This is a genomic window from Psychrobacter sp. NPDC078409, from assembly GCF_050268505.1.
Classification (GTDB): domain Bacteria; phylum Pseudomonadota; class Gammaproteobacteria; order Pseudomonadales; family Moraxellaceae; genus Psychrobacter.
Map to the genome: position 1 here is coordinate 57,672 of NZ_JBNNGW010000002.1, position 115,343 is coordinate 173,014.

At 43.0% G+C, this 115,343-nt stretch carries 92 protein-coding genes (2 of these 92 cut by a window edge); 43 read left to right on the top strand and 49 right to left on the bottom strand.

From position 1 onward, the window contains the following. The 3 genes from ACQKC9_RS03375 to ACQKC9_RS03385 all read right to left on the bottom strand — a co-directional run. On the bottom strand, positions 1-1,247 hold the beginning of the coding sequence (locus ACQKC9_RS03375) for a YadA-like family protein (RefSeq protein WP_427620504.1). 4,831 nt of this gene lie to the left of the window's left edge; the window shows 1,247 of its 6,078 coding nt (coding positions 1-1,247); the start codon lies at positions 1,245-1,247; the stop codon falls past the left edge of the window. 418 nt (positions 1,248-1,665) lie between these two features. After that, positions 1,666-3,294: a sensor histidine kinase gene (locus ACQKC9_RS03380; protein WP_427620505.1), complete on the bottom strand. Its 1,629-nt coding sequence runs from the start codon at positions 3,292-3,294 to the stop codon at positions 1,666-1,668. Positions 3,295-3,308: 14 nt separating this feature from the next. Further along, on the bottom strand, positions 3,309-3,995 hold the full coding sequence (locus tag ACQKC9_RS03385; RefSeq protein WP_057759848.1) for a response regulator transcription factor: 687 nt from the start codon (positions 3,993-3,995) through the stop codon (positions 3,309-3,311). 368 nt (positions 3,996-4,363) lie between these two features. On the opposite strand from ACQKC9_RS03385, the gene ACQKC9_RS03390 reads away from it, so the two are divergent. Beyond that, a complete protein-coding gene (locus tag ACQKC9_RS03390) occupies positions 4,364-4,876 on the top strand; it encodes a Spy/CpxP family protein refolding chaperone (protein WP_427620506.1) in 513 nt (170 codons plus the stop codon). A 108-nt stretch (positions 4,877-4,984) separates the two neighbouring features. Here ACQKC9_RS03390 and ACQKC9_RS03395 read toward each other — a convergent pair whose 3' ends face one another. Genes ACQKC9_RS03395 through ACQKC9_RS03405 form a run of 3 tightly spaced genes read right to left on the bottom strand, consistent with a single transcriptional unit; the run spans position 4,985 to position 9,233 of the window. Further along, positions 4,985-5,338 carry a hypothetical protein gene (locus ACQKC9_RS03395; protein ID WP_427620507.1) on the bottom strand — a complete coding sequence of 118 codons (354 nt, stop codon included), beginning with the start codon at positions 5,336-5,338 and terminating at the stop codon, positions 4,985-4,987. A 48-nt stretch (positions 5,339-5,386) separates the two neighbouring features. Next, entirely contained in the window at positions 5,387-6,979 is a 1,593-nt protein-coding gene (locus ACQKC9_RS03400; protein WP_427620508.1) for a hypothetical protein, read from the bottom strand. 55 nt (positions 6,980-7,034) lie between these two features. After that, positions 7,035-9,233: a hypothetical protein gene (locus ACQKC9_RS03405; protein ID WP_427620509.1), complete on the bottom strand. Its 2,199-nt coding sequence runs from the start codon at positions 9,231-9,233 to the stop codon at positions 7,035-7,037. 318 nt (positions 9,234-9,551) lie between these two features. On the opposite strand from ACQKC9_RS03405, the gene ggt reads away from it, so the two are divergent. The 5 genes from ggt (at position 9,552) to cysE (ending at position 17,950) form a co-directional block, all read left to right on the top strand. Further along, positions 9,552-11,501, top strand: coding sequence for a gamma-glutamyltransferase (gene ggt, locus ACQKC9_RS03410; RefSeq protein WP_427620510.1), 1,950 nt, complete (start codon positions 9,552-9,554; stop codon positions 11,499-11,501). Between the two features lie 294 nt (positions 11,502-11,795). Then, the gene (gene dnaE, locus ACQKC9_RS03415) at positions 11,796-15,515 is read left to right on the top strand and encodes a DNA polymerase III subunit alpha (protein WP_427620511.1); all 3,720 of its coding nucleotides are present in this window, start codon (positions 11,796-11,798) and stop codon (positions 15,513-15,515) included. Positions 15,516-15,587: 72 nt separating this feature from the next. Continuing rightward, entirely contained in the window at positions 15,588-15,968 is a 381-nt protein-coding gene (locus ACQKC9_RS03420; RefSeq protein WP_057759831.1) for an Hpt domain-containing protein, read from the top strand. After that, the gene (locus ACQKC9_RS03425) at positions 15,968-16,849 is read left to right on the top strand and encodes an RNA methyltransferase (RefSeq protein WP_427620512.1); all 882 of its coding nucleotides are present in this window, start codon (positions 15,968-15,970) and stop codon (positions 16,847-16,849) included. The genes ACQKC9_RS03420 and ACQKC9_RS03425 overlap by 1 nt, the downstream gene beginning before the upstream one ends. Positions 16,850-17,038: 189 nt before the next feature. Beyond that, entirely contained in the window at positions 17,039-17,950 is a 912-nt protein-coding gene (gene cysE, locus ACQKC9_RS03430) for a serine O-acetyltransferase (RefSeq protein ID WP_427620513.1), read from the top strand. Between the two features lie 95 nt (positions 17,951-18,045). Here the strand turns inward: cysE and ACQKC9_RS03435 are convergent, their stop codons facing one another. From ACQKC9_RS03435 to pheA, 8 genes are all read right to left on the bottom strand, one after another. After that, complete coding sequence (locus ACQKC9_RS03435) at positions 18,046-18,198, bottom strand: hypothetical protein (RefSeq protein ID WP_427620514.1); 153 nt, start codon at positions 18,196-18,198, stop codon at positions 18,046-18,048. Between the two features lie 31 nt (positions 18,199-18,229). Continuing rightward, the gene (locus ACQKC9_RS03440) at positions 18,230-19,510 is read right to left on the bottom strand and encodes an RCC1 domain-containing protein (RefSeq protein WP_427620515.1); all 1,281 of its coding nucleotides are present in this window, start codon (positions 19,508-19,510) and stop codon (positions 18,230-18,232) included. 182 nt (positions 19,511-19,692) lie between these two features. Beyond that, the gene (locus ACQKC9_RS03445) at positions 19,693-20,196 is read right to left on the bottom strand and encodes a 2-amino-4-hydroxy-6-hydroxymethyldihydropteridine diphosphokinase (protein ID WP_427620516.1); all 504 of its coding nucleotides are present in this window, start codon (positions 20,194-20,196) and stop codon (positions 19,693-19,695) included. 19 nt (positions 20,197-20,215) lie between these two features. Further along, positions 20,216-20,653 carry a dihydroneopterin aldolase gene (gene folB, locus ACQKC9_RS03450; RefSeq protein WP_427620517.1) on the bottom strand — a complete coding sequence of 146 codons (438 nt, stop codon included), beginning with the start codon at positions 20,651-20,653 and terminating at the stop codon, positions 20,216-20,218. A gap of 41 nt (positions 20,654-20,694) precedes the next feature. Continuing rightward, positions 20,695-21,657: an EamA family transporter RarD gene (gene rarD / locus ACQKC9_RS03455; RefSeq protein WP_427620518.1), complete on the bottom strand. Its 963-nt coding sequence runs from the start codon at positions 21,655-21,657 to the stop codon at positions 20,695-20,697. Between the two features lie 195 nt (positions 21,658-21,852). Beyond that, positions 21,853-24,186 (bottom strand): bifunctional prephenate dehydrogenase/3-phosphoshikimate 1-carboxyvinyltransferase, encoded by a 2,334-nt coding sequence (locus ACQKC9_RS03460; RefSeq protein WP_427620519.1) that lies wholly within the window; start codon positions 24,184-24,186, stop codon positions 21,853-21,855. Positions 24,187-24,296: 110 nt separating this feature from the next. Then, the gene (hisC, locus tag ACQKC9_RS03465) at positions 24,297-25,439 is read right to left on the bottom strand and encodes a histidinol-phosphate transaminase (protein ID WP_290177891.1); all 1,143 of its coding nucleotides are present in this window, start codon (positions 25,437-25,439) and stop codon (positions 24,297-24,299) included. Positions 25,440-25,542: 103 nt separating this feature from the next. Next, positions 25,543-26,715: a prephenate dehydratase gene (gene pheA, locus ACQKC9_RS03470; protein ID WP_102092477.1), complete on the bottom strand. Its 1,173-nt coding sequence runs from the start codon at positions 26,713-26,715 to the stop codon at positions 25,543-25,545. Between the two features lie 475 nt (positions 26,716-27,190). On the opposite strand from pheA, the gene ACQKC9_RS03475 reads away from it, so the two are divergent. After that, positions 27,191-28,135: a transaldolase gene (locus tag ACQKC9_RS03475; RefSeq protein ID WP_427620520.1), complete on the top strand. Its 945-nt coding sequence runs from the start codon at positions 27,191-27,193 to the stop codon at positions 28,133-28,135. Positions 28,136-28,245: 110 nt separating this feature from the next. Beyond that, on the top strand, positions 28,246-28,713 hold the full coding sequence (locus ACQKC9_RS03480) for a hypothetical protein (RefSeq protein ID WP_427620521.1): 468 nt from the start codon (positions 28,246-28,248) through the stop codon (positions 28,711-28,713). Between the two features lie 151 nt (positions 28,714-28,864). On the opposite strand, the gene ACQKC9_RS03485 is transcribed toward ACQKC9_RS03480, so the two are convergent. Further along, complete coding sequence (locus ACQKC9_RS03485) at positions 28,865-29,431, bottom strand: adenine phosphoribosyltransferase (protein WP_347162269.1); 567 nt, start codon at positions 29,429-29,431, stop codon at positions 28,865-28,867. Between the two features lie 365 nt (positions 29,432-29,796). On the opposite strand from ACQKC9_RS03485, the gene ACQKC9_RS03490 reads away from it, so the two are divergent. Next, positions 29,797-29,961 (top strand): rubredoxin, encoded by a 165-nt coding sequence (locus tag ACQKC9_RS03490; RefSeq protein WP_057759803.1) that lies wholly within the window; start codon positions 29,797-29,799, stop codon positions 29,959-29,961. 27 nt (positions 29,962-29,988) lie between these two features. Further along, positions 29,989-31,038 (top strand): alpha/beta fold hydrolase, encoded by a 1,050-nt coding sequence (locus tag ACQKC9_RS03495; protein WP_102092481.1) that lies wholly within the window; start codon positions 29,989-29,991, stop codon positions 31,036-31,038. A gap of 159 nt (positions 31,039-31,197) precedes the next feature. Here the strand turns inward: ACQKC9_RS03495 and ACQKC9_RS03500 are convergent, their stop codons facing one another. After that, a complete protein-coding gene (locus ACQKC9_RS03500) occupies positions 31,198-32,220 on the bottom strand; it encodes a WG repeat-containing protein (protein WP_427620522.1) in 1,023 nt (340 codons plus the stop codon). Between the two features lie 466 nt (positions 32,221-32,686). Here ACQKC9_RS03500 and ACQKC9_RS03505 point away from each other — a divergent pair, with 466 nt between their 5' ends. After that, a complete protein-coding gene (locus tag ACQKC9_RS03505; protein ID WP_427620523.1) occupies positions 32,687-33,619 on the top strand; it encodes a DMT family transporter in 933 nt (310 codons plus the stop codon). Positions 33,620-33,770: 151 nt separating this feature from the next. Here the strand turns inward: ACQKC9_RS03505 and ACQKC9_RS03510 are convergent, their stop codons facing one another. Beyond that, the gene (locus tag ACQKC9_RS03510) at positions 33,771-35,195 is read right to left on the bottom strand and encodes a solute carrier family 23 protein (protein ID WP_347162262.1); all 1,425 of its coding nucleotides are present in this window, start codon (positions 35,193-35,195) and stop codon (positions 33,771-33,773) included. 522 nt (positions 35,196-35,717) lie between these two features. On the opposite strand from ACQKC9_RS03510, the gene ACQKC9_RS03515 reads away from it, so the two are divergent. Continuing rightward, a complete protein-coding gene (locus ACQKC9_RS03515) occupies positions 35,718-37,151 on the top strand; it encodes an L-serine ammonia-lyase (RefSeq protein ID WP_427620524.1) in 1,434 nt (477 codons plus the stop codon). Between the two features lie 126 nt (positions 37,152-37,277). On the opposite strand, the gene ACQKC9_RS03520 is transcribed toward ACQKC9_RS03515, so the two are convergent. The 3 genes from ACQKC9_RS03520 to xthA form a co-directional block, all read right to left on the bottom strand. Beyond that, complete coding sequence (locus ACQKC9_RS03520; protein WP_427620525.1) at positions 37,278-37,676, bottom strand: DUF4377 domain-containing protein; 399 nt, start codon at positions 37,674-37,676, stop codon at positions 37,278-37,280. A gap of 359 nt (positions 37,677-38,035) precedes the next feature. Beyond that, a complete protein-coding gene (argJ, locus tag ACQKC9_RS03525; protein WP_427620526.1) occupies positions 38,036-39,259 on the bottom strand; it encodes a bifunctional glutamate N-acetyltransferase/amino-acid acetyltransferase ArgJ in 1,224 nt (407 codons plus the stop codon). A 192-nt stretch (positions 39,260-39,451) separates the two neighbouring features. After that, positions 39,452-40,276: an exodeoxyribonuclease III gene (gene xthA, locus ACQKC9_RS03530; protein ID WP_427620527.1), complete on the bottom strand. Its 825-nt coding sequence runs from the start codon at positions 40,274-40,276 to the stop codon at positions 39,452-39,454. 205 nt (positions 40,277-40,481) lie between these two features. Here xthA and ACQKC9_RS03535 point away from each other — a divergent pair, with 205 nt between their 5' ends. The 5 genes from ACQKC9_RS03535 to ACQKC9_RS03555 all read left to right on the top strand — a co-directional run bounded on the left by ACQKC9_RS03535 (position 40,482) and on the right by ACQKC9_RS03555 (position 47,338). Continuing rightward, a complete protein-coding gene (locus tag ACQKC9_RS03535; protein WP_427620528.1) occupies positions 40,482-41,069 on the top strand; it encodes a thioesterase family protein in 588 nt (195 codons plus the stop codon). 7 nt (positions 41,070-41,076) lie between these two features. Continuing rightward, positions 41,077-41,913: an ABC transporter ATP-binding protein gene (locus tag ACQKC9_RS03540; RefSeq protein WP_427620529.1), complete on the top strand. Its 837-nt coding sequence runs from the start codon at positions 41,077-41,079 to the stop codon at positions 41,911-41,913. A gap of 146 nt (positions 41,914-42,059) precedes the next feature. After that, the gene (locus ACQKC9_RS03545) at positions 42,060-42,836 is read left to right on the top strand and encodes an ABC transporter permease (RefSeq protein ID WP_427620530.1); all 777 of its coding nucleotides are present in this window, start codon (positions 42,060-42,062) and stop codon (positions 42,834-42,836) included. Between the two features lie 461 nt (positions 42,837-43,297). Next, the gene (locus ACQKC9_RS03550; protein WP_427620531.1) at positions 43,298-44,995 is read left to right on the top strand and encodes an AMP-binding protein; all 1,698 of its coding nucleotides are present in this window, start codon (positions 43,298-43,300) and stop codon (positions 44,993-44,995) included. A 642-nt stretch (positions 44,996-45,637) separates the two neighbouring features. After that, on the top strand, positions 45,638-47,338 hold the full coding sequence (locus ACQKC9_RS03555) for an AMP-binding protein (RefSeq protein ID WP_427620532.1): 1,701 nt from the start codon (positions 45,638-45,640) through the stop codon (positions 47,336-47,338). A gap of 89 nt (positions 47,339-47,427) precedes the next feature. On the opposite strand, the gene ACQKC9_RS03560 is transcribed toward ACQKC9_RS03555, so the two are convergent. The 5 genes from ACQKC9_RS03560 to sohB form a co-directional block, all read right to left on the bottom strand. Beyond that, positions 47,428-48,297: an SDR family oxidoreductase gene (locus tag ACQKC9_RS03560; RefSeq protein WP_427620533.1), complete on the bottom strand. Its 870-nt coding sequence runs from the start codon at positions 48,295-48,297 to the stop codon at positions 47,428-47,430. Between the two features lie 122 nt (positions 48,298-48,419). Then, the gene (locus tag ACQKC9_RS03565; protein ID WP_427620534.1) at positions 48,420-49,184 is read right to left on the bottom strand and encodes a histidine phosphatase family protein; all 765 of its coding nucleotides are present in this window, start codon (positions 49,182-49,184) and stop codon (positions 48,420-48,422) included. 48 nt (positions 49,185-49,232) lie between these two features. Continuing rightward, on the bottom strand, positions 49,233-50,477 hold the full coding sequence (locus ACQKC9_RS03570) for a phosphotransferase family protein (RefSeq protein ID WP_427620535.1): 1,245 nt from the start codon (positions 50,475-50,477) through the stop codon (positions 49,233-49,235). Between the two features lie 241 nt (positions 50,478-50,718). After that, entirely contained in the window at positions 50,719-51,969 is a 1,251-nt protein-coding gene (locus ACQKC9_RS03575; RefSeq protein WP_427620921.1) for an acyl-CoA dehydrogenase family protein, read from the bottom strand. Between the two features lie 258 nt (positions 51,970-52,227). Continuing rightward, on the bottom strand, positions 52,228-53,208 hold the full coding sequence (gene sohB, locus ACQKC9_RS03580; protein ID WP_427620536.1) for a protease SohB: 981 nt from the start codon (positions 53,206-53,208) through the stop codon (positions 52,228-52,230). Positions 53,209-53,582: 374 nt separating this feature from the next. Here sohB and aspS point away from each other — a divergent pair, with 374 nt between their 5' ends. The 4 genes from aspS (at position 53,583) to ACQKC9_RS03600 (ending at position 58,414) form a co-directional block, all read left to right on the top strand. After that, positions 53,583-55,409: an aspartate--tRNA ligase gene (aspS, locus tag ACQKC9_RS03585; RefSeq protein ID WP_427620923.1), complete on the top strand. Its 1,827-nt coding sequence runs from the start codon at positions 53,583-53,585 to the stop codon at positions 55,407-55,409. A gap of 67 nt (positions 55,410-55,476) precedes the next feature. After that, positions 55,477-56,493 carry a lysophospholipid acyltransferase family protein gene (locus tag ACQKC9_RS03590; protein WP_427620537.1) on the top strand — a complete coding sequence of 339 codons (1,017 nt, stop codon included), beginning with the start codon at positions 55,477-55,479 and terminating at the stop codon, positions 56,491-56,493. A gap of 166 nt (positions 56,494-56,659) precedes the next feature. Next, positions 56,660-57,460 carry a glycosyltransferase gene (locus ACQKC9_RS03595; RefSeq protein WP_427620538.1) on the top strand — a complete coding sequence of 267 codons (801 nt, stop codon included), beginning with the start codon at positions 56,660-56,662 and terminating at the stop codon, positions 57,458-57,460. 96 nt (positions 57,461-57,556) lie between these two features. Next, on the top strand, positions 57,557-58,414 hold the full coding sequence (locus ACQKC9_RS03600; protein ID WP_427620539.1) for a hypothetical protein: 858 nt from the start codon (positions 57,557-57,559) through the stop codon (positions 58,412-58,414). Between the two features lie 59 nt (positions 58,415-58,473). On the opposite strand, the gene ACQKC9_RS03605 is transcribed toward ACQKC9_RS03600, so the two are convergent. After that, positions 58,474-59,640 carry a glycosyltransferase gene (locus ACQKC9_RS03605; protein WP_427620540.1) on the bottom strand — a complete coding sequence of 389 codons (1,167 nt, stop codon included), beginning with the start codon at positions 59,638-59,640 and terminating at the stop codon, positions 58,474-58,476. 259 nt (positions 59,641-59,899) lie between these two features. Between ACQKC9_RS03605 and ACQKC9_RS03610 the strand changes: the two genes are divergently transcribed. The 4 genes from ACQKC9_RS03610 to ACQKC9_RS03625 all read left to right on the top strand — a co-directional run bounded on the left by ACQKC9_RS03610 (position 59,900) and on the right by ACQKC9_RS03625 (position 64,042). Beyond that, a complete protein-coding gene (locus tag ACQKC9_RS03610) occupies positions 59,900-60,901 on the top strand; it encodes a capsular polysaccharide biosynthesis protein (RefSeq protein ID WP_427620541.1) in 1,002 nt (333 codons plus the stop codon). Positions 60,902-61,001: 100 nt separating this feature from the next. Beyond that, entirely contained in the window at positions 61,002-62,168 is a 1,167-nt protein-coding gene (locus ACQKC9_RS03615; RefSeq protein ID WP_427620542.1) for a nucleotide sugar dehydrogenase, read from the top strand. Then, on the top strand, positions 62,168-63,181 hold the full coding sequence (locus ACQKC9_RS03620; RefSeq protein WP_427620543.1) for an NAD-dependent epimerase: 1,014 nt from the start codon (positions 62,168-62,170) through the stop codon (positions 63,179-63,181). The genes ACQKC9_RS03615 and ACQKC9_RS03620 overlap by 1 nt, the downstream gene beginning before the upstream one ends. A 93-nt stretch (positions 63,182-63,274) precedes the next feature. After that, positions 63,275-64,042, top strand: a complete 768-nt coding sequence (locus ACQKC9_RS03625; protein ID WP_341609090.1) for a hypothetical protein — start codon at positions 63,275-63,277, stop codon at positions 64,040-64,042. Here ACQKC9_RS03625 and ACQKC9_RS03630 read toward each other — a convergent pair. The 5 genes from ACQKC9_RS03630 to glnE all read right to left on the bottom strand — a co-directional run bounded on the left by ACQKC9_RS03630 (position 64,039) and on the right by glnE (position 71,287). Further along, positions 64,039-65,139 (bottom strand): glycosyltransferase, encoded by a 1,101-nt coding sequence (locus ACQKC9_RS03630; protein WP_427620544.1) that lies wholly within the window; start codon positions 65,137-65,139, stop codon positions 64,039-64,041. The two genes, ACQKC9_RS03625 and ACQKC9_RS03630, sit on opposite strands and share 4 nt — an antisense overlap. A 64-nt stretch (positions 65,140-65,203) precedes the next feature. After that, positions 65,204-66,070, bottom strand: a complete 867-nt coding sequence (locus ACQKC9_RS03635) for a glycosyltransferase (protein ID WP_102092193.1) — start codon at positions 66,068-66,070, stop codon at positions 65,204-65,206. A 103-nt stretch (positions 66,071-66,173) separates the two neighbouring features. Then, positions 66,174-67,010 (bottom strand): glycosyl transferase, encoded by an 837-nt coding sequence (locus ACQKC9_RS03640; RefSeq protein ID WP_427620545.1) that lies wholly within the window; start codon positions 67,008-67,010, stop codon positions 66,174-66,176. A 106-nt stretch (positions 67,011-67,116) separates the two neighbouring features. Continuing rightward, entirely contained in the window at positions 67,117-68,046 is a 930-nt protein-coding gene (locus ACQKC9_RS03645; protein ID WP_101204426.1) for a branched-chain amino acid transaminase, read from the bottom strand. A gap of 376 nt (positions 68,047-68,422) precedes the next feature. Then, positions 68,423-71,287, bottom strand: a complete 2,865-nt coding sequence (gene glnE / locus ACQKC9_RS03650) for a bifunctional [glutamate--ammonia ligase]-adenylyl-L-tyrosine phosphorylase/[glutamate--ammonia-ligase] adenylyltransferase (protein WP_427620546.1) — start codon at positions 71,285-71,287, stop codon at positions 68,423-68,425. Positions 71,288-71,695: 408 nt separating this feature from the next. Between glnE and tusD the strand changes: the two genes are divergently transcribed. The 4 genes from tusD to ACQKC9_RS03670 all read left to right on the top strand — a co-directional run bounded on the left by tusD (position 71,696) and on the right by ACQKC9_RS03670 (position 73,285). Further along, on the top strand, positions 71,696-72,157 hold the full coding sequence (gene tusD / locus ACQKC9_RS03655; protein WP_427620547.1) for a sulfurtransferase complex subunit TusD: 462 nt from the start codon (positions 71,696-71,698) through the stop codon (positions 72,155-72,157). A 67-nt stretch (positions 72,158-72,224) separates the two neighbouring features. Next, positions 72,225-72,548 (top strand): hypothetical protein, encoded by a 324-nt coding sequence (locus ACQKC9_RS03660; RefSeq protein WP_101204423.1) that lies wholly within the window; start codon positions 72,225-72,227, stop codon positions 72,546-72,548. Between the two features lie 54 nt (positions 72,549-72,602). Further along, entirely contained in the window at positions 72,603-72,932 is a 330-nt protein-coding gene (locus ACQKC9_RS03665) for a hypothetical protein (RefSeq protein WP_427620548.1), read from the top strand. 8 nt (positions 72,933-72,940) lie between these two features. Then, complete coding sequence (locus ACQKC9_RS03670) at positions 72,941-73,285, top strand: TusE/DsrC/DsvC family sulfur relay protein (protein WP_238053025.1); 345 nt, start codon at positions 72,941-72,943, stop codon at positions 73,283-73,285. Between the two features lie 135 nt (positions 73,286-73,420). Here the strand turns inward: ACQKC9_RS03670 and ACQKC9_RS03675 are convergent, their stop codons facing one another. Next, complete coding sequence (locus ACQKC9_RS03675) at positions 73,421-73,981, bottom strand: tRNA (cytidine(34)-2'-O)-methyltransferase (RefSeq protein WP_427620549.1); 561 nt, start codon at positions 73,979-73,981, stop codon at positions 73,421-73,423. 257 nt (positions 73,982-74,238) lie between these two features. On the opposite strand from ACQKC9_RS03675, the gene ACQKC9_RS03680 reads away from it, so the two are divergent. Next, positions 74,239-74,379, top strand: coding sequence for an entericidin A/B family lipoprotein (locus tag ACQKC9_RS03680; protein WP_057759705.1), 141 nt, complete (start codon positions 74,239-74,241; stop codon positions 74,377-74,379). 101 nt (positions 74,380-74,480) lie between these two features. On the opposite strand, the gene hemW is transcribed toward ACQKC9_RS03680, so the two are convergent. Further along, positions 74,481-75,791: a radical SAM family heme chaperone HemW gene (gene hemW, locus ACQKC9_RS03685; RefSeq protein WP_427620925.1), complete on the bottom strand. Its 1,311-nt coding sequence runs from the start codon at positions 75,789-75,791 to the stop codon at positions 74,481-74,483. Between the two features lie 316 nt (positions 75,792-76,107). Here hemW and ACQKC9_RS03690 point away from each other — a divergent pair, with 316 nt between their 5' ends. From ACQKC9_RS03690 to accC, 4 genes are all read left to right on the top strand, one after another. Further along, entirely contained in the window at positions 76,108-76,587 is a 480-nt protein-coding gene (locus ACQKC9_RS03690) for an EVE domain-containing protein (RefSeq protein WP_427620550.1), read from the top strand. A 432-nt stretch (positions 76,588-77,019) separates the two neighbouring features. After that, entirely contained in the window at positions 77,020-78,387 is a 1,368-nt protein-coding gene (locus ACQKC9_RS03695) for an MATE family efflux transporter (RefSeq protein WP_427620927.1), read from the top strand. 240 nt (positions 78,388-78,627) lie between these two features. Further along, positions 78,628-79,059 (top strand): acetyl-CoA carboxylase biotin carboxyl carrier protein, encoded by a 432-nt coding sequence (gene accB, locus ACQKC9_RS03700; RefSeq protein ID WP_102092842.1) that lies wholly within the window; start codon positions 78,628-78,630, stop codon positions 79,057-79,059. Between the two features lie 125 nt (positions 79,060-79,184). Continuing rightward, entirely contained in the window at positions 79,185-80,546 is a 1,362-nt protein-coding gene (accC, locus tag ACQKC9_RS03705) for an acetyl-CoA carboxylase biotin carboxylase subunit (RefSeq protein WP_057759692.1), read from the top strand. Between the two features lie 128 nt (positions 80,547-80,674). On the opposite strand, the gene ACQKC9_RS03710 is transcribed toward accC, so the two are convergent. Both ACQKC9_RS03710 and leuA read right to left on the bottom strand, forming a co-directional pair. Continuing rightward, entirely contained in the window at positions 80,675-81,304 is a 630-nt protein-coding gene (locus ACQKC9_RS03710) for a hypothetical protein (protein WP_290175849.1), read from the bottom strand. 217 nt (positions 81,305-81,521) lie between these two features. Continuing rightward, the gene (leuA, locus tag ACQKC9_RS03715) at positions 81,522-83,306 is read right to left on the bottom strand and encodes a 2-isopropylmalate synthase (RefSeq protein ID WP_160021915.1); all 1,785 of its coding nucleotides are present in this window, start codon (positions 83,304-83,306) and stop codon (positions 81,522-81,524) included. A gap of 221 nt (positions 83,307-83,527) precedes the next feature. On the opposite strand from leuA, the gene ACQKC9_RS03720 reads away from it, so the two are divergent. After that, positions 83,528-84,016, top strand: coding sequence for an Lrp/AsnC family transcriptional regulator (locus ACQKC9_RS03720; protein ID WP_427611107.1), 489 nt, complete (start codon positions 83,528-83,530; stop codon positions 84,014-84,016). A 5-nt stretch (positions 84,017-84,021) separates the two neighbouring features. Here the strand turns inward: ACQKC9_RS03720 and ACQKC9_RS03725 are convergent, their stop codons facing one another. The 5 genes from ACQKC9_RS03725 to ACQKC9_RS03745 form a co-directional block, all read right to left on the bottom strand. Then, positions 84,022-85,278, bottom strand: coding sequence for a YbfB/YjiJ family MFS transporter (locus ACQKC9_RS03725; RefSeq protein ID WP_427620551.1), 1,257 nt, complete (start codon positions 85,276-85,278; stop codon positions 84,022-84,024). A gap of 127 nt (positions 85,279-85,405) precedes the next feature. Beyond that, entirely contained in the window at positions 85,406-86,749 is a 1,344-nt protein-coding gene (locus tag ACQKC9_RS03730) for an ABC1 kinase family protein (RefSeq protein ID WP_427620552.1), read from the bottom strand. 170 nt (positions 86,750-86,919) lie between these two features. Beyond that, the gene (locus ACQKC9_RS03735) at positions 86,920-87,723 is read right to left on the bottom strand and encodes a HesA/MoeB/ThiF family protein (RefSeq protein ID WP_427620929.1); all 804 of its coding nucleotides are present in this window, start codon (positions 87,721-87,723) and stop codon (positions 86,920-86,922) included. Positions 87,724-87,771: 48 nt separating this feature from the next. Beyond that, positions 87,772-88,644: a peptide chain release factor N(5)-glutamine methyltransferase gene (gene prmC / locus ACQKC9_RS03740; protein ID WP_427620553.1), complete on the bottom strand. Its 873-nt coding sequence runs from the start codon at positions 88,642-88,644 to the stop codon at positions 87,772-87,774. A 50-nt stretch (positions 88,645-88,694) separates the two neighbouring features. Beyond that, complete coding sequence (locus ACQKC9_RS03745) at positions 88,695-90,611, bottom strand: AmpG family muropeptide MFS transporter (RefSeq protein ID WP_427620554.1); 1,917 nt, start codon at positions 90,609-90,611, stop codon at positions 88,695-88,697. A gap of 783 nt (positions 90,612-91,394) precedes the next feature. Between ACQKC9_RS03745 and katG the strand changes: the two genes are divergently transcribed. From katG to ACQKC9_RS03770, 5 genes are all read left to right on the top strand, one after another. Continuing rightward, positions 91,395-93,578, top strand: coding sequence for a catalase/peroxidase HPI (gene katG, locus ACQKC9_RS03750; protein ID WP_427620931.1), 2,184 nt, complete (start codon positions 91,395-91,397; stop codon positions 93,576-93,578). Positions 93,579-93,926: 348 nt separating this feature from the next. Beyond that, positions 93,927-94,856, top strand: coding sequence for a LysR substrate-binding domain-containing protein (locus tag ACQKC9_RS03755; protein WP_057759664.1), 930 nt, complete (start codon positions 93,927-93,929; stop codon positions 94,854-94,856). A 204-nt stretch (positions 94,857-95,060) separates the two neighbouring features. Next, the gene (locus ACQKC9_RS03760) at positions 95,061-97,544 is read left to right on the top strand and encodes a membrane-bound PQQ-dependent dehydrogenase, glucose/quinate/shikimate family (RefSeq protein WP_427620555.1); all 2,484 of its coding nucleotides are present in this window, start codon (positions 95,061-95,063) and stop codon (positions 97,542-97,544) included. Between the two features lie 347 nt (positions 97,545-97,891). Continuing rightward, on the top strand, positions 97,892-98,893 hold the full coding sequence (locus ACQKC9_RS03765) for an LLM class flavin-dependent oxidoreductase (RefSeq protein ID WP_427620556.1): 1,002 nt from the start codon (positions 97,892-97,894) through the stop codon (positions 98,891-98,893). A gap of 48 nt (positions 98,894-98,941) precedes the next feature. Next, positions 98,942-99,106 carry a hypothetical protein gene (locus ACQKC9_RS03770; protein ID WP_427620557.1) on the top strand — a complete coding sequence of 55 codons (165 nt, stop codon included), beginning with the start codon at positions 98,942-98,944 and terminating at the stop codon, positions 99,104-99,106. A gap of 110 nt (positions 99,107-99,216) precedes the next feature. On the opposite strand, the gene ACQKC9_RS03775 is transcribed toward ACQKC9_RS03770, so the two are convergent. The 5 genes from ACQKC9_RS03775 to ispF all read right to left on the bottom strand — a co-directional run bounded on the left by ACQKC9_RS03775 (position 99,217) and on the right by ispF (position 104,697). Further along, positions 99,217-100,176 carry an AEC family transporter gene (locus ACQKC9_RS03775; protein WP_114701038.1) on the bottom strand — a complete coding sequence of 320 codons (960 nt, stop codon included), beginning with the start codon at positions 100,174-100,176 and terminating at the stop codon, positions 99,217-99,219. A gap of 239 nt (positions 100,177-100,415) precedes the next feature. Then, on the bottom strand, positions 100,416-102,311 hold the full coding sequence (mnmG, locus tag ACQKC9_RS03780) for a tRNA uridine-5-carboxymethylaminomethyl(34) synthesis enzyme MnmG (RefSeq protein ID WP_427620558.1): 1,896 nt from the start codon (positions 102,309-102,311) through the stop codon (positions 100,416-100,418). Positions 102,312-102,911: 600 nt separating this feature from the next. After that, positions 102,912-103,460 (bottom strand): hypothetical protein, encoded by a 549-nt coding sequence (locus tag ACQKC9_RS03785; RefSeq protein WP_427620559.1) that lies wholly within the window; start codon positions 103,458-103,460, stop codon positions 102,912-102,914. 266 nt (positions 103,461-103,726) lie between these two features. Further along, entirely contained in the window at positions 103,727-104,077 is a 351-nt protein-coding gene (gene grxD / locus ACQKC9_RS03790) for a Grx4 family monothiol glutaredoxin (RefSeq protein WP_057759647.1), read from the bottom strand. 116 nt (positions 104,078-104,193) lie between these two features. Continuing rightward, positions 104,194-104,697 carry a 2-C-methyl-D-erythritol 2,4-cyclodiphosphate synthase gene (gene ispF, locus ACQKC9_RS03795; protein ID WP_179797303.1) on the bottom strand — a complete coding sequence of 168 codons (504 nt, stop codon included), beginning with the start codon at positions 104,695-104,697 and terminating at the stop codon, positions 104,194-104,196. A gap of 260 nt (positions 104,698-104,957) precedes the next feature. Here ispF and mnmA point away from each other — a divergent pair, with 260 nt between their 5' ends. Together mnmA and purB are read left to right on the top strand one after the other, a co-directional pair. After that, the gene (gene mnmA, locus ACQKC9_RS03800) at positions 104,958-106,184 is read left to right on the top strand and encodes a tRNA 2-thiouridine(34) synthase MnmA (RefSeq protein ID WP_427620560.1); all 1,227 of its coding nucleotides are present in this window, start codon (positions 104,958-104,960) and stop codon (positions 106,182-106,184) included. A 252-nt stretch (positions 106,185-106,436) separates the two neighbouring features. Then, a complete protein-coding gene (gene purB / locus ACQKC9_RS03805; RefSeq protein WP_427620561.1) occupies positions 106,437-107,828 on the top strand; it encodes an adenylosuccinate lyase in 1,392 nt (463 codons plus the stop codon). Between the two features lie 182 nt (positions 107,829-108,010). Here the strand turns inward: purB and ACQKC9_RS03810 are convergent, their stop codons facing one another. Then, complete coding sequence (locus ACQKC9_RS03810; RefSeq protein ID WP_057759633.1) at positions 108,011-108,196, bottom strand: NF038104 family lipoprotein; 186 nt, start codon at positions 108,194-108,196, stop codon at positions 108,011-108,013. A 190-nt stretch (positions 108,197-108,386) separates the two neighbouring features. On the opposite strand from ACQKC9_RS03810, the gene ACQKC9_RS03815 reads away from it, so the two are divergent. Further along, positions 108,387-109,559, top strand: a complete 1,173-nt coding sequence (locus ACQKC9_RS03815) for a JmjC domain-containing protein (protein ID WP_427620562.1) — start codon at positions 108,387-108,389, stop codon at positions 109,557-109,559. A 186-nt stretch (positions 109,560-109,745) separates the two neighbouring features. Here ACQKC9_RS03815 and ACQKC9_RS03820 read toward each other — a convergent pair whose 3' ends face one another. The 3 genes from ACQKC9_RS03820 to ACQKC9_RS03830 form a co-directional block, all read right to left on the bottom strand. Further along, complete coding sequence (locus tag ACQKC9_RS03820) at positions 109,746-110,438, bottom strand: 1-pyrroline-5-carboxylate dehydrogenase (protein ID WP_101204808.1); 693 nt, start codon at positions 110,436-110,438, stop codon at positions 109,746-109,748. 11 nt (positions 110,439-110,449) lie between these two features. Continuing rightward, the gene (gene putA / locus ACQKC9_RS03825; protein ID WP_427620563.1) at positions 110,450-113,713 is read right to left on the bottom strand and encodes a bifunctional proline dehydrogenase/L-glutamate gamma-semialdehyde dehydrogenase PutA; all 3,264 of its coding nucleotides are present in this window, start codon (positions 113,711-113,713) and stop codon (positions 110,450-110,452) included. A 737-nt stretch (positions 113,714-114,450) separates the two neighbouring features. After that, a protein-coding gene (locus ACQKC9_RS03830) for an NCS2 family permease (RefSeq protein ID WP_101204806.1) crosses the window boundary here: on the bottom strand, positions 114,451-115,343 show its 3' portion. The gene runs 403 nt beyond the window's last position; 893 of the gene's 1,296 nt are visible here — the last part of the coding sequence; its start codon lies beyond the right edge, outside the window; the stop codon is at positions 114,451-114,453.

The window sequence follows — 115,343 nt, forward strand, 5'->3', positions numbered from 1 at the left end:
GGAGCAAAGCCAACCGCACCACCTGCAACGTTAGCCACAGATTGCGATCCTAGTGCCACGCCATCTTGAGCATTAGACTGAGCGCCAGCACCCAGTGCCAAGGCCCCTTTTTCAGTAGCAGAGGCAGCCACACCGAACGCTGATGACGCGGTTGCAGCAGCATTCGCATGCGTGCCTATTGCAGTTGCAAGATGACCTGCCGTACGAGCTTTGACACCAATTGCTATGGAAGCTGCCCCGCCCGATTCAGTATTTCCTGTATATGGGTCGCTTGCATCCAGTAGATCTCGACCCGCATATTCATTAAAAACCGTATTGACTGTGCCACTGTTTAGATCAGTGCTAGTGATACTACCGTCGATATTGTATATCGATGCTAAGTTTAGGTCATCGCCACCGATGGCAATAGAAGAGCCGCCTCTTGAAACGACATTGGCACCAATAGCAATAGACTGCTCGCCACTTGCTAATGTTTGCTGTCCAAATTCAGAGCTACCAATAGCGATGGTTTGGCTGCCAGTCGCCTTTGCGTTGCCACCCATGGCCATAGCGTTATAACCTGTTGCGCCATCGTTGTTGGCATTACCAATAGCTTCAGAGTCAACACTATAATATTTGGTTTTATTGTCTTTAACTATGTTGACCAATCTGTATAGCTGCGAGCCATTAACTGCATCTTTACTCCCTGCTATCACAGCACCATTGGATACATTGGTAATTTTGTTATTGCCATTGTTTAGGCCACTACTGCTCAAAATGACACTATTGGCTGGATTTATGGCTGTAATCTTAATGCCAGAATTATCGACTAAGGTATCGCCCGTTTTGAGACTGCCATCATTCCCTAAATCGACATTTTCATCGAGCTTTATCGTTAGCGCTTTATCACGCCTATTGGCATTCACGCTGATATTTTTGGTATTGGCATCGCCAGTGACCGTCTCTCCACCCTGCACCGTTAGTGTTTGATGAAAGAATGAGTTGGTATGTATTCTAGGTGTTGGGTCGTCTCCAGCAAAGTAAGTACCCAATGCATTTGCCTGCATGCCAAAGCCAGCAGCTAGTAGCCCAAGCGCTATAGTGCTCAGACGTAACGTATGGATAACGGACAGGTTAGACGTTGTGTTGATGGTAGCGTTAGAGCTAATACTCGATTTGGAAGATTTGCCACGTCCCTTCGCGTATTCACCAACGGCGGTAAAACAACTTAGGGCTTCATTCCAGATGACTTTATAGATGCGGTTCATGATGCGTACTCCCTTACAGACTTGTCAGATTTAAAAAATCAGAGATAAGATCCATGTCAGAGAGACGATGTGACAAAATAAAACGGGTTATAAGCTTATAATAACGAGACCTTGTTCAAATAATAGTTGTAGTAGTCTTTAAGGAATAAGACGTTCTGTTTTGTATAATCTTTATCACTCTCTGTATATATTAGTATTACCGAATATATACAGAGAGACAATGCCGTTCATCTGTGTTTTGATACCGTTCGTCATTTATATTCATATAAACGAATATAATTACTTTTAATTTGTGTCTATTTATAATAAATTACGTCGGTTTTAAAAAGAGTCAGCTTTTATCTACTACTAAACATGCGCTTATACACATTACAAATACATGATAAGCGCATATTGGTTACATAAATTATTTATCTTTTTATCTGCTAGGTAGCACTATTTGAACCACCAATCCTTGGATACCATCTTGGCGGTTATGAGCATTGATATATCCTTTATGCGCCATGACTACAGCGTGAACAATAGCCAATCCAAGACCATAGCCGCCAGTATCACGATGCCGAGCAGTATCGAGCCGCACAAAGGGATGGAAAATACGTTCTAAGTCCTTGTCTGCCACACCGCCACCTTCGTCTGTTATATTAATTTGAACAGCTGGTACCTTATTGTCCATTTGTATTGCTTTGATTTCCGCAATCACTGTCGAACCCGCTGCCGTGTGCATAAAAGCATTGCGAATGACGTTTTCAAGTGCGCTATACAACTGCTCTGCATTACCTTGGACGGTCCAAAAACCTTCCAAATCATCCAACGCTGAGGCTACAGGCGGTTGCCATTGCCAATGTACGTCTTTATGTTGAAACTCAAAGCAGACATCCTCTCCGATATTGCTAATGATGTCGGATATATCGACTGCCTCACTCTCCAAATTATCGACGGTATATTGCTGCATTTGTAGGGATTGAATATGAATGATCTGCTCAATTAGCTCATTCATTCGTGTAGATTCTTTATCGATACGGTCTAGATAACGATTGGCATTGGGCGCAAAGTCTCGAGTCAGTTCAGTCGCGACATCCAGACGAGCAAGTGGCGAACGCAGCTCATGTGAGATATCACTAAGCATTTGCTTGCGTGCCAGCTCACTGTCGACGAGCCTCGTCGATAGATGGGCGACGTCTTTGGCAAGTAGCCCCAACTCATCATCGCCCATCTTGGACAGTTCTGGGTTGGCTTGATAATTACCATCAATCATACGGTGTACGGTATTTTGTACACGGCCAATTCGCTGGGTCAGCGTACGACTGAGCCATATGCAGACCAGTACACTAAAGATAACGATTAATAGCAAACGTATTGGAAAATTCCCGTGCTGTATCTCTACTACGTCTGAAAAACGCAAGTGCGGACGCAACTGTATGATGATTGACTGACCATCAGGTAGTTCAACAGACATATCAGCCAGTTCAGGACGAGTATCGATATCAGCTACTGCTGCACTACTTGCCGTTCTTGGTTTTAGGAATTTTTGCCAAAAAGACGGCTCATCTTTTGGTATCTCATTGTCGTGTTCACGCAGTCTATTGTCAGCATTGCGGCCTTCTACGCCATAAACGTTATTCTCTACTCTAGGTGGTATTTGCTGCAACGGTTGTATTGCACGATCCATTAGCTGCCGACCACTTTGCAGTTGTCCTTGCGCGCGATCGTCTTTGTCACGGTAACGCGGGAATATAATAGCGCCCTGCTCATCATAGACTCTGATTTGATTCATCAGCTGGCGGTCTTGACGATACATCTCCCTGACAGACTCCACATCACCAGCCCGTAGTGATGCGACCATCTCTTCACGCTTTATCAATAGGCTATCGATTTGCACATCCATACGAGAGGTCAGCTCTTTTTCAGCTAGCCAGCGCTCTACCACGATGGACAGTACAGAGGTAATTAAAATCGTCAGTAATAGGCTCAGGAACAAACGCCAAAACAGAGTAATGCGCACCTTAAACTTAGGTGATTTTTTGAGGGTCTGCTCAGAAGCTTTCATCGATATGTCCGTCATTACAGCACCAGTTGATAACCTTTACCACGCACCGCTTTTATTGGCTCATCGTGGAAAGGTTGAAGTTTTTTGCGTAAGCGAGATACGTGTACATCGAGGCTACGGTCAAATGGCTGCAACTCACGCTGCAAGACATTTTCTGACAGCCATGCTTTACTGACCACTTCCCCTTTTTGTTTGAGCAAGGCCACGAGCAGATCAAACTCTGTACCCGTGACTTGTAGCGTTACCCCATCTATCTGACAGGCACGTTGGTTTTGATCGAGATGCAAACGACTCTCTGGCAACGGAGTATGCTCTGATGCGGTCGTATTGGTACGTTTAATCACTGCATTGATCCGAGCCAGCAGCTCTCTAGGGTTACAAGGTTTGGTGATATAGTCATCAGCACCAAGCTCTAGACCAATAATACGGTCAATCTCTTCCCCTTTTGCTGTCAGCATAATGACTGGAATATCGATAATATTTGGTAATTGACGCAAGACACTCAACCCATCCAGTTTCGGCATCATAATATCGAGCACGAGCAAATCATAAACCGTATCTTCGTGTGCTACTGCTTTGAGTCGTTGTATGACTGCTGCACCATCATGCACGCAGTCACAGCGAATGCCGTGATTGTCCAAGTACTCTTGCAATAACTGAGTTAACTCTTCGTCGTCATCGCCTATCAGGATGTTTGGCATACTTCTCTCCTTTAATTTTTATTTATCTTTATTTACTCAATCTATAATAATCATGACGCAGTAAGTCCGCGTACAGGTGTCATTGTGATATGGTTAGCGAGATTGTCGCCATGGTATTTTTATTGCCGGTAGACTGTAGTTAACCATATTATCAGGCAAGCACTTGCCAATTCACCAGAAACGTTACCTTTCTTAATACTTCATAAATGTTCGTAACCTTTAACTGTCGTAATATACTCCTATCAACAGCAAGTATTGCATTTCTAAGATGGCTAACCATAACGAGCGATAACGTTCAACAGATGGTACTTGCGAGATAAAAATTTAGTGCTTATGAAATCAAACTCAATGTAATCAAGGATATTATGATGAAAAAATTACTATTAGGCTCAGTATTAGCAGCGTCTAGCATATTTACAGTAACGGCTTGCACCAGCGTTAACGCAACCACTGATACAACGCCAACTGCACAAATGCAAAAGAACCACAAAGATGGCGCGATGAGAGGCCCAATGTCAAAACTGGATCTAACAGCGACACAGCAAGCGCAAATCAAAGCCATCATGCAAAACAAACGTGGCGATCGCACTGCTGACCGTGCAGAACATCAAGCAGAACGCGCGCAAATGGATCAGCAAATACAAGCACTGACCAATGCTAGCACTTTGAATACTGCTGCTTTAAACCGTCTGGCCGATCAACGAGCGGCAAAAGAAAAGCAACGCTTTATCGAACGTGTACAAACACAACATGCCATCGCTCAAGTGTTGACTCCTGAGCAACGTGCAAAGATGGAACAAATGAAATCAGAGAGACAAGAAAAAGGTCGTAAGCATTCGAAAGACCGTAAAGGCCATGACAAACAGCATCAAGGTATGTAATAAGCCACTCCGGAAAAGTGTTATTTTACCCAGCTGTATACGTATAAAATGAAAAAGCGCGCCGTTGATAGGTGCGCTTTTTTATTTACTTTTTATCGTCTATATATTTTAGTTGCATCCATATTGATTGCATGAATAGTTAAAGCTATTACCATTACTATCACTACCATTATGATAAGTATAAGAACCAATCTGTTGAGAAGATTTATTCCAAGAACCACCATCAGCACTGGTACCATTAGTATATGAAGTATTACCAATTTTATTGGTACTTTGGTTCCAACTACTTCCTGTACTACTATTATAGCCAGAGGTATATGTAGTATTCCCTATTCTATTATTTGTGTATGTATTTCCACTAGCATCAGAACATGTGGAGAACGATGAGTTGCCAATACATCCCGCTTGAGCAGAGCTAAAAGTGATGACAGCAAAAAATATACCTACTAAATATTGTTTCATACCTATCCTATTCGAATGTAGAAAAATCATTTTTACGAAACTCGCTATTTACTCAACCGAACCAAAACGCTCTCTGACCATCGGCAACATGTTAAAGACCATTTTACCTACTGCCGTGCCATTACCATCTTGGTAATATTGCAGCAGCTCTGGAGCATACTTTCGTAAATCAATGCTATTGCTAGCGTTCGGCGACTGCACATTACTTGGTAGGTTAGGGAACGCCAAGTCCTTAGTGCTAACAGCGGAATACTGCTGCAACACATCTATCCTCATGCCTTTGTTGTTATTCGCTTCGCTAGTGTTATCTAACTGACGGCGTAAGTGCTCCCATTTGAGTTGACCACGTTTATCAAACCCGTATAGTTCCTGTACTTCTGTATTGGCAACGGTCTCACCCGTCGTTGCTTCCTCATTCATTTGATCTTTTATCATAGCCAGTATTTTTTGCACAACAGACTTACTGGTGAATGCCTTTGGATTTTGAATCGACTCAAACGCTGTCATCGATTCGGGTTCTTGTACCAGCTCTGGGTATTTTTCACTGATTCGATCATAGAAAATCTGCATATATTTCTGTTGCGACGCTTGATAATCCTCAAAGCTTTGTACTCGGCGAATGATTTGATCGCTTGGTAGCATAGCCGATAACTGGTGCGCGGGCAGCTTTGGAGACAGGGAAGCAAGTGAGTTAGGGGCAACATAATTAAACTGGCTGACAGGCGCCGCGTCATAAGTCGCATCTAACGCTGCAAAGTGGCTTTTGATTACTTCACTACCAAACCCTTTAGGCAATGTACCATCATCAATGGCTATTTTTAACCACTTGTTTTGCCATTTTGTACCGAGTTTATCGTCTAACAATTCTGAGTTTAGAATCGCAAAGTTATCTGCCCATAGGTAAATATCACCGTTTTTAAAATCCATATAAATAGGCTGGTTGATGCTGCTGTGATGATTACGTGCTTGATATTGCGCGCTGGCGAGCATCGTAGCCTTGCCTGCCATCGGTTGATAGATCCCTTGAGAATCGATAGAAAGCGGCTTTAGTAGGTACTCATCTAATAACTGTGCTTTCTTCCTATCTAACGGTCTTTGTTTATCCTCATAATTATCAAATAGCGCTTGATAATCTGGTGCTACTTTTACATCGCTATCGTATTGATGGTCATCCCATGCATGATAGGCAGCTACGCACTCAAAGTACGACTGCCTTATGCTGTCACGCTTAGTATCGTAATCCACCGCTAAGATATCTTTGTTTTGCTGTTCTGCTTGCAGGATTAGAGCGGCGTACGCTTGGTCATGTGCCTCTTCGCAGTGTTCATCTACATAGTCTGATACCGCCATTTTCTCCGTACCAGTATCAGTATCAGCATCTGTAAATTGTTGGTTATTGCCAATCTCAAGATTGCTATGATAGCTAAATGACTGACGACGCTGTTTTTGTAGTGCTGTTTCTAGTGTCTTTTTAGCAACGCTAGGTGCTTGTTTTACAGCCGCCGTGTTGGACTGGCCCAAACCGGTAGACTGGCAACCTGTTAACAACAGTGCCCCTGTCAAAAATGCGCTGGTCACTAGCAGATTATTTTTAGTCTTAAATGGCAGACATTGTGCAATGGTGTGATGTACTATTTTCATTTTTTATCCTTAATAGATATGAGCGTAAATGCAATGAGATGAGGTCATTTGACTTCTATTCTTCATTCATATCATCTTGAGCATCGTCAACTCGGCTCTCATCGACAGCGTCTGCGCCATTGCCATTATCGTTACCATATTCATCGCTGCCATACTCATCACTGCTATAAGCACCCTCGACACCGTTATCTTGATAGTCGTAGCGTGCATAGCGGGCCGTTTGTAATCTGTCTTTTTTCTCGCGCTGCGTAGCTATCCATGCATTGCCATCGATAGGAGGCATCGCGTCTGGACCAAAAGACTCAGCGAGCAGCGGTGTCAAGGCATGACGGTTGAAGCTGGCTTTATCGTAACGCACTTGGTTTAGCATGGTTGTGGTCGACCCCATCAAATCACCACCGATATTGACACGTTGCTGCTTGGCCAGCAGTCGATCTGAGCTGTCTAAGTAATAGTAGTTGATTTGATTAAATGAGATAGGACCGATAGCTTCGATCAGCTGCAATAGCGAACCGACATCCGCGCTTTGATAGCCTTTATTGTATAACTGCACTTTAGCAAGTGCTGTCTTTAGTGCGGCACCATCAGGATATTTATCTAGATTGGCATCTACGTATTCTTGCAGTGATTTCGTCACATATTTGAGCGTCTTACCAATCATTTCACCGCTTTGCTGACTACCGAAATAGACTTTTATTGCACGAGTCGCACCGACTTCTTTGGCAAACGCATCACCACTGATATCAACTGCGCTAAAATGTTCAGGCGCAAGCTCAGCCATGCTGTTCTGTATTGCGTTGAGCACCGCATCATAGAGCACCGCTGGTGGCAATTGTGCCGTGATACTTTCAGGCAAACCAAAGCTCACCGTATGCGAGGTCATCTGTGCTGGTAGTGGCGTATTCTCAGGGTTAACAAGTGCAACGATCGGCATAATGGCCGATGGATCTACTACGACACTGCTATTATTAAAATCAAATGCTAACGGTATCTGTATCGATGAGCTAATCGTTGGTGTGGCGTAGTCGTAGCTATAGACGCTTTGTAGTTGGCGCTGTTTGGGACGGTATTGACTGACACTATTGAATGTTAGATGCTCATACTGATAAGCATTGGATGCAGCTATTTGCTCAGGAGTGCGGTAGAACATATCAAGTATATTGCCAATCATGCCTGTAGATGACATTGGTAGGCTGCCACGATTTACCGTCTTTGTCTTAGCTTGCTGTTTTGCCATTTGCATGGCTTCATACTTTGCAGCCATTGACTTTGGACTTAACCCTGACATCCCTGAGAGCATACCTTCAGTACCGCTACTGTATTCATCATAATTATCATAGTCCTCACTACTGTAATCAGCGCTACTATAATCGTCGTTATCATAATCTGCTGTATCGTAGGCATACTCGTTATTGCTGTTGGTATCACTGCTCGTCGGCTCATTCTCCCCCGCTTCCGCCAATATAGCAGCAATGGCTCTTCTCTCTGCTTCAGCTTCTGCTCTAGACTTATCATAATCACTAGGATAGCCGGACTCTATCGAATCTTTTGCGTCATCATAATCGTAGTTAATACCCTCTACCACACAGACTTCATAAGCATCATCGTCTTCGTTTTCATTGCATTTATTCGACTCTACACCTACCGCTGCTACTTCTGCTCTAGCCTCAGCTTGCGCCTCATCATCGCTACTATCATACATACCCTCAGGCTGATACACATAGGTTTCTATAATCGTTCTGAGCAAGCTACTAGATCCTGCGTCAATACTATTTGGGTCAATGAATGGTGTTGAGCGATAGTTGGCTGTGGCGACTGCGACATGCTCGGTCGCCAAGTGCTGACGAATGGCTGCAAGCAAGTGTGATTTGGCTTGGTTTTCGGTATTTGGATACTTCTCTTGATCAAATAGCTGCTCATAACGCGCGGCTTGAGCATTTTGACTGGCAGTAAAGGCTTGACCCTGACGTTGGCTCTGCGCGGCATCTGCGACACTAAAGTCCATCATAGTACTAGAGCCGCTGCTATTCGACGACAGATTGGAAGATGAGCTGGCTGGAGTTGATTGGCAACCTGCGAGTACAAGTGAAGCACTACCAACCATCAAGGCGATAGACGTCAATTTACTGGTTAGATATAGATGACCGTTATTATTGTTACCATTATATTTTTTATGATCAGTGGTAGATAAATAAGCAGGCGCAGTCTCAGAGTAGCGCTGTCGATTGCGGTTATTAATATGATGTGATGACATAGTAATCTCTTTGTATGAATAGACAGTCGATAATGAGTGTACAGTGGTACCGTTATTTATATCACAAGACATTACAATTTAGTAATATTAGCGAATATTTTTAAAGAACTTCTTCATTCATAAGTAATCTTCTCTATATAACGGCTGTTTTATAATCAGCTTCAGTTATTTGAAATGTAGCTGATACAGCCAAGCGCTATAAAAGCGTACACCACAAAAGATAATAAACAACTTTCTACTATTTCATATTTTCGTTACTATTTAGGCTCATCTATTTCCTAGCTCTATTCTCTCCACTCGCGTAAAAAGGACTTTGCGATGTCACAGTTATTATCTCGCCACCATCGAACCGCTCAGCAGCGTAAACCAAAAATTAATACCTTACTCAAATCTAGCGTCGTGCTCATTACCAGTACGCTACTACTATCTATATCCGCACAGGCTGTAGAGCCAACGACCTCAACAAGTAACGCCACGGTCAACAATACATCAATCAACACCAGTGCCATAAACTTGGCCATCATGGCTGATAGTCCAACGGTATTATCTGAAACCAAGCGCATCACGCGAGCGAAGACAAATACCCTTAACACCACATATAGTAAAGCCAATAGCGACCAAGCTATTTACTCTGAAGACGCCATTCATCATCCAGTTTGGGCGAAAAACGGCATGGTCGCTACCCAAGAAGCGCTTGCTTCTGACATTGGTCTACAGATTCTAAAAGATGGCGGTAATGCAGTAGATGCTGGCGTTGCAGTGGGTTTTGCCCTAGCAGTAACCTTGCCGCGTGCGGGTAATATCGGTGGTGGCGGTTTTATGATGATTTATGATGCCAAGCAAGGCAAAACGGTGGCGCTTGATTACCGTGAAAAAGCACCAAGTAGCGCCTCACGCGATATGTACCTCGATGAAGCAGGCAATGCTGTCAGCGACTTATCTCGCTATCATGGCTTGGCAGTTGGCGTACCAGGGACAGTAGCAGGACTACTAAAAGCATTAGAAGAGCATGGTACGATGAGCCGCGAGCAAGTTATGGCACCAGCGATAGCACTGGCTGAAGACGGCATAGAAGTCACCGCTGGCTTGTCAGAGTCACTCACGGCGTTGAGTGATCGCTTACAGAAATGGCCAAGTACCAAAAAAGTGTTTTTTAAGCCTGATGGCAGCGCTTATCAGCCGGGTGAGCGGTTAAAACAGCCAGAGCTTGCACGTTCGCTAAAGCTAATTGCCGCACAAGGTGCGGATGGGTTTTATAGGGGTGAGACTGCTCAAAAACTGGTCAAAGCAGTCAATGAAGCAGGCGGCAGCATGAGCCTGCAGGATTTAGCCAATTATCAAGCCATCGCTCGCGAACCTGTCAAAGGCGACTATCGTGGCTATGAGATTGTCTCTATGCCGCCGCCCTCTTCTGGTGGTATTCACATCGTGCAGATTTTAAATATCTTAGAAGGCTATCCGCTCAAAGACTACGGCCAAAATAGCGCCCAAACCATTCATTTAATGGCGGAAGCGATGCAACTGGCTTATGCAGATCGTGCTGAGTATCTGGGAGATGCTGACTTTATCGATGTACCTGCCAGCGGCTTAACGTCACAAGCCTACGCAGACAAACTGCGTACGTTGATTGATCCCAATAAAGCCACGCCAGCTGCCACTATCAAAGCAAACAATCCTCTGCCGTACGAGAGTGATCAGACCACACACTTCTCTATCGTCGATAAAGACGGCAATGCGATAGCCAACACCTATACGTTGAACTTCTCTTATGGTACTGGTCTCGTTGCGGACGGTACAGGCATTCTGCTCAATAATGAAATGGATGATTTCTCTGCCAAACCAGGCGTACCAAATGGCTACGGTCTACTTGGTGGCGACGCCAATGCGGTGGAAGCCAATAAGCGTCCATTGTCTTCTATGAGTCCAACGCTCGTATTCAAAGACAGCAAACCTTACATCGTCACGGGTAGCCCAGGTGGTAGCCGTATCATCACGACTGTCACTCAAATTATCTCTAACGTCATCGACCATGATATGAATATCGCTGAGGCAACACATGCGCCGCGTATCCATGATCAATGGCTACCTGATGAGATTCGAGTGGAAAAAGCACTGAATATTGATACTGTCAAAAAGCTCGAATCAATGGGTCATACGGTCAGTCCAAAATCCGCGATGGGATCTACGCAATCGATCATGCTCACACCAAACGGTATTTATGGATCGTCTGATCCACGTATTGTCGATGCAGCGGTGGTTGGTTACTAAAAAACTGACTTTAATTATCAATCACATAGCCCTCTATACCTCGTTATATTGAGGGCTTTTTGCTGTTGTCTATAACCGAGTTTTTACATCTTAATGACTTAACTCACGCAGATTAAACCCTTTGAACCTGTGGCTGTCTGCGGCAAATAATGCTATTATTGACGACCCCATTTAAAACGTATCAATATGGCTATCGAGGTCTTATCGGCCTCTAGATATCAGTATAATTGATTGATAATAATCAATTATTTTATCGCTAGCTTATTTCTTTGATCGTACCAGTAAGAGTCTTCTATGGCATTTGTACATCTTGGCATTCACAGCGAATATTCCATCACCGATTCTATCGTGCGTATTAAACCGCTGGTAAAAGCTGCTGCGGCTGACAATCAGCGCGCGTTGGCATTGACCGATTTGTCCAATTTATATGCCACGGTGAAATTTTATCGTGCCTGCTTAGGTGCGGGTATCAAGCCTATTATTGGCAGTGAAGTCATCATGGATAATGAAGACACCCGCCTTACCTTACTTGCAATGAATAACGAAGGGTATCAAAACATTACCCGTATCGTATCGCTTGGGTTTACCGAAGGTCGTGCTGATCCTATCAATCATGGTACGCCGGTTATTAAGCGCAGTCATATCTTAGAGCATGCAGCAGGTGTGATTGTACTGCTCACGGAAAAGTCAGACGTGGGTCAAGCATTGGTCGGCTCGATGCCAGAAAAGGCCGATGAACTACTTACTGAATGGCAGGAAAAATTTGATAATCGTTTGTACTTTGCGATCAAGCGTACCAATCGTTCAGGCGAAGATGCTTTTATTAGAGCAGCCATCCATTCAGGTGCCAAACACAACATCCCTATCATTGCGCATAATGACGTGCGTTTCTTAGAGCAAGATGATTTTGATGCCCATGAAGCCCGCGTTTGTATTGCAGGCTCTTATGTCCTTGCTGACCCAAACCGTCCGCAGACTTACTCGGATGAGCAGTATCTAAAAACACAAGCTCAGATGGAGCAATTATTTGCTGATATTCCGCAGGTTATTGATAATACCTTGCGCCTCGCTACACGTTGCAATGTCACCTTAACACTTGGTATTAACGTCCTACCTGATTTTCCTGTTCCTGAAGGCGAGACGATTGAATCGTTTTTTCGTGCCGAGTCACAACGCGGTCTTGAGCAGCGCTTAGATAAGCTGTTTCCTGTCGAAGCGCGTACTGATAATTGGAACGATTTCCGTCAAAGATACGATGAACGCCTTGCATATGAATTAGATATTATTCTATCCATGGGCTTCCCTGGTTACTTCCTAATCGTCATGGACTTTATCCGCTGGGCAAAAGCCAATGGCGTGCCAGTAGGCCCTGGACGTGGTTCTGGTGCAGGTTCATTGGTCGCATACGCATTAAACATTACCGACCTTGACCCGATTCATTACGATCTACTATTCGAGCGCTTCTTGAACCCTGAGCGTGTATCGATGCCCGATTTCGATATCGACTTTTGTATCGAAGGTCGTGACCGCGTCATTGATTATGTCGCGCAAACCTATGGCCGTGATGCCGTCTCACAGATTATTACCTTTGGTACCATGGCAGCGAAAGCAGTTGTGCGAGATGTGGCACGCGTACAAAGCAAGTCGTACTTTTTGGCCAATAAAATATCTAAGCTGATTCCAAAAACGCCTGGCATCACACTGAGCCAAGCGCTTGAGCAAGAACCACAGCTCAAAGACTTGATCTCTAATCCTGACAATATGGATTATGAGGATGCCATTGAGATTTGGGAGATGGCGATTAAGCTTGAAGGCGTCTGTCGAAACGTCGGTAAACATGCTGGTGGTGTATTGATTGCTCCGCACAAAATCACTGACTTTAGTGCCATTTACTGTGATGACGAAGGTCACCGCGTCAGCCAGTTTGATAAAGACGATGTAGAAGCTGTCGGGTTGGTAAAGTTTGACTTTTTGGGTTTACGTAACTTAACCGTCATCAACGCTGCGGTTGAAAATATTAATTTACGCCGTGCAAAAGAAAACGTACCTGCCTTAGTTTTAGAAGATTTGCCGTTAGATGACAGCAAAGCCTATAAGCTGCTGCAAGATGCCAAAACCACGGCGGTCTTTCAGCTAGAAAGTATGGGCATGAAGAAGTATCTTGCTAAACTGCAACCGACCAACATCGAAGATGTTATCGCCATGTGTGCGCTGTATCGTCCCGGCCCACTCGATGCAGGCATGGTAGAGATGTATATCGACCGTAAGCATGGTCGCGAAGAAGTCATTTATGACCATCCCAATCTTGAGCCGATTTTAGAAAACACCAATGGCGTTATTGTCTATCAAGAACAGGTCATGCAAATCTCACAGGTGATGGCAGGCTATAGTTTGGGCGGTGCAGATATGCTACGCCGTGCGATGGGTAAAAAGAAACCTGAAGAGATGGCAAAGCAGCGCGATATTTTTGTCACTGGTGCCACCTCACAAGGCATTGATGAAGTCACGTCAGGCGGTGTGTTTGACTTGATGGAAAAGTTCGCAGGTTACGGTTTTAACCGCTCGCATTCTGCGGCTTATGGCGTATTGGCTTATCAAACGGCCTACTTAAAGCAATACTACCCTGCTGAATTTATGGCAGCGGTCTTAACTTCAGATATGAACAACACCGACAACGTCGTGTTCTTTATCAATGATTGCCGTGAAAACTTTGGGTTAACCGTAGTCAATCCTTCAGTCAATCGTAGTGAGTGGCATTTCGTTGCCGATACTCCGACCAATATCATCTATGGTCTTGGCGCAATTAAAGGCGTGGGTGAAGGCGCGGTAGAGTCCATCGTAGATGCACGCCGCACGGATGGTCCTTTTAAAGACTTATATGACTTCTGCCGCCGTGTGGACATCAAAAAAGTCAATAAACGCACACTTGAAGCGTTGGTCAGTGCTGGCTGTTTTGATGACTTTGCCGCCACGCTACGACCTGACTTGCCAGCCGATGAAGCTTACGAGATTCGCGGTGCCTTGATGAGTCAATTGCCAAGCGCCGTACAAGCCGCTGAGCAAGACCGTCAAAACCGCGAAATCGGTATGATGGATTTGTTTGGTGAAATGGATGGTGTGGTCGCAGCGCCGCCGTTAGTCATGACGCCAGAACTCATCTGGGGTGACAAACACCGCCTAAAAGCCGAAAAAAACACCTTGGGACTGTACTTAACGGGACATCCAATCAATGAGTATTTGGATGAGTTGAAACGCTATACCTCTGGTGCGCGTCTCGACAAGTTGACCGATACTGGCTATAACGGCAGCTGTTATTTCTCGGGGCTTATCATAGATATTGCCAACTTTGGTAATCGTAACGTGATTACTTTAGATGATGGTACATCGAGACTCGAGGTCAGCTGCTACGCTGAGCGTTTTAATCGTGTCAAAGAACAGTTAAAAATCGATGAAGTCGTCATTATCAAAGGTAGCATTCGTGAGCGTGATGGACGTTTATTTGCACGTCTTGATAGTGCAATGAGCATGGTAGATGCCAGACTACGTTGGCTCAAAAAAATCAGTATCAAAGTTCACGGTAGTGATATTAATTTGCTCACACGTCTACAACCACTACTTAAATCAGCCCAATCTGACATTATTCCCGAGCCGCGTTTGGCTTATAACCAAGAGCAAGACGAGCAAGGTGGCAGCGGTAGTAATGTCTACGATCCTGGAATGGGTGGCAGCTTGTATGATGAGAACGGTAATGATTTATTGGCATTAGAAAGCGAAATGAACCATGACGCGGCCAATCAAAACGGTATGCCAGCCAGTTATGCCAATAACGCCCTGAGTAATACTGACGCTTCTATCAATGATAATTGTCTGCCACTTGGACTAAGCATTTATGAAGTCTATGGCATCGCAAATGTTGGACTGTCTGAACACTGGCGCGTTTACCCAAATGACGACAATCTGCAGACATTGAAGACTTTGGTCAGTGAAGAGAACTTACATTTCCATTACAGCTAAGACGTACATTACGTTTTAAAAATTCATTATAGTAATCTTATTGCTTTAACTTTTATAAATTGGACAACCACCATGGATGACACTACAAATAATAATATGCTCGGACAAACTGATGAAGAAATTATCAATCATGAACAGTTCGAGGACATGCGTGACTTGCTTGAAGAAGACTTTGTTGATTTGATACAAGTATATTTTGCTGATAGTAAGCAAAGAGTTGCAGCGCTGCGAATTGCTCATCAAAAAGACGATAACGCCAATGGCTTCGAAACTGCTCATGCTCTAAAAGGCGCCAGCGCCAATTTGGGTACAACTCAATTAGTCCGTCTGAGCAGCCAGTTACAAGAATACTGCCGTGAACGCCGTATCAATGAGCAAGCCGTCCTTATCGAAGAGATTGCCATTGCATTACACCGTGCTGAACAAGAAATCAATCAGAGACTGGGACAATAATGAGTAACGACGCTTCATCAGCCGTATCATCACGCACAGTGAACGACTATCTTGCTTGCCTACAAGTGGTCATGGTCAATACGACTTTGCCTGCCAATATTGGTTCGGCTGCCCGTGCAATGCATACCATGGGCTTGTCTCGCTTAACGGTAGTCGATCCCAAATTACCGATTGACGAAACCAGTGTGTCTCATGCAGCGGGTGGCAGTGAATTATTATCGTCAGCTTTGATTGCACCTACTTTAGAGTCTGCTATCTCTAGCTGTCAGCTGGTGTTTGCTGCTAGTAGTCGTAGCCGTCACTTACCTCGCCCTGTCGTGACACCTACGCAAGCTGCTAAGATTATGTTCGACTTTATCGATGCACAAGCAGCTTTAAGTGCAGACGAGAATAATGTTGATACCTCATCTGCTGCTACTGCTAACAAACCAAATATTGCTATATTATTTGGACGTGAAGACCGTGGATTGACCAATGAAGAATTGTCTTATGCCGATTATCATATTCAAATCGACGCCAATCCTGATTACCCTGTATTAAATGTCGCATCAGCGGTGCAAGTGATTGCCAGCTTTATTTTTGCGTATGCTCAAACGCACACTCAGACAGCTGATAGTTTAGATTCGGATACAAGCGCAGACGCCCAATCGACAATCAATGTGAATTTGCGTCAGCAATGGGATGAGCCTGCTATTAATCAGCAGCAGTTGCAACAGCTCACTCAGCGTACTACTGACCTTATGGTGCAGCGTGGACTAGCAAATAGCGAACATCTAAAGTCATTGCCATCACGCTTATCTAGACTTGGGTCACGCCTACAGCTTGATCAAAAAGAGTATCAGCTATTAAACGCTTTAATTGCCAAACTATCAAAAGACTAAAACAAGCCGTAGTTTATGAGCTTGCCTTTGTTTGAAAGCTTTTTACTATATTTTACGGTATAAAGCTGTTATAACTTGCAGAAGCTTAGCGAAAATATATATTCCTGATTATCCGAACTTTATGACCACAGATTAGAGGCATCGCTGTTTTCGCAACGACACTCTACCGACGAATAGATAGGACGCTTTATGTCATTGCCATCCAAATTATTCAAATCGCTTATTACTATCAAGAACGATTTGAAAGAAGATATTGATGCAGTATTCACCCGAGATCCTGCGGCGCGTAATAGTCTGGAAGTGATCCTAACTTATCCGGGCATACATGCGCTTGTTTTGCATCGCGGTGCACACTGTCTTTGGAACAATGAACAGAAACTAGCCGCACGCGTGATCTCTTACGGCTCGCGTATCATGACAGGTATCGAAATCCACCCTGCTGCTAAGATTGGTAGACGCTTTTTTATCGATCATGGTGTCGGCGTCGTCATCGGTGAGACCGCTGAGATTGGTAACGATGTGACCTTATACCATGGTGTTACTTTGGGCGGGGTGTCTTGGAATAATGGCAAACGCCACCCAACGCTAGAAGACGGTGTAACCGTTGGTGCTGGTGCAAAAGTCTTGGGGCCATTCACAGTCGGTAAAAATGCCAAAATTGGCTCAAATGCAGTGGTGGTCAAACCGGTACCAGCAGGTGCAACGATGGTCGGTAGTGCGGCTCGTATGATCTCAGACTATCATGACGAAAAAGGCAACCCGCTTACGACTAAGGTACAAGATGCCAAGCAACAAGAAAAAGTTGCAAAAGCAGGTGAGAGTAACGATCAGACTAAAGACACTACCCCTACTGCCAAACGTACCAATACCTTCCGTGCTTATGGTATCGATCCTTATTCGCAAGACCCTGTTGCAGAAGCTTTTGCTAAAATGCTAGAACACATTCAACAATCAGAGAATCGCCTAGACCAATTGCAGTCAGCAATGTGCCAACTTGATCCTGATTTCTGCAAAAAGGAATACGACAAGCTGTGTCTAGAAGATTTAGATGTGATTGGTCGTGCTGATGTAGAAGATATCAATGATGAAAAAAATCGCTAAGACAGTCGTTAAATGTAGGCAGTACTATTACCGTATAAACTGATAAAAAATGCTTATATAGGTTTTAGTGAAAAACGAATAAAATCAAAGCAGGTTTAGATAAAATCTACCATATCCGCATACATGGTAGATTGACCTGCTTCACCTTCTAGTAAACTCCAATCTTGAAAATCGTTGCTTTTCATCTCAGAGTAAGCCGCACGAGCTAGTAAGACATGATAAAAAATACCTTTAACTGACTGTGACATAATACTTTTCCTTTAATTTTAGAGTTATTAATTATTTATTAGCATGAGTATTGAATAATGATTCGTGTGGACTCAGTACGAATTCTTTTGGCATATAATCTTCAGTTATTTTGCCTGTCCCCCATAGTTCTCTGTCGCTTTTATCGCCCCACATCCAAGCATTGCCTTTATCATCTATAAAAGAATAGTCGGCGAAGCCTCCAGTTCCATATTGGTCAACTTTTATATCCTGAGCAATCCGTATAGGTCTTTGAATATAGTCTTTGGTTGAACTAGATCTAGATGAATACACGTAATTACCCCACGTATAAAGGTCACCATTGATAGTATTAGCCGATATACTATTTAATCTGACAACCTTTGATAGACCTTCTACTTTTTTTGGTGACTTAATAAAGATTTCTTTAGATTCTTTCTGAGCAGACCATTCATGCGAACGCCAACTCCAAACACTACCATCTTCTAATAAAGCAAAATTTGCGTACCCTTTAGTAAAATCAACTGCCTGTTTTGGAAGAGAGACAATGACTGGTGAATAATAAATTTTTCCATTGCTAATAGTAGTTTTTTTAGCGCTTGGATTACCTAAAGAGTCTAATGTTGAAGATGATGAAACAATTGATCCATCCTCATTTAGAGCGACGATAGCACCTGCACTACCTTCGGCTTTGACAATGTGTTCAAAACCTTCGACAAGCACAGGCGAATTAAATTTTTTCTGAATATTACCGTTAACAACACCTGTTTCGTTGTTCCCTAAAAAAAACACCTTTCCTTCACTATTAACAAATATAGAAGCTTGCTGACCTGCATGAATATATACCAAATTCTCAATTCCTTTAATTTCTCTTAATTCCTCTATGAAAGTATCTTCATCATTAGGGTCTATCTCTCCATATCTGTTGCTACCCCAGCCCCATACAGTGCCATCTTTACGTAGTAATAACATATGTCCACCACCGCCTGAAACGGCTACCGCATCATTCACACCCTCGACTTGCCTAGGCGTTGGGTCTTGTCCTGTCTTAGTCTCGCGCAGTAGACCATCTGTACCCCATGTCCAAAGCGTACCATCGTCTTTTACCCCTGCGCTCCATGAGCTGGTCATGGCTAAGCGCTTGGGTTCGATGTTAATCTCAAGTGGGGTTTCTAACGGCTCATCTGGCATATTTGCCACAGGATATTTGTCTGCGGTGAGGGTTTTAAGGTGTTCGGAGGGCGTTTTATCACAGGCAGACAAAGTAGACATCATGAGTATTATTGCTAAACTCATGGTTGGTTTTTTCTTCGAAAAATTCATTGGTTTTTGCATAGGTAGTAGTGACTTGAAGATTACATCGTCACTTATACTAACAATTGCTTAGATAATCGCATAGTTTTTATTAGATTTTTGTCTAGGAAACTGATGGGTTGAGGCAGAGTGAATACTGAACAGCGATGGTTCTAGATGAAAAGATATAATAGTGATTAAGATACGGTTACTTATTAGCCAAACTAGAGCTTGGTTAAAATCAATTCTTCAACCCCTGCTTCCTCATGCGCTTTAAACGGATAACGATCGGCCATTATAATCCAATCAGATATTGGTTTAGATTTTGATTCTTTGCTTAGGCTATTTTCTATATTAGCCAATTTAATCATCAAAATATCAATATCCATTGTCACTCGCCGTACTTGATTTAGCTCAGTCTGTCGACATCTATGACAGTCCCCTTCAAGAGTTTTAAAAGTTTGCTGTAGTTGCTGCAGGCGCATCGGTGTGGTCAGTATTAGATGGACACATTGATTGGTATAGTCAGGCTTTGGCTGTTCCAAGGTTGCAGTAAAATCAGGATTTTGAAAAGCCGTAGACAATCGCACCTCACCTAGCGCTGCTAATCGCTGCCTAGCAAGCGGGAGATACTTGTCGGCTTGATAGTTACTACCTAGCGCTAACACTAGCTCTACCACAGGCTGCGCTTGCACAGTCTCAGGTGCGCATTGTGTGAACGTTGCCAAATTCAAATCCACTGATGTTTTATGCATCATCAGCTTGGCTGACGTTAACTTCTTTGGCAGCTTCTTTAGTAATTAGCTCGTTGGTTGATGCTGGCGCATAGCGCGTTATTTGCACTCCTACCGTATCCGCTTTAGCAATAGCAGTAGGCTTAGCAATGCTCAACGTTATTTTTTGACAGTCATATTTTGCAAATATCTTATCAGAGATCTGACCAGCCAAATGCTCAAGCAGCTTTGCTTGAATCTCTTTACACCACTCGCTCACATCATCGCAGACTTCTTTATAGCTCAGGGCATCGCTGACATCATCTGACACAGCAGCACGGCTAATGTCCGTTTCGAGCGCAATATCAATGAGTAATGGCTGAGTAATGACTCGCTCCCAGTCATAAACACCGATGACCGCCTCAACTTTTAGACCTTTTATAAATACTACATCAGACTGAGTATGAAACATCCTGTCATCCTTGTTTGCTAATTTTTTCGTGTTTTTAGTGTTTACTTAACTGTTTTTAGCGCTTCTTCACGTAGGCGCGCCGCTTTTAACACTTTACTTGGACGATGGCGCCACAGGTCAATGCTGAATAATAGCAGACCTAACCAAATCAAACCAAATACTGCCAAACGTTGTAAATCGAACGGTTCTTTATAATAGAACACCGCCAAAAAGAAAATAAAGGTCGGCGTCAGATAGTTCATAAAGCTCAGAATACTGTATGCAACGAGCTTGGTAGATTTATTGAATAATAAAAGCGGTATTAGCGTAATCGGACCTGCGATCATAAGCAGCCAAATATTTGAGCTAAACCAAAAGCTCAGTTGATGACTTGCCACATCAGATTGCCAAAACCACCACAGACATAACGGTACTAGCATTGCAGTCTCGACAAACATGGCATCGACAGCAGTCAATGGCGTTTGTCGTTGAATCGTCCCGTAAGTACTAAAACTGAACGCCAAAATCAACGATATCCACGGCAGACTGCCAAGCATCACCACTTGAATGACCACAGACAACAGTGCAAATCCAATAGCGACCCACTGTAAAGGACGCAAACGCTCTTTGAACAAGATCATGGATAGTGCAACGCCGACCAATGGCCCGATAAAGTAACCCAGACTGGCCTCAAGGATACGGTCTTGATTGACCGCCCATACATAGGTCAGCCAGTTGGTTGCGATAATTAACCCAGAGACGAGTGATAGCGCAATCCATCTTGGGTTTTGCTTGAGTGTTTCTATCCACCCCCAACGTTTGGTAGCCACCAACACAATCAGTAGGCAACAAAACGTCCAAACGATACGGTGACCAATGATCTCTGTCGCATCATAATCAGATAGCTGTTTGAAGTATAGCGGAAATCCACCCCAGATAAAAAACGCGATAAGCGCAGTAATAATGCCGCGTCTGGTTGTGGTTATCGGGGCAACGGGTTTTTTGATGACATTTTGGGTAGTCATAATATAGGACAACTTTTTAGAGCAAAGCGCGCTCCCACATAATTCTAATTATTATTGTCAATCGAATCGTGAAAGCGCAGGGTTACTACAGTGAGATTATAAGGTAAAAAGCAATGTACTCATGCCAATAGTGACATGAGTACATTGCTAACGATGTTAGATTAAATCTTTAAGAGTTAATGGTAGCTTAGCGACTTATTCAGCACCAGTATCCACTTGGATAGACATACCGATTTGGTTGGCAAGTTCAGCAAATCCTGGGAAGCTAGTATTAACCGTTTCAACCCCTTCAATGGTAATTTGCTGGGATGCACGCAGACTGGCTACAGAGAAGCTCATCGCAATACGGTGATCATGATGCGAGACAATATGACCACCACCAAAAACAGGTTGGTCATTGTTGACTTCACCGTTTTCGGTAGCTACGCCTTTGCCTTCGATAATCAGACCATCATCGGTCACAGTACAATCAATACCAAGCGTATGTAACCCTTCTGCCATCACAGCGATACGGTCTGATTCTTTGACACGCAGCTCCTTGGCACCAGTCAATACCGTACGACCTTGGGCACAGCTGGCTGCGATAAATAGCACAGGGAATTCATCAATCGCCAGTGGTACGAGATGCTCTGGTATCTCAATACCGACTAGGTTTGAGCTGCAAATTGTAATATCAGCAACTGGCTCGCCGCCCACATGTGTCTCATTGCTTAGGCTAATATCTGCATTCATTAATTTTAGAATATCAATGACACCAGTACGCGTAGGGTTGATACCTACTTGGGTCAAGGTCAGCTCACTGTTTTGACTGATGGCCGCTGCCACCATAAAAAATGCTGCAGATGAGATATCAGCAGGAACAGCGATATCGCCGCCTGTTAGTGTGCCGCCACCAGTGACACTGATACGATTGCCTTCTACGGTTACCGGATAACCAAAGGCTGATAGCATACGCTCAGTATGGTCACGGCTGATCTCAGGTTGTGTGACCGTTGTCGTACCCTCGGCCCATAGACCTGCTAGTAGCAAGCAAGACTTTACCTGAGCTGAAGCGACTGGCATATCATACTCACTGCCTTGTAATGGCTTGCCCGCCGTGTCACGACCAGTGATACTCAGCGGCGCAGTACCACTATGACCAGTGCTCTGAATCACAGCTCCCATAGACCGTAGCGGTGCCGCTACGCGCTCCATTGGGCGTTTATTCAAGCTAGTATCACCTGTCAATACGCTATCAAATGATTGTGCTGCCAAGATACCAGATAGCAGACGCATACTGGTGCCAGAGTTACCCATGTATAAAGGGGTTTTGCTAGGCTTTAAACCATTCATACCGACACCATGAATGGTCAAGTTGCCATTATCAGGACCTTCGATAGTCACACCCATATCACGGAATGCTTGTAGCGTTGCTAGCGCATCTTCCCCTTCCAAAAACCCAGTAACATTTGTCACGCCTGTGGCAAGACTGCCGAGCATAATGCTGCGATGTGAGATAGATTTGTCACCAGGAATGGCGATAGTGCCAGAAACAGTATTGCTAGGGGTAATATTATAAGAAGCTGACATAGCAGAAGTATCCGTATAAGGGGTGCTGGCTAACATATGGCCGAAATGTCGCCGTGCGGCTTGCGCACGGCCCAAAAGTCCCATCAGGGCAGTTGAATCTTTATCAATGATAAGCTGGCGCATCGTCTGTAAATAGACACCATACTCATCAAGGGCGCTAACAATCGCGCTCTGGTTGGCAAAAAATATATCATGCCACATTTTAGGATCACTGGCAGCGATACGGGTAAAATCGCGGAACCCACCAGCGGCATAACGAAACATATCTAAATTATCATCATGGCTTGCCAATTGCTCAACCAAATTAAAAGCAAGCAGGTGTGGCAAATGGCTAGTGTGCGCTAATATGCGATCATGATGCTTAGCATCCATTGACATGACATTTGCGCCTACTGATTCCCATAATAGTCGCAACTTTGCAATAGCGGTTGGACTGGTTGTCGGTAGCTCGCAAATAATGACGCTATGATTGACAAATAAACTGGCGCGGCGCGCATGATACCCTGAATTTTCAGCCCCAGCAATTGGATGCGCTGGCACTAATCCTATCGGCAGCGAGCCGAACACTGCTTTAGCGGCATCAATGATATTGATCTTAGTACTACAGACATCCGTCATGATGCAATCACTGGCAAGCTGTCCGTTATCCATCGCTTGCTTGATATCAACAAACACTGCTTGAACTGCCTGTACAGGCACTGCAATGATAATTAAATCACTGCCAGCGATAACGTCCTGTAAGTTTGCACTACCTGCATCTAGCAGACCATGCTCGATGGCTTCTGTAATACTTGGCGCATGTCTATCGACTGCTACCAAACGCTCGCTTAAGCCATTGTCTTTAATGGCTTGCGCAAAACTGGCACCAATCAGCCCAAGTCCAATCACACAAACTTGTTTAAATATAGGTGGCGTAGTATTTAGAGACAATTGAAGTTTATTATTTTTCTGACTACTCACGGCTTTTCTCGTTGGACACACTAATACATAGATAGAGCCAGTCTTAGTGTTATAAATTTTAATGGCTAATTAAGAACAGTTTTTAAATTACAAAGCACTTATGGATGCGCTTAGTCTTCAGTCAAAATAGAACGCAAAGTATCGATCAAACGCAAATTGTCTTCAGCCACACCTACTGTGATACGTAGCCAGTTAGGTAGTCCATAAGCATCCAGCGGACGGACGATAACGCCTTGTTCAAGTAGCGCCTGATGGATAGAAGCAGCAGTTATATCTTCCATCTCAACCTGCACTTCGACCATAATAAAATTGGCATGCGACTTCACAAAACCCAACCCTAGCGCATCAAACTGCTTTTCTAACCAGCGCATTTGCTCATCATTTATCAGACGAGTTTTTTCGATAAAGTCTTGATCAGCAAGTGCAGCAGCAGCAGCAGCTAAACCAACACGGCTGACGTTAAATGGCTGACGAATTCGGTTTAGTAAATCCGCCACTGCTACCGAGCTTAGGGCATAACCGACGCGTAAACCTGCCAGCCCATAAGCTTTAGAAAAAGTACGCACAATAATGACATTATCGAACTCATCTAGTAAGGCGCGGTTGTTACTCTCAGGACTATACTCGATATAAGCTTCATCTAGTACCACCAAGACTGAGCTTGGCACACTGGCAACGAACTGGCGCAGCTCTTTTTGCTCTAACTGCGTACCCGTTGGATTGTTCGGATTGGCAATAAAGACGATTTTGGTATTCGGATTATCTTGTACCGCTTGGCTCATGGCTTTTAGATTGTGGCCGAAGCGCTGAGCAGGCACTTCAATGCCCGTGGCACCTTGCATCTTCGCTAGCATGGGATATACCACAAAAGCATACTGACTATAGACGATGGCATCATCAGCACCCACAAAGCTGCGTGCTAAAATATCGAGCAAATCATCAGAGCCATTACCTAAGGTAATTTGATTGGCATTGACATCGTTAAAGTCAGCCAGCGCTTGCTTTAGATAGTAACCATTGCCATCAGGATAGCGCGACAACTGCCCTAGCTGCTCAGTCACTGCTAGCGTCACTCGTGGGGAGCATCCCATCGGATTCTCATTGCTAGCCAGCTTGACCACGTCTGAGACACCATACTCACGTGTCAGCTCCTCAATTGGCTTACCGGTTTGATAAGGTGCCAATGCCAAAATACTGTCGTAAGCTGGCGTTAACGGCGATAGATCTGACGCGGTCAATTGAGTAGTCTGCATGGTTTATCCTTAGATGGTATCTGTAAATGCTTTTTTAATGCTATCTGCAAAAGCTAAGACCCATCTATTATGTATGAATACCAGTGAGTAAGCCTATAGTTGTCTATAGGACAGCTTTTGGATATGAGCCTAATATGCGCAAATCTTTGACCAATGGACGAATATCATTGATGGCAGCGCTAACGTTTGGATCATTAACATGACCATTCATATCGATAAAGAATACGTATGCCCACTTGTTAGGACGCTCAGGACGCGTCTCAATACTGGTCATCGATACGCCATGATATGACAAAGGTTTCAAGATTTCGATCAGTGCGCCTGCTTTATCGTGAGCGGAGACGACGATAGAGGTTTTGTCTTGACCAGATGGCGCAATTGCTTCATGACCGATAATAAGGAAGCGTGTGGTGTTACTTGGATTGTCTTCGATATTTGAGTAGAGCTTATGCAAGCCATACTCCGCAACAGCGACGTCACCTGCAATCGCAGCTGAATGCCATTCGTTTTTGAGGCGGCGAGCAGCTTCACCGTTGCTTGATACAGCAACGCGTTCAACATTAGGGAAGTTTACATCTAGCCAATGACGGCACTGAGCAAGCGACTGCTGGTGCGAATAAATACGGCTCAAGCCATCAATCTTAGTATGTTCAGCGACTAAGAAATTTTGATGAATTGGCAATTCAACTTCGCCTATGATCTTCAAGGTAGAAGACAAGAAACCATCTAGAGTATGGTTGACTACGCCTTCTGAAGAGTTTTCGACAGGAACCACGCCATACATCGCTGTCCCAGCTTCGACTTCGCGGAACACATCAGTAATAGTTGTCATCGGTACGGTATCCGCTGCTTTACCAAAGTGCTTGAGCGCAGCGGCATGCGTGAAGGTACCGACAGGGCCCAAGAAGGCAATACGCTGCGGCGCTTCTAAATCCAAGCATACTGACATGATTTCACGAAACAAGCGCGCCATTTTCTCATCAGCGATTGGACCCGCATTACGTTCCATGACAGCTTTTAGTACTTGTGCTTCACGTTCAGGGCGGTAAAAGATAGGATTGCTATTGTCATCAGCGGCGGTATGATTTTTCTTTACCATGGCTACTTGCTGAGCCAGCTTTGCACGGTTGTTGATTAACGTTTGAATCTCACAGTCTACTGCGTCAATATTTTGGCGAATATTGTCTAAAAACTCTTTTTCAGTTGCGGTATCGCTAGCGCCTGTAGTGGTTTGATTTAGATTATCCATTGTTTGCTCTGGTGACTGCTCGCTCATTACCGCCCATCCTTTTTAGATTTTATCGCTGTTAGATATTACTATTATTTAAATATCGCTATTACATTGCTATTACTTAGGTAGCTCTATTGCCAAATCTGACTGTTTGCTGTTTTTAGTTAAAGACTAAGCCTGATAGTAGAAACTATCTTCAAAACCAACCTCAGAACAGTCTATCAAAAACACCCTATATTGCTAGTGCCATTTGGCGTTAATGCTATATTTACTGCCAAATACAGCAGCTTGATACATAGCCGGCTCTACTATAGCAAAAACTAAGGTCAGTGCCCATGCGTAAATGCGTATAAATATACCAACTGTGATTAATATTAGCACAGCTGAGCCAGATAACAGTGGCGCATAGCATAACTATGAGGCAACACCTGCCCAAAACTGTGTTACAGTTCCAGTTCAGCTCCCTACCCTGTTATATATAAGAGGAGCATCATGTGATTAATAAGAAAAAGGATACCTGATGAGCGCATTACAACAGCTACGCACTATGACCACGATTGTTGCTGATACTGGTGACCTTGCCGCTATTGACCGTTTAAAACCTATCGATGCAACCACCAACCCAAGCCTTATTACCAAGGCTCTGATTCATCCTGATAATCAAGGCATGCTGTCAGAGACCATGAGTCGTCATAATGGTGACGTGGATGCCGTGATCGATGCGCTGACCATTCAGGTTGGCTGCGATATTTTAGAGCTGATTGAAGGCCGAGTCTCTACTGAAGTGGACGCTCGCTTATCTTATGATACTCAAGCGACGATAGATAAGGCACTGGCTTTTATGGATGCTTACCAAAAAGCGGGCGTCGATTCAGAGCGAGTATTGATCAAGATGGCGGCAACTTGGCAAGGTATTGAGGCGGCGCGCTATCTTGAGACTCAAAATATCCACTGCAACCTGACCCTACTGTTTGGACAACACCAAGCGATTGCCTGTGCAGATGCTGGTGTGACCCTGATATCACCTTTCGTCGGCCGTATTCTAGATTGGCAAAAACGACAACAAAGTCGTCAAAACGTACCGGCTTCTGATGACATGGGCGTACAGTCAGTCAAGCTCATTTATCAGTATTACAAACAGCACGGTTACGAGACGCAAGTAATGGGCGCTAGTTTCCGCTCTACCGAGCAAATTTTGGCATTGGCAGGTTGTGACTTGTTGACGATAGCTCCCAACCTCATTGATGAGTTGGCAGCCATGGATACCGAGGTAACTCGCCAACTGTCTCCGAGTATGTCGATGGATATGAAGGCGATGACTCAGGTAAGCTTAACGCATGAAGAGTTTAGTGCTGCGTATCAGCAAGACAAGGTTACACAGGACTTGTTACCTAAGGGTATTGACGGATTTATCGGGGCGCGTGACGAGCTGGCTAAGACATTAGCAGCCATTCGCGGACAATAATAGCCACACGACAGAGCGCGACGGATACTGAGCTGGCACAAAAGATATTTGCCTACTAATAGTAAGTTGGCTATCATTACCTACTTCAAATGACAAGAAGCAAGGCTTATATGAAACGGCTATCAATATTATTGGCAGGCAGTGCTTTAGCGATCAGCGCCCAGGCAGTTAACTGGGTAGAGGTGTCCGAGAGCAGCTCTGGATCAATTTTTAGTATAGATTTGGATTCTATTGAAAGCTCTGACATCAGTATCATAGATGAAAAAGACGTCGAAAATATCACGGTATCTATCCTTAGAACCTATCCTAAAGATAAAGATGCCGATAAAGATGACTCGAAGGAAGAAAAAAACAGTATTGACCATAGTGAGCAGCAACTACTCATTTCGTGTAAAGACGCCAGTTACTATAGACGAGCCTTTGTTAACTACAATGCTGAAGGCAAAGTAACCAAATCATGGCAGTCAGAAAAACCAATATTGACCACAAAAGACTTTAAAGCCACTACCCCAAAGACAGTCGGTCGTACGGTGATAGAGCAGTCTTGTAAGGACTACGAACAAGACGAAGAGCAATAAATACAGCCTACTTAACACAATACTAAAAAACATCAGTACAGTATCAAAAAAAGCGCCCTGACATAGTATCAGGGCGCTTTTTTATTTGGAGAATCGTTTAACTATATCGACAATACAACGTGTCTAGTAGTCAAAGAAACAGCAATTCATTTTAAGCTTTTAGTACCGTATAAACAGGTACTGGGAACTCGCCATGCAAGTCGACCAAGTCCAATAACACTAGCGCGCCGACCACAGTATGGTCAGCTGATTGGCACAGCTCGTAAGCAGTAGTCAACGTACCACCAGTTGCCAAGATGTCATCGACCAATAGTACGCGCTCAGGCGGCAGGTTATTTTGCATCTCAAGCGTGTCTTTACCATACTCCAGTGCATAGGCTTTGTTGGCAACAGGTGGCGGCAGCTTACCTGGTTTACGTAGCAAGATCATGCCTTTGCCCAAGCGGCCTGCTAGCATACTGGCAAAGACAAAGCCGCGCGCTTCTACCGCACCCAGACAATCTACCTCTTCCATAAGCCCTTCTGGCAATGCGGCAAGTAGCGCGTCAATGACAGCGTCAATATGACTGCGCAGTAACGGGGTAATGTCATAAAAATCAATGCCAGCTTTTGGAAAGTCTGGTACTGTGCGAATAATCTGCCAAAACGGATGGTCAGTATTGAGCACATGAGACGTCTCATTGGTGGTGGCGGATGTGGCGGCGGCATTGGTACTCATGATGACCCTTAGCTTATGTATTTAGATGGTTTAGTTAGTTTAAATAAGACAACAACTGGATGATATATCAGCGATAAATGCTAAGCATTACTGTGAATTTAGCGGCGACTATTATAGCATAATTGGTTTTCGTGTGGCGGGCTGGCGTCCAGTCTTGTTATTAAGCGCTAACAAGGTAACGTATGTGATTGACTTGATAAAAGAAAAGTCATCTCAATATACAAGTGTAAACTTAACTATGAAAATTGCGGTTATATGCTAAACTACGTGCGTTTTTGCAGTCTAATATAATAGCTGTAATATTAAAAATGAGCGTTTATAGCACGCTGTAACTGTAATACTGGTAATGATCGATAGGACTATTTATGAAACGTTATGAATGTATTGTCTGCGGCTGGATATATGATGAGGCGCTTGGCTGCCCAGAAGAAGGTATCGCACCTGGTACTAAGTGGGAAGACATCCCTGATGACTGGACTTGCCCTGAGTGCGGTGTCGGCAAGCTTGATTTTGAGATGCTTGAGCTGTAGTAGATGACCCTCTAATTAGGACACTTCATGACAAAATCAAATGACATCAATAGTGCCAAATTGCCTGAAACGCTAGATAACAATCTAGAAGATCATCTGAATAACTACCCTACTCCTGAGTGGCGCAAATTTGGGGAGCATCAATGGCGCGACTCTGACTTGAGTAAACACCTTCGTCAAGCAATGATTGACATCGGTGATGGTATTGAGTTGTGTGTCGAAGCTGGCGGTAACCCCAATAATCCACCGTTGCTGATGATCATGGGGCTAGGCTCACAAATGATATTTTGGCCAGACAATTTTATTAAGCGCTTTATCGATGCTGGTTTTTTTGTGATTCGTTTTGATAATCGTGATATCGGCTTGTCTTCTAAAGTACAGATAGAAGGTTTGCCGCGTATTAGCCAGCTTAAAATGATGGTACGCCTACAGACAGGGCTGTCTAACAAAAGCACGCAGGTTGCTTATAACTTGACGGATATGGCTGAAGACACCGCACGTCTAATTAAAGCACTAAAGCTTGGTAAGACACATCTGCTTGGGGCTTCGATGGGCGGTATGATTGCACAAATCGTGGCGGCACGTTATCCAAGCTTAGTGCAGCGAATGGCGCTTATGTTTACCACGACCAATCGTGCGTTTTTGAAGCCGCCCAAGCCCAAACAGCTATACACCCTTATCAATCGTCCAGAGAGCCACTCTGAGCGTGATATCGTGCGTCATAGCGTTTGGTTTATGAAGACCGTTGGTACACCAGGTCATGTGAATGTGCGTATGGTTCGTGAAATCGCTAAGATTCGCTATCAGCGCAACTTCCACCCGCTTGGTACGGTGCAGCAGCTCAATGCTATCTTAGCATCAGGCTCTATCAGCCGATTTAGTAAGCAAGTTAAAGCACCAACGATTGTATTACATGGTAGCGCTGACGGACTCCTGCCTGCCTCGCAGGGCCGAGTCGTTGCCAAGACCATCCCTAATGCTACATTCCATCTCATCGAAGGCATGGCACACGATATTCCAGAGTATTATCAGCCTTATATGGTCGACTTAATCAGTAATCATTTATCGAGCAAATAGCTTTAAAAACATCAGTGTCAAAAAAAGAGTGTAAAACCTAGCGAAAAATCACAGGTTTTACGCTCTTTTTTATTGCCTATTTAATCCTAGGGCGTGTCCTCAATTCAATCGATAGTTATCTAAATGGGTTAAAAATGAGGACACGCCCTAGTAATTGCATCAATCACAAGCAACACCAGCCCCTTCCTTATCAATACACATTTTATTTCCGTTCTTTAGGTTACCAATCCACGCCTTACCACCTGTAAATACAAAGGATGGTTTACCCTGATAGCTATCGCTAGCGTTCACACCATTGTTAGCAAAGCGAAAAGGAATCACTAGCTCACCGCCTAAATTGACAAAGCCCCACTCTTCACCGATACGCACGCCAGCATATTCCTCAGAAAATGGACGCACTTCATCAAATGAGTACGTAATCATCGTGACATTATTGTCATCGACGAAACCCCATTTACCATCTTGCTGACGCGATTGAAGCGTCGTAAACCGCGCCGGTACAGACTGTGATGCTGTGCTAGATTTTTCGTTAGAAGAAGTAGATTTATTCACTGCCTGAGTGTCATTCTGAGCATTTGGATCATTCGCTGCATTACCGTTTTTATCCACCCAACTGGTTGCACGGCCTTTGCGTACACGCGCCACCCCATTACGATAATTATCAATATCATCAATCGCTGCAGAAAATGAGACAACGGTACTATTGGCTGTGTTAATCACACCATAGTTACCCTCTTTTTTTACCACGATACGCCCATCCGATACAGGCCGCGCCCATCCTTGACTCTCTGTCAATATATCGTACATGGCAGGCACGACTTCGCGGCCCTGCATATTGAGATAACCGACTCGACTGTTACGCAGTACAGGCAACAGACCGCCCGATAATTTATCGGCATCGACTTTTTGATAACGTGACAAATCAACGACTCGTTTGCCTTTTTTATCGATTAACGCCACTGGCGCACCAAAATCTTTGATCGCCAAAAAGTAACTGCTACTGGCCGTGCAGGAGACGTTTTTGTAATAACTTTTTGGGATTTTACAACTGGCGGCGTGTGCGCTAGGCATCAAAAACAATGCGCTAGATAGCATCGTCACGACGACACTGTATCGCGATATTTTTGGTAGCAAGCCAGACAATGTATGTGGCTGTTTTTTTGATAGCAATCGTTGAAGCATAAATAAACCTAGACAAATAATATAGATTGTTTGGTATAACAAATCAGACGTTGAGTACATTATATCGTCAATCTACTATACATGTGTTGCAGCGTTAATGTCGCTTAAAGTGCTACACACATATCCTCCGTGCAGAAATATCACTTGTATACATTATGCGCTTTCCTACTCCTACGAATCGTCGCCCTGATACAAATTTTTTGATATAAGTACTATTACCCAACTGTCATAAGTCTATTTCTAAAAACGCAGCCATATCAAATACTTTGATTGTTTATTTGCGTCTAACATGCCCAATAATTTTCCGCATAGCGATAGTATTTGTATTCAGCATAATAAATTGTGGTTTTACCATTTCATTTTGCGTTTAAAACCACGACAATATGGCTCTATGTCAACATAAGTTCTGACATTATGCAATGATAATAAGAATGCTGTTATTCAAATACTGTTATAAGGACAAATTATGGCTATTGCTTCAACGCGATCTGCACCTATTGGCTTAGTCATTGGTTGTATCATTTTTGGATTGGGCAGCTTAATTGTTGCTCATGTCGATATTGGTGGTTGGGCCATGTCGTTTTGGCGATTGGCTGTTTCTGGTATTGTATTTGCGGTATTGGCTAAGATAATGGGCCAACGTATGCCCAAATCAAGACGCGCTATTTTTTATGCGCTACTATCGGGGGCATTTCTAGGATTAGATTTGGCGCTGTGGCATGAGAGTATTTATGCGGTTGGGCCTGGTATTTCGACGCTGCTTAATAGTCTGCAAATATTTTTCTTGGCCGCGATTGGGTTTTTGTATTTCAATGAGCGTCAGTCTATCGTACAACTCATTAGTTTATTCTTAGCCATGATAGGCGTGGCGATGATAGGTAGCCCTGAATTTGCACATAACAACGCGGCGACTTGGGGCTTTGTCACTGGTATTGTATCGGGTGCCATGTTAGCTGCATCAATGACATTTATCCGCAAAACGCATGACACTGAACCGACACCTATATTTATGCTAATGCAGCTAATCAGTATCGGTGGCGTCTTAGCCATGATTATACCGATGTTTGTATTTGACACAGGTAATATCCTACCCAATACATGGTCTGAGATTGGTTGGGTACTTATCTATGGTACGGTAATGCAATGCTTGGCATGGGGATTGATTGCCTACTCTATTCCTAAGCTTTCGTTGGCACTGACTGGGCTGCTATTGTTGACTGAGCCTATTGCAGCCCTTGTCATTGACTATAGCTGGCTGGACAAGCCGATTAATACTTTGCAGTGGAGTGGCGCATTACTAACGATGTTTGCTATTTACTTAGGCTCGTTGAAACCAAAACCACGCGCCCTTCGCCGCTATCGGTTTTTTTCAAGATTTTATAAGCGCGATTATAAATAGTTCCGATACTGTTGTTCGCTACTACTGTTGCTCAACACTGCCATACAAAAAAGCGCCCATACTATCGATAGCATGGGCGCTTTTTGTTAGATGAGATATTCTTTGACCATCTTTATTTGATAAGCTCAAACTTCAATCTCATCAGCCTTACTTATTTAGTTTCAGAGCTTTGGTTAAACAAGGCATTTAACACGATAGCGGCTAAAGTAGCAGTACCGATACCGCCTAAATCAAAGCCGCCTAAGTGCAAGCTAAAGTTACCAGTACCCATAATGACCGTTACTGCTGCAATGATCAAGTTGCTGTTTTTACTAAAATCAATATGGCTATCGATCCAGATTTTTATCCCAGCAACCGTGATAAGACCAAAGACAACAATAGAAGCACCGCCCAACAGAGCTGCTGGTATGGTCTGAATGATCGCACCAAACTTTGGTGACAGTCCCAATATGATAGCAACCAATCCTGCTACGACAAATATCGTTGTGCTATACACTTTGGTAACCGCCATGACACCGATGTTTTCAGCGTAAGTAGTGACACCTGTACCACCAAATCCTGCCGAAAAAGTCGTGGCCAAACCGTCCGCCAAAAATGCTCGGCCCATATAAGGCGTCACACGAGCCTTGGTCATGCCCTCTACGGCCTTAAAGTGCCCTAGGTTTTCAGCCACCAAAATAAAAGCCACAGGTGCAATTAGGATAATAGCGCTCATCTCAAAGCGCGGCGTATGAATGCTTGGTAGTCCAAACCATGAAGCGGCAGCTACTGTACTAAAATCAATCGCTGTACCAAAGCCTAGAATATTGGTCATGACAAAATAAGCAACGTACGACAGAACCAGACCGACGAGTAGCAACAGACGACGCAACATACCGCGAGTAAATACTGCAACACCACTAATGAGCAGTACGGTCAAGGTAGCCATCCAAGCATCAAACTGATTGGCAGACACGCCTTGAATGGTCACTGGCGCCAAGTTAAGACCGATAATCATGACAATCGCACCCGTCACGATAGGCGGCATCAAACGCTCAATCCAACCTGTACCTGTCTTCATCACTAGCAGACCAATCAATGCATAAATAATACCGCAGGCCATAATACCGCCTAGCGCAACATTTAGATTGTCATTGAACCCTGCGCCTGCATAAGCGGTCACCGCGATGACGGGACCAATAAAAGCAAAGCTTGATCCCAAGTAGCTCGGCATACGCCCACCGGTAATCATAAAGAACATTACTGTACAGATACCGGACATCAAGATAGCTAAGTTAGGATCAAACCCCATCAATAAAGGTGCAAGCACAGTTGCACCAAACATGGCAAACGTATGCTGTATACCGAGCAATACGCTTTTTGACGGAGGTAAATAGTCGTTGATACCGACTGGATCACGATCCAAATCGCCCTTATAAGGACGCCATGTCGGGAACCAACGGCCATTTTCAAAATCTGGATTATGCGGATAATTGATAGCGGCTGAATCAATGCCTGCAGACTCTAAGGCATTTTGAGTCGATAGATCTTGAGCGCTATTGTCTGACGCTGATGAAGGGTCTTTTTGAGATGGCATGCGCGCTTGTCCTATGTGAGCTAAGCTAAAGTAATAGGCTAGAATAACTGATAAAATAAGAATATTAATAAATGGACATATTTCTAAGGACTTGTATAAATAGCAGAACGTTAAGTCTTTCTATCTATAATATGTCATCCTAATTCATTCATTTATGTTGTAATATGACAAACCAAAAGTATTATTTGGTATGATAGCCATATCTTGCTAGATGTATGAATACGGATATGTCTGACTGAAAAATTTAGTCTTTTTTAATCCGTCTTATTTTACGATGATAACCAACTTACAGGATGTTACATAGTTGTTGACTGCGAGCATGATAACGGAGTTTCAAAATAAATAAAAGTTATTATTCAATTGCCCTCAGTGCTCATTTACCTTATAACCTTCATAAATAGTGTCTCGCGCCCACCTATCAACGGTGACTAGGAGCGATGGCTGTCTATTATATTTTTCACAAAAGCGCCCAATGCCATAGATAAAATAGGCTAAAGCGCTTAAAATTTTCGGTGACTTATTATGATCAGTGTTTTTGATTTATTTAAAATCGGCATCGGCCCATCCAGTTCGCATACAGTCGGACCGATGGTCGCTGCAAACTTATTTTTGACCTCGCTAACTGAGCAGATGGAACTGACTGCAGTTAAGACCATTGAGATTGAACTGTATGGCTCTTTGGCGGCGACCGGAAAAGGTCATGCAACAGATACCGCTATTTTACTAGGCCTACTTGGGCACACGCCTAGCACGATAGACACACGCATGACCAGTAGCTACCTATCTCCTATTTTCTCTGACAAAATTCTCAATGTATCAGGCACGCATACGATTGCTTTTGATACAGAGCAAGACATCTACTGGTATGACGACACTGTACTGCCTTATCACCCTAATGCATTGACGCTACGCGCTATCTCAACTGAAGGCGTTCGCTATCAGCAGACGTATTATTCAGTCGGTGGCGGTTTCGTCATTAATGAAGAAGATGCGACTAACCCAGACGAAGATCATGCCAACCCAACCATCGATAGAGTTCCCTACCCGTTCAATAACGCAGCAGAGCTACTAGAGCAATGTCGTGAGCATGATTTGAGTATCAGCGAGTTGGTACTGGCAAACGAATGTCACTTCCATGCTAAAGAAGAAGTCTTTGCTTATCTAGATAGCATTTGGGAAGTGATGCAAGACTGCGTCAAACAAGGCTGCGAAAATGGCGGTATCTTGCCGGGCGGATTAGATGTAAAACGCCGTGCCCAAGATTTGCATACACAGCTGTGCGCTGAAAAAGACCAACCTATCACCAAGACTGATAAGTTAGCCGCTATGGACTGGGTCGATTTGTACGCGCTCGCCGTTAACGAAGAAAACGCCAATGGCGGCAAAGTAGTCACGGCTCCAACCAATGGCGCAGCAGGTATCATTCCTGCCGTACTGCACTACTATCGTGACTTTTTGCCCAACTACGGCCAAGATGGTGTTCGTAAGTTTTTGCTAAATGCTACTGCTATCGGTAGCCTTATCAAGCAAAATGCCTCAATCTCTGGTGCTGAAGTTGGTTGCCAAGGTGAAGTTGGTTCTGCGTGTGCAATGGCAGGCTCTGCACTGGCAGAAATCATGAATGGCACGCCAGCCAAATGCTTAAATGCGGCGGAGATTGGCATTGAGCATAATCTAGGCCTTACTTGTGATCCTATTGGCGGCTTGGTACAAGTGCCTTGTATCGAGCGTAATGCGATGGGCGCAGTCAAGGCAATCAATGCAGCGCGCCTAGCCTGTAGAGGTAATGGTCAACACTTCGTATCTTTAGACAAAGCGATAGAGACGATGAAGCAAACAGGTGCCGATATGTCTGATAAATATAAAGAGACAGCACGAGGCGGCCTGGCGGTTTACGCTGACAATAGAATTCCTACGGCAACGCGTGGTGTTAGTGTCAACTACAGTCAATGCTAATTTGACTTCTCAAAAACTAATTTACTAACAATAAACACGTAAAAAGGCCTCTAACGAACTAGAGGCCTTTTTGTCATGGATAACTGCTTTTGTAACTGGTTTATCGTTTATATATTGCTATCAATATTATTCAGCAGTTTTTGATACCACTTCATTTAGAATCCAAACTGGTTGCACTACATTTGAGGCTTCTGCTTTTACTGCTTCTTGACGTACATCTAGGACATAACGATAGTTCGGCTCATAGGTAAAGCCTTGAATATTACCGTTTAGCGTAGTGTAGTTTTTCTGATAGGTCTGACGATACTGCAAGCACTGTGATTCAACCATGCTGCCATCACTAGCAGTCAAGTCACACACTGCTTTACGCGGTGCAATTTCCACTTCAAAACTTGGGATATTAACTACTTTTACATTCATAGGTTGTCCTTCAACAACCATCGTGCGCTCATTGTCCATACCCATCGTAGAGCAACCAGAAAGGGCAAAAGTTGTCATCAATGCTGCAAGTGCTAATTTCTTCATTATTCAATCCTCAGATAATTGTTATTAATTCTTTATTAATAGCTTAGTTACTGGCTTATTTATTGATTTCGCTACTAAATTATTGTTACTTAGATAAACTTATTATTTTGAACACCTTATCTTGTTTTACTATAAGCTAATAAGATTGTTTGCTTCTTACTGAAACCAGTATAGGTCGCTAGTCGTCTTACCCTCTATAACTGCTTTGTAAAGTAACGTCAGCTTTTGCAACTGATGTTAATGAAGCGTATTGAATAACAGAGTTATTTGCTACTGAGCAGAAATTTGACATTAAAAAACCAGAACAAATATTGCTCTGGCTCTTATACAACTATGCAAATTCTGTTTTTTAAGAATAATCAGCTACGATAATCAGCATTTATTTTGACATAATCGTATGACAAATCGCAGGTATATACGGTATCACTAGCATCGCCACGTGCAAGGTCGATATGAATGGTAATCTCAGGTCGGCTCATGACTGTTTTGCCCGCCTCTTCTGTATAGTCAGGTGCAACACCGCCATTTTGGCAAATCATTACCTCGTCTAGATACACATCGACTTGCTCTGTGTCTAGATCTTCGATACCAGCATAGCCCACTGCTGCTAATATGCGTCCCCAGTTAGCATCACTAGCAAAAAATGCCGTTTTTACTAAGGGTGAATGTGCGACTGCATAAGCCACATCGCAGCATTCTTGCGTGGTTTGACCGCCAGTCACTTTGACCGTCATGAATTTAGTAGCGCCTTCTCCATCACGTACAATCAGTTGTGCTAGACGGACAAACACATCAGCTAATGCATCGAATACAGGCTGATAATGTGGATGCTCTGGACTATCAATCACCTCTGAGCTAGCAGCACCTGTTGCGATTAACACACAACAATCATTGGTTGAGGTATCGCCATCGACAGTAATGCGGTTGAAAGACTGCTCATTGATAGCGCTTAGCATCTCTTGCAATAAGTCAGCAGCGATATTAGCATCTGTCGCCACATAGCCCAGCATAGTCGCCATATTTGGGCGTATCATTCCTGAGCCCTTAGACATACCAGTGATATGATAGCTAGTACCTGCTACATCAATTTTTTGGCTGGCCAATTTAGGAATGGTATCTGTTGTGCGAATGCCATTGGCAGCAGCTAGCCAGCTATCAGGCGCTAGATTAGCCAATGCATTATCCAAACCTGCGATGACCGCATCACTATTCAATGGCTCACCAATCACGCCAGTAGAGAATGGCAATATCGTATTGGTATCTACACCGGCCTTTTCAGCCAATGCTGTACAGATATCAATAGCGCGGCGCTTGCCATCAGCGCCCGTACCTGCATTTGCGTTACCTGTATTGGTGACTAAATAGCGCGGGCTGACCTTAGCAAAGTGCTCACGCAATACTCGCACTGGCGCGGCGCAAAAGGTATTTTTAGTGGTTACAACCGCAGTAGTGGCCTTATCCGATATTTCGATGACTACTAAATCATCGCGATCTTTATAACGAACGCCTGCCGCTGTGGCACTGAGCTTGATGCCGTCGATAGGATAGATAACGTCAGGTACTGATACATTTCCAACAGCCATAATAAAATCCTTATTTTTCAATTTTTATCGTTATTTACGGAATACTAAGTGATAAATACTAGCGTCAGTTCAAGACAGTTCAGATACAAGAAGAACTAGCTATAATGCTACAACCAGCAGACTGAGCAAGCTAATCATCGTATCTAATTGACATGAGAATTGACTATATATAGGTATCACAGTATATAAGTATTACGGTTTTTTTAGGTCAAATGCTGACCAAATTGGTGCATGGTCAGATGGTTTTTCCATAGCACGTAGCTCATAACTGATACCAGCATCGATACATTTATCGATTAAGTCTGAGGTACATAGAATATGATCAATACGTAACCCGCGCTTAGGTTCATCATTGAAGCCGCGACTGCGATAATCAAACCAGCTGTATAACTCGGTACTCGTTGGATAATGCAGACGGTAAGTATCTGTCAGCTCACGTGACATCAATGCTGAATACCATTCGCGCTCTTCTGGCAGAAATGAGGTTTTTCTGTTTTTCAACCAGCGTTTGGCATTGACTTCACCAATACCAATATCGATATCTTCTGGTGCGATATTCATATCACCCATGACGATAACCGAACGACCTTCCGCTTTTAGCGTATCAATATAAGCCATCAAATTGGCATAATAAGCGCGCTTCATAGGAAATTTAGTCGGGTGATCTTGGCTCTCTCCTTGCGGAAAGTAACCATTGAGCACATCCACTTCACGACCTTCAAACTCATAACGTGCATGGATAAAGCGCTTTTGGGCTTCTTCATCTTCGCCAGGAAAGCCTTTTTGTACAAATACAGGTGCAGCTTTGGATAAGAGTGCAACGCCGTAATGCCCTTTTTGTCCAAAATACTCGACGTGGTAGCCTAGCCCTTCGATATCGCTAAGCGGAAATTGATCATCATGAACCTTGGTTTCTTGTAGGCCCATGACATCAGGATCGATTACCTCGCGCACCGCCTCGAGCTGATGCTGACGTGCACGGATACCATTGATGTTAAAACTGACAAAACGGGTCATAAACTGTCCTATACTGATTGGTTAGAATATAGCGCTCTATAAATGGGTGAGATATAAACGGCTATGATAACAAATGTAAGCGGTTCTAGCGGTTGCATGGCCTGAAATCTTGAGCTAGAGTAACTCTATTATAAGCACTATCTATTATTGGTCTATCTGAAACACTTTTATTCAACAATACTTATTAAAAATATCGAGCATCACTATGACAACAATTAATCAAAAAAATACGACATCAGCCATGAATGATGACACCAAACCATTATTTGCTAAAGATTATAACGTCTATATTAACCATACTGATGCTGGCGGTATAGTCTATCACGCCAATCATTTGGTGTTTTTTGAAAACTGCCGACGCGACTGGTTTACTGAGCTGGGCTTAAATGGGTATTTTTTGCAGACTGATAGCGGTGAAGTGCAGCATTTTGTCGTGAGTCAGGCAGACTTGCAATACAAAAGAGCCATTCTATTAGATGAAGTAATTAGCGTACGTATTGATAAAGTAGAGCTAAAACCTGCCAGCATCATATTTTATCAAAGTATATATCGCAATCTACCAAATCATAGTACTACCGAAACAGATGATAGCCAGCTACTAAGCAGTACCAAAATTGTCATTGCCTGCGTACAAAATCTCGTCAAACCAGAGCCAATGAGTAATGATGAAATAGGCAGCGATAAACCAGATACTTCAGCGACAACCCCACCAATGCGTCCTATTCGTGTACCAAAAAAACTGCGCGTTACGATCGAACAAGCTATCGCTGAGCAAGTAAATGGTCAGCAGTAGAACTGCTATGAGCATAGATACGGGTAGAGTGTTGCTTGAATTTGATAATCTATGTGCACATAGCCAACGGACGATAAATGCTCAAAGCATTAAAAATAGCAAAGAAGCACTGAAAAAACCTTCTATGCCGTCTAGCATTTATCAAAAATGGACAAGCAATCTAACCAGTAACGCTTCACTGGATAAAGAGCCATCAACTCATGATCGAACGCTAATAAGCGGTGCGAGCGGTACGCTATTGTCAGGGCAAGTCACTGTTTTGACTGGAGCGTCTGGCAGCGGTAAATCCGTACTGCTGCGAGTATTAGCAGGATTATTGCCAATGAGCGGTGGTACTGTTCGTTTGGATGATGGCACGTCAAGTAATGTTTATCATGATATTCATGAGACTGCACCTGTACTGTGGCGCAAGCAAGTTGCCCTACTCGCTCAGCACCCACAGTTGTTAGACGGCAGTGTCCTTGAAAACCTACAAATGCCTTATCAATTGCATGCTCACCAATCGCAGACTTTTGATAGAGACTGGCATATTGCTCAGCTTGAACACTTAGATAGAAGTGCAAATTTTTTACAACAAGACGCCAAGCACTTATCTGGTGGCGAGCGCCAACTGGTCAATACATTGCGTCTATTGCAACTCAGTCCACAAGTTCTATTGCTAGATGAACCAACTGCTGCTTTGGACATGGACACTTCAGCACAGCTAGTCAACTTACTTATCAGCTGGTTGCACGCAGATGCACAGCGCACACTCCTATGGGTGACTCACGACACAAAAGATATTATGCCTTTGGCAAATAGACACTGGCATATGCAAGCAGGTGTGCTCACCGCAAACTCTTGAAGAACTTTTATACAAGAATATTTAATCAAATGAGTAAGTCGTCGCTTAGTTGCTCAGAAGTTTGGCACGTTGATGACTTCAACCCTCACCGTGTATTATTACTATAATTATTTCCTAAATAAGCTCATATGAGTGGTACGAATGATATGCAAATATTTCTCACTTACGGTGATATCGCGCTTGCTAGCAGCCTAATTATCATTGTATTACTCATCTCTTGGCGCTTACGTTTAAAACTAAGCAAGACCCTTTTGATAGCGGCATTTCGTACGATCATACAGCTTAGCTTTATTGGGCTGATACTGGCGTGGATTTTTGCACGCGAACAATGGTATGAAGTGCTACTTATCTTAACGGTCATGACTTTAATTGCAGGAAGTGCCGCCAAAAATCGCGTTAAGCGCAGTTATAAGGGGTTATTAACAGATACGTTATTGGCAGTCGGTATCTCTGCAATACTAGTAACAGCGATTGCGATTATAGCGATTTTGAATGTGCAGCCTTGGTATACACCGCAATTCATTATTCCTATATTGGGTCTGATATTAGGTAACTCTCTGACTGCCATTTCGTTGACAAGCAATCAATTGATTGAATCCTTTCATGAGCAATCTGGACGTATCGAGATGATGCTCAGTCTATCTGCTAAGCCATTCGAAGCCGTCCATGAGCAGATAAAAGCAGCTATCACTAATGGCATGACTCCAACCCTGAACTCTATGCTAGTCGTCGGTATTGTTAGCTTACCAGGCATGATGACGGGTCAAATTCTAGCGGGCGCCGATCCCACTCAAGCCGTACGCTATCAAATAGTCACTATGTTCCTGATATGTGTCAGCAGCACGCTTGGCTGCACCATCAGTGCCTTACTCATTTATCGACGTTTTTTTAATAAAAAAGATCAATTCATTTTACTGCAATAGTCTTAGCATCTACATTCCTGTGTTTTTTGTCAGCTTACCAATATTAATTATCTAATCCTTCTTTTGTCAGCCAGCAAAGTTAATATATTCTAATAAGTTAATATATGTACTGATCAGTATCGCTTACTGTTATTGTTTTAGACTAAATTCATGCTAATGTATTGCTCAAATGTATCGTTTTTTTGATACTTTATTTGTAAGTAGCAGATAAATAGTTTTAGAACGAACATTATTTTTATAATTGAATTTTTTATTTATTTGTTCTATTTAATGCTTTATCTAAATATTCGTTAAATAAAATGCTGTGACAGCAGCAAAAAAACCAGCTATTAATCAATAGACAAGGACGCTATTGAATGTGGGATATATCACTTATTTAAATGGTGTTCTGTACTACTGATAGATTGACAACCACCTTTTCAAAATACTTTAGCCTATATCAAATCGCAAGGATGCTAACTATGATATCGAACAAACCTTGGCTTTCTCAATATCCAGCCGGTGTGCCAAAAACCATTAATCCCGATAGATATAGCAGCATCATGGAGCTGTACGAAGAATGCTTCGATCGCTTCCGTGGACATCCAATGAGCATCTGTATGGGAGTGACTCATACTTATGGTGATATTGATAACGCTTCAATGGCAGTCGCTGCTTGGCTACAGAACCAAGGTTTGCCAAAAGGCAGTGTCGTCGCTCTCATGATGCCAAACGTTCCACAGTATCTACCAACTATGATTGGGATATTGCGTGCAGGCTACGTTTGTACCCCTGTCAACCCGCTATATACTGGCCGAGAATTACGCCATCAGCTTAACGATTCTGGTGCCCAAGCAATTTTTGTGGTCGATAACTTTGCCCAAGCGCTCGAGCAAGTCATTGAAGAAACGTCTATCAAACGTATTATCCTATCGAAGATGGGCGATATGATGGGTTTGAAAGGTATTTTGGTCAATACAATTATTCGTCAGGTCAAACGCTTAGTACCCAAGTACAATCTTAACGACCCTAAATACCACGTTACTAAATTCCCTGAAGTATTGAAAAAAGGTAAAAACCTACCTTTTCAGCAGCCAAAAATGTCTTTGGATCAAAAAGCATTTTTACAATATACAGGTGGTACTACAGGTCTTTCGAAAGGCGCTATTTTGTCGCAGCGTAATATCGTAGCAGCAGCGATGCAATCAGAAGCATGGACTCGCCCTATCACATCAGAAATTAACGAAGTGTATATCAATATGGTGATGGCGCTGCCGCTGTATCATATTTTTGCATTCATGCTGAGTTTACTTGGTATGCGCTCAGGCTATACCTTTATACTAGTACCTAATCCACGTGATATTCCTGGATTTGTTAAAACCTTGTCAAAACAACCGTTCCATATTTTCCCTGCGGTCAATACTCTCTTTAAGGGGCTGCTCGATAATCCTAATTTCAAAAATTTGGACTTTAGCTCTTTGCGTATCTCACAAGCTGGTGGTATGGCGGCTACTGAGCAAACTGCGAAGCGCTGGTTAGAAGTGACTGGCTGCGCGATGATCGAAGGTTGGGGTATGACAGAAGGCGTTGCCGTCGGTACCGCCAACGTTATTACCAATCGTGAGTTTAACGGTACTATCGGTGTACCAGCACCTGGTGTCGATGTCATTATTATCGATGAAGACGGCAAGCATGTAGGTTTAAACGAAGGGGGCGAACTATGTATTAAAGGCCCTAACGTAACCTCTGGATATCTGAATAGAGACAGTAGTGCTGACTTTACTAGCGATGGATACTTCCGCACTGGTGATATTGTCAGCATGGATGACAAAGGTTATATTAAACTGCTAGATCGTAAGAAAGACATGATCTTGGTTTCAGGGTTTAACGTATTCCCGAACGAAATCGAATCTGTGATGCTTGACTGTGATGGTATTCTTGACTGTGCGGTAATTGGTATTCCTGATAGTCATCAAGGTGAAGCGGTCAAAATATACGTAGTACCTGAAGACAATAATGTTACCAAAGAAGTGATTACAGATTTTGCGTTAGACAATCTAACGGGTTATAAGTGTCCACGTCACATTGAGTTTGTGAGCGACTTACCAAAGAGTAATGTCGGTAAAGTACTGCGTCAAAAATTGCGTGAAAAACACAATGCAGACCATCCACAAAGATAAACGAACATCAAAGTTTTAATTTTTTAAAAATTTGATTTTATTTTCACTAAAGAGCATTTTACATTTAATGTAAGATGCTCTTTTTGTATATTCATTTTATGTCATTCAATTATAAAATTTCTCTATTACCATTACTACAAATCTACCTTTATATTAAGTTATATGACATTTTTTGAATAAACTTCATGTTAATTACTTGATAAGAAAGTAAATTACTTGTCTAGGCATTTTATAATTATTCAACATATATTTTTTCATTTATCAAATTTAACTGTAAACTATCAAGTTCTTGTATAAGCATAACAGGCACGGTTGTAGTTATGTTAATGTATTGCCAAAATGTGTCACTATACTTTCTGTTATTTTAATCTTATATAATTATGACTCATATCGATTGATTAGCAGTATTACTAGTAGCTATTTTCATTATCAAAACATTAATTAGTTTTTTAACCTGATGAGATATTTATGCTCTGTGGTTGAATCAAACTTTATAAGGGCCTCGTATTTTAGCAGTATGTGAATATATAGGATAACACTCGACAATTTCTTGCTAACGGAACAGCAATATAAATTGTTGACATGGATGTGACTACTTTTTTATAGAGCCTTAATTTATTTTAATATTTAAGGACGCTAATCATGACTGTAGATAAACCTTGGCTTTCTCAATACCCGGAAAACGTACCTAAGACGATTAATCCGGATCAGTATGAAAGCCTCATAGAGTTATATGAAGAGTGTTTTAACCGCTTTCGTATGCATCCGATGACTATCTGTATGGGTGTGACGCATACTTATGGTGATGTTGATAACGCTTCACTGGCAGTAGCAGCATGGTTACAGGCTCAAGGTTTACCTAAAGGCAGCGTAGTGGCTCTTATGATGCCAAACGTTCCCCAATATCTACCAACTATGATTGGTATTCTACGTGCAGGTTATGTTTGCACTCCAGTAAACCCACTATATACGGGTCGCGAGTTGCGTCACCAATTGAATGACTCAGGTGCTCAGGTTATCTTTGTCGTTGACAACTTTGCTCAAGCCTTAGAGCAAGTCATTGAAGAGACCAATATCAAACGTATCGTGCTGTCAAAAATGGGCGATATGATGGGTCTAAAAGGTATTTTGGTCAATACGGTCATCCGTCAGGTCAAACGCCTGGTTCCAAAGTACAACCTAAACGATCCTAAGTATGACGTTACTAAGTTCCCTGAAGTTCTAAAGAAAGGTAAGAATCTACCGATTCAAGCACCAAAAACCACCCTACAACAGAAAGCTATTTTGCAGTATACAGGTGGTACGACTGGACTATCTAAAGGTGCTGTCCTAACACAACGTAATGTCGTCGCTGCTGCTATGCAATCAGAGGCATGGTATCGTCCTGTGACCTCAGGTATCAATGAAGTATATATCAATATGGTTATGGCCTTACCGCTATATCATATTTTTGCCTTCATGCTGAGTCTACTTGGTATGCGTTCAGGTTATACCTTTATCCTAGTACCTAATCCGCGCGATATGCCAGGGTTTATTAAAACGTTATCAAAACAACCGTTCCATATCTTCCCTGCCGTAAACACTCTATTCAAAGGGTTACTTGACCAGCCAAACTTTAAAAACTTAGACTTTAGTTCATTACGTATCACTCAGGCTGGTGGTATGGCGGCAACTGAGCAAACCGCAGCACGTTGGTTGGAAGTAACTGGCTGCCCTATGGTTGAAGGTTGGGGTATGACGGAAGGCGTTGCGGCAGGTACTGCTAACGTGATTACTGATCGTAAATTCAACGGTACTATTGGTATACCTGTTCCTAGTGTCGATATCATTGTAGTAGATGACAATGGCAAACGTGTGGGCCTAAATCAAGCAGGCGAAATGTGTATTAAAGGCCCTAATATTACGTCTGGTTACTTTAATAAAGACAATACCAATGATTTCACAAGTGACGGCTACTTCCGTACGGGTGATATTATCAGTATGGACGAAAAAGGCTATATCACCCTACTAGATCGTAAGAAAGACATGATCTTGGTTTCTGGATTCAATGTATTCCCTAACGAAATCGAATCCGTTATGCTCGACTGTGATGGTATCGTCGATTGCGCAGTAATTGGTATTCCTGATGACCATCAAGGCGAAGCGGTTAAAATTTATATCGTACCCGCCGATAATAATGTCACTAAAGAAGTCATCAAAGAATTTGCGCTGGACAATTTGACTGGTTATAAATGTCCACGCCATATTGAGTTTGTCAGTGAATTACCAAAGAGTAATGTTGGTAAAGTACTGCGTCAAAAGCTGCGTGAACAGCATATGTCAAATAATCCTCAAACGTTGTAATACTTGCCCTGCTATTTCAGAGCAAATAGAAGAAGCCCACTACAATAATAGTGGGCTTCTTCTTTTCTGCCTTAGGAAAACCAATTCGATTAACTTAGTTTATTCATTACCTGTAATGGCAAGTGCTTCATCGCGTGACTGACCATGGACCAAGGTAGGCTCGGCACACAGGCTTCATCCACACCCGCTTCGATAGCTGCGACAATAGCTTTAGTACCAGTATCTGCATCGACTTCAAATGGTAATGGCTTAGAGCCTTCGTTGATTTCAGTGCGAATATAACCTGGGTAAATTGTAGAAACTTTAATAGGTAAATTGGTCAAAAGCATATCAGCACGAATACCTTCTGCTAAGTGAGCCAAACCAGCTTTACTTGCACCATAGGTTGTCAAGTGTCTAGGCAATCCACGCATTGCTGACATGCTCGATATCACGACCAAATGCCCGCTATTCTGAGCACGGAAGATATTCATGGCGGCTTCACACTGTGCCAATGCGGCGACAAAATTAACATCAGCAGTGCGACGATTAGTCTCAAAATGCCCTTTACCAATGCGGCGGCTATCACCAATACCTGCATTGACCACTACTCGCTCAATGCTACCGAAGTCATCTGCAAAAGCATCAAATACTTGAAAGACCGTATCGTAATCACTCACATCTAGTGCTTGGTATTCGACTCGGATATCAGGATACTTCTGCATCATCTCCGATTTTAGATGCTCTAAACGATCAGTGCGACGCGCACATATGGCCAAGTTGTAGCCAAGGCTAGCAAACAGTCTGGCCATGCCCTCGCCCAGACCTGAACTGGCACCTGTGATAAGCACCGTTTTACCTGTGCCTACTTGCTGCTGACTCAAGTCTTTTAGATAGCTTGCAGGTCGAACCGCGCCTACTATCTGGTTTTTGCTATGGCGCGCACTTTTAGCAACCAATTTTATTAATTTATTTTGCATGTACCGTCCTTTGTATATCGATATTGCACAGAATCAAATCGGTAACTTTTTAGTATAAACGTCGATAAGGCTCATACTTTAAGCAGATATGACACTATATTATTCGCAAATCATGTGTAAATTTATCGCCATGTCACAAACGGTTTACCATCAGAGAATAAATGACTATATTCATTCAAAGACAGCAAGCGAGAGCTTTGATTCTTTAAAGTAATAGAGGTCACCCCCGTATTGACCAAGCTTTTATTCAGCTGATAAGCGGTCTGACTGCCTTGTCGCAATAACTGGGCAGTGATTGCAGCGATGACACCACCTGAAGTGAATACGAGCACGGTGCTGTCCTGATCTAAGCTCATACTTGCTACTTTTGTACGTACTTGTTCAAGGGCTTGTTGTGCACGATTATTAAACTGTGGCCAACTTTCAAGATAGTCTTGATCATTGTCACCAGCATGCCAGCGCTGCATCGCTTGATCAAATAGCTCAGCCAGTCGTGTCGCTGGCGATTCTGCTTTGGCGATTTCAGCTGAGATGTTAGATCGATTTCCCGATGCCTCTGCTGACTTGACGAACACGTCTTTATGATTAAACTCATCAAATTGCGGCAGAATATAACTATCAGGCTGATCAAAGTTGATTAAAGGCGCAACAGCAGTGCCATCGCCATTATTAACATGTGCAGATGATTGATAACGCTCCCAAAAATGACGTGCTGAGTCTTGCTGTCGAACCAACCTACCAGTAAATATGGCATCGATACGGCGCTGCGTAGCTGCATAGTGCTGACCTAGCATTTGGGCCTGAACAGTGCCTAGTTCTGAGAGTTGATCATAGTTTTCTTGTCCAAAAGACGCTTGGCCATGACGTGCTAAAAGTATGGTTGTCATAAATTATTACCTTTTATCATATTTGCTAAAGTACAGTTTGCTGAATACTTACGCTTCAGGAGAGTCAGGTGCTTTTGCAAAATAACCTTTTGGTAAAATACTTTTGACCACTTTTTGAACAGGGCTTGGTAACTGCTCGATAGCAGCAGCATCTACGCCTATGTCTTCTAAATGCGGCTGAACATGTGCATTGAATAAAGCTTCGCCTTCATATTGTGCAATTAATTTCAAACATTTAGCATGCATAACATGTATAACGAGCCAAGCGTTTTTGAACGCTGGATTGGTGGTTTGCTTATGATAATAACGATAGTAGATCTGTTGAATGATACCTGAGAGGCGGAACAATCCAAACACTTCATAAAAGGTCCAATTATCTATCTCTAAACCTGACTGTTTTAGATAATATTCAACCACTTCATCGCGCGTCATCATGCCTTCTAAATGTGTTGGCTGACGACGGAACTGCTGCATGATGATATTATCATCTTCTTCAATCCAGTAAGCCAACGCACTACCCAAGTCCATCAATGGATCACCAAGGGTTGCCATCTCCCAGTCGAGCACGCCAATAACTTTGGTCGGCTCATCTGCATCAAGTATGACATTGTCAAAGCGCCAATCATTATGAATGATACAAGTTTTGCTATCAGCTGGTGTGTGCTTAGCAAGCCATTGTCTAACCAGTGCAAAGCTCGGTACGTTTGGTGTCTTAGCTTTAACGTAACGTTTATCCCAACCACTAATCTGACGTTCACAGTAGCCTTCACCGCGGCCCAAATTGACCAAATCAGGATGCTCGGTATAGTCTATCTGGTGTAGCTCTACCAGAGCGTCTAATACATTGGTGCAAAGCAGACGCGTTTGCTCAGGATTTAGATCGATACCTTCTGGTAATTCTGCACGAGGGATAATACCTTCCATCCGCTCCATCACATAAAAGTCAGCGCCGATAACAGCTTCATCCGTACATAGCGCAATCATCTCAGGCACATAAGGATATGCATCTTTTAACGCTTTTTGAACGGTGTACTCACGCACCATGTCATGGGCAGATTTTGCCTTGGTACCTTTTGGTGGACGACGTAATATGAGGTCTTGGTTTTTATCTTTACCCTCATACTGTAGTCGATACGTCCAGTTTGATGCGCCGCCTGAGAACTGAGTGACTGTAGGCTCGCCTACCACGTCGACACCTTGACCGCGAAGCCATTCACTGACTGCTTTGGCATCAAGCTCTTCACCTTCGCGTACGGCACCGCCTTTGTCTAGTACTTTATTATCAGTTGCCATGAGACATTCCTTATCATGTGGTCATTTATTTTTATAACAGATATGCGAGCTAGTTCTCAATTCAATTTATCTCATTCTTCTCACTATTTTTGAAATAAGGACTCGCTTTAGTGATGAAAAATTCACTACTAAGTCGTTAATAGTGAATTCTTAATTAGCTTGTTGATTGGTTTATTCTTGATAGTTGCGTGAGCAAATCAAAACTAACTCATACAACCGTTTGTTAAGATGAAACTTAAGGCTAAGCTTTGTCAGATTTAGCAGAACGACTAAAGCCCTGACGTTTTAGTTCTAGCTTAGCAATCATGGTTTTATGTACTTCATCTGGACCGTCTGCTAAACGTAGTACACGTGCTTGCGCGTAGAAATTCGGTAGCAAGGTATCTTGGCAGACGCCCATACCACCATGAATCTGAATTGCCATATCGACGACTTCTTGTAGCACAGTTGGCGCCACTACTTTAATAGCAGAGATTTCAGTCAATGCGGCTTTGGTGCCTTGAGCATCCATTTTTTGTGCGGCGTACAATGTGAGCAAGCGTGCTTGGTCGATTTTGATACGGGCCTCGCTGATACGCTCAAAGTTACCACCTAATTGTAGTAATGGCTTACCAAAGGCAGTACGTGACATGCCACGTTTGACCGCTAATTCAAGAGATTTTTCAGCAGCGCCGATACAGCGCATGCAATGATGAATACGGCCTGGCCCTAGACGACCCTGTGCAATCTCAAAACCTTTACCAGGTCCGCCAATAAAGTGGCTGACTGGCACACGCACATTCTCGAAGCTAATCTCACCATGGCCGTGCGGTGCATCATAATCACCAAACACTTTAAGCATACGTTTAATGTTCACACCCAGAGTGTTGACTGGTACAAGCACCATCGAATGCTGATGATGACGGTCTGCACTTTCATCCGCGGTATATGCCATCACAATTAAAACATCAACCGCTGGATCGCCAAGACCAGATGACCACCATTTGCTACCATTGATGACAATCTCATCACCATCTACTACCGCTGTTGCTTGCATATTGGTTGCATCACTTGACGCTACATCAGGCTCAGTCATACAAAACACAGAACGCGTCTTACCTTCTAGGATTGGCGTGAGCCACTTGTCTTGCTGCTCTTGAGTACCGTAGCGCCATAACAGCTCCATGTTACCGCTGTCAGGGGCATTACAGTTAAATACATGAGGTGCTAGCAAACTGCGACCAGTCAATTCTGCAATAGGCGCATAATCAGTGACTGACAGTCCTGCACCTAGTGTGTCATCTGGCAGGAATAAATTCCATAAACCTTCTTCACGTGCTTGCTTGCGCAGGTTTTCGTAGGCTTCTGGCCACTCCCAGTTTTCCCAATTACCATCAGGGTTTTTCTTATGACAATCTTCCCAGAATTGGGCTTCGATAGGCTCAATATTCGTTTCGATGAACGCTTTGACTTTGGCATGCATGGCTTGACCATGTTCTGTTGCGGTAAACATTAAATTGTCGTTAGACATAAATGACTTCCTTTTCTGTATTGATTGTCTAAATCAAATGTTGATAAAAAGCTCTACTAGAGCTTTAGTGCACGCACGTATACTGTTTTCCGTGTGCTACATTTATAACACAGCAATTGTCAATAAACAGCAAAAAGGCGCGACCAGCTAGGCCACGCCTTTTACAAAATATAAACAATGTATCCAAAAACTTCTGAACACTAAAATACCATTATTTAACTATCATAATGATAACTAACATTATTTCAGAATATTTAGGCGACTATTCAAATCAAAACGTGCAAGTGCATCAGGTAATTTATCTACAGCCATGCTCAATGTCGCTTCTGCTGCTTGAGCCAATCCCAACTTTTCTGCTAACGTCGGCTTCTGACGTGAATATAGTGCATACACTTCTTTGTCTTCCATACGTTCCAAAATGTAGCTGTCTGAAGTCTGTAGACTATCAATTAAGTTAAGTTTTAGCGCATCTTCACCATACCAATGCTCACCCGTAGCTACTTTGGCAACATCGAGTTCTGGACGATACGTGTTAACGAAATGCTTAAATAGCTCATGCGTCTGCTCTAGCTCTTCTTGATATTTGGCACGGTCTTCGGCATCATTTTCACCAAATACAGTTACCGTACGCTTGTAGTCACCAGCGGTAAACATCTCATAATCGACGTCATGGTTTTTTAGCCATTTATGGAAGTTTGGCAATTGCGACACCACACCGATTGAACCAATGATAGCGAACGGTGCTGCTATTACCTTGTCTGCAACACATGCCATCATATAACCACCGCTCGCCGCCACTTTATCAACACAGACCGTTAGTTTTAAACCAGCATCTTTTAAGCGAACCAATTGCGCTGCGGCCAAACCATAGCCGTGTACCAAACCGCCGCCTGATTCGAGACGGACGATAACTTCGTCACCTTTATTTGCGGTACTAATTAAAGTACTGATTTCTTCACGCAAATGTTTGACCGCAGTTGCTTTGATATCACCGTCAAAATCGAGAACAAAAACTTGTGCCTTATCATCGGTATGTTTTTTCTTATTTTTAGTTTTTGCTTTCAATGCTTGCTTGGCTTTTTTGGCCATGACTTTTTTGAACTGTTTGAGGGCAGCTTTGCCTTGGGTGGCTTCCATCAAATCTTCGCGGCGCTGCTTTTGAGCATCATTCAAGTGGCGTATTTTAAGCTCGACAGGGTTTTTAGGGGGATGAAATAGCATGGTTACAAATCCTCAAGTCAGTAAATATATTGATATGGCTGTTTTTATTAGCGTGCGGTTGATATGTGCACACTAAGCGGCGTTTTCAAGCATGATGACAATATTTAACCCAATATAAATAACGCAGAATAAATACCTCAGATACTTACAGACTCCCGTTCTTTGATTGAACTCAGCCGGTTGTATAACAAAGGCAGATTAGGCATAATATGCGTTTATATCAAATTTTCTGCAGCCAACGTGATGACCATATGTCTTAATCGCGTTGTTTGTGTGTTTTTTTTGCAAATAGCTTGAAACGCACAACAATGGCTGCATTATTGTACTTCGAATTGGGCTGATAACTGGATAACCATATTATGACGCAAAGCACTATGACGCATAGCGAATACCGAGACGAGTATTGCGGAGCCGTAACCGAGAGCTTGCTTGAGCAAACCATTAGTATCGTAGGCTGGGTACATCGTCGTCGCGATCACGGTGGCGTGATTTTCTTAGACATGCGTGACCGCGCTGGTATCTTACAGGTCGTGGTCGACCCTGATACCCCAGAAGCTTTCGCAGCAGCTGATGCTGTCCGTCCTGAATACGTGCTAAAGATAACTGGCCGCGTACGTCGCCGTTATGAAGGTACTGAAAATAATAATATGACCAGTGGCCAGATTGAGCTATTGGGCAAAGAAATTGAAGTACTGGCTAAATCTGAAACGCCGCCATTCCCATTGAATGACGAAAAAACGACTGTATCTGAAGACTTGCGTCTGAAGTATCGTTATCTTGATATGCGTCGTCCGCAAATGCAAGAGCGTATGGTATTCCGTGCCAAGGCAACGTCAGCGATTCGTCGTTATTTAGATGATCATGGCTTCTTGGATGTTGAGACGCCTATCTTGACTCGTGCAACGCCTGAAGGTGCGCGTGATTATCTTGTACCATCACGTACTCGTCCAGGTAACTTCTTTGCCCTGCCGCAGTCACCACAGCTATTTAAGCAATTATTGATGGTGTCAGGTTTTGACCGTTATTATCAAATTGCCAAATGCTTCCGTGATGAAGATTTACGTGCCGATCGTCAGCCTGAATTTACTCAGGTGGATATTGAGACTTCTTTCTTAAATGAGGAAGAAATCATGAACATCAACGAAGGTCTTATCAAGCATTTGTTTAAGACAATGATGGACGTTGAGTTCAAGCAGTTCCCACGTATGACTTACGCAGAAGCCATGCGCGACTATGCATCAGACAAGCCTGACTTACGTATTCCTCTAAAGTTGGTTGATGTTGCAGATTTGATGAAAGACGTTGACTTTAAGGTATTTGCTGGCCCTGCGAACGATCCTAAAGGTCGTGTGGCTGCCCTACGCATCCCTGGTGGCGCATCATTAAGCCGTAAGCAAATTGATGCTTATACCAAGTTTGTTGGTATTTATGGCGCACGCGGTTTGGCTTATATCAAAGTCAATGACGCTAGCAGCATCAACAACGGTGTGGATAAAGAGTCTGGCCTACAGTCTCCAATTATCAAAAACATGACTGATGATGTGCTTGTGAGCTTGATCGAGCGTACTGCTGCAGAAGATGGCGACATTATCTTCTTTGGTGCGGACAAAGCAAGTGTCGTGAATGATGCGATTGGTGCATTGCGCCAAAAAATCGGTCTAGATCTTGAAATGACGACTTGTGAATGGGCACCACTTTGGGTAACTGACTTCCCAATGTTTGAAGAGACTGATGATGGTCGTTGGACGTCAATGCATCATCCGTTCACTAAGCCTAAAGGCTCAGTTGAAGAGTTGAAAAACAACCCAGAATCTGCCCTTTCTATCGCTTATGACATGGTATTGAACGGTACTGAGATTGGTGGTGGTAGCTTACGTATCAATACTTACGATATGCAGCAAGCTGTACTTGAAGCCTTGGGTATTGGTGAGCAAGAAGCTGAAGACAAATTCGGTTTCTTACTTGATGCTCTAAAATTCGGTGCGCCACCGCATGGCGGCCTAGCGTTTGGTTTGGATCGTTTGATTATGTTGATGGTAGGCGCAAGCTCTATCCGTGACGTTATCGCCTTCCCAAAAACCAAAACAGCTGATTGCCCATTAACTCAAGCACCTGCTGGCGTTGATAGCAAACAATTACGCGAGCTTGGTATCCGTGTGCGTGAAAAAGCACAGGCTGATACCAACAAGCCTGCTGAATAAATCGTTTGATGATGCGCGGTTGCTGTCTACAGTGCTTGTTACGTGATTCATTACCATGTGAGTGGTCATGAATCCGTATCATATTTTCAAAGTCGTGCCATTGTCTGTACTGCAGATGCTGGCACGTTTTGTTGCGTGGGTTATCATTAAGATACCCAGCCTAAGTATCATGCGTACCATTCAGATCAATATGGCGCTGATTACGGACAAATTATCTGAGCAGCAAAAACGGGCGCTGACTAAAGACATCATCTATCATCAATGTTTGACCAGTATTGAATCTATAAAAAGCTGGGCGATGCCACCTGAGTGGAGTATCGCTCAGATTCGTGATGTCCATAATAAAGACATTTTTTTAGAGGGTCTTGCCAATCCAAATGGTATGCTTGCTATCGTCCCGCATCTCGGCACTTGGGAGATGATGAATGCTTGGCTCAATCAGTTTGGTGCGCCAACCATTATGTATAAGCCAGTTGACGGCAAATTCGCTAACGAGTTTATTCTTCAAGGACGAGCGCGACTTAATGCCACTTTGGTACCTACTGATGGGAGCGGCGTTAAAGCCGTGTTTAAAACGCTCAAGCAAGGTGGTTTTAGTATTGTACTGCCCGACCACGTTCCAGAACCATCAGGCGGCGTTGTCGTTCCGTTCTTTGGTATCGAAACATTGACCAGTACACTTGCTTCCAAACTGGCCAGCAAAACCAAATGTGCGCTGGTTGGCTTATCTTGTATTCGCCGTACCGATGGACGCGGTTTTGATATCTACTGCTACAAACTCGACGATCCAGCCTTGTATGACCGTAATGCTGAAGTGGCGACTCATGCTCTCAATCAGGCCATGGAGCGTATGATTACAGACAACTACAGTCATTATATGTGGGGCTATCGACGTTTTAAGCGCATACCAAACTTAGGCAATCCTTACCGAAAAGATAAAGAGACTTTAGCAGCCTTTATCCAATCTCACCATTCTAGCGTTTCTAGTCGTTCTGCTAGCGATATCAACGATAGCGTTAAAAGCGACAATGCTAAAAACGATAGTGCTGTTAAAAATGATAACACTAAATTCGACAATCATTAGTCATCACCAACCTAGTGTTGCCTATTTATACATACCATCAGTTTAGACATACCATCAATTTAGACGTATCATCAGTCATAGCTATGCTAATATTGGCTGAACTCTATATTCTTTTACTTTTATTAGTCCTTCATTTATCTGACTATTATCTCAATACGAGTGCATTATGACATCTGACGTAACTAAGACCTCATCTATAGACCCTCATCAAACCAGCACAAATGCTGCTGAACAGCGTTATATCATCTGTATGAAATGGGGCGACAAATATGGTCCTGAATACGTCAATCGTCTCTACAACATGGTTAGTCGACATCTAACCCTAGATTTCCAAATGGTTTGCTTGACCGATGACAGCACAGGTATTGACCCTGCGATTGCCTGTTATCCGATACCTGACATGGATTTGCCAGCAGGTCCTGAACGTGGTTGGAAAAAACTGACTACCTTTAAGCCTGAGCTGTATGATTTAAAAGGTGTGGCCCTATTTTTAGATATCGATATCGTCATTGTCGATAATATCGATGCATTTTTTACTTACCAAGCTGAGCATGAGGACAGTGTCGTCATCATTCGCGACTGGAAAAAACCTTGGCGCATGATTGGCAATAGCTCCGTCTATCGCTTTAATATTGGTATGAATACTTATCCTGACTTGCTGTCCAATTTTGAGCGAAACTTTGAAACCATTCGTACCCAAGTACGTCACGAGCAGGCTTACCTCTCTAACTATTTGCGTGAGCATCATCACCTAGAGTATTGGGACAAAACATGGTGTGTCAGCTTTAAGTACCAATGTATTGCGCCGATTCCTTTTAATTTTGTGCGCACACCTACTCTGCCGGATGATGCCAAAATCGTTATTTTCCACGGTGAGATTAACCCGCCCGATGCAATTGCTGGTAGTGGCGGTAAATGGTATCGACATGTGAAGCCAAGCCCATGGTTAAAAGACCATTGGCAATAGATATTTAGCAATTAACCATATTTAGACAATTTATAATTAGCATAAAGGCAGTGTATTACGATATAAGATAGGTGAAATAAACGACTGGAAAATAGTATGGCGCTATATTTGAGATTACCTGCTACCGCTGGGTTCAATATTGATAATGAGCTCATCATTATCAATGCGTTTAATGCCAATGAACCAGCACAAAGCCTGCATGGAAAAGACATCAATATTATCGCCTCAGGGCCATCTATACAGCAGCTACCGTTAGCAGAGCTCCTAGATACGCCTACTATTTTTGTCAATGGCAGTATCAGCCTGATTAGGCAGCATCAGTTTACCGATATTGCTGGTTACGTCATCAGTGATGCGCGCTTTATCAATCATCAGCCGGAGATTTTACAGCAGTACTATACAGGGCAACCTCTATATGCAACGTTAGCTGTCTTTGAAGCAATGGCCACTACGCACCCTGATATTATGCGAACGTACCATCGTGCCATGCGAGTGTTGTACCCAGTAGATAGGCCATGGGGGGTGAAGTCAAACAAGCTATCTTTTAATAAGCTTATCTTTAAGAAAAAATTACTCAATAAAAAAATGCCGCTATCATACTTTATCAATAATCCAAACTTTATTATTGATAGCGATCATAAAGCGGCTGACATCGGCGTCTCTCTTAACATTACTCATGGATTTGTGGAAGCAGGAACCGTTGCTTATGTCGCGGCGCAGTTGGCGTTTTCGCGTCAAGCAGCGAGTATTCATCTGTACGGTATTGATCTGCTTAACAGCAAGCAACCACGGTTTTATGAAAATAAAAACAATAGTGCACCAAGTATGCTCAGTAAAGTCATGAACGAGCGCATTATCCCTTCGTTTAACTTACTTGGCAGAATCTATCAATCGCATGGTGTACCCGTCATCAACCACTCTCCTATCTCTAAATCGCTATTCGACACTTTGTAGTTAATGACTCGCAGTTAATAACCTCTACTTGATTGCGTTTAATTAAGAACCACTACAAGTTATAAACCCTCATTTTCTCCTGAATCTAAAACAGAACCAAACGCTAAGTACTGTCTTGCAATATTTTTGGGTAGTAACTGCTGGTTTAGCGGCACGATATAATCTGTAAGATTATCTATGACTTGATCGATAAGTAAAGCCAAACCATCAATATCACCTACCGCTATTAAGTTTTCTTTAGGTAATAATTCTCTTGGCCCAAAAGGACAATCCGTACTGATTACTGGTACACCCAGTGCTTGTGCCTCTACTATGACATAACCAAAGCCTTCAAACTTAGAGGTGAGTACCATCAGTGCAGCTGATCTAATTAATGGATAAGGGTTGGTCTGAAAGCCTAAAAACTGAATACTATCGCTAATATTTAGTTGGACAGCCAACTGTTCAATCTCTGCTTCAAGCCTACCTTTACCCACTAGTACTAACGGCAGCTTTCGTTCTGTTTTAGCATACGCCTGTAGCAAGTCTCGATGACCTTTCATGTCATCAAATGAGGCGACATGTATAATGTAATCTTTATCTACTAAGCCGAAATGTTCAAGATGGCTAGATACTGCTGCTTTGGTATTTATAGCGATAGCATCACAAGGGTTATAGATTGTTGTGGTTTTGGTAATATCTCCTATAAGAGCAATCAAGTCTTGGCGTGCACCCTTACTTACACAGCTGCAAAGATGAGCACCATAGACCATTTTTAAATGATTTATAGTCTGTACTGGCGCCTCTAATAATTGGTTTTGGAACTGCTTTGATAGCGCTGTATGCAGTACATTTACGATGTTTGGCAACTGGCTATATGCCATAATCCAGTTTATCTTATAAATATTAGCCAGTATCAAATCTGGCACTCCTATTTGGCGAAACACGTAAGTATCAATACGTTTAGCGACTGATTCATAGGCTTGTGCTTGTGTAGATTCTGGGTCGAGATTCTGCTCAGAAAACACCTCATCATATGGCACGATGTGATATTGCACGCGAGCGTCTAGTAGCATATCTTGCGTCGCTTCCAAGCATAGGATATAAGTACGATAGCCCATATCTGCATAAGCGCTTGCCAACGTCGCAACCATACGCTCAGCACCACGACCTTCAAGCGCTTTTAAAATAAATAGAATAGTAGGTGGCATCAGTGTCTCAGCTTGATTTTTTAACGGTATAGGCATGATAGGTTAGCCAAATGAATGCAACTATAGTCATAATTATTGCAGCGTTCTGACTTTATATGCTAGTCTCACCTACCGCTGGTGCTCGGCATTTATTTAGTAAAGTACGAGCAGGATTTAACGGTATCTCTATAAAAATTATAATGAGTCTAACTATCTAAATCGATTAAACCTCGTTAATAATCACATCAGCAAATATCATAGCTGGTCTAATATAGCTACTAAAATAGATGCATATCCGAAGAGAGCAGGATCAGTTATGAAGCAGCCTAATGAAAACACATTAGACATCGTCATTGCTTGGGTAGATGGCGCAGACCCTATACTCAAACAAAAGCGAGAACAGTATAAGCCAAGTAAAGAAGTGGCATCTGATGCAATAACTGACACACGTTTCGCCAGTGACGATGAGATATATTATAATATTGCTTCTATCATCAAATATGTGCCTTTTTGTCGTCATATATATGTCGTCACAGATCAACAAAAGCCAGCGTTCATCGATGAGTTTGCCAAGCAAGGTATTTGCTCAGCAGATAAAATACGCATTGTTGATCATAAGGACATATTTTTAGGTTATGAGCAATTTTTGCCTACGTTTAATACCCGATCGATTGAGTCGATGATATGGAATATTGAGGGGCTATCTGATTACTTCATCTATATGAATGATGATTTCTTTTTTAACCAACCAGTAAAAACAGATGACTTTTTAAATGGTAAAAAGCTGAACATTCACGGCCACTGGCGTAAGAGTGCTGCATTAAATGCTAAGCTTAGTTTCCGAAAATCTCGCTTTAAACTATTTGGAACACCGATTCAACCAAGGCATACTATCGCCCAAATGCTAAGTGCCAAAATAATCGGTATGGATCAATTCTTTGAAATTCATCACTATCCTCACATCGTCGATAGGAACATATTGAAAGATTATTTGCTAAATCATCCTCAGCTACTGACAGAGCAGATTAGATATCAATTTAGAGATGTGGCTCAGGTGAATCCGATAACCCTGATGAATCATCTGAAAATTCAAAAAGATGAAGCGAATCTAAAACCCGATACCTCTGTCAACTATCTAAAAAATGAAAGTAGTGTCGATGATTTTGTTACTGCTCTAGAAGATAAATCTATCAAGTACGGTTGTATTCAAAGCCTAGACCTTCTGGAACCAGATTTACACAAAAAAATTAGCCAAGCCATGAAACATAAATTTTTAGCGTATCTTCCCGCTTCTGTGACGGGAACACTAGCTCTCTGAGCTAAGGTGATCTGACACAGTATCGTGATTTTGAATCATATTTAGCCCAAGCCAATTTTGGATTAGAACCCTCAAAGCATAAACATTAATTGGATATATTATGAAAATAGCAGTAGTAGGTACAGGCTACGTAGGCTTATCAAATGCAATGCTATTAGCACAGCACAACGAAGTCGTCGCTGTTGACATTGTTCCTGAAAAAATCAACTTATTGAATGCCCAGCAGTCCCCTATTGAAGATGAAGATATTGAGGATTTTTTATCAAATAAAAATCTCAACTTTTCTGCGACACTTGATGCGTCGGCGGCCTATGAAGGCGCTGATTTTATTATTGTGGCGACACCAACTGATTATGACGCCAAGACCAATTATTTTAATACATCAACGGTAGAAGCAGTGATTGAGCAAGTACTTTTGGTCAATCAACAAGCAATCATTATTATAAAGTCTACCGTACCAGTGGGATATACGGCGAGTATTAGAGAACGTTATGCAACTGACCGTATTATCTTTTCACCCGAGTTTTTGCGAGAAGGTAAAGCGCTGCATGACAACCTTTACCCTTCTCGAATCATCGTAGGTGAACAGTCAGAACGAGCTCAATTATTCGCTAACTTACTCCTTGAAGGCGCGATCAAAAAGGACGTACCGCTACTATTTGTAAAGCCCACTGAAGCTGAGGCAATCAAGTTATTTTCTAATACTTATTTAGCAATGCGCGTGGCCTACTTTAATGAGCTTGATACTTATGCTCAAACATTTGGGCTCGAAACCAAACAGATCATAGAAGGTATTGGGTTAGACCCGCGTATTGGTGATCATTATAACAACCCATCATTTGGCTATGGTGGCTACTGCTTGCCTAAAGATACCAAACAGCTATTGGCAAATTATGATGAGGTGCCAAGTAACCTGATAAAAGCCATTGTCGACTCCAACAGAACTCGTAAAGACTTTATTGCTGATAAAGTTATTGAACTAAAACCAAAAATTGTAGGTATACACCGATTGGTTATGAAAAGCGGATCAGACAACTTTAGAGCTTCTGCGATACAAGGCATCATGAAACGTATTAAGGCAAAAGGTATTGAAGTCGTTGTTTACGAACCAGTATTGAAAGAAAGTACCTTTTTCAACTCACAAGTTATTCAAGACCTAGAAGCGTTTAAATCAATGAGTGATGTCATTGTGGCAAACCGTTTATCTACTGAAATCGAAGATGTGGCGGACAAAGTCTTTACCAGAGATTTATTCGGGAGCGATTAATGAATATTTTAATTACTGGTGCGGCAGGTTTTATTGGTTTTCATCTAATCAAAGCCCTATTACAAATACGGCTGCCTAATAGCAATAATTGCATCGTTGGTATTGATAACATCAACGACTACTATGACGTGAGCTTAAAAGAAGATCGCTTAAGACTACTAAATGAAATATCAGAACCAGAATATTTTACTTTCATTAAGCTAGACCTTGCTGATCGCGAAGCCATGTCTGATCTTTTTTCTACCTATCAATTCGATATTGTCATTAATTTAGGCGCACAAGCAGGTGTCCGCTACTCTATCGAAAACCCAAATGCTTATATTGATTCAAATGTGGTTGGCTTTGTTAATATACTTGAGGGCTGCCGCCATCATGATATCAAGCATTTAATCTATGCCAGCTCCAGCTCAGTCTATGGTATGAATATAAAGCAGCCATTTACCACTGCTGATTGTGTTGATTTTCCTATCAGCTTATATGCGGCTACCAAAAAATCTAACGAGCTCATGGCGCATAGCTACAGCCATTTATATAATATCCCTACGACAGGATTAAGGTTTTTTACCGTTTACGGTCCTCATGGTCGACCTGATATGGCATATTTTTCTTTTACCAAAAAAATTCTAGCTGGTGAGCCAATCAATGTCTTCAATAATGGTGATATGCAGCGTGACTTTACCTATATTGATGATATTGTAAAAGGTATTATTCGGATAATGGATAAAGCTCCCTCTCCTCAATACTCTACTATCACTACAGCGGCCGCCCCTTATAAAATATATAACATTGGCAATAACCAACCAGTAACTTTACGCCGTTTTATCACTGCCATCGAAAGCGCTTGTGGCAAAAAAGCGCAAGAGAATTTATTGCCGATGCAAGCAGGTGATGTGCCTATTACTTATGCAGATATAGACGAGCTAGTAGATGATATTGATTTCAAACCTGATACCAGTATCGAAGATGGAATCACAAAGTTTGTCGAATGGTACAAGCAATACTATTCAGTTTAAGCAGGAATATTTCATAAATTATTTTGGTATCAATTTTTTCGACAGACGTTTAAGCTCTAATTGCATCATACTTGTTCAAAGGATTTTAGTGACATGACTACACCTTCAAACTGGCAAAGAAAACTGCTATTGATATTTCTAAGTGAAAAAAGATTGAATGCGGGTAAGATTGTCAAAAACTATGATGGTAAAAGCTTTGATGAGATGAAAACGACAATAATCACCGAGTCATCGTGTGATATCGAAGCACTGACAGATGAGCGTAAAAGTACAGACTTAGAAATCCACTTAAATAATTTAAAGTATCAATCTTTAGGAGATTCTGAGCTCTGCTTTTATCACAATACGCTTATTATATTAATGCGCCGCAAATACAAAATAGATAAAACTTTTGCTGAATTTGAGAGGCTTTGGGAGTCAGAAAGCGACTATTTATTAGAGCATCTTTCGCTGCGCTGGATTGTTTCAGCCTGCGATACTTTCATTGATCACTCAAATAACAGTATTAGAGCTGCTATTTTGATGAATGTCATCACTCTAATGAATACCTTAAGGGTTCATGAGACCAAAAACTTTTTACAACTGAGCACTAATGCTGAACCTATGCCGTTATTAAACGAAAAAACCGACATACTTTATGCCGGCGATTTGCCTCTATACGATGGGCTTACTTATTTCCGTATTGGTACCGATGATAGCTTAAGAAATATGCGTAAACGCTATAATAAATTTCAGAAAGTCGATAAATTGGCTACGACTATACTGCTTGCTGTATTCGAAAAACTACAGAATAACCAGAGTGCTTTCGCTACTCTACGGCAATTGCATAGAGATGATTGGTCCAAATGGTGGTTAGATTAAGACCTTTTATCTATATTCTTAACATTCGATGCAAATTCAATATACTTCTTGGCTATTGTGACAGGAAGGAGTGCTTCGCTAAATTCAGAGTGGAATTGCTCTGGATCTTTCATAGCTAGGCTTAATTTAGCTGCAATAGCATCTATGTCTCTCATAGGCATTAGGTTTTTTTGAGGTAACAACTCACTTGGCCCGGATTGGCAGTCAGTACTGATAACTGGTGTTCCTAACACTAAAGACTCTGCAATCACTAAAGCAAAACCTTCCCAATCAGAAGTCAATACTTTAAATTTCGCATGCTTTATATACGGAAAAGGGTTTTCATGGAAACCTAAAAAGACAACTTTATCTTCTAGATTGAGCTCTGCTACCAGCGCCTCTGTATTGCTTTGAAGCTTCCCTTTACCCAAAAGAAGCAACGGCAAAGACTGATCTGTCTTCGCGTAAGCTCTCAATAGCACATCATGACGCTTTGCTTCTTTAAAACTGCCAACGTGAATAATATAATTTTGATATTCTGGAATGAAAGCATCAGCTAACTTTTGAATACCATCTCTATCAATAGGATTATGTATTGCTGTAGTTGAGGTAACATGACCAAAGTTTTCTACAAAATCCTTTTCTACTCCGTTACTGACACAGGCACAAGGATTTTTGGAATAAATTCTCGTAAAGTTTTCTTTTCTCCGATGACCAACATCTGTTTTTGCAAACTTATACAGTAATGACAAAGTATTATGAATCACGTAAATGATGTTCGGCAGGCTACTGTAGCTAAAAATACTGTCTGAACGATCAAGATTAGACAAAATGATATCAGGCTGTCCGATATTTTTTTTGACATAACGATCTACCGCATGAGCGAAAAATTTATCGCGACGCTGTGTTCCTGGTATCATCTTGTAGGGTTTGAATTTGAGCACATGATAAATAAGGTTTGGATTAAGATCATATTCAACCCGTGGTTTGAATCTTAAAATATGTACTTCGTATCCTAATTCGTAAAACCCCTGCCCCAAAGTAAGAACGACTCGCTCTGCCCCTCCACCTTGTAAACAATTAATAGCGAGCAACGCTACTTTTTTATCCTGCTTCATAAACGACAACCTATGGATGAATTTCTATTCATTTAATGTGTGAAATATTATTATATTAAATGAATCAACGTTTAAATAATTTTGCAAATAGTGATTTAGAAGCCTTTGGTCGAGTCACTTTATTGCCTATATATCCTTGTTGTGATTTTTTTGGAAAACTACCAAATGGCTCAATTCGATAACTTTCTAAATCATATCCAGCAGTAAGCGCTTCATTATAGTAGGTATCGAAAAGATCGACCAAATCCTGTCTTGGATGTGGTAATACTTCACCATCAAACCAATGCTCAATCCCTTCCTCACTCACTCTAGGTAAGGAGTACTTATGGCTGAATTGTGTGCCCATATCCGAATAATGCAAAATTTTGATTTGTTCTATTGCTAAGTCTTCACCATCGATACAGTTATAGCTATTTTGATAAGGCTCAATCAGTTGCGTATTTTTCTTAAACAAAGCCATCATTTCTTTGTGACTTTTGGGATCTTTTTTAAGTTTCTCAATAGGCAAAACCACATTTTTTGCAGCATCGCAATCCCAAACACAGGTACATAGACGAGTCATATCGGCATTTGCTTTAGCGGCTACTATAGACTGTCCTTTGATAGGATGCTGCCATAGCTTTGCTAGATCGTCTAAAATAACAACATCAGCGTCCATATAGATCGCACGTCCAGAGTAATTGCAATACTCTGGAATCGCCCATCTAAAACCAGAAAAAGGCGTTGACCACTTAGTAGTATCCCAGCCCTTACCAGTCTCAGGATTTGAATACCAGTAGCTATCCGGATCGCGCGATAACTGCATCCATACTATTTCCACTGGCATACTAGTATGTTTATGAATACTATAATCTAGAACCATCATCTGCTCTAAATCACAGTTATTTGGGTCACAGCCAACAAAGACTCTGATGGTATCATTTGTTTTCATAATTCTATCCATTCACTGGGTCATGCTTCTATCTTCACGAATATAAAGATAGAAAGCATCAATACTAACGTTTGCTAATATGGTAATAACTATAAAGTTAAATCTATTCTTTCCAGTACTTTTCAATCCACCCTACTGGTAAGATAAAATGACGCAAATGGCGCAATGGGCGTTTCAAGTTTTTAGGCTCAGTAAGTCTTTTTAGATGGTCTTTAGCATTATTGGCGGCGTTTTTATTGTATCTGCCTTCAATAGCGTGCGTAGGATACAAGTCACCTGGGAAAATGACAATACGAGCGCCTTTAGGAATCTTCGGTTCTTTGATGTAGTTAAGCGGAAATGGTTGGCGACATTTACGTCTAAAGTGTGCCACCCATGCCTTTGGAAACAGCTTCACACCACCTGGTGCATTGCGGGTGACAAAGCGTTGCTCAAAACGATATTCATCGGCGATACCTTGTGGATCAGCTTTGAACTTCTCTTGGAGTGAAACAAGTGACCCTATTTGAAATCTAAAGCAAGAGGTCTGCCCCAAGCGCTCCAACGGGTTGCTTGGGTTATAAGATAAAATAACATCGTCCGGCTTGCCATACTCAAAGAAAGGATCGAGGCTATCGACGATAATCACATCCAAGTCTACAAATAATACTGTCCCTGTTAAATCGCCAAGTTTTTCGCCCCACAAACGAGATTTAGGCCACTTTCCTAACGTATTCGTTGGCATAGTGACATCTAATGGTGGCAGTTCTTGACATTCGATTTCTGGACGTACATCAGTCGTATCATCCGTAAAACACACAAAACGAAACGGCGGGGTGATATTACGAGATACCATACCATATAGTTTATTGGCGTAATCAGCACCGTACTTTGTACCCCATTTAATACAAATAATTTGTTTGATATTATTATTATCGGCTGTACTAGAATCTATTGGCATTGACTGCTCACTTTAATCGTATGAATAAATATGATGGCTATATTAGCATAAAAAAAAGACTGAACAATTATGTTCAGCCTTTTTGGTCTTTAAAGTAACGGCATTATCAATCAATAAAGCTTAACCAGTCCATATATTTCTCATTACGACCATGAACTACATCAAAGTATAGGGTCTGTAGTTTTTCAGTCAACTCACCGCGGCCACCATTACCGATGATGCGATCATCATATTCACGAATAGGCGTAACTTCAGCAGCAGTACCTGTCATAAATATCTCGTCAGCCAAGTAAAACTCATCACGAGTGATACGGCGTTCGATAACATTGATACCTAGGTCAGCCGCAAACTGCAAAATAGTACGACGGGTAATACCGTCTAATGCTCCACCTGATAGGTCTGGCGTATGTAGCTCACCATTTTTTACCAAGAATAAGTTCTCGCCTGCGCCCTGACATACAAATCCTTGTGGATCCATCAAAATAGCTTCGTCATAGCCATTACGCGTCACTTCTTGGTTTGCCATAATAGACACAGGATAGTTACTAGAGGCTTTAGCCTTACACATAGTCACGTTTGGCATGTGATGCGTATATGATGACGTTTTTACACGGATACCGTTTTTGATACCTTCTTCACCAAGGTAAGCACCCCAATGCCAAGCAGCAACCATTGCATTGATGCTGTTGTCACGTGAAGACAGGCCAAGTTTTTCTGCACCTACCCAAATAAGCGGACGAATATAAGCTTCTGCCAAGTTGTTTTGCTTGACCACATCCTTATGTGCTTGCTCTAAAGTGGCAGCATCAAAAGGTACGTCCATTTGGAAGATTTTGGCTGAGCCAAGTAGACGCTCGGTATGTTCTTTTAAGCGGAAAATAGCAGTACGATTATCCGCTGTTTGGTAAGCGCGTACGCCTTCAAACACAGCCATACCATAATGCAAGCTATGTGTAAGCACATGAACTTTAGCATCTGGCTGTTCGATCATCGTGCCATTCATCCAAAGCTTACCATCTTGTGTTGCCATATTCATTTTATTGTCCTTATGTTAGCACTGACGTCTAACTTTTTTTAGGTAGGTTTTATTTAACAGTATTGATCAACATCGTATGATAACACCGCAGCGTCAATTTTTATTGCCGAAACAACAGCTTCATTATGACAAACGACTGACAGTATTATTATGATGTGTGACCGATTATATCACTGGCCGTCTTGGCAAATGAAATCTTTTGGTTTAGCACTATATGGTTTTTAATTATATCGTTTCTAGCTACCGATTCTACTCATAGTTTTTGTTGATAGTTTTTGTTGATAGCTTTTATTCATAGTTTCTACTCACAGAAACGCATTACAGTTTAAGCGTCTCTTGGACTATCGGCAAGGCCTTAATCATACAAGTTTCGATATTACTCGTCGTCTGTCTCCACACCCATAAGATGCTGCCATTGTGACTGTACTAACGCTCGCGTCTCCTGCCACAATGATTCATCAACGAGCAAAGACTGCTCTGATAGTGCTAACTGATGCGTGGCAGCACGTATCCTTAGATAGGCATCGGTCAAATCCTGACAGACTTGGTCATCCCAAATACCAAGCAAAGCAACTTCTGCAAAAATTCGCACATTATCGCTCCATTTGGTCAAACTCGGATATTCATGCGAGTAAGCCAATACGGCAAACTGTGCTAAAAACTCAATGTCTACAATACCGCCTGCATCTTGCTTAAGATGAAACTTGCCCGCTTCCTGCTGCCATTGGCTCGTGCCTAGATGTTTTTGCATTTTGATACGCATGCTAGTGACTTCGCTACGTACTTGATCCAGTGTCCGTGGCAACGACAATACGTCGCGGCGAATATCACAAAAGCGTGCAGTGACTCGTCTGTCCCCGCAAATCGCACGAGCACGTACCAGCGCTTGATGCTCCCATGACCATGCTTTATCCATTTGATAGGTTTCAAACGCATGACAAGACACCACCATCATGCCAGCATTTCCTGAAGGCCGCAGGCGCATATCAATCTCATAGGCACGGCCATCACGGGTTTGAGTATTGAGATAATTCATCAGTTTTTGTACAAGACGCGCGGCAAATTTCATACCACTGACTGATTTTTCACCAGTAGTCATGCCTTGCTCTTTTATTTTGTGTAAGAATACCAAGTCCAAATCTGAAGAATACGACAACTCTAAACCACCAAGCTTGCCATAACCGATAATTGCAAAGCCGCAGTCCGCTTCAGTGACTGGATCGCCATCTTGGCCAATAGGATACCCATAACGGTTAACAATCTCTGCAAAAGCGCGCTCTAATCCCGCTTCTAATACGACTTCAGCGATATAAGTCAATGAATCCGATACTTTCATAATCGGGCGTTCAGCCAATACATCACTAGCAGCGACCGCCAACACTTGATTCTTTTTAAACAGACGTAGGACGCTTAACAGCTCTTCTTCATCGTTTGGCTCGACGCGTAGTAATTGTTGGCGCAAGATATCGCGCAGCTCACGCTTATCTGGTAGATGGCGATAACGCTGCTGCAAAAAAGTATCCAATAATACAGGATACTGAGCCAACTCTTTTGCGATCCACGGGCTAGCAGATAGCATTGGAATCAGCTCAATCGTTGCATTGGGGTTTTCAGCAATCATAACCAAGTAGATAGAACGACGGCAAATCGCTTCAAGCAGTGAGATCAATCTTGGTAAAGCAGTATTGGCAAGTTGCTGCTGTTCTTGATGCGCTAACAACGCATGGACAATGACAGGATACGCATCGTCTAAGCGCTCTCTGGCCTCATCACTTAAGTTAGCGACCATTTTTGATTGCCAAAAGTTCTGTAGTAACTCGCGATTTTCTTCTGTCAGCACTTCATTTAAACGAGCAATTTGCTCATCTAAGTGCTCTGGCTCTAGGTCGGTATCTTCATTATCAGGTATTTGACGTTCAGTGACCATACGCTCAAACGGCACATTGACACTCTCGCGATGACGATTAAGCTGGTCTAATAAGGCATGCCAGTTTTTAAAATTCAGCGTCACTGCTAGATTATGCTGCCATTGCTCATCGTGTGGTAAGCGCTGGGTCTGCTGATCATTAATCGCTTGAATAGCATGCTCAAGCCGGCGCAAAAACCGATATGCTGCCTGTAGCTGCTCGTAAGTTGAATGCTCCAGATAGCCAAGCTCACACAATACTTGCATCGCTTGCAAGCAAGGTTTGATTTGCAGCTGTGGATGCCGGCCGCCATAGATAAGCTGAAAGGCCTGTACGATAAACTCAATATCTCTAATACCACCCGCACCAAGCTTGATATTATCCAAGTCTTCACGCTGTGCAACTTGATTTTGAATAAGAGACTTCATCTCTCTCAATGCCGAAAACGCACTGTAGTCCACATAATAACGAAAGACAAATGGCTTAATCAGCGCTTGTAACTCTTCATAAAATGGCTGGTCTATTTGTCCGACTACGCGCGCTTTTAACCAAGCAAAACGCTCCCATGCACGCCCATGCATCGTAAAGTATTTTTGTAATGCGGATAGATGAATAGCCAAATCACTTCCATCACCCCATGGACGTAAGCGCATATCTACTCGAAAGACAAAACCGTCAGCGGTCTTGTTATCAAGCAGTTTAATGATGCCTTGACCCAATCTGGTCATAAAGCGTTTGTTGTCTATGCTACGTGTACCTTTTGCCTTATTGCCATTGGTCTCGCCGCGCGCTTGATGCACAAAGATTAGATCAATATCACTTGATAAATTCAGCTCTTGCGCACCAAGTTTACCCATGGCCATGATTGCCATATCATCAATCTGTACATTGCCTTGTTCATTGATAAAGGTCGGCTCACCATATTTAGCAACCAAGTGCTGATAAGTATAATCCTTAGCAAAAGAGATACAGCCATCTGCAAATTCAGACAACTCATCGGTCAGCTGCTCCAGACTGATCGTTTGCAAGGCATCTTGCCAAATCCAGCGCATCATTAGTAGCGTGCGCAAGTGACGCAGACCACTCATGACCTTGATTTCATCAGCGAGTTGATAGTTCTCATCTAACGTATAATCTTGTATCAGATCATCGATTTGCTGACGGGTCAGCGTACTATTCAATGGATAGCTACGCAAAAACGTCTGACATGAAACGGTCCGACTTTCCCAAATTTGATAAGCGAACTCGCTCGCTGTCTGCAGGACTTGCAGTTGTTCTACGGTAGGCTGATAATCTGTACCATTGTTCACACGTGAGGGCATAGCAGGTAACATAGTGACAAAAACTCCTTACATAGAATGGTAAGACTACGTGAACCTAGCTCATAAGTTTATTGTTTTTTCTTACGAGGCAGTCACAGCATCAAATAATAATACTCAGTGTGCCTACACTTGAGATAAAACCACGTTAAATAACAGTGGCTCTATTTGGTTTGCGGCGCTTTATGTTAGCATAAACATCTTTGATAGAGACGACGCGCCTCTCTTTTATGACATAACGATATTTGATGTGACAGTATGATCCGCTGTATGGCGCATTATCAGTATAAATTCTGTTTTCTGTCACGCAAATTTGCACACAAGCACTATAATAATAACGACCAAATGACTTTATACAAAGCATTTATAGCAACTCGGCCATAATTTTTAAACTCTTATTTATAATATGTGATACCGCGCCTTATGACGACCACTACCCCGTTACTACTGATTACTGCTGACCCTAGTCACCCATTGGCACACTTGGCGTTACGCTATGCACGCGCTTACCTAAACGGCGCAGAAGATAGTCATGATATTGATAACAATGACACTAATCGCATAGGCAGCAGCGATAATGCTACCTCTGAACAACCCCTGCTCAATGTCTTCTTTTATGGCGACTCGGCTCACATAGCCAATCGATTGCGTTGGCAGTCAGCCGATCAATTAGACTTGACCAAAGAATGGCAGTCTTTGGCTAAGCAGTATCAATTACCCCTGCCTGTATGTGTCAGTACAGCCCTTAGCCGCGGTGTGAGTGATGTAGACAACAGCTCACGCCATCAGCTTGACGGTGCCAATCTTGCAACAGGGTTTACATTAGTGGGACTCAGTGAGCTTGCGATGATGATGCAGGACGACTGTCGTTTGATACAGTTTTGATAGCATGTCGTTTGATGGTTTGTCTATTAACATCACTGGTAGCGGTAAATATTTTTAGGAATAGATTATGAGATTATTAATTCAGCTGCATACGCCCACTGAAGCAGCAAGCTACGAAGGTTGTGCGCTTGCGCTAACTTTAGCGACATTTGGTCATGAGGTGCAACTATTCTTAGATGCGCCTGTCTTTGGCTTATTGATGCAATCTGACTCGCGGCTGCATGGCATGATTCAGTCACTTGAGCTTTACGATATGCCCGCAGCTTGGCTACCTGATGATGTCTTTAGTGGCTGGGTCACTGGTATGTTGCCGACAGATCTGGCATCACAGCTCACACTCGTGCCAGAGGTCATCAACTCACAAGACTTTGAGCAGATACTTACCTTTTAAAACGCTGTATAACTTAGATTTATAAAATAATAAAGCACGTAATTGGACACCTTTATGGCAACTTTATATCAATTGCATAGCACGATGGCTACCCTTAGACGCAGTACTGAAGAGATGTCTCGCACTTGGCGCACAGGTGACAGTATCCTCTTGCTTGGCAGCACTCCTGCTTTTATCGATTGGCTCAATGCTTATTTAAATGATAGCGATATAGATGGTATTGCTGGTATTTACGCATTAGCAGATGATATCGAACAGCTCACGACAAATACAACTGGCAAGCTTAATTTAGAGACTAAGTTAACTGCTATTTTAACCGATGCAGAATGGGTCAATCTGACTCAGAGCAGTCAGTTTGATAAAGTGGTGACGATTGCCTTATGAGTAATGACATGACCACTCACAACGCTGCATTATCAGCGGCTGATATCGAATTAGATCAAGACGGTCATCTGTGTGACCATACCATTTGGACGCCTGCTATCGCGCAGCAATTGGCAGACACGTTAGAGGTCAATCTAAGCGACGAGCATTTAGAAGTTTTGCAACAAGTGCGCGCGTTTTTTGACAAATTTAATCACGCGCCAGCAACCCGTCCACTAATCAAATGGCTACAAAAGACTTTGCCAGAACTTGATATTAGCAATCAAAAGCTACAGCAATTGTTTAATACAGGTTTAGTCGCGCGTCATGTCAATCGCTTGGCAGGACTACCAAAACCACCAAACTGTTTATAAGTGCTTTATAAGCGATAAGATACAATCGATGTCGCACTAGAAAATCATCATATGTACATGAGCAGTATCTAATATTTTACTGCTCATTGAGTACGCAAATACTTTTAAGTCTATAGTTATTGCTTTGTAGAATCGCTATTTTGGGTCGTAGACTGTCAATGTCTCATACCCAATACTACGACCTTCATCGCCTAAAAATCCTTGCTGTCGCCATATCTCATATAGACATATAGCTACGCTATTTGATAAGTTTAAACTACGCGAGTCAGCCAGCATGGGCAGTCTTAGCCAGTTATCAGCACCGATATCTTCACGTATATCATCTGCCAGACCTGCCGTCTCAGAACCAAAGACTAGCGCAATATTGGGCATAGCAGCCTTATTAGATGCTTCAGAGTCCGAGTGCTTACCAAAGTCATAATCGTAGAATGGTTTGCTCAACTTAGTCGTCAATGCCGTTACGACATGGCAATCAGCGGCTTGTAGTGCTTGCCTCGCAGCTGTCCAATCGTCATGCACTTGCAAATGCGCGTATTCATGATAATCGAGACCTGCACGGCGTAGCTTTTTATCATCAAGCTCAAACCCTAATGGTCTGACTAAATGTAGCTGTGCTCCGCTATTGGCACACAGTCGAATAATATTGCCAGTGTTGCTCGGCATTTTTGGTGCTACTAGCACGATATGGATTGTCATTCTTACTCCACAAATGTTCAACGCTCTATTATTTAAATTTATGAGCGGTAGGTAATCGAAAGTTACAGTTTACTGCCAATAATTACATTTTGATACTGTGCAGCGTTTTTAACTTTCACTATGATGTCTGTAATGGATAACGCGATAGCATTTATGTATGACTGTCTCATCCAATACCCCTTCAGTGAAGCTTAAGCACGATGCTTAGCGTCACTGTTGTTATTTATAACCATTCATTTATCTTTGAGGATACTATTATGAAAAAAGTAATCATCGCATCTTTAACTGCTATGTTCGTTCTAACTGGTTGCAACACGTTCAAAGGCTTTGGCCAAGACGTATCAAGCGCTGGTGATGCTGTAACTGGCGGCGCACAAGAAGTACAAAACAAAATCTAAGGTCTGCTTTTTTTAGATTTTCAAAAGGGCTTATCATTCATTTGATAAGCCTTTTTTGTGTTCTTACTTCGCTGTTATTAAACAATCGCTCAAGCAAGTTTTTATAAAAACGCGCGTAATATCTGATTGAGATAACGCTGTCCTAATACGGTCGGTTGCAACTGCGTATCACTATCTACCAACAATCCTTGTTTGACCAAACTGTTTACTTGTTCAGCAATACTATCAAGGGTTAATCCAGTTCTCTCTTCAAACAGTGACCAAGCGACGCCGCCATGTAAGCGCAGAGCGTTTAGCATAAACTCGCTCACCAATTCTTCTTGATCAATCACTTGCCAGCCAACCATTTTTGGTGTGATTTGGCGTATGTCAGACATCTTCGTGATATCTGGATTCATGACTACATAATCTTTTGGCAAACGCGATTTGCTAAAGCGATAGATACCTGACACTACTAACAAGTCATCTTCCATTTTATCTTTTACGTCTGACGAGTTACTACCATTGCTATCGTTACGACCAATCGTCACTTTACCATGTGCCCCAGCGCCAATGGCTAGATAATCGCCAAACTGCCAATAGTTGATATTATGACGACATGGTTTATCTGACTCGCCTGCCCACGCAGACACCTCATAATTGCGATAGCCTAATTGCTGTAATAACGACTGACCTGCTTGTTCAATATCTGCCAAATTGTCTTCATCGGGTAAAATAGGCTGGCTACGGTAAAACACGGTATTTGGCTCAATAGTCAGTTGATACCAAGAGATATGCGTTGCGCCAGCATCATGCGCCATTTGGATATCTTCTAGCGCTTCATTCATGGTTTGCTGCGGTAGACCGTGCATCAAGTCGACGTTGACCCGTGCAAATCCAGCTGCTTTGGCAGCGCGAATCGCTGATAATGCTTGCACAGGATCATGGATACGTCCAAGTACCTTTAGCTTATCAGCAGCGAAGCTCTGTACGCCGATAGACAGACGATTGATACCAACCTCTAAATACTGGGCAAATGGTGCATGCTCAAGCGTGCCGGGATTGGCCTCCATCGTGACTTCGATGTCTTCTGCAAATTCAAAACATGTACGCAACCCAGAGAACAATCGCTGATACTGAGAAATGGGTAGCAAAGACGGCGTACCACCACCGATAAATATCGAACCAATTTTTCGGCCTTGAGTTAAAGGTTGCTGCATTGCGGCATCTAACAATAATGCATCGACATATTCTTCATACATGGATAGTTCACTGTCCATCGGTAGCTCATGCGAATTAAAATCGCAATAAGGACATTTCTTCACACACCACGGGATGTGAATGTAAAGAGACAATGGAATGTCGGTCACATTTACCGAGATAGTATCCGTCGTTGGTTCAGTAAGACTTAACGCATTCAAGTCGTTTGGCATGCTTTCTGTATTCACTTTGGGCATAAATAAACTTATTTTGTAGTGAGCAATGATGATCGGTATCAAAAATAACGCTAGGATAGCGACTAGATGGGATAAAGAAAAGCCTATCTATCATAAAATTATTAACAAAAACACGTATAAACGCTCTATTCACCATGACAACTTATGGGCAGTATATAGAGACTCTATTAAAAACAGCCTCTACTAAGAACAGACACGATTTAAAACATGTTTGAGGGTGAGTTAATAGAAACTAACCCTAGTAGTTTTAAGAATGAATTAAAGAATAAACAAAAATTTAAAGGACAGATATATGGCGTATTGGTTAATGAAATCCAACCCTAAATTTTTTGGTATTGAAGATTTGCAGCGCTTGGGCACCGACGGTTGGGACGGCGTTCGCAACTACCGTGCGCGTAACTTTATGCGTGATGATATGAAAGTTGGTGACAAAGTGTTCTTTTATCACTCTAGCGCCAAGCCGTCTGGAGTCGCTGGTATCATGGCAGTTACTACAGCAGGGTATCCTGATCCTACTCAGTTTCACCCTGAGCATCGTCATTATGATCCTATTGCGACTGAAGAGGAACCTCGTTGGTATATGGTCGATCTCACTTTTGAGCAAGCTTTTACAGAGGTGTTACCACTATCAGAGCTAAAATTTTTGCCAACTTTGGAAGATTCGTTATTACTAAGGAAAGGATGTCAGCAATTAACAGTAATTCCATTAGAGCCCAAACATTGGCGAGCAATTATGGACATGGTGGAGACACTTGAGTTGTTGCCGGAGTAAACTTATTAAATCATCTCTGAGCTATTGGCTATTGGCTATTGGCTATTGGCTATTGGCTATTGGCTATTGGCTATTGGCTATTGGCTATTGGCTATGAAATAGAGTACAAAAAACCTAAGATTAATACTTACATAGCGGTGCTAAAGCGTTGACATCATAGTGTGGCTTCTTTACCATCTTACTATGTATATGACCTGTCAATCCACTACTTGGATCGACGGGTTATTTTTATTTTAGTGTCTTTACTTTTATTTTCATACTCTGCCTATCTACTCATGCAACATTATAAGCTTGCTCATATTATTTATCGGAGTATTATCGTCGGCACTACTCTCCTCGCTGCGTCAACCTTAGTCGATTGATAGCAGTGTTTGTTTATTAATAATAACTACCTTAATAACAATTACCGCAAAGAATAAAAAGTTGCTTACCATGGTTTTTCCATTGTCTTTCAAAGATTTTAAAAGCTATAGCTTACGTTTAGGCGTACTTGCCCTCCCTATCTTAATTACTCAGTTTTGCCAAGCCGCACTTGGCGTGGTCGATGCCATCATGGCAGGTCAAGTTTCGGCGCTTGATTTGGCTGCGGTAGCCGTTGGCTCTGGTATTTGGCTGCCGCTGTTTTTATTGGCCACAGGTGTGCTTATCGCAACCACGCCTCTGATTGGTGAAGCGATTGGTCAAGACCAACACGGGCAAGTACCGCATATCACGCAGCAGTCCTTATGGACCGCAGGTGTCATTGGCATTATCGGTTTTATCATTGTCAATTTGGCTCCCAATGTTCTTGGCATTATGGGTGTACCAGAAAACATTCAGCCGATAGCGACGCAGTATTTACATGGTGTCTCATTTGGTTTCCCAGCGCTCGCTGTATATGCTGTTCTACGCAGTTATTGTGAGGCATTGGGTCGTCCTGAGCCTGTGACTGTCATTAGCATCATTGGCCTGCTTGCAGATATTCCTTTGAACTATATTTTTATTCATGGGTTATTTGGCATGCCAGAAATGGGCGGTGCAGGCTGCGGGGTGGCGACAGCATTGGTGTTATGGATAAATGTCCTATTATTGGCTGCCTATACTAGCTTCACAAAACGTCGCGAATTTGTGAGCACGCGATTCTTTTATGGCTTCTCTAGCCCCAATCGTACACAGATTAAAAAACTGTTGAAACTTGGTATTCCTATTGGCATCTCTATTTTCTTTGAAGCCAGTTTGTTTAGCTTAGGTGCACTCGTTATCAGTCCATTGGGTGAGCTGGCAACAGCATCGCATCAAGTGGCACTGTCAGTGACCTCACAGCTATTTATGATACCGATATCGGTCGCCATGGCGCTCACTATCATGGTTTCCAATCGATTTGGTCAAAAAAACCTATTAGCACTGCGCCAAGTGCAAGCTACTGGACTGGCATGGACCGTATTGATCGCTTTAACCTGTATGCTTGGGATATGGCTATTCAGACCAGAACTCGCAGCAGCATTCACCGATAACCCAGAGGTCAGAGCCCAGTCTATGCATCTGCTTATCTTCGCGCTTGCTTATCAGTTATTTGATGGCTGGCAGGTTAACGTCGCTGGTATATTGCGCGGTATGCAAGATACCACCATACCGATGTGGGTAACGCTCTTCTGCTATTGGTTAGTGGCCCTGCCACTTGGCGTCTATCTGGTGCGTTTCACTGACGTTGGCGCACAAGGATTTTGGATGGCGTTAATTACAGGTTTGTTCTTATCATCTATTTTACTTACTTTGCGTCTACGCTATCAGCAAAAACGCTTAACTATACTATGGGGTTAAGCCAATTGCTTATGGATTGCATTTTATAATCATTATTAGCGTCATTTGATCATACAGACTATGAAAAATCGTAGATATTTTCTTGCTAAAAAGATGGCTTACGTCAAAATATGTAAAAATTCTCAGTTAACAACTGTACATTGATTGCTCATTGCCCTGAATCTAGGTATCATTAGCAATTAATTAGACAATATTTAGTTACACTATTTCTCGAATTTAGTACAAGGCCAGATAAAAACTATGGATATTGAAAAAATACGCACCCTCATCGCCCTTATGGAAGAAAGTGAACTGGTTAATTTAGAAATCAGTTCTGACGACGAGCATATTAGCTTAACTCGTCACTATGACGCGCCTGCGCCAACTATGATGGCTGCCCCAGCTGCGAGCGCTGCTCCTGCTGCCGCTGTTGAAGGCAAACCTGCAGAAAAAGCGGGTAGCGTTGAGTCTTCACCAATGGTTGGTGTTTTTTATTCAGCACCAAGCCCTAATGACCCACCATTTGTGAAAGTCGGTCAAAAGGTTCAGGCAGGTGATACCTTAGGTATCATCGAAGCCATGAAAATCATGAACCCGCTTGAAGCGACTCAAAGTGGTATTGTTGACGAAATCTTGGTAGATAACTCTGAAGTCGTACAGTTCGGTCAACCTGTCATACGCTACAAAGCGTAACGATATTTGCCATACTTTATTTCATTATGGCTGACTTTTGGTATATATACCGCGTCAATGCTAAACAACCTGATGCTATGTATCGAAACTCAGTCAATGACTGACGCTTCGACAAGGATGAACCCATGATAAAAAAATTGCTCATTGCCAACAGAGGTGAAATTGCCCTGCGCATCGTCCGCGCCTGTAAAGCGCTAGGTATCGAAACGGTAGGTGTCTACTCTACTGCGGATGCCAACTTGATGCACTTGCGCTTTGTTGATGAGGCAATTTGTATTGGCAAGCCTAATGCTAACCAAAGCTACCTTGATATCAATACCATCTTAACTGCTGCTGAAATCACTGGTGCAGATGCTATCCATCCTGGTTATGGCTTTTTGTCTGAGAATGCTGAATTTGCTGAACAAGTAGAAGAAGCAGGATTGACCTTCGTTGGTCCTAATGCTGATCATATTCGCCTTATGGGCAACAAAGTTTCTGCCATCAACGCTATGAAAAAAGCTGGCGTACCAACTGTACCTGGTTCAGTTGGCGCTGTGACCCTGCATAATGCTGAAGAGCAAGCCCGCAATATCGGTTTCCCACTATTGATTAAAGCGGCTTCTGGCGGCGGTGGACGCGGTATGCGTGTGGTTGAACGCTTTGACGAATTAATTGGTCAGGTACAAGCGGCCAAACAAGAAGCTGAGCTTTGGTTCGGTGACGACACTGTCTATATGGAGCGCTATCTGCAAAACCCGCGCCACGTAGAAGTACAGGTACTAGGCGATGGTAATGGTAATGCTATCCATCTATATGATCGTGATTGCTCATTGCAGCGTCGCCATCAAAAAGTTCTAGAAGAAGCACCTGCCCCAGACATCCCAGATGATGTACGTGAGCCAATCTTAAAGGCGTGTGTAAAAGCGTGCGAGCTTGTTAAGTATCGCGGTGCTGGTACGTTTGAATTTTTGTTTGAAAATAACGAGTTTTTCTTTATTGAAATGAACACTCGTGTACAGGTTGAGCATCCAGTGACTGAGATGATTACTGGTATTGATGTTGTGGTCGAGCAGCTCAAAATCGCAGCTGGTTACGGTCTGTCTTATCGCCAAAGCGAGATTGAGATCCAAGGTCATGCGATCGAATGTCGTATTAATGCCGAAGATGCAGCAACTTTTGTACCTTGCCCAGGCACTATCAGTCAATTGTTCACGCCAAGTGGTTCTGGCATTCGCTTTGACTCTCATCTATACCCTGGCTATGAGATACCGACCTATTACGATTCATTGATTGGTAAGCTTATCTGTCACGGTCAAACTCGTCAGCAAGCCATTGCTAAGACAGTACATGCCCTTGATGAGCTGATTATCGAAGGTATCAAAACCAATATTCCTTTACATCGTGATGTGATTTTGGCGGATGATAACTTTACTCGTGAAGCGCAAAATATTCACTATCTCGAAAGAGAGCTGTTGACTGCGAATAAAGCTAAAAAAGACTCGTAGGCTAAAATACTTATAGAGTTCGCTAAGTTTAATTAAAACAGCACATAAAAAACCGCTATTAATATAGCGGTTTTTTTATGTCATCAATAAGCTGTCAATCATACATAAAGTACAACGAGCATATCTAATTATGGCAACACTCTATTGAAGTTCATAAAGCATTCGTTACCATCAGGATCAGCGCACCATTGCATCTGGTTGCCATCATGATTGATAAATGCAATTAACGCTTCATCAGTCTGGTCGATCTGATTGCCTGAGCAGTCTACTTCATTATTATCATAAACAGTCTTGATCGCAATAACTGGCAGCCCTTCTTCACGATGGGTAACCAGATATCGGCCGTATGTCCACTCTTTGCCACTGACAGACCACATCTCATTATCCGCACTAAAGTTATATAGCTCGCGGCACTGGTTAGACTTACCAACTGATGCAAGTAAGTTTTTGCTAGTAGTTGGTTGAATGTTTAGAACCCGCTCTTCACTTTGAGTCAGTACGCCGCCGTCCATGCCTGTTATCACCTTGGGCTCTACACTGCTAGGCTGTGGCGCAATATTTGCCGACTGGTTATCTTCCGCTTCCTTGGTCATCATAGCCTGAGTAGAATGAGCGCTACTATCCAAGTCTATTTCCCACTGTCCGGCAATGGCTGGACTAATATGAGTGGTGATGGTCGGCTTGGTAGCCTCACCGTTCGCAGGCAACGAAGCCAAAATAGATGCTAGCGTGAATGAAGCAAATGAGATAGGTTCCATAATTAACCTTTTATTTATAATATTTTAATATATACATTAGCGTAAGTCTTAGACACCAAAAACACAAGTAACATTATGCTATTGCTCATAAACCTGTAGTCGGAATTTCATAGGTATTTATAGCAAAAAATAACGCCATCGCTTTACTTGCTAGAGACAAGAAGCGATGGCGTTATTAGCATACAGGATTTTGCGTGATATTAATGACTACTTGACACTAAGCAGCTTCTGTATTTAGCGCTTGAGCAAAAGCTGATAACGCCCCTTTTAGCATGGCTGATACTGTACTGCTGCAAGTACCGATACCTGAATACACTTCGCCATCAACATTTAACTGAATGTAAGCGGCAGCATTGGCATTGGTTTTGTTATCACTATTGGTATCATCATCGATACCATTACCGCTGTTATGATGCGGGTTAATCGCATGCTCTGCATAGTTAATAATATGTAGTGATTTGCCCGTATGCTGCGCAAGTCCGTCAATAAACGATGACAATGGGCCGTTACCCGTGCCATCAATATCGATGGTGTCGCTATTCATTTGTACTTGACCACTAAAGTAAACCGCACCGCCTTTATTGTTGACGCTATAGTCTAGCAGCTCAAATTTGCCCTGCTGCAAGTAAGTATCTTCAAAGGTCTGCAAGATTTCATCATTCTGCAATTCTCGTGCAGCCGCTTCAGCTTGCTTTTGTACCACACGGCTAAAGTCAATTTGCATCCAACGTGGTAGGTTAAAACCGTAGTTACGCTGCAAGATATATGCGACGCCGCCTTTGCCTGACTGGCTATTGATACGTACTACATCTTGGTAGCTACGCCCAATATGCGCAGGATCGATAGGTAGATAAGCCACGTCCCAGACGTTGTCTGTTTCGCTCTGATTGCTTTCATTGTAATCGAGAGATTTTTTGATAGCATCTTGATGTGAGCCACTAAAGGCCGTGAAGACCAACTCGCCTACATAAGGATGACGTGGGTGCAATGGTAGGTTATTGCATTCGCTCACAACCTGTACGATTTCACTCATATTGCTAAAATCAAGCTCAGGATCGATACCTTGGCTAAACAAGTTCATGGCCATGACCATGATATCCATATTCCCTGTACGCTCACCGTTACCAAGCAATGTGCCTTCGATACGATCTGCACCCGCAAGCACACCTAACTCAGCTGCCGCTACCGCACAGCCACGGTCATTATGGGTATGCAAGCTCACAATCACGTGCTCACGCTGCGCTAGATTGCGGCAGAAGTACTCTACTTGATCAGCAAAGACATTGGGCATAGAAGCCTCAACCGTCGCTGGCAAGTTAAAAATAACCTCCTGACCCTGCTGTGGTTGCCACACGTCACACACTGCATCGCAAACCTCTACGGCATATTCAGTCTCTGTCTGGCTAAAGCTCTCTGGCGAGTACTGAAATACCCAATCTGTCTCAGGGTACTTTGCTGCATACTCTTGCAATAGCTTAGCGCCTGCAATCGCAATCTCTTTGATTTCAGCTTTATCTTTGCCATAGACTTTTTCGCGTTGTACACGGCTGGTTGAGTTATAGACATGGACAACCGCACGTTTAGCGCCTTTCAATGATTCAAATGTACGGGCAATCAAATGCTCGCGCGCTTGTACCAATACTTGTAGCGTTACATCTTCAGGTACGTGGTTTTCTTCGATAAGTTTACGCGCAAAGTCAAACTCTACCTGCGCCGCTGACGGAAAACCAATCTCAATTTCTTTAAAACCAACATCTACTAAAGTCTTAAAGAAGCGCATTTTTTGTTCAATGGTCATCGGATCAATCAATGCTTGGTTACCATCACGCAGATCCACACTTGCCCATATCGGTGACTTCTCAATTGTTTTGCTTGGCCAAGTACGATCTGGCAGCGATGGCGCAAATGCAAATGGACGGTATTTACGGAAGTCAAAAGCGGCACTTTTTGGTGTGATCTTTGCAGTCCCTGTGGCTGCAGTGTGCGTGGCTTGGTCAGACATAATCAATCCTTAGATGATATGGTTATTTATATATTTAGCTAGGCGATTAGCTGTTGATTAGATCAGTATTTATCATACGAGATAACTAGTGTTCATACCATAATAATATCAAAGTTTAACAGAGAGAAACCTGCTTTCTTTTACTTTATTTTCTGTTATTTTAGTGGAAAAGCACAATTTAGACATTATAATCGAATAAATTCACTATTAAGGCTTAAGAAATGCCAGATAATCATATTGATAGTACAGGGACAGCAGATATAGACGAGATAGATAGACAGTTGCTACGCTTATTACAAACACAGGCGCGTATGAGCATTACTGAACTCGCTGAACGCGTCAACCTGTCTGCCACTCCCTGCGCACGCCGTATCAAACGCTTAGAAGATGCGAACATTATCACTGGCTACCATACCAAAACCGATTCGCAAAAACTTGGCTATCCGCTAGCCGTGTTTATCGCTATTAGTATGGATCGTCATACAGCAGAACGTTTTGAGCAATTTGAACGCAAAGTTCAGAGCTTTGAAGAAGTCATCAGCTGTAGTATTGTCACAGGTCGCACCGAAGACTATCTGATTAAGGTCAGAGTACGTGATATGACACATTACGAAGAGTTTTTATTGCATCGCCTCAATCGTATCGAAGGCGTAGCCCAAGTTCATACCAGTTTTGAACTACGAGAAGTGTTTAGCCGTAGCGTGGTTTAGACGATCTAAGCAGTCGTTGGTGACTGTCGACGAAACCATACCAATAGTACAAATCCAATCATTAATCCGATAGCAGCGACCAGTAACCCTGCATTGAAATTGCCATCCTTCCCTGCCAGTGCCACTGTCACCAATGGTCCTAAAAACTGTCCTAACGCATAGGCCAACGTCGCTAGGGCAATCAGTAAGTTAGAATAGGCAGGATTGATATTTTTAAATAAAGTCAGTGTCATTGATACCATACCGACAAAGGTCAATCCCAAAATCGCAGCATTGCCATATAATCCAAGTGCACCATCAAGCCATATCGGCAAGCACATGCCAAATGCTTGCAATACCGTCAGCCCCATTAAGGTTTTTATCTCACCGATACGTTTGGCAAGCGCGCCCCATAGGGGGTTTGACAACATCGCAAAAATACCAACAACCAACCAAATCATCAATCCAGCATACGTCTGTGTCGTTAGCCGCTGTGCTGCCATGACGGGCAAAAAAGTCGCCGAGCTGATATAACCAAACCCTGCCAGTACGTAGCTGACGAAAAGTAAAGTAAGCGCTTTATGGTGTCCAGAGATGGCTTCGTATAAGGAGCGCTTAAAGTTTAAATAGGTCTGATGCATTGATACGTGTTGTTTGGCATCAATCTGCTGTGAATCAACAGCCTGTACTTGTCTTGGCTTTATCGCATACAGTAGCCATATGAGCGGCAAACTGGTGACGCCTGCGACCAGCCAAATTACATCGAAGTGATAGCCTAATTTTAATAGCCACCATGTCACTATGGCAGAGGCGCTAATGCCAACACCGATGCCTGCATAGTGGACTGCTGATAATACAGAACGGCGCTCAGGGCTAAGGTTTTGAATCACAAAAGATGAGCTTAGAATCATCGCCACGCCACTTGCAATACCTGCAATTGAGCGGATGATATACCATAGTGTGAGCGACATATTTGGTATGACGAGTAACATCGTGGTAACAACACTTATAATCGCCCAAAGTGTCATCGCCTGCCATGTCGAGCGCTGAGGTATAAACATGGCAATAAGAGCGCCAATAAAGTAACCGATATAATTGATTGATGCTAGCCAGCCTGCAATCGTCGTTGGTAGCGACAATTGCACCATAATATCAGGTAAGGTGGCGGTAAACAGAAAGCGTCCATAACCCATAACGACTGCCATGCAGTACATACCGATACAGGCAATGGCAGCTTCGTTGGTAATCGTCGGGACCATACGGCTTTTAAAAGCAGTCATCATGACAGCGCCATTTTTGTGGCAATTAGCACACAATCCTTTGTGTTAGACAGTCAAAAGCAGTAATAAATAAACGCAGAAATAGAAAAGTTATTAAATACATTAAGTCAGAATAAAGTGTTAGAGAAAACTATAATACGTCTAACGTTGGTGTCTCTACTGTATCCTGTCCTAGCATTTGTACCCGCTGATCGCTAAACATATCCATGTCTGGAGCTAGCGTACGCATAAACCGATCAAAGTACAACATCTGTTTGGTTAATAGAGCAAAGTCGCGTGGAAAATGGATGCCATGACGTTTACCAACCTCAACAATCTCAAGCATCATTTTATTGAGCTCATCAGCTTGTTCTTTACTATTGAAAGGTACACCACTGGTAAAGGTTTTATCTTCTGCCATGATAGTTGTCATCATACGCTGCAAGTCATTCCCCAGTGCAGCCACATCGACTTTATTGCCACCATGCGTCATTTCCATATCAACCATATGGCGCGCCATAGCTTGATAGTCACTGTCTTGCATGGCTTGCATCATGCCCATACATGCACGCCAGCTCTCAGCTTTGAGCTTACCGACGATACCAAAATCCAAAAATCCAATACGGCCATCGGTCAATAGCATCAAATTGCCCGCATGCAGATCAGCATGGAAACTATTGCACAGCATAAGACTGGCAAACCATGTATTTAAAGTATCTGCCATAACTTGAGCAGGATCTGCACAGTATTGACGCATGAGTGACTCATCAACCATAGAGACGCCATAGAGACGGCTCATCGTTAGAACACGCTTGGTAGTCAGCTCTTCATAGACAGTTGGTGCAACGACACGAGTATTACCTGATACCGCTAAGAACTGCTGAAAATCGCGGATGTTCTGCGCTTCAGCGATAAAGTCAGTCTCGGCAAGCATACGCAGACGAATCTCATCAATAATCGGTGCAATACTCGCAAATTTCATCGATGGCATTAGTATTTCAAGTAGCTTAGTTACGCCATGTAATACACCCAAGTCGGTCTGCATGATGGTTTCGACGCCAGGTTTTTGTACCTTTAGCACCACCTCATCGCCATTGTGCAGACGAGCTGCATGCACTTGAGCGATAGAAGCTGATGCTAATGGCTCTGAGTCAATATGCGCAAATGTATCATCAAGCGTACTGCCATCAGTCGCTAGCTCTTCTTTTAGCACTTGCTCGATATAAGCATAAGACAATGGCGTGGTTTGATCCAAACAGCTCTGGAAAGCCTTGACATAATCACGTGGAAACAATGACGGCGTACTGGCGATGAACTGACCGATTTTGATATAAGTCGTACCTAACTGCTCAAAGGTTTCTTTGAGTAGCATCGCGTCAGGTTTCTCACCTTTTGCCACTCTTAGCGCAGACAGACCTGCCACACTCGCTGTTTGGCGAACACGATTAACGACATTAAAAGTATGCTTTAATAAATGCGGACGATGAATTTTCATAAAAAACAACTATGGTAATAAGAAGGAGGTTTGAAGATAGGCAATACAATATAAAAATACGTTAAAATCAGATTACTCAGTTATAGTCGGTTCAAAATAATTTGGATACAAGAAAGGCGAGTGAAAGTACTACAAGTCGTAGACTAAGCAAGCCTGACATCGTATCCAATTTATAGAGAGTTGACTATAGGACTGCTACAGACAGGACACTGCGGGTCTTTTCGATAGCCCATTAGCCGCTGCTGCATCTGACTACCATCCCATATGAGCAGCTTGTTTGTCAGTGGATTTTTGGTTAATCCCAAGTATTGCAACGCAGCATTGGCTTGTAGGTTACCCATGACGGCAGTAGTACTGGCAAGCACTCCTGAATTGGCACACGTACGTTCGTCAGCGGCTTCGTCAAGCACCACTGAACCAAACACGCAATGGTAGCAGCCAGTGTTTAACTGTGGCTCATACAAAGCTAACTGCCCTTGCATCGCAATTGCAGACGCAGATAATAATGGAATCTGATAACGCACACTAATACGATTGATCACATCACGTGTGGCAAAATTATCAGTACAGTCCAAGAGCAAATCAGGCTTACCAGTCGCTATATCGAGCAATTCATAGGCATTGTCTTCATCTAACCGCGCCACTGTGCCACGAGTCTTTATCAAAGGATTGATGCGCTCTAACATGGCTGCTGCGGTCAATGCTTTGGGCTGACCGATATCGTCAGGCAAAAACAGCGTTTGCCGTTGTAGATTACTCGCCTCAATCTCATCATCATCGATCAGATGGACATGGCCTACTCCAGCACGTACCAATGTCTCAGAAGCAGGGCAGCCTAGACCGCCTGCCCCTATCATCACCACGCGTGCTGACTTTAGTCGCAGCTGAGCATCCATATCCCAACCGTCTAGCAGTATTTGCCGTGCATAACGGAGCAACTCGTCATCTGATAGCTGTAACAGCGCTTCTACCATAGTCATTCAAAGCCTATAATCAAATAAGTTTACTAATAAAAAACCTGTCTACTGAACTTGCCCTAGCGTGACGCGATCATTACCACCGTAATCTTTTACGGTATGTACTGACTTAAAGCCATTATCTAGAAACAACTGTCGAACAACATCACCTTGATCATAGCCATGTTCAATAGCTAATAACCCACCTGTACAGAGATATGTCATTGCTTGTTGAACGATATGCTCGATATCAGCCAAACCCTGATTGGGTGCACTGAGCGCACTAATCGGTTCAGCTGTTAGACCTGCCAAATGCTCGTCTGTCTCGTCAATATACGGAGGGTTTGACACAATCACGTCAAACTGCGGCTCATTATCAGTAGGTAGCGCTTGATACCAACTGCTTTGGACAAAATCAACATTGGCAACATTATTGCTCACGGCATTGTGCTGAGCAACTTCAAGCGCCTCTGACGATAAATCGACTGCCACGACTTGCCAGTTAGCGTGCTTTAACTCATAGGCAAGACTGATAGCGATACAACCTGACCCTGTCCCCAAATCTAACAATCGCTTATTATTGAGTTGCGCTGGCTGAGCGTTTATCCAGTTTAATACCTGTTCAACCAATACCTCGGTATCAGGTCTAGGAATCAAGGTATGCTCGTTTACCCTAAAGTTAAGCGACCAAAACTCCTGCTGCCCAGTCAGATACGCAAGCGGTATGCCTTGCTGCATCTTATTCACACCATCGTTGAAACGTGCAATCTCACTATTAGTGAGCTGATAATCTTCATCAGTCATCAACGCTATCGCAGGCTTATCAATGACATACAACAACCAATCCGTGAACCAAAATGACGGTAGCTGATTATCAGTATCACCATTCGTCAGTTGTTGAATCTGCTGCTTAATTTGACGAATGGTTGATACGGTCATAGATAGCTCTTAAAAAACAGTGAATGGATAAAGGTAAAATACTGCTTAGCCTACTCTGATGCGCGTGGTGGCTCTTTGGTATCGGTCAGGTTAGGATTGGTTTTACTTAGCTTGTCACCTATCCCATTGCCGCCGCTGCTATCATTATTGTCATCGCCGTAAATATCATCGTTATCACCAATGACAATATGTCTATCAACAAAGTAGATCAGTGCCAGAATTGGAATACCAATAGCAAAGGTAAAGATAAAGAAAAACGGATAACCCATATTATCGACGATAGCACCAGAATAACCACCCATCACTTTTGGTATCAGGGTCATCAAGGAGGAAAAAATCGCATACTGTACAGCAGTAAAGCGAATCGATGTCAGTGCTGATAAGAAAGCGATGAATACAGCGCTCGCAAGGCCCGCAGCCAAGTTATCAAATATCACTGCCATATACATGATGGGCAGGCTACCTGGGTTGTATGTCAATACCACAAACAACAGGTTGGTCGCACACGCTAAAATCGCGCCAATCATCATGGCATGCATGATACGGAAACGCTGAGCCAAAATCCCGCCCAAGAAGCCGCCTGCAATTGCCATAATCACACCAACCAGTTTTACGGCATTGGCGATATCTGTTTTGCTAAAGCCCATGTCTTGATAAAAGACGTTGGAGATCACGCCTGCGACGATATCTGAGATACGGTATAGACCAATCAAGGCTAATAGCAGCAGGGCTTTTTTGCCGTAACGTCGGAAAAAGTCTAAAACAGGCTCGATCCATGTTGCCATGGCCACTTCTTTTTTCACCAGTCCTACTTGTACCAGTGCATAACCTGCTGCCATCGCCGCGCCTAGGCTTACTAATAAGTGCAAGGTTTCTACAAAGAAGCTAGAAAAAGCGCCTTCGAACTCCGGTAAGACTTGTCCCATCAATATGTAAGCAGCGATAAAAGCAATCACTGAAAATACAAACAACGCTACCAGTCTGACGTAGTCTTCACGAGTTTCAGCAACCAACGGAGCTTTGTTAATGATTTTTGGTTGATTGATAATAAAGTACAGCAATAATAATGGCGCGAACGCGACCAATGCTAAAAAGTAAAATTTAATCGCTGGCATTACCATTAGTGGTATCAAGGCCACTGTGCTATTAAATACTGTATTGATCAAAATATTAATCAGGTAAATAACACCAAACAGCAGACCTGGGATAAGTAGTAACGCAGAATAAATTAGGAATACTTTTAAGTTACCCTTTTGTTTTTTACTTTGCAGGGTCTCAGCGGTTGGCTCATAACTGGCAAACGTTGTTAATATCCCTAACGTCATGACCCCTGCCATGATGTAGTAAGTATTACGCCATGCTTCATAACTATAAAATGTCTCATTTGAGCCAAAATAATCAGCCAAATATAACGCGCCTGCCCCTGCGACAATCATACCGATACGGTAGCCTGACACATAGATAGAAGACAAGATAGACTGCATAGACGGCGGTGCAAGCTCAATACGATACGCATCAATCACGATATCTTGCGTCGCAGAAGAGAACCCAAGCAACACGGCCGCGCCTGCCATATAAACCAAGACATCTTCGCTAACAGGATTTACCCTTGCCATCAAAAAAATAGCCAGCACGATAAGCAGCTGTGATACCACCATCCAACTACGACGACGCCCTAGCCACTTGGTCAAAAACGGCACAGGAAGCGCATCAATCAATGGCGCCCAAATAAATTTGAACGAATATCCCAGTGCCGCCCAGCTGAACATAGTGACGACACTACGATCAATGCCTGCTTCTCTCAGCCATAGCGATAGACTTGAGAAAATCAGCAGAATAGGTATACCCGCTGAAAAACCCAAAAACAGCATAATAATGACACGAGGATCGAGATAAGCTTTTGTAGCCTCGCCCCATGATTTTTTGGCAATTGGTTGATTGGGCGGTACAGATTTGACAGCAGACATAATAACTCACCAACAATTCAGACAAAGAACACAACCGCGCACAATTTTTATCAATCTTTAGAATCAGTTATCGACAAAAGGATCGATAAAAATTGCTCTACGTTGCACCAATATTATCATTACAACAAAATCCAGTTATGGTACTTGAGAACCTTTATCTTGACTAGATTTTTTTGCATTAACTTAGCGATTGCAGGCCATGCGTAATCGCTTATATTTCTTAATCGTAACGCAAAAAACTGCAGTGTTTTACCAAGGTTATCTTAGCTCTCTTTTTTATTGCTCATTTCTATTTTGAAAGATGTCTGACAATGACATTATTTATAGGTAATATAAAGGTAGTAGTAAAACTGACGCAGGCTTGATTGGTTAGGTGCACACTCTTGGTTTACTCTTAACTGGCGACGATAAGCATAGGCGTTAATGAAGATTTAGATAAACAAAACATCAAGTCTTTTATGATTGGTAATTTAAAACTTATAATTCTTATATATTAGTTTTATAAATCTACTCAGCTTAGTTATGCTTTGTACATAAACAACGACTACCGAGATTCACGGTTTGTTCTTTCGATTATCATAGCCTAGGAGTTATACCATGTCCGACTCAACCAATAACACCACTGACAAAAACACTGTCCCAGATGCTGCTCGTTGTCCTGTAGATCACGAAAGCAACAATAATAATGCGCCTACTAACACAACCTATGATCAGGGTGATGGTCAAGGTCCAACGATCCATAGCGAAAACGTTGATAACTCGCACGAGCCTCAGCGTCCTAGCATGGGCGGCTGTCCTGTTATGCATCAAGCGCATACTACCACTGCATCTGCTGCGACAGATTGGTGGCCAAATGCTCTAAACTTAGACATATTGCATCAGCAAGACAAAAAGACTGACCCTATGGGTGAAGACTTTGACTATGCTGAAGCTTTTAAACAGCTAGATCTAGAAGCGGTCAAAACTGATCTAAAAAACCTAATGACTGAGTCGCAAGAATGGTGGCCAGCGGATTGGGGGCACTATGGCGGTTTGATGATTCGTATGGCTTGGCATTCAGCTGGTACGTACCGCGGTGCTGATGGTCGCGGCGGCTCTAATACTGGTAACCAACGCTTTGCACCATTGAACAGCTGGCCTGACAACGTCAATCTTGACAAAGCCCGTCGTCTATTATGGCCAATCAAGAAAAAATACGGCAATAAATTGTCATGGGCCGATTTGATGATTTTGGCAGGTAATATGGCTTATGAATCTATGGGCTTTAAAACTCTAGGATTTGCTGGTGGCCGTGCTGATATCTGGCATCCAGAAAAAGACATCTACTGGGGTTCTGAGCGCGAATGGTTAGCCGCTACCAAAAACCGTTATGACAGCGACGAAGACCGTGCATCATTAGAAAACCCACTAGCAGCAGTACAAATGGGCTTGATTTATGTCAACCCTGAAGGTGTCGATGGTAACCCTGACCCACTAAAAACTGCTCAAGATATGCGTACTACCTTTGCTCGTATGTCAATGAACGATGAAGAGACGGTCGCTCTAACCGCTGGTGGACACACCGTTGGTAAATGTCACGGTAATGGTGATGCGACGATACTAGAAGACGAGCCAGAAGCCGCTGATATCAAAGAGCAAGGTCTAGGCTGGCGCAATCCTAAAGGTCGTGGTAATGCAGGTGATACTGTTTCAAGTGGTATCGAAGGCGCATGGACCACCAATCCGACCCAGTGGGATCATGGTTACTTTGAGCTACTATTGAACCATGAATGGGCACTAACCAAAAGTCCAGCGGGTGCATGGCAGTGGGAACCAACTGACATCAAAGAAGAAGATCGTCCGTTAGATGCTCATGATCCAAGTGTACGTCGTAACCCAATCATGACTGATGCAGATATGGCATTGAGCAAAGATCCTATCTATCGTGAGATTTCAGAGAAGTTCCATGACAACCCAGAGTACTTTGATGAAGTGTTTGCTAGAGCGTGGTTCAAACTGACTCACCGCGATTTGGGACCAAAATCTCGTTACTTAGGTGCCGATGTACCGAGCGAAGATTTTGTATGGCAAGACCCTATTCCTACAGGTAATGCGGACTTGACTGCTGATGATATTGCAACGCTAAAATCGCAAATATTAGACAGTGACCTTAGTCGTCGTGAGTTAATCATCACAGCATGGGACAGCGCTCGTACCTTCCGCGCTTCGGACTATCGCGGCGGTGCAAATGGTGCACGCATCCGTTTAGCCCCACAAAAAGACTGGGCAGGCAATGAGCCAGAACAGCTACAACGTGTACTTGAGACATTGACCAGCATTCAGTCTGGCTTTGATAAAGACGTTAGCTTAGCAGACCTTATTATATTGGCTGGTAACGCTGCGATTGAACAAGCAGCAAACGATGCAGGTGTAGGTATTACTGTACCGTTCAATCCAGGTCGCGGCGATGCTGACGCTGAAATGACTGACGCCGAATCTTTCGCTGATTTAGAGCCGCTACATGATGGCTATCGTAACTGGATTCAGGGCGACTACGCGGTATCACCAGAAGAGATGCTACTTGATCGCACACAATTAATGGGATTGACAGCGCCTGAGATGGTCGTATTGCTTGGTGGTATGCGAGTCCTTGATACCAACCACGGTCAGAGCCAACATGGCGTCTTTACTGAACGTGCTGGCGTGCTTACCAACGACTTCTTTGTCAATTTAACAGACATGAATTACACATGGCACCCTGTAAAAGCAGCCGACAATACTGCTAATAGTTACGAAGTACGTGAGCGTGGTACAGGAAACGTCAAATGGCAAGCAAGCCGTGTAGACTTGGTATTTGGCTCTAACTCTATATTACGTGCTTATGCTGAGCTATACGCGCAAGATGATAACTTAGAGAAATTCGTTCGTGACTTCGTCCGCGCTTGGAACAAGGTTATGAATGCAGATCGCTTTGATATTGCAAAATAAACCAAGTTTGAAGTTGGTTAATATCGACTAATTACCAGTAATAAATAACTTTATAACTAACGAACAGCTATCTTTTAGAAGGTAGCTGTTTTTTTTATGCTCAATAGTGACTGTTCTTTATAAGTTGTTAAGTCAAATGGTTTCACTGACTAAGTAGCATTTATTGAACGAATAATTTTTTAGCATTGCAAAATACAAATTCTATATTCATAATTATCATAAATTGATAGCTATTTATTATATACAAGAATAATAGCTTTGTTTTACACTACTTTATTACTGTATGTTCAGACATTTTTACTTTCATATACAGACGAGGTTTGTATATTTATACAATAGGATTAAGTTATGGCAATCGACGTAGTGGTCAACCAACGGCATTTGCAGATTCAGCTCAAACAGCTAGAAACAGTATGGCATACGGTGATTAACGGTTATAACTTAAGCCAAGCGGCGACCGTGCTACATACCAGTCAATCAAGCTTATCAAAGCATATTGCTGCACTAGAAAACCAGTTAAAGACGGAAGTGTTTGTGCGCCAAGGCAAACGTCTGACAGGACTGACCACTATGGGCACAGCGCTTATGCCGCATATCGAGTCTATCTTTGCTGAAATCCGTACCATTGAAAACCTCAGTTTAGACTTTAATAATCCTAATATCGGTACGTTGACGATTGCCACTACTCACACACAAGCGCGTTATGTACTGCCGCAAGTGGTTAAAGAGTTCAAAGATCGTTTCCCTAAAGTAAATTTGATTTTACAACAGGCAGATCCTGAGACCATCGCTCAAATGGTCATCCGTGGTCAAGCCGATATTGGTATCGCCACTGAGTCCTTGTTACATAATAATTATCTTAGATGCTACCGTTACTATGACTGGACGCATCGCGTTATCGTACCGAGTGATCACGAACTGGCTAGCCAAGAGTCTATTGACCTGCCCACACTTGCCAGCTATCCGATTGTTACTTATCACGGTGGTTTTACAGGACGCGGTGCGATTGACAAGACGTTCGACGAAGCAGGATTAGAGCCAGATATCGTACTAGCGGCGCTCGATGCCGATGTGATTAGCACCTATGTCGGTCTGGGCTTAGGTATTGGTATCATCGCAGAAATGGCATTTGAGCCAAGTCATTATCAAAACCTGACGGCCATACCCGTCGATCATTTTGGCCGCTTTACCAGTTGGATGGCGGTACGTGATGATGCAGAAATCCGCCAATATGGTCGTGCGTTCATGGAGCTATGCCAAAAGCAATTTGCAAATTAATGAGCATTTGTTAAATAAAGTATCTCAGACTTGCTCACCCTTACTAGACTGAGCTGTGGATGATAAAATAGGTTCTAGAACGTTATTCAATGTTTCTTTTATATATTATTCACACTTGTATTGATATTTGGTCGAATGAAATTGACTATCGACTAAATATCAATACATATTAACTTGCTCTTTTGTAAACAGGTGATACCGCTCATGGAAAAATTCGTAGCGATCATTATGGCAATTTTTGCCGCCCCTCTACTCATTGGCGGCGCTTATTTATTGTCCTTAGGCGGTAGTCCTTACTACCTTATTGCTGGCGTTATCATACTAACGACAGCTTTTTTATTGTTCAAAAAACACTGGAGTGCTTACGGGTTATATGCGCTATTCATCGTAGCGACCATGGCTTGGGCACTTTGGGAATCTGGGTTCTATTGGTGGGCGCTAGCACCTCGAGTTGGCTTCCCGCTCATCTTCGGTTTGCTCATGCTACTGCCATGGGTATCCAACAAAATGCGTGGGCCTAAAACTCAAGTAGCCGCAAACGCTGCAGCTAATACATCAACCACAAACACTGTTAAGAAAAGCCCTCTATATTATTGGGGTCTGCTCGTAAGCGTAATCGTAGGTGCACTGCTCTCTTTTGGTAGTTTAGCCAACAATGCCACTGACAAACTCGGTGAGCTAGACTTGACTGCTGCAAATGATGACGAGCAAAACGTCAGCTCAGATGAGACCTCAGCCAACCTTGGTGATCCGTTATCAAACGGTCAGCAAACGCCAGATGGCGAATGGAGCGCGTATGGTCGTACTGATTATGGTCAGCGCTACTCTCCTCTAGATAAAATCAATACCGATAACGTCAAAGATTTAGAATTGGCTTGGCAAATCCAAACAGGTGATGTCAAAGGTCCTAACGATGTCGGCGAGACCACTTATCAGGCAACACCATTAAAAATCGGCAATGGCTTATACCTATGTACCCCTCATAACTGGGTAATGGCACTAGACGCTGACTCTGGTGAGTCACTATGGACATTTGATCCAAAAGTAGAGAAAAACCTACAACGCCAGCATCAAACTTGCCGTGGTGTGTCTTATTATGCTGGTCAAGCGACCAGTCCTGTGCAAGTACAAAAAATTGCTGGCAATACCTTTGAAAACGCATCTAAGCAATGCGATGCCAAGATATTTATTCCAACTTCTGATGCGAAACTATATGCACTCGATCCAAGTACTGGGCAACGCTGCCAAGACTTTGGAGATGATGGTGCATTAGACTTGATGCATAACATGCCGTTCAATCAAGCAGGTTACTATTACTCGACGTCACCACCAGTTATCGCGGGTGATACCATCATCGTAGCTGGTGCTGTCAATGATAACTATGACGTCAACTCGCCTTCTGGTGTGATCCGTGCGTATGATGTCAATACTGGTGAGCTTCTTTGGAACTGGGACTCAGGCGATCCTGATAATACAGCGCCTTTCGATGTCAATGATCCAACCCAAACTTACAAGACCAGCTCACCAAATTCATGGTCAGTCGCTACTGCCGATGAAGAGCTTGGATTGGCATACTTCCCTATGGGTAACCGTACGCCAGATCAGCTAGGCAGTTATCGAAATGCCGCTGAAGAAAAGTATGCAACATCTGTTGTCGCCCTAGATATCGAGACGGGTGAAGCACGCTGGGTTCAGCAGTTTGTGCATCATGACCTTTGGGACATGGATACACCTGCTCAGCCGACCTTACTTGATCTAGATACGGCTGACGGCGTACAGCCTGCGCTGGTTGTACCAACCAAACAAGGCGATGTATACGTCTTGAACCGCGCAACGGGTGAGCCTATTGTACCTATCAAGGAGCGTCCTGCACCGCAAGGCTATCTCATAGCGGGAGAGCACGCAGCGCCAACTCAGCCTTATTCTGGCTTGAGCTTTGAGCCTGAACCACTGACTGAAAAAGACATGTGGGGTGCCAGTCTCGTTGATCAAATGATGTGCCGTATTGAGTTCAATCAGCTCAACTATGATGGTCGCTATACCCCACCATCAACCAATGGTAGCTTGGTCTATCCTGGTAACTTTGGTACCTTTAACTGGGGCGGTATCGCTGTCGATCCTGAGAATGGCGTGATGTTCGGTATGCCGACTTACTTGGCATTTACCTCAAAACTCATTCCTAGAGATACGTTGGGCGATGCAGAGACCAATAAAGGCGAGCAAGGCATCAATGCCAATGAAGGTGCAGATTACGCAGTAGAATTGGGCCCCTTCTTGTCACCATTAGGCGTACCTTGTCAGCAGCCACCATGGGGCACGATCGCTGGTGCTGACTTAGCCACAGGTGATATCGCTTATCAACGTAAAAATGGTACGGTACAAGACTTGTCTCCTATTCCTATCAAACTGGAACTGGGCGTACCTGGTATCGGTGGACCTATCATCACCAAAGGTGGCGTAGCGTTCTTGTCAGCGGCGACAGAAAACAACTTCCGAGCTTATGACTTGAAAAATGGCGACGTACTATGGAATGTTCGTATTCCAGCAGGTGGTCAAGCCACGCCAATGACTTACTTGAACTCTAAAGGTGAGCAAATGGTCGTATTGGTCGCAGGTGGTCATGGTTCAGTTGGCACAACCATTGGTGATTATGTCTTAGCTTACAAGCTTGGTGACCAAGATAAATAATGCTGAATTTGGTTCTTAAGATAGTGATTATTTAATTTATCATTATCTTATAATCGACCAATTAGAGAAGCAGGTAACCTAGGTTGCCTGCTTTTTTTAATGCCATCTTTTTTTAATGCCATAGTGTAATGCTGCTAAATCCTTTTATGACCTTACTTACGGTTTATTTATCGCTTATTTTGACCAATGACAACCTTTATAAATACACCTTAATAATTATTAAGTCAGCTTAAAAACAGAGTTAGCTGACTTTGTTATGATTCATTAACAGTGACTAGCGGCACTTGAAACCACCACTACCTATAAGCATATCAGTAGAAAATAATTTACACACTACTGGAACATTTATGAGTAATAAAATCCCTTTATCTTTTTTAGATCTCGCACCTGTACCTCAAGGCAAAACCATCGCTGAAGGCATCGCCCAAACGGTGGAAACCGCACAGCAAGCAGAAAAATCAGGTTTAAACCGCTACTGGATGGCAGAGCATCATAATATGCCGGGCATCGCTAGCGCAGCCACTTCAGTACTACTATCGCATATTGGTAGTCAAACCGACCGTATCCGTATCGGTGCTGGCGGCGTCATGCTACCGAACCATGCTCCTCTCGTGATTGCTGAGCAGTTTGGTACTTTGCAGGCATTATATGGTGACCGTGTGGACCTAGGCCTAGGCCGTGCGCCTGGTACTGATGGTGCGACGTTTCAGGCACTTCGTCGACAAATGAAAGATGCAGAACGCTTTCCACAAGATGTGCAAGAGCTGATGTATTTCTTAGGTAATGATACAGATGGCAGTCCTGTACAGGCATTCCCTGGCGCAAAATCAGGCATACCGATTTGGATATTAGGCTCTTCTCTATTTGGTGCGACCTTGGCTGCACATTTAGGACTGCCTTATGTGTTTGCCTCTCACTTTGCCCCGCAAATGCTTGGGCAAGCAATTGAGGCTTATCGTGAACAGTTTAAACCGTCTGTCTATCTAGATAAGCCTTATGTGATGTTGGCCGCAAACTTGTTACTGGCTGATGATGATGCGACCGCGCAGTATCACTTTACCTCAGCACAGCAGAGCTTTGTACGTCTGCGTCGTGGTGAAACAGGTCAAATGCCTAAGCCTACCCACGATATGGACAGTATTTGGAGTCAAGCAGAGAAAATGATGGTAGACAATGCATTATCAGTATCATTCATTGGCTCTGTCGACACGGTCAAACCAAGACTCGCTGCGTTTTTGGCAACTTATCAGCCAGATGAGCTGATTGTGACGGCCAATATTTATGACCAAGCTGCCCGTATCCGTTCACTTGAACTTACATCGGAGCTAAACTTATTTACTTTACAATGAAATGAGACACTTGCATAATTATTGATGAACCTTAACTGGATTTTTGACATGGAAGCAACTCCCATTATCGGTGCATCGCTCATGATTGGCTCATCAATATTTATGTATATCGTGGCGCTCCTTGCAGTACTGGCTATCGGTGGTTATTTGACCTACCGTACTAACCCAAAGCGCAAGCAGCGCCGTGAAGACAAGCGTAATAGCGAACGCTAGATTGATACCAAAAGCCCTCTTTTCTTATTTGAAAAGAGGGCTTTTTTAATGCTGTCAAAATTAGATAAAGCGAAAGTACTTACTTATTTAAAAATAGTACAAAATCTGCATTACATCAACCCAAGCGCACGTAACGTCGCTGCCCCAATCGCCATACCAAACATGCCGACAACAGTGGTAAATGCCAAAATATTAGCCGCCAATACATCATTGCCACCCATCGCTTTTGCCATGACATAGCTGGCTGCAGCTGTTGGTGATGCGACCATCAAAAACAACACCCCCATATGCACGCCTGACAACCCGAACCCAAGTCCAACAGCAATAGCAATCAATGGTGCAATGACAATTCGACCAATGCTTGCTTGCATGGATAAGCCCGAAGGATGCAACATAGACTTTAGGTTAATACTAGCACCCGCACAGATCAGTGCTAACGGCAGAGCCACCGCTGCTAATAAGTCGCCAGTGGTATGAATCACACCAGTGAGTGGCGGTAATGGTAGTGCCTTATAGACGAACGCCCCAACCAGTGCCAAAATCAAAGGGTTTGTTAGTAACTTTTTCACAATCATCGTACCGCGACTAACCCATGTGTCATCCACGCTTTTGGATACGCGGCTCAAGGTAATGACTGCCAAGATATTAAACAGTATCGTTACCACGCCCATATAGACAGCACCGATACTTAATCCTTGTGCGCCGTAAGCGTTGGCTACGGTTGCAAGGCCAATGATAGCCATGTTGCTACGGAATACGCCTTGTACAAACACGCCTTGGTCTTCAGGACGCTTGACGAAGCGTTTGGCGTAAAACTCTGCGCCAATAAATAATATAAACGTCACCAAGATACCAACAAGGATAAGCGTAATTTGCTTACCATAATCGACGTCGCTATCAACCACGCTAAAAAACAATAAGCACGGCAAGCAATAATTAAAGACAAAACTTGATGCCTGATCGATAAAAGTTTGGCTTGCTTCACCACGTCGTTGCATAAAAAAACCCAACCACATTAAGGCAAGGTTGGGTAAGACAATAGTAATAGCAAAAACAATAGCATCAATCATAAGTAGACTCAGTTCGGTGACAAGCCCATCAATATATGGACCTCAGCGAGACAAATTAACAAGTAATAAGAAAATTTACTGACCTAGTATAGAGACAAAGTAGTAAGTAGGACAAGGTTACATGTGACTTTCTTTTAAAACTAACGGTTTTTTTGACAAACAAAAGCCCGTAACAAAATGTCGTTACGGGCTTTTTATACTATAAGTGCTTTACTATAAAAAGCTTTATTACATAGCTATTATGAGTCCAGTGCAGCTTTTGCTTTTTTATGCTTTTTAACCGTCATTGCCAACAATTGAATAGCAGCAGGGGTTACACCGCTTACGCGTCCAGCTTGGGCTAGCGTCGCAGGACGAACTTGCGTAAGTTTCTGTACTATCTCGTTCGATAGACCTGACACGATACTATAATCAAAGTCTAACGGTAGCGCCGTGTTTTCTAAACGCTTCATTTGATCGATATCTTCTTGTTGACGATCGATATAGCCAGCATATTTGACAGAAATCTCTATCTGCTCGCCCACTTGTGCATCAACGGTTGAGTCAGTGATAGCTGCGATATCAGCAAAATGTATTTGCGGACGCTTTAGCAAATCAAAGGCAGTAGACTCTTTAGACAACACTTCACCTGTTTGCTCGGTCACTCGCTTACCTAAAGCATTAGCAGGCGTGGCCCACATATCTTTTAGACGTGAGGTTTCTGTGGCGATGGCTTCCATTTTTTCTTGATAGGCCTGCCAGCGTACATCGTCTACTAGACCTAGCTTGCGACCAGTCTCAGTCAAACGCTGATCTGCATTGTCTTCACGTAAGAGCAAGCGATATTCTGCACGGCTCGTAAACATACGATAAGGCTCGGTAGTACCGTGGGTAATCAAGTCATCGACAAGCACACCAAGATACGCTTCATCGCGGCGCGGTGTCCACACGTCAAATTCACTATTATTAGTGGTCACGAGTGCCGCGTTTGTACCTGCCAATAAACCCTGCACGCCCGCTTCTTCATAGCCCGTCGTACCATTGATCTGACCAGCAAAATACAGACGATCGATAGACTTGGTTTCTAGCGTTGGCTTTAGGTTTTGTGGATCAAAATAATCATACTCAATCGCGTAACCTGGACGAGTAATATGGGCGTTTTCTAAGCCTTTCATACTATGAATGAAGTCTAACTGCACATCAAATGGCAAGCTCGTTGAGATACCGTTCGGATACAGCTCATGCGTGGTCAGACCTTCTGGCTCAATGAAAATCTGATGGCTGTCTTTATCCGCAAAGCGATGAATCTTATCTTCGATAGATGGGCAATAACGCGGGCCTACGCCTTCGATTTTGCCAGAGAACATCGGTGAGCGGTCAAGGTTTTCACGAATGATGTCATGAGTACGCGCATTGGTATGCGTGATATAACAATTGACCTGCTCAGGATGCATAGAAACATCACCCATATAGCTCATCACTGGCAATGGCGTGTCACCCGGCTGTACCGTCATTACACTGAAATCAACACTACGCGCATCGATACGAGCTGGCGTACCCGTTTTTAGACGACCAACTGGCAGCTTAAGCTCACGTAAACGATCTGCCAATTTGATAGAAGGCTGATCCCCTGCGCGGCCACCCTTTGAGTTCTCCAAACCGATATGGATAACGCCGCCTAAGAAAGTCCCTGAGGTCAATACGACTGTTTCGGTCTTAAAGATAATACCTGTAGAAGTCACGACTGCCGTCGCACGGCCGTTTTCGACCAAGATATCATCAGCAGCTTGTTGAAATATATCCAGATTTGGCTGATTTTCTAACGTATGACGGATAGCCGCTTTATACAAAATGCGGTCTGCTTGCGCACGCGTGGCACGAACGGCAGCCCCTTTACGGCTGTTTAGCACGCGAAACTGGATACCCGCTTTGTCCGTTGCCAGCGCCATTGCACCGCCTAGCGCATCAATCTCACGTACTAGATGCGATTTACCGATACCACCAATCGCAGGGTTACAACTCATCTGCCCGAGCGTCTCAATATTATGCGTCAACAATAAGGTCTGTGCGCCCATACGTGCAGCCGCCAAAGCAGCTTCTGTACCAGCATGACCACCGCCGATCACTATCACGTCGTAATGTTTTGGGTATTGCATGTGTGCCTCACTTGACTCATAACGCTGCTGATTACCATATCCTATGTTCAAATAAGAAAACAGTCAGCAAATAAACGTCAGTCGAATTTATAAGAAGATAACGACTTAGATAAGTCGTTCATAATTGGTTAGGGCGTGTTCTCATTTTGAAAATGGTGATAAAAATGAGGTAAATTGCAGTCAAACAAGGAAAGTAGCGCAGATAATATCAGGATATTAACCAGCTATTTGACATAGTTTGGCAATATTTAACCATTTTTAGCCCATTCAGATGCTTTTGTTCAGATTAAGGACATGCCCTGAATAACCCATAATTATAACAATTTTTTGATACTTAAAAAACGTTAGAACAAAAACTATTAAAATTAAGCGAAAAGTTCTCTACTCTAGTTACTGTCTTGCTAGTTGTTGCTTTACTAGGGCGTGTCTTCATTTCAAAAATGATGATAAAAATGAGATAAATTGCCGTCAAACAAGAAAAATAGCGCAGATAATATCGGGATATTAAACAGCTATTTGACAATGTTTGGCAAGATTTAGCCATTTTTAGCCCATTTAGATGACTATCGGATGAATTGAAGACACGCCTTAGTTACTATTTTAATCATTATTTTGGTTATTTTTGCCAGGGCTAAGCGGTACGATCTGATCTGATTGCCCACTAGACAGCATATGATGGCTACCATACCCTTCTGGATTGATCTGCAAATAGGCATTCATTTGACCAATGGCATCGCCGTCATCACTTGCTAAGATCTGCTCTTTGATAAGCTCAACTGGCGGTAACGGTAAGTTTTTGAGCAAGGCCAAGCGTTGATGGTTATCACCCTTGTTGACTACCAATTCGATAAGCTGACGAGCATCGATTGGCAAATCCGGTGTGTTTTGTGCCAGCAATGCCAAATGATAAGCACCTGCAGGGTCTTGGTCTACAACGATGCGCTGTTCGATAGCCACATATGTCGCTTCAGTTGCACCACCTGCCACACTAAGCTGATGAATACATTTCAGTGCTGAGTATGACTCATTATTAGCAATCTCAATAATGCGTGTCGATTCATTTTTTAAACGTTCACGGCGTTTTTCAATCGCCGCCTGCTCAGCCGCTTCTCTTTGCTCGTTTGACTGTTCGCTGGTTTGGTTATTCATAAAGCTCTCTTACTCACCTGTTAATTATTATTTATATCGCTGATATCTTGGACACTATATGGGGGTAAATCCTATAAAAACAACGAATCCTAATGATATAGGCGCGTGAAAATACTAATGGGAACAAGAATATATACGCTACTAACAACACTAATAGCGACAATAAAAAACCCAAATAGCCATTAAATGACTATTTGGGTTTGCTGTGCTTATATCTTACAAAGGCTAATTAGACATCAAAGACATCTAACCAACACTCTCAAGTATTAAGCAGCAGGGCTGTTTGCTTCAACCAATGGCTTTAGCTCGCCTGATTGATACATTTGCAAGATGATGTCTGATCCACCCATTAGCTCGCCATCAATCCATAACTGCGGGAACGTTGGCCAGTTCGCAATTTTTGGCAACGTTGCACGGATTTCTGGGTTTTCTAAAATATTTACAAACGCAAATGGACGACCAATCTGAGTCAACACTTCGATAGAGCGCGCTGAGAAGCCACACTGTGGAAATTGCGGTGTGCCTTTCATGTAGATAATAACTTTATTGTCACGGATTTGATCACGGATCAATTGTTCAACGTCGTTTGCAGCAGTGTTTGGGGTTTGCTCACTCATAAAAGCTCCTATTGATAAAGCGGTTCATTAAAATGATTATTTATATAAAATAATTGTGTAAAGATGTGGCTGATACATGGGGCGACTGCCGCTGTATTACAAGCACGAATTTCGATCTATGTAGGTTCGATAGCATTAGGGACTAATAATACCACGGCATTGGCCATGATGCCCTCTTGACGACCCGTAAATCCCAATTTTTCAGTCGTGGTAGCTTTTACACTGATATTACTAATATCCGTTTGCAGGTCACTAGCGATATTAGCGCGCATTGCTAGATTATGCGGCGCTAACTTTGGACGCTCACACATTACCGTAATATCAGCATTGCCTAGGCTATAACCAGCCTCTTGCACTTTACTATAAACATAACGCAGCAGTACTCGTGAATCCAATCCAGCATGTGCCGCATCGGTATCGGGAAAATGCTGCCCAATATCACCAAGCGCCAATGCACCAAGTAGTGCGTCAGCAAGTGCGTGCAAGACCACATCACCATCAGAGTGTGCGAGCAAACTGTGAGTATGCTCAATAGGCACGCCTGCTAGTATGACATATTGTTGCTGCTGACCATTATTATGAAAAGCATGAACGTCGATACCTTGACCAATTTTTATCATTATTATTCCAAGATGAGTTAAAGGTGATTAAAATAATTCAAAACCACTATCTGAATTTTCAAAGTGGTTTTACTAGTAGCCAGACACCATCGGTCGCCACCAGTTTCAATTAACTGGTATAATATGACGTTTATTTTATCATAATACCAGATCCAAAAGACAAGCTGACGTTGTTGTGCTGAGACTACCTATTGTAGTGATTGCATATCACTTGGCGTCGGCATGTACTTTGGATAACGTATAAATAGTTGAGCCGTTTTATGTCAGCCATACAAAATACCTCAAGCACAACCGTTTCTGAGTCTTTTAATGCTCATCACCCTTTAACACTTGCTGATGTCGAAAATCCTAGCACCAAGCATGTGATTGTCGGTATGTCAGGCGGGGTCGATTCTTCTGTATCAGCCGTATTACTTCAACAGGCAGGCTTCAAGGTTGAAGGCTTGTTTATGAAAAACTGGGAAGAAGATGACGGCACCGAATACTGTACGGCGATGGATGATCTAGCAGACGCGCAAGCCGTATGTGACAAAATCGGTATGAAGCTGCACACAGCCAACTTTGCTATGGAATACTGGGATCGCGTATTCGAGCACTTTTTGGCGGAATATAAAGCAGGACGCACCCCAAACCCAGATATCTTGTGCAATAAAGAAATTAAGTTTAAAGCGTTTTTGGACTATGCGTTGACCCTTGGGGCAGATTATATCGCTACAGGTCACTACACGCGCCGCAGTGTAAACTATACCAATGCCGAAGGTGAAGAGGTTGCGCAGCTCTTACGCGGTCTTGATAACAATAAAGACCAAAGCTATTTCTTGCATGCGGTTGGCGGTGACAAAATCGCCAAAACGCTATTCCCAGTTGGTGAGCTTGAAAAGCCAGTGGTACGTCAGATTGCTGAAGAGCATGACCTAGCGACGGCTAAGAAGAAAGACTCTACAGGCATTTGCTTTATTGGTGAGCGCCGCTTTAAAGACTTCTTACAGCAATATCTGCCTGCCCAAAAAGGCGAGATACTTACTGATGATAATAAAGTCATCGGTACTCATGATGGCCTCATGTATTACACATTGGGTCAACGCGGCGGCATCGGCATTGGCGGTGTTAAAGACCGTGTAGAGGCACCGTGGTTTGTATTGGCAAAAGACTTAGAGAAAAATCGTTTAATCGTCGGTCAAGGGCATGAACATCCCATGCTAATGAGCAACGAGCTAAAAGCCTATAAGCTCGATTGGATTGATGGTCTACCACCTGCGGATGTGTTTAGCGACGAAGGTCTAGCCTGTATGGAAAAGTCTCGCTATCGCCAGCCAGATCAAGCATGTCGCGTATTTGCGACCAATGCTGATGGCAGCGAAGTACGCGTGGTATTTGATGAGCCACAGCGCGCTGTCACCCCTGGTCAGTCAGCGGTATTTTATATTGATGAAGTATGTCTAGGCGGCGGCGTGATTGAATCTATCGATGCACCTTGCGGGTTTTAATTACTTCCTAAGACCCAACTTAAAGCATAGATGTTGACGCAGCGAATAACATAATTTTAACGAGCGTCAACATCGCTTTATTTGCATAGACGGCTTTTTTAATATCGTATTTCTGCTATATTACGCGCAACGATTTCGACATTGTTTTTATATAGTCATTTTTTCTTTTATGTAGTCACTTTTTCGTTTTTATATCGTTACTTTTATTTAGACTCTTGCAGTTTTTTATTTCATAACTACTGAGGCATAACCATGACCCCACTTACCGCTCTCTCTCCAATTGATGGTCGTTACGCATCAAAGGCTGACAGCTTACGCCCTTATTTATCTGAATTTGGTCTAATCAAAGCCCGCGTCACGGTAGAGATTCGCTGGTTGCAGTCATTAGCTGACAACAGTGCGATTGGTGAATTAGCAGCATTCGATGACCAGACCAATGCTTTTTTAAATGCGATCGTTGATGACTTTAGTGAAGCCGATGCTCAAGCGATCAAAGACATCGAAGCAACGACCAATCACGATGTAAAAGCGGTTGAGTACTTTATCAAAGACAAGTTCCGTGGTCAGGATGCCTTAATTGATTCGCTTGAGTTCATTCACTTTGCTTGTACCAGTGAAGATATCAATAACTTATCATACGCATTGATGCTAAAAGACAGCCGCGAGCTGGTTGTTGCCAAAATGCAGCAAGTGACTGACAGTATCGTTGACTTGGCGATCACTCATGCTGACCAACCGATGCTATCACGCACGCATGGTCAGACCGCTAGCCCAACGACATTGGGTAAAGAGATGGCAAACGTGGCCTACCGCCTAGCCCGTCAAATCAAGCAAGTCAATCAAGTAGAGCTGTTAGGTAAAATTAATGGCGCCGTTGGTAACTATAATGCGCATTTTTCAGCGTATCCTGACGTCGACTGGCAGAGCCATGCTGAAGCGTTTATCAATCAGCGTCTAGAGCTAACGTTTAACCCTTATACGACTCAAATTGAGCCACACGACTATATCGCTGAATTGTTTGATGCCGTTAAGCGCTTCAATACAATCTTGATCGATTTCAACCGTGATATTTGGCAATACATTAGCTTAGGCTATTTTAAACAGCGCCTAAAAGATGGTGAAGTTGGCTCTTCTACCATGCCGCATAAAGTTAATCCAATTGACTTTGAAAACTCTGAAGGTAACTTAGGCGTTGCCAATGCAATGCTAGCCCATTTGGGTGAGAAGCTGCCTATCTCACGTATGCAGCGTGACCTATCTGACTCAACAGTGTTGCGTAATATCGGTGTTGGCCTAGCCCAAAGCATGATTGCGTTTGACGCTTGCCTAAAAGGTGTTGGTAAACTTGAGCTAAATGCACAGCGTTTAAATGATGACTTGAATCAAGCGCAAGAAGTGTTGGCAGAACCGATTCAAACGGTCATGCGTCGCTACCGCGTTGAAAACCCGTACGAGAAGCTAAAAGCCTTGACTCGTGGTAATGCCATGACTCGTGAAGCCATGCTAACTTTCGTAGAAAGTGATGAGCTATCGGCAGTTAGTGATGCGGATAAAGAACGCTTGCGTGCATTGACGCCTGCTACTTATATCGGTAATGCCGCTGAGCAAGCACGCGCTATTAAAGAATGGATTGCCAAGCTTTAATAGTTAATAAGAGCATACTGATAATAAGATTAGACTAGAAAGGTAGGAGCGCCTAGTATTATTTACTCGCTCCTACTTGATAGTATTTTTATCTTATTCAGTTGTTATCTGAATAAATAATAACCTTACTTTGACCGCTATGATTGGTTTTGATTCAAAACCCATAGTTGATAAGTAAGGTTTTATTTTTTATCATCATCGTCATCACTGTCGCCCGGTATGATGGCTTTACCTACAGCAACGGTTCCTTTGACCACGCCTTTGGTAGTTTTATAAGCGATTTTTGCGGGTACTGTGACGATTTTATGGACACAGGCCTGTAGCAAAAACACGCTAGCGATGATGACAACAAAATGCAGCTTTTTCATAACGTTCCTACGATTGAGTGGATGCTCTGATGACAGCTATTATTTTGATAATCGTTATTGCTTATATGTACTATATAAACGTCACCAAAATAATAGACATCAAATAGATGACAATCTTAAACTATTAAAACCTTCCTATAAAGCATCCCTTATTATTAATCTTGTACACCGCCAAAATATGGATTTATCAATGACTTCTATTCCTCTTTGTTTACCCGACTCTATTACGCCTGAACAATTCTTATCTGAATACTGGCAAAAGAAGCCACTGCTTATTAAGCAAGGGTTGCCGCAGCTGATTGATATGTTTGAGCCAGATGACATGATTGGTCTTGCGCTTGAAGAAGATGCTAGTGCAAGACTGCTGACCCAAGCAGCCAGTAAAAAAGAAGGTCAGGCACAGTGGCAACTCAAAAAAAGCCCGTTGAATGAGACTGATTTTGAAAACCTACCAGAGCAATGGACCGTATTAGTACAAAATCTTGAGCAATGGTCACCAGAGCTTGGTCAATTGTGGCAAGCATTTGACTTTATTCCGCAATGGCAGCGCGACGATATCATGGTTTCTTACGCGCCAGCAGGTGGGTCGGTCGGTAAGCATTATGACGACTACGATGTATTTTTGGCACAAGGCTATGGCTCTAGACGTTGGCAGTTGGGCAAATTCTGTGATGACCAGACAGAGTTTGTTGCTGATGAGCCGCTTCGTTTATTTGACGATATGGGCGAGCTTATTTTTGATGAGATACTAGAAGCGGGTGATGTCCTTTATGTACCGCCTAAATTATCACATTTCGGTGTGGCACAAGACGACTGTCTGACTTTCTCGTTTGGTTGCCGCCGTCCAAACCTGATACAAATCATCGATAGCGTGGCCGATATCGCAACCAACGACAGCAAGTTATTTATCCCGATGCTACTACCGCAAGCACTACAAGCGTCAGGTAAATTGCAATCAGATAGCATTGCCGCTATCAAGGCGCAATTGCTAGAGATGCTACAATCTGATCGCGGTGATGATATGATTCGCCAAGCAGTCTCTGAAGTGGTTAGTAAGCGCCAATATGATGCGCTGATGCCAGAAGAAACGTTAGATACCGATGAGCTAATACAAGCCCTATCAGAAGGAGCTACATTGCAGGCGGACTATAGCAACCGCCTACTCTATAGCCAGACCACTGATGGCACCGTGCTGTATGCCAACGGTCAACGTATCGATGGACTTGATGAAGCTGCGATAGCAGTACTAGTACGCTTGGCCAATGGTGAAGCGTTACAGCATAGCGACGTCGCAGATGTTGATGCAGATGATTTAAGCGAATGGCTAGAGAACGGCTGGGTATGGGTTGATATTGCTGAATAACATCCTATCATTAGGCTTCAGTTAGGTAGTATAAACAAAAAAACCGCTATCTGATAATTACTCAAATAGCGGTTTTCTCTTATACATCCAATCACTAGTTTGGCATTTATAGCGCTACCAAACACCGCTTAGCTTTTATAAAAGTTGATATAAAAGCTAAGCGGATTCGTAATTAATGCAGTGATTCTACTCTGTACCAAGCTCAAGCAAGCTCGCGTTACCACCGATTGCTGTGGTATTGATAGTCTTGACGCGCTCAGTGACAAAGCGATGCAGATAGTCAGGCGTTAGCATTTCTGATAAGCCTTCCATATCAGTGACACTGATAACCTGTGTCAAAATACCGTCAGTATTGGCAAGCTCTTGACTGATGGCTTGCACTTCGCTGCGGCTACCAGAGACAGCCACTTGTGCTAGACGATCAATATATAAAAGCGTGACTGTTTGCGAATCGTTAGCTACACTCAATACATCTTCGCTGATACCTGTGTCGTGCAGTATCTTAGCAGCTTCATTACACATCTCATCTTGGCTTGGGCAATGCAATATAACTTCATTACCTGTTAGGAGTGCCGCGATAAGCTGACCTAATACTGCCATGGCTCTAGCAGTTTCGCCGCCGATGACCATCGTCTTACCACGGCCAGTCACATACAAGTCATTGGACTCGCCTGTTGCCCCTGTCATACGATGCATCTCATCCAAGCTAGGCGCAGCGCTCAACAAATGGTTGAATAAACGCTTTGCTTTATTGGCATCACCAGTGAGCAATGCCAGTTTTGGAATGGCTGCTTGTAGATACGTTGCGCGATTGACTGCGCCGAGTAATCGCCAAGATTCACAAACCTGGGCATGATTTTTTTTGAATTCAGTCGCCATGTTGCTACTCCTTATGCGAGTTCTGTTTGAGTGGTAGTTTGGGTTTCGGTCGCTGTCATATGAGCAGCTGACTGTTCAGCGTTGACTGCTTCTGAGCTAAGTTGCATGAGACGCGCGACATAGTGCGGGCCACCAGCTTTAGGACCAGTACCTGATAGACCACAACCACCAAATGGCTGTACGTTTACGACCGCGCCGATTTGGTTACGGTTGATGTAAGTGTTACCGACAAATGCGCGGCGCTCAATGTGCTCAACAGTATTTTCGATACGGCTATGGATACCTAACGTCAAACCAAAGCCTGTGTTGTTGATGGCATCAATCAGCTTATTCAAATCACGCGCTTGATAACGCAGTACGTGTAGAATTGGACCAAAGTGCTCACCACCGATCACATCAATGCTCTTCACTTCGATTGCGGTTGGCAATACAAAGGTAGACTTCTCTTGACTGACGACTGAGCTTGAGCTCATTGGCGTCTGTGCCAAAATGGTAGCAGTCGGCTCAGCACTCATACGTTCGATGTGCGCCTCTAAACCATGCTTAGCATCAGCATCAATCACTGGACCTACATCTGTGGCAGCATATAGAGGATTACCTACAGACAGCTCAGCCATATTACCTTGCAATAGCTCGATTAAATCATCCGCCATCTCTTCTTGTACACACAATATGCGACAAGCTGAACAACGCTGACCTGCTGAACCAAATGCTGATAGTACCGCATCTCTAACGACTTGCTCTGGCAGTGCCGTTGAGTCAACGATCATCGCATTTTGACCGCCAGTCTCAGCGATAAAGACAGGCAATTCACCGCTAGCTTGTGCATGATCATTTAAGCTTTGGTTGATACGTTGGGCTGTTTGAGTAGAACCTGTAAATATCACACCTGCGATATTATCAGCAGCCGTCAAAGCACCACCTACGTCGCCTGCACCAATGACTAATTGCAATGCTTCTGCTGGTATACCCGCTTGATACATCAATTGGGCACCAAAATGAGCTACCAAACTGGTTTGTTCAGCAGGTTTCGCTACTACCGTGTTACCTGCAGCAAGTGCAGCTACAATCTGTCCCGTATAGATAGCCAATGGGAAGTTCCATGGACTGATACAAACAAAAGTACCGCGTGCTTTATATACTTGACGAGACTGCTTACCAGCCAAGTCTGTAAACTCATGTACGACGTCATCTAGGCGCTCTGCTTCGTCAGCATAGAAACGACAGAAATCAACGGCTTCTTTGATTTCATCAATACCGTCTTGCATGGTTTTGCCCGCTTCAACTTGACATAGTGCCATTAGCTCAGCGTAGTTTTCTTCGTATAGCTCAGCAATCTTGCGTAATATCTCAGCACGCTTAGCAGCTGGTACATTTTTCCATACATCTTGACCGGCAACAGCAACGTCAATCGCTTGGCGAGCCACTTCAGCGTTAGCATAAGTTACTTTACCAGCACTAACTTCGTGGTTCCAAGGCGCTAGTACAGTCTGCGTATCAAGTTGATTCGTTTGACCATCTACTTCGTAGGTATCAACAGCTTTACCATTGATAATAGAGGTTGCTGACCATGTTTTGTGCAGATGGCTATCAATAGCTGATTTGAACGGCAACCATTGTGACTCTACAAAGATATTAGGGCCAAAACTTGCACGGCGTTCACCGTAAATCTCTAACGGTAACGGGATGTCTGGATTGTGCAATGTTGCATTACCAAGCAGCTTGTCATATGGATGCACTGTTAGCTTTTCGATTGGATAAGACTTATCTAGCAACTGATGAACAAACGAGCTGTTGGCACCGTTCTCAAGCAAGCGGCGTACCAAGTACGGTAGCAAGTCTTTGTGTGCACCTACTGGCGCATAGATACGTACAGGAATCTCATAAGCTTGCAAAATGTGATCATAAAGCGCATCGCCCATGCCGTGCAGACGTTGGAACTCAAAGTCTCTGTGTGCACTCATGGTCATGATTGATGACAGTGTATGCGCATTATGCGTCGCAAACTGTGGCCAGATTAGACCGCGCAAATGGTCTGACAATAAGAAGCGCGCACAAGCAAGATATGCAGTATCCGTACCTTCTTTACGTGTCCAAACTGGATAGCCTGATAGACCTTTTTGCTGAGCAAGTTTGATCTCAGTATCCCAGTAAGCGCCTTTTACTAGACGTACTGGTATACGATCACCGACTTCAGTAGACAAACGAGCAAGCCATGCTAATACAGCGATAGCGCGTTTAGAGTACCCTTGTACAACGATGCCTAAACCATCCCAGTCCGCCGTTAAATTATCACGGTACAAAGACTCAAACAGTTTTAGAGAAATCTCAAGGCGATCTGCTTCTTCAGCATCAATACTGATATCGACATTGACTTCACGTGCCGCTTCAATCAATAGCAGGCAGCGCTGACGCAATAAGCCCATTACTTGCGCTTCTTGCGTGGCTTCATAGCGAGGATGCAGTGCCGATAATTTGATAGATACTGACGGCTTTGGCATGCCTTCTTTGACTTTTACGTTGGCCGTTGCTCTGATCGCATGTAGATAGTCGTTGAAGTATTTTTCCGCATCTTTATGCGTGATAGCCGCTTCACCTAACATATCAAATGAATAGGTATAGCCTCTATTACGATATGGCTGGCTGTTTTTATTTGCGTCTTCAATGGTCTCGCCCAATACAAACTGATGGCCCATGATACGCATGGCTTTTTGCATCGCACTACGAATAACAGGCTCACCCATTTTCTTAGTCATGCGATCCAAGAAACCTGATGCAGTGGTGCTGCTGTCAATACTGACAACGCGACCAGTCATCATCATACCCCAAGTAGAGGCATTGACCATAAAGCCGTTGTCATTTTTGATGTGCTTTTTCCAGTCAGCCACACTCATTTTGTCATGAATCAACGCATCAGCCGTATAGTTGTCTGGCACACGAATCAAGGCTTCTGCCAAGCTCATTAGCAAGATACCTTCTTGGGTATCAAGGCTATACTCCAGCAATAATGAGTCAACCATCTTGACGGCTTTACCATCATTACGCACGTGCTCGACCAGTTTGCGCGTTTGCTCAGCAGCAGCATCGCGTTCTTCTATACTAGGTTTGGCAAGTGGCAATAACTCAGACAACCAACGTTCTTCATCGGCGCTATATAGCGGCGAAATACGCTTATTTAGCGCTTCTGCTGACTGGGCGAGATACTCAGGCGACAGCATATCAACAGGATTAAACAAGATCGGCTCTTGCGGGGTAAACTGGTCTACTGGGTTCATAATAACTCCATAACTATCGTTTAAAAACCATAATAAATGGTGCTTTAGGAAGTCTGATCGTCCTGTATAACTGCTCATAACCGCTATCAAAAAATAGTGGTTATTGACGGATATTCACAGCAATAATCAAAAGACCAAACGGCGCCATCACAAAACTAAAAATCCAGCATAGGCTGGAGACGGTTAAGTAGGTCGTTCGACTGTTAAACGGGCTACGTTAACAATACAAAGGCAACAACGAAAAGCTAAGCGGCATTAGTGCCTTCTTCTTGTTAGTAGTGAAAGGAGTGTGATGACCAAATATCGCCTTATTGAACCGAAAAATCGCTCTAATAATCACAAATCTGTCATCTTTGGTGATGCTAATTCACTGTAAGAAAAACCTCTACGGCGTTGATTGAGGTGATGCGCTTAACTCGGCTATAATATCACGAAAGTTTTTTTCAAACTAACGAAATTTATTATTTTCATAAATTAATATATCTCTAAATAACAATAACTTACAAGCACTTTATTGGCCATGACGCTTTGGTTACGTTTTTTTGTTTACTATTGCCCATAGTTTGGCATCACCCTACTTAATACTCGTATCAGAAATACTAAACATTAACTCCCGAAATACAGAACTCAAATTAAAAAGATAGTCTTATAATGCTGACAAAAAAACCCTCCTTATCATCAGCTGATAAGGAGGGTTTCTTGATTAAGACGCTATTAATGTCTTGCTACACTTTGCATTATAGGAAGATAATTTTGAACAATAATATAGCAGTCAAAATCCAGACCGCGATACTGATATCTGCAAACTTGCCTGCAATTGCTTTTACAGCCGTAAAGGTAATAAAACCAAGTGCGATACCGTCAGCGATGGAGTATGTAAGCGGTGTGAATAGCAATACCACGACCACTGGTGCTGCTTCTGTTAAGTCGCTCCAGTTAATGTCCTTTAGAGTACCCATCATAAGCACGGCTACATAAAAGATAGCGCCAGCCGTTGCATAAGCTGGAATCATACCTGCTAATGGCGAGAAGAAAATACTGAACAGGAATAGCACACCTACCGTAACAGCCATTAAGCCTGTACGGCCACCTGAGGCGATACCAGAGATACTCTCGATATAACTGGTCGTCGATGAAGTACCTAGTAAAGAACCCGCTACTGTCGCTGTTGAATCAGCGAGTAGTGCTTTACCCATGTTCGGGATATTGCCATCTTTGTCCGTTAGTTTTGCTTGGCTAGTGGTAGCAATCAAAGTACCAGCAGTATCAAACAAATCGACAAATAAGAAAGCAAAGATAACACTGATCATGCCCACATCAAATGCACCAGCAATGTCTAACTGCATAAGCGTCGGTGCAATAGAAGGCGGTGAAGAGATGATACCTGTGAACTGTGTATAGCCCATTAATAAGCTAATCAATGCAACCAATAAAATACCAATGGTTACCGCACCTGGGACTCTCTTATAAGACAGGCCAATGATAACAACAAAACCTAATGAAGCCATGACAGGACCAAATGACGTCATGTCACCAAGGCCAACTAAGGTTGCATCATGATTGACGATGATGCCTGCGCTTTGCAATGCGATAAACGCCAAGAACGCACCAATACCAGCAACTACGCCAT

Coding starts and splice junctions, on each gene's coding strand:
- ACQKC9_RS03380 (WP_427620505.1), bottom strand. CDS start 3,294: ATGAAAGCTTCTGAGCAGACCCTCAAAAAATCACCTAAGTTTAAGGTG.
- ACQKC9_RS03385 (WP_057759848.1), bottom strand. CDS start 3,995: ATGCCAAACATCCTGATAGGCGATGACGACGAAGAGTTAACTCAGTTA.
- ACQKC9_RS03390 (WP_427620506.1), top strand. CDS start 4,364: ATGAAAAAATTACTATTAGGCTCAGTATTAGCAGCGTCTAGCATATTT.
- ACQKC9_RS03395 (WP_427620507.1), bottom strand. CDS start 5,338: ATGAAACAATATTTAGTAGGTATATTTTTTGCTGTCATCACTTTTAGC.
- ACQKC9_RS03400 (WP_427620508.1), bottom strand. CDS start 6,979: ATGAAAATAGTACATCACACCATTGCACAATGTCTGCCATTTAAGACT.
- ACQKC9_RS03405 (WP_427620509.1), bottom strand. CDS start 9,233: ATGTCATCACATCATATTAATAACCGCAATCGACAGCGCTACTCTGAG.
- ggt (WP_427620510.1), top strand. CDS start 9,552: ATGTCACAGTTATTATCTCGCCACCATCGAACCGCTCAGCAGCGTAAA.
- dnaE (WP_427620511.1), top strand. CDS start 11,796: ATGGCATTTGTACATCTTGGCATTCACAGCGAATATTCCATCACCGAT.
- ACQKC9_RS03420 (WP_057759831.1), top strand. CDS start 15,588: ATGGATGACACTACAAATAATAATATGCTCGGACAAACTGATGAAGAA.
- ACQKC9_RS03425 (WP_427620512.1), top strand. CDS start 15,968: ATGAGTAACGACGCTTCATCAGCCGTATCATCACGCACAGTGAACGAC.
- cysE (WP_427620513.1), top strand. CDS start 17,039: ATGTCATTGCCATCCAAATTATTCAAATCGCTTATTACTATCAAGAAC.
- ACQKC9_RS03435 (WP_427620514.1), bottom strand. CDS start 18,198: ATGTCACAGTCAGTTAAAGGTATTTTTTATCATGTCTTACTAGCTCGT.
- ACQKC9_RS03440 (WP_427620515.1), bottom strand. CDS start 19,510: ATGCAAAAACCAATGAATTTTTCGAAGAAAAAACCAACCATGAGTTTA.
- folB (WP_427620517.1), bottom strand. CDS start 20,653: ATGTTTCATACTCAGTCTGATGTAGTATTTATAAAAGGTCTAAAAGTT.
- rarD (WP_427620518.1), bottom strand. CDS start 21,657: ATGACTACCCAAAATGTCATCAAAAAACCCGTTGCCCCGATAACCACA.
- hisC (WP_290177891.1), bottom strand. CDS start 25,439: ATGCAGACTACTCAATTGACCGCGTCAGATCTATCGCCGTTAACGCCA.
- pheA (WP_102092477.1), bottom strand. CDS start 26,715: ATGAGCGAGCAGTCACCAGAGCAAACAATGGATAATCTAAATCAAACC.
- ACQKC9_RS03475 (WP_427620520.1), top strand. CDS start 27,191: ATGAGCGCATTACAACAGCTACGCACTATGACCACGATTGTTGCTGAT.
- ACQKC9_RS03480 (WP_427620521.1), top strand. CDS start 28,246: ATGAAACGGCTATCAATATTATTGGCAGGCAGTGCTTTAGCGATCAGC.
- ACQKC9_RS03485 (WP_347162269.1), bottom strand. CDS start 29,431: ATGAGTACCAATGCCGCCGCCACATCCGCCACCACCAATGAGACGTCT.
- ACQKC9_RS03490 (WP_057759803.1), top strand. CDS start 29,797: ATGAAACGTTATGAATGTATTGTCTGCGGCTGGATATATGATGAGGCG.
- ACQKC9_RS03495 (WP_102092481.1), top strand. CDS start 29,989: ATGACAAAATCAAATGACATCAATAGTGCCAAATTGCCTGAAACGCTA.
- ACQKC9_RS03500 (WP_427620522.1), bottom strand. CDS start 32,220: ATGCTTCAACGATTGCTATCAAAAAAACAGCCACATACATTGTCTGGC.
- ACQKC9_RS03505 (WP_427620523.1), top strand. CDS start 32,687: ATGGCTATTGCTTCAACGCGATCTGCACCTATTGGCTTAGTCATTGGT.
- ACQKC9_RS03510 (WP_347162262.1), bottom strand. CDS start 35,195: ATGCCATCTCAAAAAGACCCTTCATCAGCGTCAGACAATAGCGCTCAA.
- ACQKC9_RS03515 (WP_427620524.1), top strand. CDS start 35,718: ATGATCAGTGTTTTTGATTTATTTAAAATCGGCATCGGCCCATCCAGT.
- ACQKC9_RS03520 (WP_427620525.1), bottom strand. CDS start 37,676: ATGAAGAAATTAGCACTTGCAGCATTGATGACAACTTTTGCCCTTTCT.
- argJ (WP_427620526.1), bottom strand. CDS start 39,259: ATGGCTGTTGGAAATGTATCAGTACCTGACGTTATCTATCCTATCGAC.
- xthA (WP_427620527.1), bottom strand. CDS start 40,276: ATGACCCGTTTTGTCAGTTTTAACATCAATGGTATCCGTGCACGTCAG.
- ACQKC9_RS03535 (WP_427620528.1), top strand. CDS start 40,482: ATGACAACAATTAATCAAAAAAATACGACATCAGCCATGAATGATGAC.
- ACQKC9_RS03540 (WP_427620529.1), top strand. CDS start 41,077: ATGAGCATAGATACGGGTAGAGTGTTGCTTGAATTTGATAATCTATGT.
- ACQKC9_RS03545 (WP_427620530.1), top strand. CDS start 42,060: ATGCAAATATTTCTCACTTACGGTGATATCGCGCTTGCTAGCAGCCTA.
- ACQKC9_RS03550 (WP_427620531.1), top strand. CDS start 43,298: ATGATATCGAACAAACCTTGGCTTTCTCAATATCCAGCCGGTGTGCCA.
- ACQKC9_RS03555 (WP_427620532.1), top strand. CDS start 45,638: ATGACTGTAGATAAACCTTGGCTTTCTCAATACCCGGAAAACGTACCT.
- ACQKC9_RS03560 (WP_427620533.1), bottom strand. CDS start 48,297: ATGCAAAATAAATTAATAAAATTGGTTGCTAAAAGTGCGCGCCATAGC.
- ACQKC9_RS03565 (WP_427620534.1), bottom strand. CDS start 49,184: ATGACAACCATACTTTTAGCACGTCATGGCCAAGCGTCTTTTGGACAA.
- ACQKC9_RS03570 (WP_427620535.1), bottom strand. CDS start 50,477: ATGGCAACTGATAATAAAGTACTAGACAAAGGCGGTGCCGTACGCGAA.
- ACQKC9_RS03575 (WP_427620921.1), bottom strand. CDS start 51,969: ATGTTTACCGCAACAGAACATGGTCAAGCCATGCATGCCAAAGTCAAA.
- sohB (WP_427620536.1), bottom strand. CDS start 53,208: ATGCTATTTCATCCCCCTAAAAACCCTGTCGAGCTTAAAATACGCCAC.
- aspS (WP_427620923.1), top strand. CDS start 53,583: ATGACGCATAGCGAATACCGAGACGAGTATTGCGGAGCCGTAACCGAG.
- ACQKC9_RS03590 (WP_427620537.1), top strand. CDS start 55,477: ATGAATCCGTATCATATTTTCAAAGTCGTGCCATTGTCTGTACTGCAG.
- ACQKC9_RS03595 (WP_427620538.1), top strand. CDS start 56,660: ATGACATCTGACGTAACTAAGACCTCATCTATAGACCCTCATCAAACC.
- ACQKC9_RS03600 (WP_427620539.1), top strand. CDS start 57,557: ATGGCGCTATATTTGAGATTACCTGCTACCGCTGGGTTCAATATTGAT.
- ACQKC9_RS03605 (WP_427620540.1), bottom strand. CDS start 59,640: ATGCCTATACCGTTAAAAAATCAAGCTGAGACACTGATGCCACCTACT.
- ACQKC9_RS03610 (WP_427620541.1), top strand. CDS start 59,900: ATGAAGCAGCCTAATGAAAACACATTAGACATCGTCATTGCTTGGGTA.
- ACQKC9_RS03615 (WP_427620542.1), top strand. CDS start 61,002: ATGAAAATAGCAGTAGTAGGTACAGGCTACGTAGGCTTATCAAATGCA.
- ACQKC9_RS03620 (WP_427620543.1), top strand. CDS start 62,168: ATGAATATTTTAATTACTGGTGCGGCAGGTTTTATTGGTTTTCATCTA.
- ACQKC9_RS03625 (WP_341609090.1), top strand. CDS start 63,275: ATGACTACACCTTCAAACTGGCAAAGAAAACTGCTATTGATATTTCTA.
- ACQKC9_RS03630 (WP_427620544.1), bottom strand. CDS start 65,139: ATGAAGCAGGATAAAAAAGTAGCGTTGCTCGCTATTAATTGTTTACAA.
- ACQKC9_RS03635 (WP_102092193.1), bottom strand. CDS start 66,070: ATGAAAACAAATGATACCATCAGAGTCTTTGTTGGCTGTGACCCAAAT.
- ACQKC9_RS03640 (WP_427620545.1), bottom strand. CDS start 67,010: ATGCCAATAGATTCTAGTACAGCCGATAATAATAATATCAAACAAATT.
- ACQKC9_RS03645 (WP_101204426.1), bottom strand. CDS start 68,046: ATGAATATGGCAACACAAGATGGTAAGCTTTGGATGAATGGCACGATG.
- glnE (WP_427620546.1), bottom strand. CDS start 71,287: ATGTTACCTGCTATGCCCTCACGTGTGAACAATGGTACAGATTATCAG.
- tusD (WP_427620547.1), top strand. CDS start 71,696: ATGACGACCACTACCCCGTTACTACTGATTACTGCTGACCCTAGTCAC.
- ACQKC9_RS03660 (WP_101204423.1), top strand. CDS start 72,225: ATGAGATTATTAATTCAGCTGCATACGCCCACTGAAGCAGCAAGCTAC.
- ACQKC9_RS03665 (WP_427620548.1), top strand. CDS start 72,603: ATGGCAACTTTATATCAATTGCATAGCACGATGGCTACCCTTAGACGC.
- ACQKC9_RS03670 (WP_238053025.1), top strand. CDS start 72,941: ATGACCACTCACAACGCTGCATTATCAGCGGCTGATATCGAATTAGAT.
- ACQKC9_RS03675 (WP_427620549.1), bottom strand. CDS start 73,981: ATGACAATCCATATCGTGCTAGTAGCACCAAAAATGCCGAGCAACACT.
- ACQKC9_RS03680 (WP_057759705.1), top strand. CDS start 74,239: ATGAAAAAAGTAATCATCGCATCTTTAACTGCTATGTTCGTTCTAACT.
- hemW (WP_427620925.1), bottom strand. CDS start 75,791: ATGCCAAACGACTTGAATGCGTTAAGTCTTACTGAACCAACGACGGAT.
- ACQKC9_RS03690 (WP_427620550.1), top strand. CDS start 76,108: ATGGCGTATTGGTTAATGAAATCCAACCCTAAATTTTTTGGTATTGAA.
- ACQKC9_RS03695 (WP_427620927.1), top strand. CDS start 77,020: ATGGTTTTTCCATTGTCTTTCAAAGATTTTAAAAGCTATAGCTTACGT.
- accB (WP_102092842.1), top strand. CDS start 78,628: ATGGATATTGAAAAAATACGCACCCTCATCGCCCTTATGGAAGAAAGT.
- accC (WP_057759692.1), top strand. CDS start 79,185: ATGATAAAAAAATTGCTCATTGCCAACAGAGGTGAAATTGCCCTGCGC.
- ACQKC9_RS03710 (WP_290175849.1), bottom strand. CDS start 81,304: ATGGAACCTATCTCATTTGCTTCATTCACGCTAGCATCTATTTTGGCT.
- leuA (WP_160021915.1), bottom strand. CDS start 83,306: ATGTCTGACCAAGCCACGCACACTGCAGCCACAGGGACTGCAAAGATC.
- ACQKC9_RS03720 (WP_427611107.1), top strand. CDS start 83,528: ATGCCAGATAATCATATTGATAGTACAGGGACAGCAGATATAGACGAG.
- ACQKC9_RS03725 (WP_427620551.1), bottom strand. CDS start 85,278: ATGATGACTGCTTTTAAAAGCCGTATGGTCCCGACGATTACCAACGAA.
- ACQKC9_RS03730 (WP_427620552.1), bottom strand. CDS start 86,749: ATGAAAATTCATCGTCCGCATTTATTAAAGCATACTTTTAATGTCGTT.
- ACQKC9_RS03735 (WP_427620929.1), bottom strand. CDS start 87,723: ATGGTAGAAGCGCTGTTACAGCTATCAGATGACGAGTTGCTCCGTTAT.
- prmC (WP_427620553.1), bottom strand. CDS start 88,644: ATGACCGTATCAACCATTCGTCAAATTAAGCAGCAGATTCAACAACTG.
- ACQKC9_RS03745 (WP_427620554.1), bottom strand. CDS start 90,611: ATGTCTGCTGTCAAATCTGTACCGCCCAATCAACCAATTGCCAAAAAA.
- katG (WP_427620931.1), top strand. CDS start 91,395: ATGGGCGGCTGTCCTGTTATGCATCAAGCGCATACTACCACTGCATCT.
- ACQKC9_RS03755 (WP_057759664.1), top strand. CDS start 93,927: ATGGCAATCGACGTAGTGGTCAACCAACGGCATTTGCAGATTCAGCTC.
- ACQKC9_RS03760 (WP_427620555.1), top strand. CDS start 95,061: ATGGAAAAATTCGTAGCGATCATTATGGCAATTTTTGCCGCCCCTCTA.
- ACQKC9_RS03765 (WP_427620556.1), top strand. CDS start 97,892: ATGAGTAATAAAATCCCTTTATCTTTTTTAGATCTCGCACCTGTACCT.
- ACQKC9_RS03770 (WP_427620557.1), top strand. CDS start 98,942: ATGGAAGCAACTCCCATTATCGGTGCATCGCTCATGATTGGCTCATCA.
- ACQKC9_RS03775 (WP_114701038.1), bottom strand. CDS start 100,176: ATGATTGATGCTATTGTTTTTGCTATTACTATTGTCTTACCCAACCTT.
- mnmG (WP_427620558.1), bottom strand. CDS start 102,311: ATGCAATACCCAAAACATTACGACGTGATAGTGATCGGCGGTGGTCAT.
- ACQKC9_RS03785 (WP_427620559.1), bottom strand. CDS start 103,460: ATGAATAACCAAACCAGCGAACAGTCAAACGAGCAAAGAGAAGCGGCT.
- grxD (WP_057759647.1), bottom strand. CDS start 104,077: ATGAGTGAGCAAACCCCAAACACTGCTGCAAACGACGTTGAACAATTG.
- ispF (WP_179797303.1), bottom strand. CDS start 104,697: ATGATAAAAATTGGTCAAGGTATCGACGTTCATGCTTTTCATAATAAT.
- mnmA (WP_427620560.1), top strand. CDS start 104,958: ATGTCAGCCATACAAAATACCTCAAGCACAACCGTTTCTGAGTCTTTT.
- purB (WP_427620561.1), top strand. CDS start 106,437: ATGACCCCACTTACCGCTCTCTCTCCAATTGATGGTCGTTACGCATCA.
- ACQKC9_RS03810 (WP_057759633.1), bottom strand. CDS start 108,196: ATGAAAAAGCTGCATTTTGTTGTCATCATCGCTAGCGTGTTTTTGCTA.
- ACQKC9_RS03815 (WP_427620562.1), top strand. CDS start 108,387: ATGACTTCTATTCCTCTTTGTTTACCCGACTCTATTACGCCTGAACAA.
- ACQKC9_RS03820 (WP_101204808.1), bottom strand. CDS start 110,438: ATGGCGACTGAATTCAAAAAAAATCATGCCCAGGTTTGTGAATCTTGG.
- putA (WP_427620563.1), bottom strand. CDS start 113,713: ATGAACCCAGTAGACCAGTTTACCCCGCAAGAGCCGATCTTGTTTAAT.